At 64.3% G+C, this 108,842-nt stretch carries 113 protein-coding genes and 1 riboswitch (1 of these 114 running past the window's edge); of the genes, 56 read left to right on the top strand and 57 right to left on the bottom strand.

Annotation, left to right across the window (positions count from 1 at the left end; all coding sequences use genetic code 11):
* Nucleotides 1-648: the 3' portion of an acyltransferase family protein gene (locus tag AC0L2F_RS12815; RefSeq protein WP_473248768.1), read on the top strand. The gene continues 531 nt to the left of window position 1, outside the view; the window shows 648 of its 1,179 coding nt (coding positions 532-1,179); its start codon lies off the left edge, out of view; it ends in the stop codon at nt 646-648.
* 101 nt (nt 649-749) lie between these two features.
* On the opposite strand, the gene purL is transcribed toward AC0L2F_RS12815, so the two are convergent.
* On the bottom strand, nt 750-2,960 hold the full coding sequence (gene purL, locus AC0L2F_RS12810; protein WP_473248584.1) for a phosphoribosylformylglycinamidine synthase subunit PurL: 2,211 nt from the start codon (nt 2,958-2,960) through the stop codon (nt 750-752).
* Between the two features lie 183 nt (nt 2,961-3,143).
* On the opposite strand from purL, the gene AC0L2F_RS12805 reads away from it, so the two are divergent.
* Both AC0L2F_RS12805 and AC0L2F_RS12800 read left to right on the top strand, forming a co-directional pair.
* A complete protein-coding gene (locus AC0L2F_RS12805) occupies nt 3,144-3,623 on the top strand; it encodes a PaaI family thioesterase (RefSeq protein WP_007612134.1) in 480 nt (159 codons plus the stop codon).
* A 75-nt stretch (nt 3,624-3,698) separates the two neighbouring features.
* Nucleotides 3,699-4,655, top strand: a complete 957-nt coding sequence (locus AC0L2F_RS12800; protein WP_035975106.1) for a DMT family transporter — start codon at nt 3,699-3,701, stop codon at nt 4,653-4,655.
* Here AC0L2F_RS12800 and AC0L2F_RS12795 read toward each other — a convergent pair whose 3' ends face one another.
* Nucleotides 4,656-5,645, bottom strand: a complete 990-nt coding sequence (locus AC0L2F_RS12795; RefSeq protein ID WP_473248583.1) for a tripartite tricarboxylate transporter substrate binding protein BugD — start codon at nt 5,643-5,645, stop codon at nt 4,656-4,658.
* Entirely contained in the window at nt 5,642-6,343 is a 702-nt protein-coding gene (gene purQ, locus AC0L2F_RS12790) for a phosphoribosylformylglycinamidine synthase subunit PurQ (protein ID WP_007612139.1), read from the bottom strand. The genes AC0L2F_RS12795 and purQ overlap by 4 nt, the downstream gene beginning before the upstream one ends.
* Nucleotides 6,344-6,508: 165 nt before the next feature.
* Between purQ and AC0L2F_RS12785 the strand changes: the two genes are divergently transcribed.
* Entirely contained in the window at nt 6,509-7,525 is a 1,017-nt protein-coding gene (locus tag AC0L2F_RS12785; protein WP_007612140.1) for a magnesium and cobalt transport protein CorA, read from the top strand.
* 10 nt (nt 7,526-7,535) lie between these two features.
* Here AC0L2F_RS12785 and purS read toward each other — a convergent pair whose 3' ends face one another.
* Together purS and purC are read right to left on the bottom strand one after the other, a co-directional pair.
* A complete protein-coding gene (gene purS, locus AC0L2F_RS12780; RefSeq protein ID WP_007602264.1) occupies nt 7,536-7,778 on the bottom strand; it encodes a phosphoribosylformylglycinamidine synthase subunit PurS in 243 nt (80 codons plus the stop codon).
* A gap of 12 nt (nt 7,779-7,790) precedes the next feature.
* Nucleotides 7,791-8,558 (bottom strand): phosphoribosylaminoimidazolesuccinocarboxamide synthase, encoded by a 768-nt coding sequence (gene purC / locus AC0L2F_RS12775; protein WP_171944915.1) that lies wholly within the window; start codon nt 8,556-8,558, stop codon nt 7,791-7,793.
* 309 nt (nt 8,559-8,867) lie between these two features.
* On the opposite strand from purC, the gene AC0L2F_RS12770 reads away from it, so the two are divergent.
* Entirely contained in the window at nt 8,868-9,191 is a 324-nt protein-coding gene (locus AC0L2F_RS12770; protein ID WP_063995764.1) for a DUF1476 domain-containing protein, read from the top strand.
* A gap of 55 nt (nt 9,192-9,246) precedes the next feature.
* On the opposite strand, the gene cynS is transcribed toward AC0L2F_RS12770, so the two are convergent.
* From cynS to AC0L2F_RS12750, 4 genes are all read right to left on the bottom strand, one after another.
* Nucleotides 9,247-9,729 (bottom strand): cyanase, encoded by a 483-nt coding sequence (cynS, locus tag AC0L2F_RS12765; RefSeq protein ID WP_051448395.1) that lies wholly within the window; start codon nt 9,727-9,729, stop codon nt 9,247-9,249.
* Between the two features lie 16 nt (nt 9,730-9,745).
* Nucleotides 9,746-10,669: an ABC transporter ATP-binding protein gene (locus AC0L2F_RS12760; RefSeq protein ID WP_063995763.1), complete on the bottom strand. Its 924-nt coding sequence runs from the start codon at nt 10,667-10,669 to the stop codon at nt 9,746-9,748.
* A gap of 5 nt (nt 10,670-10,674) precedes the next feature.
* Nucleotides 10,675-11,517: a nitrate ABC transporter permease gene (ntrB, locus tag AC0L2F_RS12755; RefSeq protein WP_473248582.1), complete on the bottom strand. Its 843-nt coding sequence runs from the start codon at nt 11,515-11,517 to the stop codon at nt 10,675-10,677.
* Nucleotides 11,518-11,683: 166 nt separating this feature from the next.
* Nucleotides 11,684-13,063 carry a CmpA/NrtA family ABC transporter substrate-binding protein gene (locus tag AC0L2F_RS12750; RefSeq protein ID WP_473248581.1) on the bottom strand — a complete coding sequence of 460 codons (1,380 nt, stop codon included), beginning with the start codon at nt 13,061-13,063 and terminating at the stop codon, nt 11,684-11,686.
* 160 nt (nt 13,064-13,223) lie between these two features.
* Here AC0L2F_RS12750 and AC0L2F_RS12745 point away from each other — a divergent pair, with 160 nt between their 5' ends.
* On the top strand, nt 13,224-15,158 hold the full coding sequence (locus AC0L2F_RS12745; RefSeq protein ID WP_473248579.1) for a sigma-54 interaction domain-containing protein: 1,935 nt from the start codon (nt 13,224-13,226) through the stop codon (nt 15,156-15,158).
* 219 nt (nt 15,159-15,377) lie between these two features.
* On the opposite strand, the gene AC0L2F_RS12740 is transcribed toward AC0L2F_RS12745, so the two are convergent.
* Genes AC0L2F_RS12740 through AC0L2F_RS12730 form a run of 3 tightly spaced genes read right to left on the bottom strand, consistent with a single transcriptional unit; the run spans nt 15,378 to nt 18,011 of the window.
* Complete coding sequence (locus AC0L2F_RS12740; protein WP_473248577.1) at nt 15,378-16,256, bottom strand: sulfurtransferase; 879 nt, start codon at nt 16,254-16,256, stop codon at nt 15,378-15,380.
* Between the two features lie 45 nt (nt 16,257-16,301).
* Nucleotides 16,302-17,435: an acyl-CoA dehydrogenase family protein gene (locus tag AC0L2F_RS12735; RefSeq protein WP_063995761.1), complete on the bottom strand. Its 1,134-nt coding sequence runs from the start codon at nt 17,433-17,435 to the stop codon at nt 16,302-16,304.
* 33 nt (nt 17,436-17,468) lie between these two features.
* On the bottom strand, nt 17,469-18,011 hold the full coding sequence (locus AC0L2F_RS12730) for an OsmC family protein (protein WP_007612153.1): 543 nt from the start codon (nt 18,009-18,011) through the stop codon (nt 17,469-17,471).
* Between the two features lie 246 nt (nt 18,012-18,257).
* Between AC0L2F_RS12730 and AC0L2F_RS12725 the strand changes: the two genes are divergently transcribed.
* Nucleotides 18,258-18,938 carry a TetR/AcrR family transcriptional regulator gene (locus AC0L2F_RS12725; protein ID WP_007612157.1) on the top strand — a complete coding sequence of 227 codons (681 nt, stop codon included), beginning with the start codon at nt 18,258-18,260 and terminating at the stop codon, nt 18,936-18,938.
* A 79-nt stretch (nt 18,939-19,017) separates the two neighbouring features.
* Here AC0L2F_RS12725 and AC0L2F_RS12720 read toward each other — a convergent pair whose 3' ends face one another.
* The gene (locus AC0L2F_RS12720; RefSeq protein WP_473248575.1) at nt 19,018-20,586 is read right to left on the bottom strand and encodes a bifunctional AfsR/SARP family transcriptional regulator/alpha/beta hydrolase; all 1,569 of its coding nucleotides are present in this window, start codon (nt 20,584-20,586) and stop codon (nt 19,018-19,020) included.
* Between the two features lie 148 nt (nt 20,587-20,734).
* On the opposite strand from AC0L2F_RS12720, the gene mddA reads away from it, so the two are divergent.
* From mddA to AC0L2F_RS12705, 3 genes are read left to right on the top strand one after another with little or no spacing between them, the layout of a single operon-like run.
* Nucleotides 20,735-21,508 (top strand): methanethiol S-methyltransferase, encoded by a 774-nt coding sequence (mddA, locus tag AC0L2F_RS12715; RefSeq protein ID WP_473248574.1) that lies wholly within the window; start codon nt 20,735-20,737, stop codon nt 21,506-21,508.
* The gene (locus tag AC0L2F_RS12710) at nt 21,505-22,482 is read left to right on the top strand and encodes an NADPH:quinone oxidoreductase family protein (RefSeq protein WP_473248573.1); all 978 of its coding nucleotides are present in this window, start codon (nt 21,505-21,507) and stop codon (nt 22,480-22,482) included. The genes mddA and AC0L2F_RS12710 overlap by 4 nt, the downstream gene beginning before the upstream one ends.
* 28 nt (nt 22,483-22,510) lie before the next feature.
* The gene (locus AC0L2F_RS12705) at nt 22,511-23,260 is read left to right on the top strand and encodes a PaaI family thioesterase (protein ID WP_473248572.1); all 750 of its coding nucleotides are present in this window, start codon (nt 22,511-22,513) and stop codon (nt 23,258-23,260) included.
* Between the two features lie 88 nt (nt 23,261-23,348).
* On the opposite strand, the gene AC0L2F_RS12700 is transcribed toward AC0L2F_RS12705, so the two are convergent.
* Entirely contained in the window at nt 23,349-24,548 is a 1,200-nt protein-coding gene (locus tag AC0L2F_RS12700) for a TrmJ/YjtD family RNA methyltransferase (RefSeq protein ID WP_473248571.1), read from the bottom strand.
* A gap of 369 nt (nt 24,549-24,917) precedes the next feature.
* On the opposite strand from AC0L2F_RS12700, the gene AC0L2F_RS12695 reads away from it, so the two are divergent.
* Both AC0L2F_RS12695 and AC0L2F_RS12690 read left to right on the top strand, forming a co-directional pair.
* Nucleotides 24,918-26,132, top strand: a complete 1,215-nt coding sequence (locus AC0L2F_RS12695; protein WP_007612164.1) for an NADP-dependent isocitrate dehydrogenase — start codon at nt 24,918-24,920, stop codon at nt 26,130-26,132.
* 99 nt (nt 26,133-26,231) lie between these two features.
* Nucleotides 26,232-26,726, top strand: coding sequence for a DUF3455 domain-containing protein (locus AC0L2F_RS12690; protein ID WP_473248570.1), 495 nt, complete (start codon nt 26,232-26,234; stop codon nt 26,724-26,726).
* Nucleotides 26,727-26,730: 4 nt separating this feature from the next.
* Here AC0L2F_RS12690 and AC0L2F_RS12685 read toward each other — a convergent pair whose 3' ends face one another.
* Together AC0L2F_RS12685 and alaS are read right to left on the bottom strand one after the other, a co-directional pair.
* Nucleotides 26,731-27,957 (bottom strand): cyclic nucleotide-gated ion channel, encoded by a 1,227-nt coding sequence (locus AC0L2F_RS12685; RefSeq protein WP_473248569.1) that lies wholly within the window; start codon nt 27,955-27,957, stop codon nt 26,731-26,733.
* Between the two features lie 4 nt (nt 27,958-27,961).
* Entirely contained in the window at nt 27,962-30,655 is a 2,694-nt protein-coding gene (gene alaS, locus AC0L2F_RS12680; RefSeq protein ID WP_473248767.1) for an alanine--tRNA ligase, read from the bottom strand.
* Between the two features lie 222 nt (nt 30,656-30,877).
* Nucleotides 30,878-30,967: riboswitch (glycine riboswitch) on the top strand.
* Nucleotides 30,968-31,126: 159 nt separating this feature from the next.
* Between alaS and gcvT the strand changes: the two genes are divergently transcribed.
* The 3 genes from gcvT to gcvP all read left to right on the top strand — a co-directional run bounded on the left by gcvT (nt 31,127) and on the right by gcvP (nt 35,798).
* The gene (gene gcvT / locus AC0L2F_RS12675; RefSeq protein ID WP_473248568.1) at nt 31,127-32,275 is read left to right on the top strand and encodes a glycine cleavage system aminomethyltransferase GcvT; all 1,149 of its coding nucleotides are present in this window, start codon (nt 31,127-31,129) and stop codon (nt 32,273-32,275) included.
* A gap of 11 nt (nt 32,276-32,286) precedes the next feature.
* Nucleotides 32,287-32,655 (top strand): glycine cleavage system protein GcvH, encoded by a 369-nt coding sequence (gene gcvH / locus AC0L2F_RS12670; RefSeq protein WP_007612173.1) that lies wholly within the window; start codon nt 32,287-32,289, stop codon nt 32,653-32,655.
* A 278-nt stretch (nt 32,656-32,933) separates the two neighbouring features.
* Nucleotides 32,934-35,798, top strand: a complete 2,865-nt coding sequence (gene gcvP, locus AC0L2F_RS12665; RefSeq protein WP_473248766.1) for an aminomethyl-transferring glycine dehydrogenase — start codon at nt 32,934-32,936, stop codon at nt 35,796-35,798.
* Between the two features lie 362 nt (nt 35,799-36,160).
* On the opposite strand, the gene recA is transcribed toward gcvP, so the two are convergent.
* Nucleotides 36,161-37,249: a recombinase RecA gene (gene recA / locus AC0L2F_RS12660; RefSeq protein WP_007602214.1), complete on the bottom strand. Its 1,089-nt coding sequence runs from the start codon at nt 37,247-37,249 to the stop codon at nt 36,161-36,163.
* Nucleotides 37,250-37,498: 249 nt separating this feature from the next.
* Here recA and AC0L2F_RS12655 point away from each other — a divergent pair, with 249 nt between their 5' ends.
* On the top strand, nt 37,499-37,666 hold the full coding sequence (locus tag AC0L2F_RS12655; RefSeq protein ID WP_473248567.1) for a hypothetical protein: 168 nt from the start codon (nt 37,499-37,501) through the stop codon (nt 37,664-37,666).
* 708 nt (nt 37,667-38,374) lie between these two features.
* On the opposite strand, the gene AC0L2F_RS12650 is transcribed toward AC0L2F_RS12655, so the two are convergent.
* Complete coding sequence (locus AC0L2F_RS12650; RefSeq protein ID WP_063995748.1) at nt 38,375-38,632, bottom strand: DUF2798 domain-containing protein; 258 nt, start codon at nt 38,630-38,632, stop codon at nt 38,375-38,377.
* 298 nt (nt 38,633-38,930) lie between these two features.
* Between AC0L2F_RS12650 and AC0L2F_RS12645 the strand changes: the two genes are divergently transcribed.
* Both AC0L2F_RS12645 and AC0L2F_RS12640 read left to right on the top strand, forming a co-directional pair.
* Nucleotides 38,931-39,137 carry a hypothetical protein gene (locus tag AC0L2F_RS12645; RefSeq protein ID WP_473248566.1) on the top strand — a complete coding sequence of 69 codons (207 nt, stop codon included), beginning with the start codon at nt 38,931-38,933 and terminating at the stop codon, nt 39,135-39,137.
* 91 nt (nt 39,138-39,228) lie between these two features.
* The gene (locus tag AC0L2F_RS12640) at nt 39,229-39,462 is read left to right on the top strand and encodes a DUF6894 family protein (RefSeq protein WP_007612180.1); all 234 of its coding nucleotides are present in this window, start codon (nt 39,229-39,231) and stop codon (nt 39,460-39,462) included.
* Between the two features lie 9 nt (nt 39,463-39,471).
* On the opposite strand, the gene AC0L2F_RS12635 is transcribed toward AC0L2F_RS12640, so the two are convergent.
* Both AC0L2F_RS12635 and AC0L2F_RS12630 read right to left on the bottom strand, forming a co-directional pair.
* The gene (locus AC0L2F_RS12635) at nt 39,472-39,726 is read right to left on the bottom strand and encodes a hypothetical protein (protein WP_007612182.1); all 255 of its coding nucleotides are present in this window, start codon (nt 39,724-39,726) and stop codon (nt 39,472-39,474) included.
* A 105-nt stretch (nt 39,727-39,831) separates the two neighbouring features.
* On the bottom strand, nt 39,832-40,143 hold the full coding sequence (locus tag AC0L2F_RS12630) for a hypothetical protein (RefSeq protein WP_007612188.1): 312 nt from the start codon (nt 40,141-40,143) through the stop codon (nt 39,832-39,834).
* Between the two features lie 360 nt (nt 40,144-40,503).
* Between AC0L2F_RS12630 and AC0L2F_RS12625 the strand changes: the two genes are divergently transcribed.
* Complete coding sequence (locus tag AC0L2F_RS12625; RefSeq protein ID WP_007612196.1) at nt 40,504-40,968, top strand: PaaI family thioesterase; 465 nt, start codon at nt 40,504-40,506, stop codon at nt 40,966-40,968.
* A gap of 115 nt (nt 40,969-41,083) precedes the next feature.
* Here the strand turns inward: AC0L2F_RS12625 and AC0L2F_RS12620 are convergent, their stop codons facing one another.
* A complete protein-coding gene (locus AC0L2F_RS12620) occupies nt 41,084-41,377 on the bottom strand; it encodes an HdeA/HdeB family chaperone (RefSeq protein ID WP_007612197.1) in 294 nt (97 codons plus the stop codon).
* A 180-nt stretch (nt 41,378-41,557) separates the two neighbouring features.
* On the opposite strand from AC0L2F_RS12620, the gene AC0L2F_RS12615 reads away from it, so the two are divergent.
* A complete protein-coding gene (locus tag AC0L2F_RS12615) occupies nt 41,558-41,800 on the top strand; it encodes a PilZ domain-containing protein (RefSeq protein WP_007612198.1) in 243 nt (80 codons plus the stop codon).
* 254 nt (nt 41,801-42,054) lie between these two features.
* Here the strand turns inward: AC0L2F_RS12615 and AC0L2F_RS12610 are convergent, their stop codons facing one another.
* Nucleotides 42,055-42,288, bottom strand: a complete 234-nt coding sequence (locus AC0L2F_RS12610) for a hypothetical protein (RefSeq protein ID WP_473248565.1) — start codon at nt 42,286-42,288, stop codon at nt 42,055-42,057.
* 216 nt (nt 42,289-42,504) lie between these two features.
* Here AC0L2F_RS12610 and AC0L2F_RS12605 point away from each other — a divergent pair, with 216 nt between their 5' ends.
* Complete coding sequence (locus tag AC0L2F_RS12605; RefSeq protein ID WP_063995747.1) at nt 42,505-42,909, top strand: hypothetical protein; 405 nt, start codon at nt 42,505-42,507, stop codon at nt 42,907-42,909.
* Between the two features lie 110 nt (nt 42,910-43,019).
* Complete coding sequence (locus AC0L2F_RS12600; protein WP_473248564.1) at nt 43,020-43,352, top strand: hypothetical protein; 333 nt, start codon at nt 43,020-43,022, stop codon at nt 43,350-43,352.
* A 76-nt stretch (nt 43,353-43,428) separates the two neighbouring features.
* Here AC0L2F_RS12600 and AC0L2F_RS12595 read toward each other — a convergent pair whose 3' ends face one another.
* The 4 genes from AC0L2F_RS12595 to AC0L2F_RS12580 form a co-directional block, all read right to left on the bottom strand.
* Entirely contained in the window at nt 43,429-43,785 is a 357-nt protein-coding gene (locus AC0L2F_RS12595; RefSeq protein WP_473248563.1) for a carboxymuconolactone decarboxylase family protein, read from the bottom strand.
* 9 nt (nt 43,786-43,794) lie between these two features.
* A complete protein-coding gene (locus AC0L2F_RS12590; protein ID WP_473248561.1) occupies nt 43,795-47,016 on the bottom strand; it encodes an efflux RND transporter permease subunit in 3,222 nt (1,073 codons plus the stop codon).
* Complete coding sequence (locus AC0L2F_RS12585; protein ID WP_473248560.1) at nt 47,013-48,002, bottom strand: efflux RND transporter periplasmic adaptor subunit; 990 nt, start codon at nt 48,000-48,002, stop codon at nt 47,013-47,015. The genes AC0L2F_RS12590 and AC0L2F_RS12585 overlap by 4 nt, the downstream gene beginning before the upstream one ends.
* Before the next feature lie 124 nt (nt 48,003-48,126).
* Nucleotides 48,127-48,426 carry an ArsR/SmtB family transcription factor gene (locus tag AC0L2F_RS12580; protein ID WP_179950103.1) on the bottom strand — a complete coding sequence of 100 codons (300 nt, stop codon included), beginning with the start codon at nt 48,424-48,426 and terminating at the stop codon, nt 48,127-48,129.
* A gap of 109 nt (nt 48,427-48,535) precedes the next feature.
* On the opposite strand from AC0L2F_RS12580, the gene AC0L2F_RS12575 reads away from it, so the two are divergent.
* From AC0L2F_RS12575 to AC0L2F_RS12550, 6 genes are all read left to right on the top strand, one after another.
* Nucleotides 48,536-49,822 carry an NAD(P)/FAD-dependent oxidoreductase gene (locus AC0L2F_RS12575; RefSeq protein ID WP_063995742.1) on the top strand — a complete coding sequence of 429 codons (1,287 nt, stop codon included), beginning with the start codon at nt 48,536-48,538 and terminating at the stop codon, nt 49,820-49,822.
* On the top strand, nt 49,819-50,262 hold the full coding sequence (locus tag AC0L2F_RS12570) for a thioredoxin family protein (protein ID WP_473248559.1): 444 nt from the start codon (nt 49,819-49,821) through the stop codon (nt 50,260-50,262). The genes AC0L2F_RS12575 and AC0L2F_RS12570 overlap by 4 nt, the downstream gene beginning before the upstream one ends.
* A gap of 29 nt (nt 50,263-50,291) precedes the next feature.
* Complete coding sequence (locus AC0L2F_RS12565) at nt 50,292-50,495, top strand: YgaP family membrane protein (protein ID WP_007612209.1); 204 nt, start codon at nt 50,292-50,294, stop codon at nt 50,493-50,495.
* A 42-nt stretch (nt 50,496-50,537) separates the two neighbouring features.
* Nucleotides 50,538-50,927 carry a DUF302 domain-containing protein gene (locus AC0L2F_RS12560; protein ID WP_007612210.1) on the top strand — a complete coding sequence of 130 codons (390 nt, stop codon included), beginning with the start codon at nt 50,538-50,540 and terminating at the stop codon, nt 50,925-50,927.
* A gap of 31 nt (nt 50,928-50,958) precedes the next feature.
* Entirely contained in the window at nt 50,959-52,398 is a 1,440-nt protein-coding gene (gene ccoG / locus AC0L2F_RS12555; RefSeq protein WP_473248557.1) for a cytochrome c oxidase accessory protein CcoG, read from the top strand.
* A 142-nt stretch (nt 52,399-52,540) separates the two neighbouring features.
* Nucleotides 52,541-53,704, top strand: a complete 1,164-nt coding sequence (locus AC0L2F_RS12550) for a GNAT family N-acetyltransferase (RefSeq protein WP_473248556.1) — start codon at nt 52,541-52,543, stop codon at nt 53,702-53,704.
* Between the two features lie 8 nt (nt 53,705-53,712).
* Here AC0L2F_RS12550 and AC0L2F_RS12545 read toward each other — a convergent pair whose 3' ends face one another.
* Together AC0L2F_RS12545 and AC0L2F_RS12540 are read right to left on the bottom strand one after the other, a co-directional pair.
* The gene (locus AC0L2F_RS12545; protein ID WP_007612225.1) at nt 53,713-54,378 is read right to left on the bottom strand and encodes a DsbA family oxidoreductase; all 666 of its coding nucleotides are present in this window, start codon (nt 54,376-54,378) and stop codon (nt 53,713-53,715) included.
* A gap of 67 nt (nt 54,379-54,445) precedes the next feature.
* On the bottom strand, nt 54,446-55,267 hold the full coding sequence (locus AC0L2F_RS12540; protein ID WP_063995739.1) for a helix-turn-helix domain-containing protein: 822 nt from the start codon (nt 55,265-55,267) through the stop codon (nt 54,446-54,448).
* A gap of 101 nt (nt 55,268-55,368) precedes the next feature.
* Between AC0L2F_RS12540 and AC0L2F_RS12535 the strand changes: the two genes are divergently transcribed.
* Both AC0L2F_RS12535 and AC0L2F_RS12530 read left to right on the top strand, forming a co-directional pair.
* Nucleotides 55,369-55,599, top strand: coding sequence for a hypothetical protein (locus AC0L2F_RS12535; RefSeq protein ID WP_007612230.1), 231 nt, complete (start codon nt 55,369-55,371; stop codon nt 55,597-55,599).
* 38 nt (nt 55,600-55,637) lie between these two features.
* Nucleotides 55,638-56,036, top strand: a complete 399-nt coding sequence (locus AC0L2F_RS12530; protein ID WP_007612232.1) for a hypothetical protein — start codon at nt 55,638-55,640, stop codon at nt 56,034-56,036.
* 143 nt (nt 56,037-56,179) lie between these two features.
* On the opposite strand, the gene AC0L2F_RS12525 is transcribed toward AC0L2F_RS12530, so the two are convergent.
* Complete coding sequence (locus AC0L2F_RS12525; protein WP_473248765.1) at nt 56,180-56,740, bottom strand: SET domain-containing protein; 561 nt, start codon at nt 56,738-56,740, stop codon at nt 56,180-56,182.
* A 165-nt stretch (nt 56,741-56,905) separates the two neighbouring features.
* On the opposite strand from AC0L2F_RS12525, the gene AC0L2F_RS12520 reads away from it, so the two are divergent.
* Nucleotides 56,906-57,511: a hypothetical protein gene (locus AC0L2F_RS12520; protein ID WP_473248555.1), complete on the top strand. Its 606-nt coding sequence runs from the start codon at nt 56,906-56,908 to the stop codon at nt 57,509-57,511.
* 50 nt (nt 57,512-57,561) lie between these two features.
* Here the strand turns inward: AC0L2F_RS12520 and AC0L2F_RS12515 are convergent, their stop codons facing one another.
* A complete protein-coding gene (locus tag AC0L2F_RS12515) occupies nt 57,562-58,287 on the bottom strand; it encodes a TetR/AcrR family transcriptional regulator (RefSeq protein WP_063995736.1) in 726 nt (241 codons plus the stop codon).
* A 107-nt stretch (nt 58,288-58,394) separates the two neighbouring features.
* Between AC0L2F_RS12515 and AC0L2F_RS12510 the strand changes: the two genes are divergently transcribed.
* The 6 genes from AC0L2F_RS12510 (at nt 58,395) to AC0L2F_RS12485 (ending at nt 62,662) form a co-directional block, all read left to right on the top strand.
* The gene (locus tag AC0L2F_RS12510) at nt 58,395-59,792 is read left to right on the top strand and encodes a carotenoid oxygenase family protein (RefSeq protein WP_473248764.1); all 1,398 of its coding nucleotides are present in this window, start codon (nt 58,395-58,397) and stop codon (nt 59,790-59,792) included.
* Nucleotides 59,793-59,833: 41 nt separating this feature from the next.
* Nucleotides 59,834-60,103 carry a hypothetical protein gene (locus AC0L2F_RS12505; protein WP_473248554.1) on the top strand — a complete coding sequence of 90 codons (270 nt, stop codon included), beginning with the start codon at nt 59,834-59,836 and terminating at the stop codon, nt 60,101-60,103.
* A 77-nt stretch (nt 60,104-60,180) separates the two neighbouring features.
* A complete protein-coding gene (locus AC0L2F_RS12500; protein WP_473248553.1) occupies nt 60,181-60,756 on the top strand; it encodes a hypothetical protein in 576 nt (191 codons plus the stop codon).
* A gap of 12 nt (nt 60,757-60,768) precedes the next feature.
* A complete protein-coding gene (locus AC0L2F_RS12495; RefSeq protein ID WP_063995733.1) occupies nt 60,769-61,323 on the top strand; it encodes an inner membrane-spanning protein YciB in 555 nt (184 codons plus the stop codon).
* Nucleotides 61,324-61,430: 107 nt separating this feature from the next.
* Nucleotides 61,431-61,727: a hypothetical protein gene (locus AC0L2F_RS12490; RefSeq protein WP_007612254.1), complete on the top strand. Its 297-nt coding sequence runs from the start codon at nt 61,431-61,433 to the stop codon at nt 61,725-61,727.
* Nucleotides 61,728-61,741: 14 nt separating this feature from the next.
* Complete coding sequence (locus tag AC0L2F_RS12485; RefSeq protein WP_473248552.1) at nt 61,742-62,662, top strand: SH3 domain-containing protein; 921 nt, start codon at nt 61,742-61,744, stop codon at nt 62,660-62,662.
* A gap of 161 nt (nt 62,663-62,823) precedes the next feature.
* Here AC0L2F_RS12485 and AC0L2F_RS12480 read toward each other — a convergent pair whose 3' ends face one another.
* Nucleotides 62,824-64,479 carry a fumarate hydratase gene (locus AC0L2F_RS12480; protein ID WP_473248551.1) on the bottom strand — a complete coding sequence of 552 codons (1,656 nt, stop codon included), beginning with the start codon at nt 64,477-64,479 and terminating at the stop codon, nt 62,824-62,826.
* A 247-nt stretch (nt 64,480-64,726) separates the two neighbouring features.
* Here AC0L2F_RS12480 and AC0L2F_RS12475 point away from each other — a divergent pair, with 247 nt between their 5' ends.
* Together AC0L2F_RS12475 and AC0L2F_RS12470 are read left to right on the top strand one after the other, a co-directional pair.
* Nucleotides 64,727-65,200 (top strand): hypothetical protein, encoded by a 474-nt coding sequence (locus AC0L2F_RS12475; protein ID WP_035975114.1) that lies wholly within the window; start codon nt 64,727-64,729, stop codon nt 65,198-65,200.
* Between the two features lie 237 nt (nt 65,201-65,437).
* Nucleotides 65,438-65,611 carry a hypothetical protein gene (locus AC0L2F_RS12470; RefSeq protein WP_007612258.1) on the top strand — a complete coding sequence of 58 codons (174 nt, stop codon included), beginning with the start codon at nt 65,438-65,440 and terminating at the stop codon, nt 65,609-65,611.
* A gap of 82 nt (nt 65,612-65,693) precedes the next feature.
* On the opposite strand, the gene AC0L2F_RS12465 is transcribed toward AC0L2F_RS12470, so the two are convergent.
* From AC0L2F_RS12465 to AC0L2F_RS12455, 3 genes are all read right to left on the bottom strand, one after another.
* Nucleotides 65,694-66,416: a glutathione S-transferase gene (locus AC0L2F_RS12465; RefSeq protein WP_473248549.1), complete on the bottom strand. Its 723-nt coding sequence runs from the start codon at nt 66,414-66,416 to the stop codon at nt 65,694-65,696.
* A 187-nt stretch (nt 66,417-66,603) separates the two neighbouring features.
* A complete protein-coding gene (locus tag AC0L2F_RS12460) occupies nt 66,604-67,284 on the bottom strand; it encodes a lectin (RefSeq protein WP_063995729.1) in 681 nt (226 codons plus the stop codon).
* A 57-nt stretch (nt 67,285-67,341) separates the two neighbouring features.
* A complete protein-coding gene (locus AC0L2F_RS12455) occupies nt 67,342-67,653 on the bottom strand; it encodes a hypothetical protein (RefSeq protein ID WP_473248548.1) in 312 nt (103 codons plus the stop codon).
* Between AC0L2F_RS12455 and AC0L2F_RS12450 the strand changes: the two genes are divergently transcribed.
* The 4 genes from AC0L2F_RS12450 to AC0L2F_RS12435 all read left to right on the top strand — a co-directional run bounded on the left by AC0L2F_RS12450 (nt 67,648) and on the right by AC0L2F_RS12435 (nt 71,176).
* Nucleotides 67,648-68,661: an NrtA/SsuA/CpmA family ABC transporter substrate-binding protein gene (locus AC0L2F_RS12450; RefSeq protein WP_473248547.1), complete on the top strand. Its 1,014-nt coding sequence runs from the start codon at nt 67,648-67,650 to the stop codon at nt 68,659-68,661. The genes AC0L2F_RS12455 and AC0L2F_RS12450 overlap by 6 nt on opposite strands.
* Nucleotides 68,652-69,500 carry an ABC transporter permease gene (locus tag AC0L2F_RS12445; protein ID WP_473248546.1) on the top strand — a complete coding sequence of 283 codons (849 nt, stop codon included), beginning with the start codon at nt 68,652-68,654 and terminating at the stop codon, nt 69,498-69,500. Before AC0L2F_RS12450 ends, AC0L2F_RS12445 begins: the two co-directional genes overlap by 10 nt.
* Nucleotides 69,501-69,520: 20 nt before the next feature.
* On the top strand, nt 69,521-70,360 hold the full coding sequence (locus AC0L2F_RS12440; RefSeq protein ID WP_007612271.1) for an ABC transporter ATP-binding protein: 840 nt from the start codon (nt 69,521-69,523) through the stop codon (nt 70,358-70,360).
* Between the two features lie 90 nt (nt 70,361-70,450).
* Complete coding sequence (locus AC0L2F_RS12435; protein ID WP_007612272.1) at nt 70,451-71,176, top strand: Crp/Fnr family transcriptional regulator; 726 nt, start codon at nt 70,451-70,453, stop codon at nt 71,174-71,176.
* A 10-nt stretch (nt 71,177-71,186) separates the two neighbouring features.
* Here the strand turns inward: AC0L2F_RS12435 and atzF are convergent, their stop codons facing one another.
* From atzF to flgB, 9 genes are all read right to left on the bottom strand, one after another.
* Complete coding sequence (gene atzF / locus AC0L2F_RS12430; RefSeq protein ID WP_473248545.1) at nt 71,187-72,653, bottom strand: allophanate hydrolase; 1,467 nt, start codon at nt 72,651-72,653, stop codon at nt 71,187-71,189.
* Nucleotides 72,654-72,739: 86 nt separating this feature from the next.
* Nucleotides 72,740-73,738, bottom strand: a complete 999-nt coding sequence (locus AC0L2F_RS12425; RefSeq protein WP_473248544.1) for a Tim44 domain-containing protein — start codon at nt 73,736-73,738, stop codon at nt 72,740-72,742.
* A gap of 204 nt (nt 73,739-73,942) precedes the next feature.
* Complete coding sequence (gene cckA, locus AC0L2F_RS12420) at nt 73,943-76,525, bottom strand: cell cycle histidine kinase CckA (RefSeq protein ID WP_473248543.1); 2,583 nt, start codon at nt 76,523-76,525, stop codon at nt 73,943-73,945.
* A 154-nt stretch (nt 76,526-76,679) separates the two neighbouring features.
* Nucleotides 76,680-77,759 (bottom strand): flagellar biosynthesis protein FlhB, encoded by a 1,080-nt coding sequence (flhB, locus tag AC0L2F_RS12415; protein WP_473248541.1) that lies wholly within the window; start codon nt 77,757-77,759, stop codon nt 76,680-76,682.
* A gap of 11 nt (nt 77,760-77,770) precedes the next feature.
* Complete coding sequence (fliR, locus tag AC0L2F_RS12410) at nt 77,771-78,541, bottom strand: flagellar biosynthetic protein FliR (RefSeq protein WP_007612283.1); 771 nt, start codon at nt 78,539-78,541, stop codon at nt 77,771-77,773.
* A gap of 17 nt (nt 78,542-78,558) precedes the next feature.
* Entirely contained in the window at nt 78,559-78,822 is a 264-nt protein-coding gene (gene fliQ, locus AC0L2F_RS12405) for a flagellar biosynthesis protein FliQ (protein WP_007612284.1), read from the bottom strand.
* 173 nt (nt 78,823-78,995) lie between these two features.
* On the bottom strand, nt 78,996-79,304 hold the full coding sequence (gene fliE, locus AC0L2F_RS12400; protein WP_007612285.1) for a flagellar hook-basal body complex protein FliE: 309 nt from the start codon (nt 79,302-79,304) through the stop codon (nt 78,996-78,998).
* Between the two features lie 16 nt (nt 79,305-79,320).
* On the bottom strand, nt 79,321-79,746 hold the full coding sequence (flgC, locus tag AC0L2F_RS12395) for a flagellar basal body rod protein FlgC (RefSeq protein WP_063995723.1): 426 nt from the start codon (nt 79,744-79,746) through the stop codon (nt 79,321-79,323).
* An 18-nt stretch (nt 79,747-79,764) separates the two neighbouring features.
* Nucleotides 79,765-80,169, bottom strand: a complete 405-nt coding sequence (gene flgB / locus AC0L2F_RS12390) for a flagellar basal body rod protein FlgB (protein ID WP_007612288.1) — start codon at nt 80,167-80,169, stop codon at nt 79,765-79,767.
* 351 nt (nt 80,170-80,520) lie between these two features.
* On the opposite strand from flgB, the gene AC0L2F_RS12385 reads away from it, so the two are divergent.
* The 3 genes from AC0L2F_RS12385 to AC0L2F_RS12375 all read left to right on the top strand — a co-directional run bounded on the left by AC0L2F_RS12385 (nt 80,521) and on the right by AC0L2F_RS12375 (nt 83,650).
* The gene (locus AC0L2F_RS12385) at nt 80,521-81,489 is read left to right on the top strand and encodes a flagellar biosynthetic protein FliO (protein WP_473248540.1); all 969 of its coding nucleotides are present in this window, start codon (nt 80,521-80,523) and stop codon (nt 81,487-81,489) included.
* Nucleotides 81,486-82,247, top strand: coding sequence for a flagellar type III secretion system pore protein FliP (fliP, locus tag AC0L2F_RS12380; protein WP_007612290.1), 762 nt, complete (start codon nt 81,486-81,488; stop codon nt 82,245-82,247). Before AC0L2F_RS12385 ends, fliP begins: the two co-directional genes overlap by 4 nt.
* 197 nt (nt 82,248-82,444) lie before the next feature.
* A complete protein-coding gene (locus tag AC0L2F_RS12375) occupies nt 82,445-83,650 on the top strand; it encodes a multidrug effflux MFS transporter (RefSeq protein ID WP_473248539.1) in 1,206 nt (401 codons plus the stop codon).
* A gap of 285 nt (nt 83,651-83,935) precedes the next feature.
* Here the strand turns inward: AC0L2F_RS12375 and AC0L2F_RS12370 are convergent, their stop codons facing one another.
* The 5 genes from AC0L2F_RS12370 to fliL all read right to left on the bottom strand — a co-directional run bounded on the left by AC0L2F_RS12370 (nt 83,936) and on the right by fliL (nt 90,754).
* Nucleotides 83,936-87,718 carry a tetratricopeptide repeat protein gene (locus tag AC0L2F_RS12370; protein ID WP_473248538.1) on the bottom strand — a complete coding sequence of 1,261 codons (3,783 nt, stop codon included), beginning with the start codon at nt 87,716-87,718 and terminating at the stop codon, nt 83,936-83,938.
* 102 nt (nt 87,719-87,820) lie between these two features.
* Nucleotides 87,821-88,579 carry a MotE family protein gene (locus AC0L2F_RS12365; protein ID WP_473248537.1) on the bottom strand — a complete coding sequence of 253 codons (759 nt, stop codon included), beginning with the start codon at nt 88,577-88,579 and terminating at the stop codon, nt 87,821-87,823.
* A 9-nt stretch (nt 88,580-88,588) separates the two neighbouring features.
* Nucleotides 88,589-89,035, bottom strand: coding sequence for a DUF6468 domain-containing protein (locus tag AC0L2F_RS12360; RefSeq protein ID WP_473248536.1), 447 nt, complete (start codon nt 89,033-89,035; stop codon nt 88,589-88,591).
* On the bottom strand, nt 89,032-90,234 hold the full coding sequence (fliM, locus tag AC0L2F_RS12355; RefSeq protein ID WP_007602134.1) for a flagellar motor switch protein FliM: 1,203 nt from the start codon (nt 90,232-90,234) through the stop codon (nt 89,032-89,034). Before fliM ends, AC0L2F_RS12360 begins: the two co-directional genes overlap by 4 nt.
* A 19-nt stretch (nt 90,235-90,253) precedes the next feature.
* On the bottom strand, nt 90,254-90,754 hold the full coding sequence (gene fliL, locus AC0L2F_RS12350; protein WP_007612300.1) for a flagellar basal body-associated protein FliL: 501 nt from the start codon (nt 90,752-90,754) through the stop codon (nt 90,254-90,256).
* 380 nt (nt 90,755-91,134) lie between these two features.
* Here fliL and flgF point away from each other — a divergent pair, with 380 nt between their 5' ends.
* The 4 genes from flgF to flgH are packed head-to-tail and all read left to right on the top strand — an operon-like array spanning nt 91,135 to nt 94,622.
* Nucleotides 91,135-91,896 (top strand): flagellar basal-body rod protein FlgF, encoded by a 762-nt coding sequence (flgF, locus tag AC0L2F_RS12345; RefSeq protein ID WP_473248535.1) that lies wholly within the window; start codon nt 91,135-91,137, stop codon nt 91,894-91,896.
* 16 nt (nt 91,897-91,912) lie between these two features.
* Entirely contained in the window at nt 91,913-92,701 is a 789-nt protein-coding gene (flgG, locus tag AC0L2F_RS12340; RefSeq protein ID WP_007602131.1) for a flagellar basal-body rod protein FlgG, read from the top strand.
* A gap of 10 nt (nt 92,702-92,711) precedes the next feature.
* A complete protein-coding gene (gene flgA / locus AC0L2F_RS12335) occupies nt 92,712-93,851 on the top strand; it encodes a flagellar basal body P-ring formation chaperone FlgA (protein WP_473248534.1) in 1,140 nt (379 codons plus the stop codon).
* Between the two features lie 3 nt (nt 93,852-93,854).
* Nucleotides 93,855-94,622, top strand: a complete 768-nt coding sequence (gene flgH / locus AC0L2F_RS12330; RefSeq protein ID WP_063995720.1) for a flagellar basal body L-ring protein FlgH — start codon at nt 93,855-93,857, stop codon at nt 94,620-94,622.
* A gap of 293 nt (nt 94,623-94,915) precedes the next feature.
* On the opposite strand, the gene AC0L2F_RS12325 is transcribed toward flgH, so the two are convergent.
* Nucleotides 94,916-95,695 carry a 2-keto-4-pentenoate hydratase gene (locus tag AC0L2F_RS12325; protein WP_473248533.1) on the bottom strand — a complete coding sequence of 260 codons (780 nt, stop codon included), beginning with the start codon at nt 95,693-95,695 and terminating at the stop codon, nt 94,916-94,918.
* Nucleotides 95,696-95,789: 94 nt separating this feature from the next.
* Nucleotides 95,790-96,818 (bottom strand): SDR family oxidoreductase, encoded by a 1,029-nt coding sequence (locus AC0L2F_RS12320; protein WP_473248532.1) that lies wholly within the window; start codon nt 96,816-96,818, stop codon nt 95,790-95,792.
* A gap of 95 nt (nt 96,819-96,913) precedes the next feature.
* On the opposite strand from AC0L2F_RS12320, the gene AC0L2F_RS12315 reads away from it, so the two are divergent.
* Complete coding sequence (locus tag AC0L2F_RS12315) at nt 96,914-97,312, top strand: winged helix-turn-helix transcriptional regulator (protein WP_198287838.1); 399 nt, start codon at nt 96,914-96,916, stop codon at nt 97,310-97,312.
* A gap of 284 nt (nt 97,313-97,596) precedes the next feature.
* On the opposite strand, the gene dksA is transcribed toward AC0L2F_RS12315, so the two are convergent.
* Both dksA and AC0L2F_RS12305 read right to left on the bottom strand, forming a co-directional pair.
* Nucleotides 97,597-97,962 carry an RNA polymerase-binding protein DksA gene (gene dksA, locus AC0L2F_RS12310; RefSeq protein ID WP_008554760.1) on the bottom strand — a complete coding sequence of 122 codons (366 nt, stop codon included), beginning with the start codon at nt 97,960-97,962 and terminating at the stop codon, nt 97,597-97,599.
* A gap of 215 nt (nt 97,963-98,177) precedes the next feature.
* A complete protein-coding gene (locus tag AC0L2F_RS12305) occupies nt 98,178-98,789 on the bottom strand; it encodes an NAD(P)-dependent oxidoreductase (protein ID WP_473248531.1) in 612 nt (203 codons plus the stop codon).
* 148 nt (nt 98,790-98,937) lie between these two features.
* Here AC0L2F_RS12305 and AC0L2F_RS12300 point away from each other — a divergent pair, with 148 nt between their 5' ends.
* The gene (locus tag AC0L2F_RS12300; RefSeq protein WP_007612312.1) at nt 98,938-99,309 is read left to right on the top strand and encodes a winged helix-turn-helix transcriptional regulator; all 372 of its coding nucleotides are present in this window, start codon (nt 98,938-98,940) and stop codon (nt 99,307-99,309) included.
* 4 nt (nt 99,310-99,313) lie between these two features.
* Here AC0L2F_RS12300 and AC0L2F_RS12295 read toward each other — a convergent pair whose 3' ends face one another.
* Complete coding sequence (locus AC0L2F_RS12295) at nt 99,314-99,727, bottom strand: flagellar assembly protein FliX (protein WP_473248530.1); 414 nt, start codon at nt 99,725-99,727, stop codon at nt 99,314-99,316.
* 270 nt (nt 99,728-99,997) lie between these two features.
* On the opposite strand from AC0L2F_RS12295, the gene AC0L2F_RS12290 reads away from it, so the two are divergent.
* The 4 genes from AC0L2F_RS12290 to AC0L2F_RS12275 all read left to right on the top strand — a co-directional run bounded on the left by AC0L2F_RS12290 (nt 99,998) and on the right by AC0L2F_RS12275 (nt 102,515).
* A complete protein-coding gene (locus AC0L2F_RS12290; RefSeq protein ID WP_007602120.1) occupies nt 99,998-101,122 on the top strand; it encodes a flagellar basal body P-ring protein FlgI in 1,125 nt (374 codons plus the stop codon).
* Nucleotides 101,122-101,487 carry a flagellar assembly peptidoglycan hydrolase FlgJ gene (gene flgJ, locus AC0L2F_RS12285; RefSeq protein WP_063995718.1) on the top strand — a complete coding sequence of 122 codons (366 nt, stop codon included), beginning with the start codon at nt 101,122-101,124 and terminating at the stop codon, nt 101,485-101,487. Before AC0L2F_RS12290 ends, flgJ begins: the two co-directional genes overlap by 1 nt.
* Before the next feature lie 11 nt (nt 101,488-101,498).
* Nucleotides 101,499-101,996 (top strand): hypothetical protein, encoded by a 498-nt coding sequence (locus tag AC0L2F_RS12280; protein ID WP_063995717.1) that lies wholly within the window; start codon nt 101,499-101,501, stop codon nt 101,994-101,996.
* Between the two features lie 159 nt (nt 101,997-102,155).
* The gene (locus AC0L2F_RS12275) at nt 102,156-102,515 is read left to right on the top strand and encodes a hypothetical protein (RefSeq protein ID WP_473248529.1); all 360 of its coding nucleotides are present in this window, start codon (nt 102,156-102,158) and stop codon (nt 102,513-102,515) included.
* Nucleotides 102,516-102,656: 141 nt separating this feature from the next.
* Here AC0L2F_RS12275 and flaF read toward each other — a convergent pair whose 3' ends face one another.
* The 4 genes from flaF to AC0L2F_RS12255 form a co-directional block, all read right to left on the bottom strand.
* On the bottom strand, nt 102,657-103,025 hold the full coding sequence (gene flaF / locus AC0L2F_RS12270) for a flagellar biosynthesis regulator FlaF (protein ID WP_007612319.1): 369 nt from the start codon (nt 103,023-103,025) through the stop codon (nt 102,657-102,659).
* A 291-nt stretch (nt 103,026-103,316) separates the two neighbouring features.
* On the bottom strand, nt 103,317-105,605 hold the full coding sequence (locus AC0L2F_RS12265) for a DUF1522 domain-containing protein (protein ID WP_007612321.1): 2,289 nt from the start codon (nt 105,603-105,605) through the stop codon (nt 103,317-103,319).
* Between the two features lie 215 nt (nt 105,606-105,820).
* Nucleotides 105,821-108,100 (bottom strand): DUF1522 domain-containing protein, encoded by a 2,280-nt coding sequence (locus AC0L2F_RS12260; RefSeq protein WP_473248527.1) that lies wholly within the window; start codon nt 108,098-108,100, stop codon nt 105,821-105,823.
* 325 nt (nt 108,101-108,425) lie between these two features.
* Nucleotides 108,426-108,842, bottom strand: a 417-nt coding sequence (locus AC0L2F_RS12255) for a flagellin (protein ID WP_253075262.1), incomplete at its 5' end; no start/stop codon positions are given.

The following is a 108,842-nucleotide window of genomic DNA, read 5'->3' as shown; positions in this document are numbered from 1 at the left end:
GTCTCGCTGCGCGGATTCGAACAGCCGGTCGTATTCTGGCTGCTGCTCGTCGTCATCACCACAATCGCCTACGTGCCGGCGCTGCTCTATTTCGGCGGCAGCACTTGGTTCGAGTTCGGGCCGTTCTCGGTGCAGGCGAGCCGCATCCCGCTCTACTTCGCCTATTTCTTCATCGGCGTCAGCGTTGGAGCGGCGAACTTCGATCGCGGCATCCTCAGCGCCGACGGGCAACTGCCGAAACAGCGCTGGCTATGGGTGCTCGCCACGCTGATTCCTTACTGCCTGATGTGGGTCATGATCTACATCAAGCGCGAGATCCTCGGTAATCCCGACCCACAGCCGCACTGGTATCAGGCGATCTACGGCACGTTCTTCGTGCTGTTCTCCGGCTCGATCCTGCTCGCGATTCTCGCCTTCTTCCTGGACCAGAAGTCGCCGCGCCCGAACCTGCTCGACCGCATGCAAGCGGATGCCTACGGCATCTTCCTGGTGCACTACCCGATCGCGTTGTGGATCCAGTACGGGCTGTTCGATTACAGCTGGCCTGCGATCGTGAAAGCCACGATCGGCTTCGTGCTCACGGTGATCTCGAGCTGGGGGCTGACGGCGGCCTTACGGAAGATTCCGGGGGCGTCGCACGTGTTGTGAGGCAAGACGCTCGTAGCCCGGATGAGCGAAGCGACATCCGGGAAACCTCTCGACAAAGACCCGGATGTCGCTTCGCTCATCCGGGCTACAAGTTCAGCGCCTTACGCCGCCTTGCCGCCCATATACTCCGGCAGCCAGCGCTCGAACGAGGTGCGCAGCGCCTCGATCGTTACAGGCGCTTCGCCCGCGATCGCGATCGCGTCGCCGCCGGTAGTGCCGATCCGCACGCAGGGCACCTCGCAGCCGCGCATCTTGGCGAGCACGCGGCCGGCCTCGGTTTCAGGCACGGTGACGAGATAGCGCGCCTGGTCCTCGCCGAACCAATAGGCCTGAGGCACCAGCGCAGTCGGCGCCGCGAGCAGTTTTGCACCGATGCCGCTCGCCATCGCCATCTCGGCAAGCGCGATCAGCAGGCCGCCGTCGGAGAGATCGTGCACGGCGGTCGCAGTGCCCGCATGGATCATGCCGCGCACGCAGTCGCCGTTGCGCTTCTCGGCGGCGAGGTCGACCGGCGGCGGCGCGCCCTCCTCGCGACCGCAGATGTCGCGCAGGTAAACGGACTGGCCGAGCCAGCCATGGGTGTCGCCGATCAGGAGAATCGCCTCGCCTTCGGCCTTGAAGGCGAGTGACGCCGATTTGGTGAAGTCGTCGAGCAGGCCGACGCCGCCGATCGAGGGCGTCGGCAAAATCGCGCGGCCATTAGTCTCGTTGTAGAGCGAGACGTTGCCGGACACGACCGGGAAGTCGAGCGTGCGGCAGGCTTCCGAGATGCCCTTCAGGCAGCCGACGAACTGGCCCATGATCTCGGGCCGCTCGGGATTGCCGAAATTGAGATTGTCGGTGATCGCAAGCGGCTTGCCGCCGACCGCGGTGATGTTGCGCCAGGCTTCCGCCACGGCCTGCATGCCGCCTTGATAAGGATCGGCCTCGCAATAACGCGGCGTCACGTCAACGGTCAGCGCCAAGCCCTTCGGGCCGTCCTGCACGCGCACCACGGCGGCATCGCCGCCGGGACGCTGCATGGTGTTGCCGAGAATGACGTGGTCGTACTGCTCCCAGACCCAGCGCTTGCTGCACATGTCGGGCGTGCCGATCAGCTTTTCGAGCGCGGCACCGAGACCGATCGGCGCCGCCACCTCGCGCGCATGCACAACCGGCAGCGCGGCGGAGGGGACATGCGGACGGTCATAGAGCGGTGCCTCGTCGCCGAGTTCCTTGATCGGCAAATCGGCCATGACGTCACCGCCATGCTTGACCACAAAGCGCTTGCTCGGCGTGGTGTAGCCGACCACGGCGAAATCGAGGCCCCACTTCTTGAAGATCGCCTCGGCCTCTTTCTCCTTCTCGGGCTTGAGCACCATGAGCATGCGCTCCTGGCTCTCCGAGAGCATCATCTCGTAGGCGCTCATGCCGATCTCACGCGTCGGCACCGCATCGAGATCGAGGTCGACGCCGAGGTCGCCCTTGGCGCCCATCTCGACCGCCGAACACGTCAGCCCCGCCGCGCCCATGTCCTGGATCGCGATGACGCAGCCCTTCTCCATGATCTCGAGACAGGCCTCGAGCAGCAGCTTTTCGGCGAAGGGATCGCCGACCTGGACGGTCGGACGCTTCTCTTCGGACTTGTCGTCGAACTCGGCCGAGGCCATCGAGGCGCCATGGATGCCGTCGCGGCCGGTCTTGGAGCCGAGATAGACGATCGGCATGTTCACGCCGGAGGCGGCCGCATAGAAGATCTTGTCGGTATCGGCGAGGCCGACCGCCATCGCGTTGACGAGGATGTTGCCGTCATAGCGGGTGTGGAAGCGGACCTGACCGCCGACCGTCGGCACGCCGAAGGAATTGCCATAGCCGCCGACGCCGGCGACGACACCGGAAACGAGATGGCGCGTCCTGGCATGCTCGGGAGCGCCGAAGCTCAGCGCGTTGAGGCAGGCGATCGGCCGCGCGCCCATCGTAAAGACGTCGCGCAAGATACCGCCGACGCCGGTGGTCGCGCCCTGGTATGGCTCGATGTAGCTCGGGTGGTTGTGGCTCTCCATCTTGAAGACCACGGCCTGGCCGTCGCCGATGTCGATCACGCCGGCATTCTCGCCCGGGCCCTGGATCACCCAAGGCGCCTTGGTCGGCAAGCCCTTCAGATGGAGGCGCGAGGATTTGTACGAGCAGTGCTCGTTCCACATCGCCGAGAAGATGCCGAGTTCGGTGAAGCTCGGCTCCCGGCCGATCAGCTTCAGGATGCGCTCATATTCGTCGGGCTTGAGCCCGTGGGCGGCAATCAGCTCGGGGGTGATCTTGGGTTCGTTCTTCATGGAATTTGGGCTTTCGGCAGCAGTTGGCCGTTCTTAGGAACATCGGGCGGCTTGGAAAAGCCCTTTATGGCGCATTTTCCCGCTGTCCCACGTTTTGCGGCCGGGGGCTGCGGGAACAGGAATTGCACAGCGCGGACAGATCGGATTTAAGGGCAAAAGACCCGCAATTGAAGGCCCATTTCCTTGCATGAATTGACCAAAGCGCCCCCGCCTCGCCGCCCCGACCTCCACGTCGCCACCGACGGGGAATTCCAGGGCTGGCGAACCTGGATTCGCGACAGTTTTGAGAGCCATATCGGCCCGTTCTGGCACAAGATCGAGAACGACGGCAGCGTTCGCTCGGCGTTCCGGGTCGAGAAAAAGCACCTCAACGGCTCCGGAAACGTCCATGGCGGCTGCTTCATGGCGTTTGCCGACTATTGCCTGTTCGCGATCGCCACCCACGAGCTGGATGGCCCAGCCGTGACCACCAATTTCGCCTGCGACTTCCTCGACGCGGCGCGCGAAGGCGAGCTGATCGAATGCGTCGGCGAAGTCTCGCGCGCCGGCGGCTCGCTGATCTTCCTGCGCGGCAAGCTGACATCAGGCGGGCGGCCCCTGTTCACCTTCTCCGGCACGATCAAGCGGGTGAAGCGGAAGCCGGCACTGCAGCCAAACGCATAGCTCGCCGCCTTCCCTTTTGGCGCCCTCTCGCCCAGACTTATGTCGAGCACTGTCGCGCCGGGGAGCAACATCAAGGTGCCGCAGAGCACACCGCCGACGGCTCGCGCCACGGCCTCGCAATTGCCGTCCATGTCCGCATCCGGCGCGCGCAACTGGCGCGACTATGCGCTGCTGGTCGCGCTCGCCTGCTGCTGGAGCTCCACCTATCCGCTGGCCAAGCTCGCGCTGGATACGATCCCGCCCGTGACCTTCATCTCGGCGCGCTCGCTGATCGCGGCCGCCTTCCTGTTCGCGATCCTGTGGATGCGCGGCGTCAGGATCCCGACCGATGCGAAGGCCTGGAAGCTGTTCGCGACCCAGCAATTGATCAACTCGACCTTTCCGTTCCTGATCATCACCTGGTCGCAGCAATATGTGCCGGCGTCGAACACGGTGGTGTTGGCTTCGACCACGCCGATCTTCGCCTTCCTGATCACCTCGCTGATCACGCGTCATGAGCCGGCCACGCTGCTGAAGCTCGCGGGCGCGATCCTCGGCCTTGCCGGCACCATCGTCATCGTTGGCCTCGACGCATTGCGCGGCTTCGGTAGCGAGATCGTGGCCGAGATCGCGATCCTGCTCGCCACCATCTCGTTCGCCTGCGCCACCATCTTCGGCCTGCGACTGTCCGAGTACGATCCGATGGTGGTGGCGGCCGGTTCGCTGCTGTTCGGCGGCCTCGTGCTGCTGCCGCCTTCGCTGATCATCGACCAGCCCTGGACGCTGCACCCGACGCCGACCGCGATCACAGCCACCATCGTCATGGGCATCGTCTCCAGCGCCTTGGGGCTGATGCTGTTCTACATGTGCCTGGGACGGCTCGGCACGCTGACGACGAACGCACAAGGCTATTTGCGCATCCCGATCGGCGTCGGCCTCTCTGTGCTGCTGCTCGGCGAGAGCGTGCCGTCGAACCTGGCGCTGGGACTGGTGCTGGTCATGGCGGGCGTCGCAGCGATGACGGTGCCGACGGAACGGCTGAAACGACGCTAGCTATGGCTTGGAGTCTTCCGCCAGCATCTTGCGGTACTTCTCGACGTCGCGCGTCACGAGCTTTTGCAGCACCTCGGGCGTGTGCTCGTCGGCATCGGGGGCCACGGTCGAGAGGTCGGCGAACCGCTTCTTCACCGCGTCGGTTTCGACCGCCGTGCGTGCTGCGGCATTCAGCTTGGCGATGACCGCCGGCGGGGTGCCCTTGGGCGCGAACAGGCCGTTCCAGCCCTGCGCTTCGAATTCGGGCAGGCCGGCTTCGGCCGACGTCGGCAGATCCGGCACTGTCGCGAGCCGCACGGTCGAGCCGACCACGAGCCCGCGCGCCAGCTTCTCGTTGATCGACTGCGAGACGGAGGCTGCCGCATCGCAGACGCCGTCGATCTGGCCGCCGATCGCATCGGTGAGCGCGGGCGCGGCGCCGCGATAGCCGACCAGCGTCGCGTCGATGCCGGCGGCCGTGACGAAGCTCTTGCAGATCAGGTAATTCGACGAGCCGACGCCGGCATGGCCGAGATTGATCTTGCCGGGATTGGCCTTGGCGTAGGCGATGAACTCTTTCAGGTCTTTCGCCGGAAAATCCTTGCGCACGGCGATGATGCCGAACGTTTTCGCCACCATGGCGATCGGCACGAAGGAATCCGGCGTGAACGGCAGCTTTGGATAGATCGTATAGGTCGCGGCGTTGGTGCCGGCATTGCCGATCGCAATGGTGTAGCCGTCAGGCTCGGCGCGGGAGGCGCGCGCCAGTGCGGTCGAGCCGCCGGCGCCGGCGACATTCTCGATCACGATGGTCTGGCCGAGCGCGATGCCCATCTGCTCGGCAACGGTGCGCGCGATCACGTCGGACGTGCCGCCGGCCGCGAACGGCACGATCATGGTGACGGGACGCTTTGGGAAATCCTGCGCGAACGCCGCCGTCCCGAACGCGGCCGTCGAGAGCGTAACGACGGCGACAGCGACCGACAGCCGCTTCAGCACGAACGCAATCACGCGGCTTTTTCCAGATGCGCGGTGAGGCCGGCGAACAGGCCGCGGCCGTCGGTGCAGCCCATGATGTCTTCGACGTGGTTTTCCGGATGCGGCATCATGCCGAGCACGTTGCCCTTGTCGTTGACGATGCCGGCGATGGATTGCGCGGCGCCATTGATGTTGCTGATATCGTCGATCGCGCCGTCGGCCGAGCAATAGCGGTAAAGCACGCGACCCTCGCCCTCGAGCCGCTTGATGGTCTCCGTGTCCGCCGCATAATTGCCCTCGCCATGCGCGATGGGCACGCGGATCACCTGCCCCGCATTGTAGCCGCGCGTGAACGGCGTGTCGGAGCGCTCGACGCGGAGATGCACGTCGTGGCAGATGAATTTCAGCCGCGCATTGCGCATCAGGACGCCGGGCAAGAGGCCGGATTCGCAGAGGATCTGAAATCCGTTGCAGACGCCGAGCACGAGGCCGCCCTTGGCCGCATAGTCGCGCACCGCGTCCATCACCGGCGCCCGCGCCGCAATCGCGCCGCAGCGCAGGTAATCGCCATAGGAGAACCCGCCGGGGACGACCACGAGATCGGTCCCCGCAGGCAGCGAGGTCTCGGCGTGCCAGACCATCGCGGGCTCGCTGCCCGAGATCAGCCTCAAGGCACGCGCCATGTCGCGCTCGCGGTTGATTCCGGGAAAGACGAGGATGGCGGCTTTCATGGCAGAGGTTCCGAACGAGGATTGGAATGGGGCTGGCACGGCTGCCAAATCGGCAGCAGACATATCCATTTGACGGGGATTTTACCAGTGCTAGCCTTGCCCGCGAGCGTTGTGCACAGGCCATAGCCCGCCATTCGGCCGATCGATTCGCCCGGGATTGAAGCCATGAATGTCCCCTCGCTGCCCGCATCCCTCTCCGAGCCAGTGTCCACCGAGGGCGTCATCGCCGCCGGCGCCTATGTCGACGGCCGGCGCGTCGCCAATATCGCCATCAGCGAGGCCTCGAGCTGGCGCGCGAAACCCGGCCACGTGGTCTGGATCGGGCTGCACGAGCCTGACATGGCGCTGCTCACCGCGGTGCAGAAGCAGTTCGACCTGCACGAACTCGCCATCGAGGACGCCAACCACGCCCATCAGCGACCGAAGATCGAGCAATATGGCGAGGCCCTGTTCATCGTGGCGCGGACCGCGCAACTGATCGAGGGCCGGATCGCCTTCGGCGAGACGCACATCTTCGTCGGCGAAGGCTATCTGGTCTCAGTGCGCCACGGCGCGTCGACGTCCTACACGCCGGTGCGCGAACGCTGCGAAAGCTGCCCGCGAGCGCTCGCGCGCGGCGAGGACTACATCCTCTACGCCATTCTCGATTTCATCGTCGACAACTACTCGCCCGTGCTCGAGAGCATTCACGAAGAAGTTGAGAGCATCGAGGATGACGTGCTCTCCAAGGCGATCAGCAAGGCGCAGATCGAGCGGCTCTACATGCTGCGCCGCGACCTCTTGCGGCTCAGGACCGCGATCGGCCCTCTGGTCGAGGTCTGCCGCCGGCTCGAGCATGACGAGCTGGCGATGGTGCGCGCGACGATGCAGCCGCTGTTCCGCGACGTCACCGACCACGTCAGGAACATCCAGGAGCGGATCGATTCGATGCGCGAGGTGCTGGCCTTCGCCTTCGAAGCAAGCCTGCTGGTCGGCCAGGCCCAGGAGACGGCGGTCTCGAAGAAACTTGCCTCATGGCTCGCGATCATCGCGATCCCGACCGCGCTTGCCGGAATCTACGGCATGAACTTCAAGCACATGCCGGAGCTGGACTGGGAGTACGGCTATTACACGCTGCTCGGCGTGATGCTGACGGCGTGCGGCGCGCTGTACTGGCGTTTTCGTCGGGTCGGATGGCTGTGAGCCATCCCGTTCACCCGATCAGCTCGACCCGATAATTCTCGATCACGGTGTTCGCCAGCAGCTTGTCGGCGGCGTCCTTCAACGCCGCCTCCGCCTTCGCCTTGTCCGCGCCCGCGAGCTCGATGTCGAACACCTTGCCCTGCCGGACGCTGGCGACGCCGTCGACGCCGAGCGACTTCAACGCACCCTCGATCGCCTTACCTTGCGGATCGAGGATGCCCGTTTTCAACGTCACGGTAACACGTGCCTTCACGTTAGATCCCTCTTAGCTCTTCACCAGCACCGGGCCTGAGCCCGCCGGACGCTCGTTCTCCATGAGAATGCCGAGACGCTTGGCGACTTCGGTATAGGCCTCGAGCAGCCCACCGAGATCTCGGCGGAAACGGTCCTTGTCGAGCTTCTCGTTCGACTTGATGTCCCACAGGCGGCAGCTATCCGGCGAGATCTCGTCTGCGACGATGATCCGCATCATGTCGTTTTCGAACAGCCGGCCGCACTCCATCTTGAAGTCGACGAGGCGGATGCCGATGCCGAGGAAGAGACCGGTGAGGAAGTCGTTGACACGGATGGCAAGCGCCATGATGTCGTCGATCTCCTGCGGCGTCGCCCAGCCGAAAGCGGTGATGTGCTCTTCCGACACCATGGGGTCGTTGAGCTGGTCGTTCTTGTAGTAGAACTCGATGATCGAACGGGGCAGCTGCGTGCCCTCCTCGATGCCGAGGCGCTGCGACAGCGAGCCGGCGGCAACGTTCCGCACCACCACTTCCAGCGGCACGATCTCGACCTCGCGAATCAACTGCTCGCGCATGTTGAGGCGACGGATGAAATGGGTCGGCACCCCGATGTCGTTGAGGTGCTGAAACAGGTACTCCGAGATCCGGTTGTTGAGGACACCCTTGCCCTCGATCACCTGATGCTTTTTCGCATTGAACGCGGTGGCGTCATCCTTGAAGTGCTGGATCAGGGTACCGGGCTCCGGACCTTCGTAAAGAACCTTTGCCTTGCCTTCATAAATGCGACGCCGACGGCTCATGGGGATGTACCGTGTTTTGTTGAAATCCATGTATCTGGTGTGCTCCGGTTGACGAGACTACGACCCACAGCGGAGCTGCCGTGAACGGCCCGGAACCCCAAGAAACAGAACGGGAACCCAGCCTTAGGCAACCTATCCGATTGGCTGTCCCAGCACAATCGATCCGGCCGTCCGGCATCAAACTTATACCGTCTTGCCTGCGGCTTAACGGCTCGTTGTTTTGCCGATTCGTGCCCCCTATCTAGGCATGCACCGGGGCTCTCGCAACGAGGGCCAGCCGGGTCCAGTCAGCAGGGAATTGGAAAAGGCATGAGCACGTTGGACAAGCGCGAGGAAGGCTTCGAGAAGAAGTTCGCCCTCGACGAGGAGCAGAAATTCAAGGCGGAAGCCCGCCGCAACCGGCTGCTCGGTCTGTGGGCGGCCGAAAAGCTCGGCATCGCCGGCGATGCCGCCACGGCCTATGCCAAGGAGGTGGTCGCGGCCGATTTCGAGGAAGCCGGTGACGCCGACGTCCTGCGCAAGGTCATGGCCGATTTCGCCGCCAAGAACGTGGCCGTCACCGAACAGGCGATTCGGGCCAAGATGAACGAGCTGATCGCGGTGGCGGCGGCCGAGGTGAAGGCCGGGAAATAAGGCGAAGCGTCATTCCGGGGGCACGTCTGCGACGCGCCCCCGGAATGCCAACCAGCTACCCCTCCTTGAACCCATATTCCGGCACGTTGCCGCTGGCGCCGTAATATTTATACGGCAGGAATTTGCCGCTCATGGTGATCTTGACACGGTCGCCCTTCGGGTTGGGCAGGCGCTCCATCACCATGTCGAAGTCGATCGCCGACATGATGCCGTCGCCGTACTCCTCCTCGATCAGCGCCTTCCAGGCCGGACCGTTGACCATGACCAGCTCGTAGAAGCGATAGATCAAGGGATCGGTCGGCGGCATCGGCATGCCGCGCATCGGCGTCTCGTTCAGCATCGCGGTCTCGGCCTTCGTCAGGCCGAAAAGTTCAGCGGCGTTGGCGGCCTGCGGCTTGGTCAATTTCATCTGGCCGAGGATCGCGCCTGTTATCAGCACCTCGGAATAGCCGCCGATCTGCTCGCAGATATATTTCCAGGTCCAGCCCTTCTCGCGCTTGATGTCGAGCAGCTTCTCGGTGAGGTCTTCGCGTTTCATGTCAGGGTCTCCTTTTTCAAGCAGTCAGCCCGGGACTCGTCCCGGGTATCCAGGTCTGTCGTTGCTCGTCGCCACCGGACGCGACGGTCAGTCCGGGCTTGCCGATATGCACCACCGGCACATTGCGCGGATCGTGACCGGGCGTCTCGGCCGCGAAAGTCTTGCTGCGCGTCACCAGGAAATCGACGATGTGGTTGCGCAGCGCGTAGTACAGCGGATGGCGGTGCAAATCGGTGCGGCCGCGATCCCGCGGCAACGGGTTCTCGACCACTTCCGCCAGCACCGCGCCGGGTCCATTGGTCATCAGGAAAATCTTGTCGGCGAGATAGATCGCTTCGTCGACGTCATGGGTGATCATGAACGCGGTCTGCCCGGTCTCCAGACAGATGCGCCGCACCTCGTCCTGCAGCGTGCCGCGCGTCAGCGCGTCGAGTGCCGAGAACGGCTCGTCCATCAGCATCATCTTTGGCGTAATGGAGAGCGCACGCGCGATGCCGACGCGCTGCTTCATGCCGCCGGAAAGCTCGGAAGGTCGCTTGTGTTCCGAACCCGTCAGGCCGACGAGATCGATAAATTTCTGCGCATGCGCCTTCACCTTGGCGCGATCCCAGCTCCGCCATTTCGAGCTCACGGCGTAGGCAACGTTGCCGAGCACTGTGCGCCAGGGCAGCAGCGCATGGCTCTGGAAGATCACGGCGCGATCGAGGCTCGTCCCTGAAATGGCCTGCCCGTCGACGATCACCGCGCCTTCGCTCGGCGCATCGAGGCCGGCGAGGATGTTGAGCACCGTGGTCTTGCCGCAGCCGGAATGACCGATCACGCAGCAGAACTCGCCGCGCGCCATCGACAGCCACAGATTCTCGAAGACCGCCGTTGTCGCGCCGTCCGCGCCCGGATAGCGCTTTGCGATGGCTTCGATGGAGATGAATTTTTCGGTCAACGGCCCTACTCCGGAAACGTGACCATGCGCGTGAAGCGAGCGAGGATCTGGTCGAGCAGCATGCCGACGACCCCGATCAGGAGGATCGCGATGATCACGTTGGTGATCGACAGATTGTTCCACTCGTTCCAGACGAAATAGCCGATGCCGGTGCCGCCGACGAGCATTTCGGCCGCGACGATCACGAGCCAGGCGATGCCGATCGAGATGCGCATGCCGGTCAGGATCGTCGGTGCTGCCGCGGGCAGGATCACGGTGAAGGCGCGCCTGATCGTTCCGACCTCGAGCGTTCGCGCGACATTGATCCATTCCTTGCGTACGCTCGCGACCCCGAACACGGTGTTGAGCAGCATCGGCCAGATCGAGCAGATGAAGATGACGAAGATCGCGGAGATCGAGGAATCCTTGATGGTGTAGAGCGCGAGCGGCATCCACGCCAGTGGCGAGATCGGCTTCAGCAGCTGGATGAAGGGATCGAGCGCTTGGCTGAGCAGCGGCGACATGCCGATCAGGAAACCAAGGGGGATGGCGACGAGCACGGCGAGCAGATAGCCGGTGCCGACCCGCGCGATCGAGTAGCCGAGCTGGATGCCGAGCCCCTTGTCGTTCGGCCCGTTGTCGTAGAACGGCCTCCTCAAATGCTCCCAGAGCTTTGCGCCGACATCGAACGGTCCGGGCATGGCGGATTTTCCCTGCGTCGCGGTCAGGCCCATCAGCTTGGCGTATTCCGCGCTCATCGTGGCCACCGGTGCGGTCGAGCGCACGGCGAGATGCCAGACGCCGAGGAACGCGACGAGCAGCACGATCGATACCAGGCCGGCGCGGAGACGGAGGGAGGCGGTGGTCATCTCCCTCTCCCCGTTCTCACGGGGAGAGGGTTGGGGTGAGGGGCATGCTTCCGCATATTCGGTGAGAGACGAACTCGCGGAGAGTCCCCCTCACCCGGATTGCATCTAACGATGCAATCCGACCTCTCCCCGCAAGCGGGGCGAGGTGAAAAGAGAGCGCGGCCGCTCACGACGCCTTCCTGATCTTGAAGCCCGCCAAATAATCCTCCGGCTTGGCTGGATCGAAAGTCTTGCCCATCACCGCGAACGATTTGTAGCTGCCGGCTGGCGGCGCGAGGCCCATCTCGGTCATCAGCTTCCTGGTGTCGGTGGCGAGATACACCTGCTCGGCGATCGCCTTGTAATCGACGTCGCCCTTGATCTGGCCCCAGCGCTTCATCTGCGTCAGCATCCACACCCCAAAGGACTGCCAGGGGAACGGGTCGAAATCGACGCGCTTGGCATCCGTCTTCACGCCACCGAGGCCGTCCGCATAGGTGCCAGTCAAGACCTGTTCCAGCACCGTGACCGGCGCGTTGATGTAGTTCGCCGGCGCGATGGCTTCCGCGATCTGCTTGCGGTTCTCCGCCTTCGAGGCATAGGCCGTGGCATCGACGATCGCGCGCGTCAGCGCGGCAAAGCTGTTCGGCGCCGTGGTGATGAACTCGCGGCTGGCGGCGAAGCTGCAGCAGGGATGGCCGTCCCAGATTTCCTTGGACAAAAGATGCATGAAGCCGACGCCGTCATAGATCGCCCGCTGGCAGATGTTGTCGGGCGCGAGGAAACCGTCGATGTTGTCGGCGCGCAGGTTTGCCACCATTTCCGGGGGCGGTACCGAACGCAGCTGCACGTCGGTATCGGGGTCGATCCCGTGTTCGGCGAGATAGTAGCGCAGCAGGTAATTGTGCATGGAATAGTCGAAGGGGATGGCGAACTTCATCCCCTTCCAGTCCTTCGGATCGCGCTTGTCCTTGTGCTTCATGGCAAGCGTGATGCCCTGCCCGTTGATGTTCTCGATCGCTGGGACCGCGAACGGAATGGGGTTCGAGCCGAGGCCGAGCGAGATCGCCAGCGGCATCGGCGCCAGCATGTGCGCGGCGTCGTATTCCTTGTTGATGGTCTTGTCGCGGACCACGGCCCAGCCGGCGGTCTTCACCACGTCGACGTTGAGGCCGTGCTTGGCATAGAAGCCCAGCGGCGCCGCCATGATGATCGGCGTGGCGCAGGTGATCGGGATGAAGCCGACCTTGAGGTCCTTCTTTTCCGGCGCGCCGGCTTGCGCAAACACTTCGGTCGCGGTCTGAAGCGGGAAGAACTGAGACAGCGCAGCCAGCGCGGTGGAGGCCCCGACCGACTTCAGGAACGCGCGTCGCGCAACGTCCTGCGGAAACATCGCGCGCATCACGGCAGAGGCGACCACGCCCTCGTAGCGCTTCTCGTCGCTCTCGACGGGAGCACAGCGCAACGCGGTGGCCTGCTCATGCTCCGCCGCGGATTGATGCTGACCACAGGCACAGCCGGCTCGCAGGTTGCGATCGGGATCAAACGGATTGTCGAAAGTGGACATCGGACCTCCTGCGCGTCATTTGCGAGGAGAATTACGCAAGGAGCATGCCACCACCCTCAGGCCGGCCACTGCCTTGATGACGCAGCACTTTCGCTCGCACTTGGTCATTACGAAAATTCGTGATAAACGATATCTCGTAGTTGAATAACGAGATTTCGTAATGGCAACGACGCCAATACTCGCCCACGACGACGTGGCCCCGACGATCGATCCGCGCGTCGCGGCCTTCGAATCCTCGGTCGAGGCGACGCTGCTGGTCGACCCCTTCGGCGACCAGATTGTCGATGCCAATCCCGCCGCCTGCGCCCTGCTCGGCTACGACCGGGCGCTGCTGCGCCAGACCAGGGCGAGCACGCTGCATGCCGGCGAGCTTCCGGCGCTGACCGTGTTCACCCAGGCGGTGCTGCACAAGGGCGCCTACTGGACCACGGCGCTCAACCCACGCCATGCCACCGGGCAAAATCTCCGGCTCGAATATGCCGGCTGCGTCCTGCCCCATGACGGGCGCACGCTGGTCCAGCTCACCCTGACCGATCTCGAAGCACGCCGCCGCCGCAATGTCGATGCCGCCGCCGAAGACCACATGCGCAGCGGCATCTCGACCTGGCAGCGAGTCGAGCGCGTGTTCCAGGACATCGAGCGCGAGAACCAGCTGATCCTGCGGGCCGCCGGCGAAGGCATTTACGGCGTCAACGCGGAAGGAAAGACCACCTTCGTGAACCCCGCCGCCGAGCGGATGCTGGGCTGGACGGCCGAGGAGCTGGTCGGCAAGGAAATCCATCCCATCATGCACCACACCCACCATGACGGGCGGCACTATCACAACCATGATTGCCCGATCTATGCGGCGTTCCGCGACGGCGCCGTGCACCAGGTCGACGGCGAGGTGTTCTGGCGCAAGGACGGCTCGCCGGCCTGGGTCGAATACACGTCCACGCCGATCCGTGATCGCGGCGTGGTGGTCGGTGCCGTCGTGGTGTTTCGCGACGTCAGCCAGCGCCGTGAGGCCGACGAGAAGCTGCACGCCGCGCTGGCCGAGGTCGATCGCCTGCGCGAACGTCTCGAGCTCGAAAACGCCTACCTCCAGGAAGAAATCCGCATCGAGACCAATCCGCGCGGCATCATCGGTGGCAGCGAGGCGATCCAGAAGACGCTGCGCCAGGTCAAGCTGGTGGCGCCGACCAGCGCGGCGGTGATGATCACCGGCGAGTCCGGCACCGGCAAGGAGCTGATCGCGCGCGCCATCCACGAGGATTCCACCCGCAGCGACCGGCCGCTGATCCGCGTCAATTGCGCCGCGATCCCGCGCGAATTGTTCGAGAGCGAATTCTTCGGCCACGTCCGCGGCGCCTTCACCGGCGCGACGCGCGACCGCATCGGCCGGTTCGAGCTCGCCGATGGCGGCACGCTGTTCCTGGACGAGGTCGGCGAGATTCCACTCGAATTACAGGGCAAGCTGCTGCGGGTGTTGCAGGAGGGCAATTTCGAGCGCGTCGGTCAGGAACGCACCCGCGCGGTCGACGTCCGCGTCATCGCCGCGACCAACCGCGACCTCAAGCAGGAGGTGCAGCGCGGGCGTTTTCGCGAGGACCTTTATTTCCGCCTCAACGTGTTTCCGATCGAGACGGTGCCCCTGCGCGAACGGCGCGAGGACATTCCGCTGCTCGCCCAGCATTTCCTCACCCGCGAGAGCAAGGCGCTGAAATCGAATCTGCGCCTGTCGGAAGGCGATGCGCGTCGGCTGGCGCGGTATGACTGGCCGGGCAATGTCCGCGAACTCCAGAACGTGATCGAGCGCGCTGCGATCCTGTCGCAGAACGGCCGTTTGCGGATCGATCTGCCCGACTCCTCCGGCACGCAGGCCCCAGCCGGCGCCGCGCGGCAGAAGGCTGACGCACGGCCCGTTGTGATGACGTCATCCGAAATGCGCGACCACGAGCGCGCCAACATCCTGGCCGCGCTCGAGGGCTGCGCCGGAAAAGTGTTCGGCCCCGGTGGCGCGGCCGAGATGCTGGATATCAAGCCGACCACGCTGGCCTCGCGGATCAAGGCGCTGGGAATCGCGCCCCGTCCGCGGGCCGGCGCGAACGGTTAGAGCATGGCGAGATTGGAATGCATGTTGATGTGCCCTCGCCCCTTGTGGGAGAGGGCAGCGACGCCGGTAGACGCAGACTCGCTTGGGTGAGGGGTCTGCCTCCGCGAGTCCGACGCCGATTTGAATCGCGGAGAGAGACCCCTCATCCGGCGCTCCGCGCCACCTTCTCCCACAAGGGGAGAAGGGGTACCGAGTCCGCGGGCCGCCGGTTAGCGGTAATCATGCCGCCTTGGTCGTCACCTCCGATGCGATCGGCAATCCCTGCTCGATCGGCAGCGACGGATCGCGCGACCATTCGTTCCAGGAGCCGAAATACATCCGCACGTCCTTTACGCCGGCGTTCTTGAGCGCCAGGAACGTGTTCGAGGCGCGCGCCCCCTTGAAGCAGTAGAGATAGACCGGCGTGGACGGCGAGATGCCGACGGTGGCGCATTCCGCCAGAATCTCGTCCTTGGACTTGAAGCGCGGGCCCTCGGCGGTCGGCTTCATCATGCGATACCATTCCAGCCACACCGCGCCGGGGATGCGGCCTTTGCGCGGGCAGAAATCCTTGCCGTAGGGCGAGGAGCTGTCGCCGATCCACTCGTCGACATCGCGCACGTCCAGGAGTGCGATGCCGGGCTTGCCGACCGCGGCGAGCATGGTCTTGGCGTCGATCAGGATCTCGCCCGCTTCAGGCACGATTCCGAACGACGCCTTCGCCGGCGCCGGCACATCCTTCGTCACCGGAAGACCTGCGGCCGCCCAGGCGTCGAAGCCGCCATGCAGCACCTTGATCTTGGGATAGCCGAGCATGGTGAGCAGGTAGTAGCCGCGGCAGGATTGGCCGAAGCCGGAGTTCATCGACTGCTCGTAGATCACGGCCGTCTCCTTGCCGGAGAGACCGGCAGCGCCGAACGCGTCGGCGAATTTGGTCTTCAGCTCGGCCATGCCCTCCGGCGTCGAGGTCGCGAGGAACGTGAATATCTCATGCACGTTCACGGCGTTGGGAAGGTGCCCGGCGCCATAGGCGTCGGGGTTGCGGGTGTCGATCACGACACAGGGCTCGGTTTTCAAGAGATCGGCAAGTTCGCTGGCAGAGATCAGAACGTCCGTCATTGGCAGCCTCTCCGTTGAGGTTAGTGGTGGGTGGGCTCGTAGAACTCAGGAATCGGCGAGCATCTTGCGCAACTGCTTGGTGGCAGGCGTGACGATCGCGACGAAATAGGCCTCGCGCAGCCGGCGCTGCGCGCGGTGGGACTTGAGATAGCCGCGCGCGCCACAATGCAGCATCGCCGCATGCGCCGCCGCGACGCTGGCCTCGCCGGCGCGAAGCCTGAGCGCAATCACCTTGCGCCAGTAGGTCTCCTCCTCGTTGTAGGGATCGCGCGCCAGCGCCATGGTCTCGGCCTCGAGCTCGGCGGCGAGATCGCGGAAGTGCACCGGCTGTTGCGGCAAATAGCGGTTGATGTGACCGAGGGGATTGTCGACCTCGTCCATGATGTTGATGCAGTCCTTGATGAGCCCGAGCGCCATGCCGGCCTGCAGCAGGATGAAGCCGGCGCGGATCTTCTTGACGAAAGGCGCGGCGGGATCGGCCAGGATCAGCTCATCCGGGACGAAGGCGTCGCGGAACTGCACGCCGTAGGTGCCGGTACCGTCCATGGCAAGGAACGGCTTGCATGGCGTCAGCGTGATCGCGGGGTCCGAGCAGTCCGCCAAAAACATCACTTGGCCGGGCTCGCCACTTGCGATGCCCGGCTCGTCCTCGCGTTCGAAGATGGTGCCGAAGTAATGGTCGGGGCCGAGATTGGAGACCCAGGGCAGCGCGCCGCGTACGATGTAGCCGCCGTCGACCTTGCGCCCCTTCAACTTGAGCTTTTCGATGCCGAAAAAGCTCTTCATCGGATTGGAGAGCCCAGTGCCGCCGAGCACGCGGCCGGTCGAGAACGCATCGCCGAAGCGCTTGGCGAGCTTCATATTGGTCGAGTTGGCGGCGTACCAGACCAGCGTGTTCTGGCACCACGCCATGAAGGCGGTGCTGCCGCAGACCTCGCCGATCGCCGACATGGCCTGGATGGCACAGCGCAGGTCAGCGGGCCCCTCGTGCGGCACGTGACTGCCCCAGGCGCCGACCTCGCCGAATCGGCGCAGCACCTCGGCCGGATAGACGGTGCCGGCATCGATGCCGGCGGCAAGCGGCGCGAGCTGCTCCCGTGCAATCCGCGCCACCTCGCCTGCAATGGACGGTGCGGGCTGATCCAAAACTTCGGCCCGTGATAAAGCCAGTGAACCCATGATCGTCTCCCGCACCTTTCCTGTTGCCGTCTACTAGATGCCGACCTCGAGATTGACCGGGCGGGTGAAGGTGTTTGCGACCGGCGACCATTGCTTCACATGGGCGACCAGCGCATTGATCTCGTCCGGCGAGATCCCCTCACATTCCATGTCGACCTTGACGCGTACGTCGGTGAAGCCGACCGGCTTGTCCGAGACGTCGCCGGTGCCCCAGACCGCGGTGATGTTGAGATCGCCCTCGAGCTCGAGCTCGAGCTTGTTGACGATCCAGCCGCGATGCACGGCGTTGGCGTGCAGGCCGACGGCGAGGCAGGAGCCCAGCGCGGCGAGCGAGGCCTCGGACGGATTGGGCGCAGTGTCGTCGCCGAGCAGACCGGGCGGCTCGTCGACGATGTAGGGCTGCAAATTGCGGATGTAGTTGGCGTGGCGGAATTTTCCTTCCGCGACCGTCTTGCACTTCAAGGTCTTGATGACCTTCGGATTGGCCTTGCCGTTGGCGATCAGTTGCTCGAGGCCATTCTTGTCGATGGGCGCGAGGCAACCCGTCAGCACTGTCTTTTGAACGACGGCAGTCATCATCTTCTCCCTGGCAGAAGTGGAAATCGGTAGGATACCGAACGGTCTGTTTCCTTGCATGGAGCGTGCCAGACCCAGCCAAAATCAAAAGGCGAAGCATTGGAGCCGTTTAGCGAACGCTGCCTGCGGATTGATCAGCGGCCGTCTGCTCAAAGGCGATGCAGATGAGCTTTCCCGTGCGAATCTTTTCAGCGCAGAACAGATGCGGCTTGCTGATGCGGCGCGGCTGCGATTAAGTTGCATCCCATGGCCAAGCTTTCACTGAACAAGCCCTCACCGAACAAGACTTCTAAGCAGAAGTCTCAGTCGCCGCACGCCGGTGCGGGTGACGACGAGTCCGCACGCGGGCGCCTGCTCAGCGCGGCCACGCATCTGTTCTGCAAGAACGGCATCAACGCCACCGGCATCGACGCGATCATCGCGGAAGCCGGCACCGCAAAGACCACGCTCTATAAATTGTTCGGCTCCAAGACCAATCTGGTCAACGCGGTACTGGAGAGCGAAGGCAAGCAGTGGCGCGAATGGTTCATCGGCGCCATGGAAGAAGGCGGCGGCGACGCGCAAGCCAAACTCACGCGCATCTTCCCGGCCCTGAAGAGCTGGTTCGCGGAAGAGCGCTTCTACGGCTGTCCCTTCATCAACGCGGTCGGCGAGCACGACAAGGACGCCAAGCAGTTCCGCAACATTGCGATGAAGCACAAGAAGATCGTGCTCGGCCACATCGAGAAGCTCGCCGGCGAGCTCGGATCGAACGAGCCCGTCGTGCTCGCGCACCAGCTCGGCCTCCTGATCGACGGCGCGATCGTCGCCGCGATGGTGTCGCGCGATCCAGGCGTGGCGGATACGGCGGCGCTGACGGCAGGTCCCCTGCTCAGCCAGCCCAAGGCAAAGAAGAAGCGCGCGGCGGACCAGCTCGAGGCGGTGTGATCGCTCTATCTCCGTAGCCCGCATGGAGCGGAGCGCAATGCGGGGGCACTGTCCCGGATTGCGCTCCGCTCCATCCGGGCTACAGCACCTTACGGCCCGCTCTCGCCTCCCGCGGCAACAGATCTATGAATCTTTTGATCGCATCGAGCACCGGCCCCTGATCGCCTGCAAAGAACCAGTGATCGTGGCCGTCAAGCTCGACGAATTGCGCACCTTTGATCCGGCTCGCCACATCGCGGCCGGCCGCGATCCGTACCGCCTTGTCGTCCCGACGATGCAGCACCAATGTCGGCATGGCAATCTGCGGCAGAAGGTGCCGCACGTCGGCGTCGCGAAACGCCTCGAGCACCGCCGAGATGCCGCCGGGACTGGACGCCGCGCGCAATAGCCCGGCCCACCAGGCGCGGGCCTGGGGATCGCCGGCTAGGCTCGGCGCGAAGGTTTCAATCTCCACCGGACCTCCCCATTGCGCAATGAGGCGCTTGCTCCAGGCGTCGTACTGGCTGGCGCGCAACGCGTGCGGATAGTCCTGCGACCAGCAGCCCTTGGCCAATGCACCGAACAGAATGAGCCCGGCCACGAGACGTGGCTCGTCCACCGCAAATTTGATGCAGGCAGGTCCACACTCGGATGCGCCGAACAGCACGACGCGGCGCGCATCCACGGCCCGCAGCACGGTGCCGATATCCTCCGCGGTGACGTCGATACCGGGCGCAGATCCAACCCGGTCGGACAACCCGATGCCGCGACGATCAAACACGATCAGACGTCCCAGCTTCATCAGCGAGGCCAGAAACGTCCGGCTCGCGGGATGCTCCCAGGCGCGTTCCACATGCGACACGAAGCCCGGCATGACCAGGATATCGAGCGGACCGCTGCCATAGGTCTGATACGCCAGATGCACGCCGGCGCCCTTGACATAGCGCGTCGCTGGAACGGCGTGTGCCGCCGCAGGACTCATCAACGCATCGGTCGCGGCTTCGGGCGGAACACCAAGCTCGTCACGCAGCCGCTGCGTCAGTGCCGCGTGGTGCCGCTCTGCCGCACTGCGGTCACCCGCCAGCAGCAGGCTGCGGATCAGATGCCGGCCGTAGACCTCGCTCAAAGGATCGAGCTCGACCAGACGGGTCGCATGCGCGGCCGCGGCAAAGTAGTCGCTGGCGGTGGTCTTGTCCTGCACCAGGCGCTCCAGCGCGTGCATCAGCCGTCCGCGCAGTGCCTCGCGGCGAAAGAACGCCCAGTCGTCGAATTCCGGACAATCCTCCGGCGAGAAGCCTGCGAGGAAATCTCCCCGATAGATCTGGCAGGCCTCGTCAAAATCACCGCGATCGCAGGCGCTCTCGAATAGATGTGCATCGACCTGCAGCGCGACTGCCGGAGACCATCGCAGGCTGGTCCGGTCGGTCTCGAACACCTGCTGACCGAGCGTCAGCTCGATGCGGTGAAGCAGCCGCCGCAATCGCGCAAGGCCGGTCTCGCGGTCAGTTTCAGGCCACAGCAGCGTGGCCACGATTTCGCGGGCCACAGCGCCCTTGGCCTCCGCGAGATAGACCAGCAGCGCGAGGCCCTTGCGGAGGGCCAATTTGATCGGGTGGCCGTCGGCGTGGACCTCCGGGAACCCGAACGTCCCCAGCGAGAAAGCCGTCATGAAAGTCCTCCCTCCCCTCGCGGCGCCCCCGGGGGACGCACAGGGGACGGTCCAGCGATAGCAGTCGGGGCAGATCCAGCCTGCTCGCCGGCGAGCAATTCAGGCTCCTGCATGCGGCACGGCTGCATCAGGCACAATAGGAAAAAACATGATCTCGCGCCTCCTGGTCCTGCTCTACGCCATCGTGAGCTACGTCATCTTCACGGTCTCATTTCTCTATGCGCTCGGTTTCGTCGGCAATTATGTCGTGCCCAAATCGATAGATATGCCGATTGATAAGTCGATCGACATGCCGATCGGCGTCGGCAGCCCGGCGGACCTGAGCGTGGCCATCGTCGTCAACCTGCTGCTGATGAGCCTGTTTGCGATCCAGCACAGCGTGATGGCGCGGCCGGCTTTCAAACGATGGTCGGCCACATTCCTTCCCCTCGCCTGCCAGCGCAGCACCTATGTGCTGCTCTCCAGCCTGATCCTGCTGTTGCTGTTCTGGCAGTGGCGTCCGATCCCGACGCCGGTCTGGCAAACGAGCGGAATGGCGGCCTGGTTGCTGATCGGCGTGCATTGGCTCGGCTGGCTGATCGCATTCGCCTCGACCCACATGATCGATCATTTCGATCTGTTCGGCCTCCGCCAGGCCTTCGTCGCGTTCCGCGGAAGTGCGATCCCAGGTCAATCGTTCAGGACACCGCTGCTCTACAAGATCGTGCGCCATCCCATCATGCTCGGCTTCCTGCTCGCATTCTGGGCCACGCCCGAGATGACCGTTGGCCACCTTCTGTTTGCGCTCGCAAACACCGCCTACATCCTGGCCGCGCTTCAGTTCGAGGAGCGCGACCTGATCGCCGAATTCGGCGCGACCTATCAGGACTATCGCCGACGCGTTCCCATGCTGCTGCCGCGTCTTTTCGGAGCACCCCGATGAAAGCGATTCTGTGCAGTTCATTCACTGGCCCTGCGGATTTGTGCGTCGGCGAGATCGACGAGCCGAAGCCGGCCGGCGACGAGATTCTGATCGACGTCCATGCGGCCTCGGTTAGTTTCATGGACCAGTTGATGGTCTCGGGCCTCTACCAGATGCGGCCGCCGACGCCCTTCGTGCCCGGCACGGAAGCATCCGGAATCGTCGTCGCGGTCGGCGACCAGGTCACGACATTCGCGCCCGGCGACCGCGTGGCTTGCAGCGCCTGGACCGGCGGCTACGCCGAACGGATGATAGCCAAGGACTCAAAGTGCGTGCGTCTGCCGGATGGCGTCGCGTTCGAGGCAGCGGCGACGGTCCTGCATAATTATGGCACGGCCTATTATGCCCTGGTCGAGCGGGCCCGGGCGCAGCGCGACGAAACGTTGTTCGTCACCGGTGCTGCCGGCGGAGTTGGCCTTGCCGCGGTCGATCTCGGCCGCCATCTGGGCCTGCGCGTCGTCGCCGGTATCGGCTCCGATGACAAGGCTGCCCTGGTCCAGAGTTACGGCGCCAGCGAAATCGTCAACTATCGCAACGAGGATCTGCGCGGCCGGATCAAGGCGATCACCGGTGGCGAAGGCATCGATATCGGCTTCGACACTATCGGCGGCGAGATATTCCAGCAGATGGCCCGGTCGATGAAGTGGGGCGGACGGCTGATGCCGATCGGCTTCACCAGCGGCGAAATTCCGCAGCTCCCGATGAACCTGCCGCTGCTGAAGAACTATTCCATCCTCGGCGTCTTCGTCGGCGCCTGGGCGGAAAAATTCTCCGCGGAAGCCGCGCGCATGAACGACACGCTGATGCAATTGCTGGCCGGCGGAAAAATTTGCCCGCACATCGATCGCGTCCTCCCTTTGGAGGAGGCCGGAGAAGCCATGCGTGCCGTGGCCAACCGCGCGGTTCAGGGCCGAATTGTCCTCAAGATCAGGTAAGGTGAGCCGGGAAGAGAGAACAAAACCGATGACACCGATCATCATCGACAAACGCTTTTGCGGTCCTCCGAACTCCGGCAACGGCGGCTATGTCTGTGGCCGGCTCGCCCGCCACATTCCCGGCGCCGCGGAGGTGACGCTGCGCGCACCGCCTCCGCTGGACACGCCGCTCGATGCCGTCGCGACGGACGACGGCACATGGGAGCTTCGCGACGGCGACAAGATCGTCGCGACCGGACGGCCGGCAAGCGTCGAGCTTGCGCGACTGGAGACAGCCAGCTTCGAGGACGCCTGCGCCGCCGAATTGCTGACCCCGATCGAGCCGCACGAGCATCCGCTGCCGACATGTTTCGTGTGCGGTCCCGCAAGGGCGAAGGGAGATGGCCTGCGCATTTTCGCCGGTTCGCTCCGTGGTCACAAAGCCGTTCTCGCGGCGAGCTGGACCCCGGATCAGAATCTCGCTGCCGAGGACGGCCTGATCGCGCCGGAATTCCTCTGGTCGGCGCTCGACTGCCCCACCGGCTTTGCCTGCAATTGCGATCTGGGAAGCGGCAGTTTCGACAAGGCACCGTTGCTGCTGGGACGGATGTCGGCGCGGATCGAGGCCCGCCCGCGCCCGGGAGAACGCTGCATCATCACGGCCTGGCCGACGGGCCGCGACGGCCGCAAGCGCATGGCCGAGGCTGCGGTGCATGATGGAGCCGGGAAGTTGCTGGCGGTGGCGCGCACGACATGGATCGCGGTCGAGCGCGAGGTGCAGCTCGGGCGCACTCCGTAGGGTGGATTAGTAGCGAAGCGTAATCCACCACTTTGGCAGCGGTACGAGAAGAGGTGGATTGCGCCTTCGGCTAATCCACCTACGAAGCCTACGCGCTCTGAGACATCATCTCCTGAAGCCGCTCCAGCTCCGCCTCCAGACCCCGCTCGACATCCGCCGCCCGCATCTCGATCACCCGATAGTCCCTTGCCTCCAGCCACGCTCGCCTCGCCACACGATCCGCGACGATCGCCTCGTTCTCACCCGCGTTGACCAGCTCGATCGCGATCCGGTGCGGGAACGAGACGAAGTCCGGGATGTGCCGCCCCACAGGGGTCTGGCGCTTGAATCCTCCTGCGAAACGGCGGTCACGTGTGAGCGCCTGCCAGAGCAGGCGCTCGGCATCGGTCGGGTTGCGGCGGAGCAGGCGTGCGAGGCCGCGTACGGTGGAGCCACTGTCGGGCACCCCGCCGCCCTGACCGTGCTCGGCCAGCAGCGCGCGCAGGCGCGTGGCCTGCTCGCCGTCGAGCACGCCGCCCTTGGCCGGGCCCTTGCGTCCCTCGGCAATGGCCATCACCACCCCGTGCAGGGTGTGCATGTCCTGCTTGGTCGGCTCCATCCGGGTGAAGATGTTGCGCAGGTTCACCAGCATGGTGTCGCGCTTCTCGGCCGGGCGCAGAAATTCGACCCGGTCGAGCTCGCGGATCAGATTGTCGAAGAAGGCCTGCATCTGGTGCTGCGAGGCGCGCTCGGAGCGCTCCGGCATGGCGTGCGGCAGCTCGCCGGAGGTCGCGCGCTTGAACCATTCGTAGCCGACCAGGAGCACGGCCTGGGCGAGGTTGAGCGAGGCAAAGCCCGGATTGACCGGGAAGGTGATGATGCGGTTGGAAAGCCCGACCTCCTCATTGGTCAGGCCCCAGCGCTCCCGGCCGAACAGGATACCGGCCTTGCCGCCCGCCGCGACGTGCCCGGAAATCTCGCTAGCTGCGGCTTCCGGCCCCACCACCGGCTTGGCCTGGTCGTGGGGGCGCGCGGTCGTGGCGAACAGCAGGTCGATGTCGGCGACGGCCTCACCGACCGTGTCGAACAATTCGACCTTGTCCAGAATATAGTCGGCCCCGGCCGCGGCGCGCTGGGCGGCGATGTTCGGCCAGCCGTCACGGGGGTTGACGATGCGCAAGGCGGAAAGCGCAAAATTGCCCATGGCGCGCGCGGCCATGCCGATGTTTTCGCCAAGCTGCGGCTCGACCAGGATCACGATGGGACCGTCGAGGGAAAGGCCCGCCTTGCTCTTGTCAGTCCCCGACATCTCGCTTCGCTTTCACACTGGTTCTCAAGGCCTTGGAGAGGCGCTCTTCATGAATTGATTCAAGGCCATTCCTGGCCTGATCTCGACCCGGTCTTGACCTGCTCTCGGGCCGGCTGACCGTCCGCCTGTCGTTTGCCTGTCCTGACGAAATTCTCAAGGGAAATAACGGGTTGGATTCGACTTTTGAATCTCGTCTGAAACCTCAGCCCGGTCCCCGCGGCAGGGCTGCTCCCGCCCCCCATCTGCGGAGGCTGGATGAGCTAAAAGTGCATAATCCCTTGGCTTTCGCCGGCCGCGTCCCGGTGCTAAGAGGCGGCGGATATTCCCGTGGCGCGCCACAAGCGCCGTTCCCAAGAGGCTTCCCCGATCATGGCAAAAATCAAGGTGTCCAACCCCGTCGTCGAACTCGATGGCGACGAGATGACCCGGATCATCTGGCAGTACATCAAGGACAAGCTGATCAACCCGTTCCTGGATGTCGAGCTGCTCTATTTCGACCTGGGCATGGAATACCGTGACGAAACCAACGATCAGGTGACGATCGACGCCGCCGAGGCCATCAAGAAGGTCGGCGTCGGCGTCAAGTGCGCCACCATCACCCCGGACGAGGCCCGGGTGAAGGAGTTCAATCTCAAGCAGATGTGGAAGTCGCCGAACGGCACCATCCGCAACATCCTCGGCGGCGTGATCTTCCGCGAGCCGATCATCTGCAAGAACGTGCCGCGCCTGGTTCCCGGCTGGACCAAGCCAATCATCATCGGCCGCCACGCCTATGGAGACCAGTACCGCGCCACCGACATCAAGTTCCCGGGCAAGGGTACGCTGACGATGAAGTTCGTCGGCGAGGACGGTACCGTGATCGAGCGTGAAGTGTTCAAGGCGCCCGGCGCCGGCGTCGCCATGCAGATGTACAATCTCGACGATTCCATCATCGACTTCGCACGCGCTTCGCTCAACTACGGCCTGCTGCGCAACTATCCGGTCTATCTCTCGACCAAGAATACGATCATGAAGATCTATGACGGTCGCTTCAAGGACATCTTCCAGGACATCTACGAGCGCGAGTTCAAGAAAGAATTCGACGCCAAGGGCCTGACCTACGAGCACCGCCTGATCGACGACATGGTCGCCTCGGCGCTGAAATGGTCCGGCGGCTACGTCTGGGCCTGCAAGAACTATGACGGCGACGTGCAGTCCGACACGGTGGCGCAGGGCTACGGCTCGCTCGGCCTGATGACCTCGGTCCTCCTCACCCCCGACGGCAAGACGGTGGAAGCCGAAGCCGCCCACGGCACCGTGACCCGCCACTACCGCGAGCACCAGAAGGGCAAGGAGACCTCGACCAACTCGATCGCGTCGATCTTCGCCTGGACCCGCGGCCTGTCGCACCGCGCCAAGCTCGACAACAATGCCGAGCTCGCCAAGTTCGCCAACACCCTGGAGAAGGTCTGCGTCGACACCGTCGAGGAAGGCTACATGACCAAGGACCTCGCGCTCCTGGTCGGCGCCGACCAGCGCTGGCTCTCGACCACCGGCTTCCTCGACAAGGTCGCCGAGAACCTCGGGAAGGCGCTGGCGGCGTAAGCTGTCCGCAATTTCGCCCGACTGGATCGGACATCATCACGGGCCGCGTCGCAAGCGCGGCCCGTTCGCTTTTTTGGACCTTTGCGCGGAGATGCGACCATGTCGATCAAGCTTGCCGTCCCCTGCCTGTTGCTGCTCGCTGGACCGGTTCTGGCCGCCGACCCGCTCCCCGACGCCATCGCCGCGCCCGGCGAGAGCATCGTGCTCAGCGTCCACGCCGAGGGCGCGCAGGTCTATGAGTGCAAGGCCGGCACCGACGGCAAGCTCGCCTGGGCTTTTCGCGAGCCGATTGCCACCCTGCTGTCCGAGGGCAAGACGATCGGCCGGCACTATGCCGGGCCGAACTGGGAGCATGCCGACGGCAGCGCCGTGGCCGCCAAGGTCGTGGGCAACGCGCCGGGTGCGACCGCGGCCGACATTCCCTTGCTGAAACTGGAAGTCACCGCCCACCGCGGCAGCGGCGTCCTCACGCCCGTGACCACGGTTCAGCGCATCAACACCCACGGCGGCAAGCTCGACGGCGCGTGCGACAAGGCCGGCGATTTCAAGAGCGCGCCCTATTCGGCCGAGTATGTTTTCCTGAAGAAGAGCTGAGCCCTCAGCGGTCGGTGCCTTCGCGCTCCGCCTGCGCCAGCTCCGCCACCGCAAGGTCGCCGCTGCCCTCCAGCCGCGCCTTCGCCGTCTTGTGGACATGCGCGGCGAGCGTCGGCATGCGTTCGATCAAAGCGTGAAAATCCTGGGCGTCGAGCACCAGCAGGCGGGTCTTGCGCGTCGCCGTCACCGTGCCGCTGCGCTTGGTTTTATGCAGCAGCGCGATCTCGCCGAAGAAGGTGCCGTCCGCGAGCCGCACCTGCTGGTTCGGCAGCGCGATCTCGACCTCGCCGGCGGTGATGAAATACATCGACGAAGCCGCATCGCCCCGCCGCACCAGGATCTCGCCCTGCTCGATCGTGCGCGCGCGCAGCAGCCGCATGATGTCGGCGATCTCGGACGCGCTGAGATGCGAGAACAGCGGCACCCGCGCCAGCATGCCCCAGGTGACCACGAAGTCGCGCCGTTTCACCTCTTCCGCAAAGGCCGTCGAGATGATCGCGACCGGCAGCGCGATCATGGCAAATCCGCTGATGATGGTGAAGACGGAGATGAACTTTCCGAGCGCCGTCACCGGCACGACGTCGCCATAGCCGACGGTGCCGAGCGTCACGATCGCCCACCACATCGCCTGCGGAATGGTGCCGAGCTTGTCCGGCTGCACGTCGCGCTCGATGGCGTAGAGCAGCGAGGCAAACGTCAGAACCGCGCCGATCAGGATGACGATGCAGCCGATCAGCGCCCGACGCTCGGCATGGACGGCCGCGAGCAGCGAACGCATCGCCGGCGAGTAGCGCACCAGCTTGAAGAACGGCAGCACGCCGAGGGCTGCCAGCGTCGCATGCCGGCCCGTGGCGAGCACGACCGCAGCCGGCAGGAACGCGAGGAGATCGATGATGCCGAGTGCGGAGAAAACATAGCCGAGCCGGTCCGACAGCGCGGACGCCGTGCGCTGGGTGTGACCCGCCACCGTCCACAGCCGCGCGGCATATTCCAGCGCGAACACGATCACGGACAGGATCGAGATGCCCGCGAACAGCGCGCCGAATTGCGCGTCCAGCTCCGGCACCGAGGCAAGGATCATCGCAGCGACATCGAGCACGATGACGCCGATGATCAGCTGGATGAAGCGCGATCCGACCGAATAGGCCAGCGGATCGTGCTCCAGCAATTCGTAGAGGCGATCCCTCAGATTGGGATCGGTTGAGCCACGTCCTCGCGGAACGGGGCGCACCTGCTTACGCGCCGGCCGATTTTTGTTCGCTCATGGCTTTTTCGATCGCCGTGAGCGCCGCGGCCGCATTCGCACCATCGGGGCCGCCGGCCTGCGCCATGTCGGGCCGGCCGCCGCCGCCCTTGCCGCCGAGCGCTTCGGAGGCGATCTTCACCAGATTGACCGCGTTGAAACGCGAGGTGAGGTCGGCGGTGACGCCGACAACCACGCCAGCCTTGCCGTCCTCGGTGACGCCGACGATGGCGACGACGCCGGAGCCGATCTGCTTCTTGCCGTCGTCGGCAAGGCTCTTGAGATCCTTCATCTCGATGCCCTCGACCGCGCGCGCCATCAGCTTGACGTCGCCGACCTCGCGCACGCCGGAGGCCGCGCCGTTGCTCGAAGCTGCACCGCCGCCCATCGCCAGCTTCTTGCGGGCGTCGGAGAGTTCGCGCTCGAGCTTCTTGCGGTCCTCCATCAGCGCGGCAATGCGCGCCGGGACGTCGTCGATCGAGGTGCGCAGCTCATGGGCCGCGGTCTTCGCCAGCGCCATGGTGTCGTTGGCGTGTTTGCGCGCGTAGTTGCCGGTCAGCGCCTCGATGCGGCGCACGCCGGAGGCGACCGCGCTCTCACCCGTCAGCGTGATCAGGCCGATGTCGCCGGTGCGCCTGACATGCGTGCCGCCGCACAGTTCGACCGACCAGCCGAGTGCGTTGGCGCCGCGCTCGCGCGCGGTCCGGCCCATCGAGACGACGCGAACCTCGTCGCCATATTTCTCGCCGAACAGCGCCCGTGCGCCGGCCTCGCGGGCCTCGTCCACGTCCATGACGCGGGTCGAGACCTCGTCATTCTCCAGCACCACCTCGTTGGCGATGTCCTCGACGCGCGCGAGCTCTTCCGCCGTGATCGGCTTCGGATGCACGAAGTCGAAACGCAACCGATCCGGCGCGACCATCGAGCCGCGCTGGGCGATGTGATCGCCGAGCACCTGGCGCAGCGCCTCGTGGATGAGATGGGTCGCCGAGTGATGCGCGCGGATCGAAAAGCGCCTGCCGTGATCCACTTCGAGCTGCAGCGCGGTGCCGAGCTTCAGCTCGCCGCTCTCGACCGTGCCGACGTGAACGAAGAAATCGCCGAGCTTCTTCTGCGTGTCGGCGACGCGGAATTTGATGCCGCCCTCGCCGGTCAACACGCCGGTGTCGCCGACCTGGCCGCCGGACTCCGCGTAGAACGGCGTCTGGTTCAGCACGATCGCGCCGGTGTCGCCGGCCTTGAGGCTCGTCGCTTCCTTGCCGTCCTTGACCAGCGCGGTCACCACGCCTTCGGCGCTCTCGGTCTCGTAACCCAGGAATTCGGTTGCGCCGAGCTTCTCACGCAGCGGGAACCAGATCGCCTCGGAAGCAGCTTCGCCAGACCCTTTCCAGGACTCGCGCGCCTTGGCCTTCTGACGCTCCATCGCGTCGGTGAAGGAGGCCTGATCGACGCTGATGCCACGCGACTTCAGCGCGTCCTGCGTCAAATCGAGCGGGAAGCCATAGGTGTCGTACAGCGTGAAGGCGACGTCGCCGTCGAACATGTCGCCCTTCTTTAAGGACGCGCTCTTCTCGTCGAGAATGGCGAGGCCGCGCGTCAGCGTCTTGCGGAAGCGGGTCTCTTCCAGCCGCAGCGTTTCCTCGATCAAATTTTCCGCGCGCATCAGATCCGGATAGGCCTGGCCCATCTCGCGCACCAGCGCCCAGACCAGCCGATGCATCAGCGGCTCTTGCGCACCGAGCAGCTGCGCATGGCGCATCGCGCGGCGCATGATCCGGCGCAGCACATAGCCGCGGCCCTCGTTCGAGGGCAGCACGCCGTCGGCGACGAGGAAGGCCGAGGAACGCAGATGGTCGGCGATGACGCGGAACGAGGCCACGGTCTGCTCGTTCGGTCCGCTTCCGAGCGCGGACGCCGTCGCGTCGATCAAATGACGGAACAGGTCGGTTTCGAACACGCTGTCGACACCCTGCATGATGCAGGCCATGCGCTCCAGCCCCATGCCGGTGTCGATCGAGGGACGCGGCAGCGCCACGCGCTCCTCCTTCGTCACCTGCTCGTACTGCATGAACACCAGATTCCAGAATTCGAGGAAGCGATCGCCGTCCTCCTCAGGCGAGCCCGGAGGCCCGCCCCAGATGTGCTCGCCGCGGTCGATGAAGATCTCCGAGCACGGGCCGCACGGGCCGGTGTCGCCCATCGCCCAGAAATTGTCCGAGGTCGGGATGCGGATGATGCGATCCTCGGAGAAGCCCGCGATCTTCTTCCACAGCCCGGCCGCCTCGTCGTCGGTGTGGTAGACCGTGACGAGCAGCTTGTCCTTCTTGAGCCCGAATTCCTTCGTGATCAGCGTCCAGGCCAGCTCGATCGCGCGCTCCTTGAAATAGTCGCCGAACGAGAAGTTGCCGAGCATCTCGAAGAAGGTGAGATGGCGCGCGGTGTAGCCGACATTGTCGAGGTCGTTGTGCTTGCCGCCGGCGCGCACGCATTTCTGCGAGGTGGTGGCGCGCTGATAGGGCCGCTTCTCGACGCCGGTGAAGACGTTCTTGAACTGCACCATGCCGGCATTGGTGAACATCAACGTCGGATCGTTGCGCGGCACCAATGGCGAGGACGACACGATCTCGTGGCCGTTCTCGGCAAAGAAGTTCAGAAAGGTCGACCTGATCTCGTTGACGCCGCTCATGTTCATCCAATCGGGTGTGCTTGGACCCGCCATACGCCATCCAAACCGCGAGTTTGGGCTGATATCTGCGGGTCAAAGCGCTTTTAGACAAGGCCAGCTTCGCTGTCCAGAAACTGTGCAGGCAGATCAAGGCGTTGCCGCAGTCGCGTAATCCCGTTGGAAAGCCACTTGAGCCGCGTTGACAGCCTTGGCCGGCCTGTGGTCTTTACCTATCTGTATCGTACGGCCACGTCGGGAGAGACCGGCACTGGTAGCCGGCGCCGAAGGAGCAACCGCCCCGGAAACTCTCAGGCAAAAGGACCGCGTGGCTTTGACAGCATCTGGAAAGAGGCGCCGACGGGCCAATCCCTTTTAAAGGGTAGGTTCGGACAGTGTCCGCCGACGGGATAATACTCTCAGGCACAGCGACAGATGGGGCTTCGACTGGTGTCCACGGGAAATCGTTCCCGGGGAACCGCCGAGGGCCCCCCGATGCTTGCGCGTGACGACAAAGACTCCCTGAAACGCACCCCCCTTTACGACCTGCATGTCTCGCTCGGCGGCAAGATGGTGCCGTTCGCTGGCTATGACATGCCGGTGCAATATCCGGCCGGAGTCCTGAAGGAGCACCTTCATACCCGCAACGCGGCCGGCCTGTTCGACGTCTCCCACATGGGTCAGATCGCGCTCAGGCCGAAGTCCGGCAAGGTCGAGGACGCCGCCCGTGCGCTGGAGCGGTTGGTGCCGCAGGACATCTTGGCGATTGCGCCGGGCCGGCAGCGCTACGCCCAGTTCACCAATGGCGAGGGCGGAATTCTGGACGATCTGATGGTCGCCAATTTCGGTGATCACCTCTTCCTGGTCGTCAACGCCGCCTGCAAGGCCGAGGACGAGGCGCATCTGCGCGCGAATCTCTCGGACGACTGCATGATCGAGCAGCTTGCCGACCGCGCGCTGATCGCGCTGCAGGGGCCGAAGGCGGAATCGGCGCTGGCGAAATTATGTGCAAAGGCGCCCGCCATGAAGTTCATGGATTCCGGCCCGCACAGGGTCGCCGGCCTCGACTGCTTCGTCTCGCGCTCCGGCTATACCGGCGAGGACGGGTTCGAGATTTCGATTCCTGCCGGCGATGCCGAACGGCTCGCCAGGGCGCTGCTGGACAATCCGGACGTGATGCCGATCGGGCTCGGCGCCCGCGACAGCCTGCGGCTCGAGGCCGGGCTTTGTCTTTACGGCCACGACATCGACACCGCGACCACGCCGGTCGAGGCCGCGCTGGAATGGTCGGTGCAGAAGAGCCGCCGCACCGGCGGCGCGCGCGCCGGCGGCTTTCCCGGCGCGGCAAAGATTCTGGCCCATTTCGACCACGGCGCATCCCGCCGCCGCGTCGGCCTGCGGACCGAGGGCCGCGCGCCGGTGCGCGAGGGCGCGCTGCTGTTTGCGGACGCGACCTCCGGCGAGCCGCTCGGAAAGGTCACCTCGGGCGGCTTCGGCCCAAGCCTGAATGCGCCGGTCGCGATGGGCTATGTGCCCACCGCATCGAGCGCGATCGACACAAAACTCTTCGCCGAAGTGCGGGGCCAGCGCCTGGCCGTGCAAATCGCCGCCATGCCCTTCGTGAAAAACACCTACAAACGCTGAGGACCGAGAAAATGACCACGACGCTCTACACCTCCGACCACGAATGGCTCGCGATCGACGGCGACGTCGCCACCGTCGGGATCACCGACTACGCGCAATCGCAGCTCGGCGACGTCGTGTTCGTCGAATTGCCCAAGCTCGGCCGGACGCTGAAGAAGACCGAAGCCGCCGCCGTCGTCGAATCGGTCAAGGCCGCATCGGACGTCTACGCGCCTGTTAGCGGCGAGGTGCTCGAGACCAACCCCGAACTCGCGAGCGAGCCGGCGCTGGTGAACTCGGATGCGCAGGGCAAGGCGTGGTTCTTCAAGATCAAGATGGCCGACAAGAGCGAGCTCGGCGGCCTCATGGATGAAGCGGCGTATAAGGCTCACACGGCGTGAGGATATGAGACGATCCGTCTCCACACACTCACTGTCATGCCCCGCGAAGGCGCAGGGCTATCGCACGAGAGTGTACGGGATGTTTCCACAACGTCATGGCCGGGCTTGTCCCGGCCATCCACGGCCTTCGCGCGACACCAAGAACGTGGATGCCCGGGACAAGCCCGGGCATGACGAGTTTGTGGCACGGACGTGCCGAAGCAACGTGATCCGCTTATGCGATTGCCCCTGCGCCTGCGGGCGTGACGACGACAGATGACCTAAAGCGAGGACCCATGATGACCGCGCACCGCAAATCCAACGGCGACACCACCGGCTTCGTACGCCGCCACATCGGTCCCTCGGCACGCGACGTCACCGCGATGCTCGAGGCCGTCGACGCGAACAGCGTCGACGCGCTGATGGCGCAGACGCTGCCCGCTTCGATCCGGCAGGCCGCCCCACTCGATCTCGGCAAGCCGCTCAGCGAGACCGAGGCGATCGCGCATATGGCCGAGCTCGCCGCCCAGAACCAGGTCTTCACCTCCCTGATCGGCCAAGGCTATTCCGGCACGATCCTGCCCGCAGTGATCCAGCGCAACATTTTGGAGAACCCGGCCTGGTACACGGCCTACACGCCCTACCAGCCCGAGATCAGCCAGGGCCGCCTCGAGGCTCTGCTCAACTTCCAGACCATGATCGGCGACCTCACCGGGCTCGACGTCGCCAACGCCTCGCTGCTCGACGAGGCCACCGCTGCCGCCGAAGCGATGGCGCTCGCGGAGCGACACTCGAAAGTTGAAGCAAAAGCCTTCTTCGTCGACAAGGACGTGCATCCGCAGACGCTCGCCGTGATGCGCACCCGCGCGGAGCCCCTGGGCTGGACCCTGGTCGTCGGCGATCCCCTCACCGATCTCGACAAGACCGACGTGCTCGGCGCGCTGCTGCAATATCCGGGCAGTTCAGGCGCTGTGCGCGACCTCAGGCCCGCGATCGCCAGCCTGAAGGCCAAGGGCGCACTCGCGATCATCGCCGCCGATCTCCTCGCCCTGACACTGCTCGCCTCGCCCGGCGAGCTCGGCGCCGACATCGCCATCGGCTCGGCGCAACGTTTTGGCGTGCCGATGGGCTATGGCGGACCGCACGCGGCCTATATGGCGGTGCGCGATGCGCTGAAGCGTTCGCTGCCCGGCCGCATCGTCGGCCTCTCCGTGGACTCGCGCGGGATGCCTGCCTATCGCCTCGCGCTGCAGACCCGCGAGCAGCACATCCGCCGCGAGAAGGCGACCTCCAACATCTGCACCGCGCAGGTGCTGCTCGCCGTGATCGCCTCGATGTATGCGGTCTATCACGGCCCCGAAGGCTTGACGCAGATCGCGCGCAATGTGCATCGCCGCGCGGCCGTGCTCGCCGCGGGCCTGCGCAAGCTCGGCTTTGCGCTGCAGTCTGACAGTTTCTTCGACACGCTCAGCGTGGATGCAGGTAGCAAACGCGCCGAGACCGTCGCGCGCGCCGCTGCCGAAAAGATCAACCTTGGCGTCGGCGAAACCGCATTGCGGATCGCGCTCGACGAGACCACCACGCCAGCGACGGTGGAAGCAGTCTGGCGCGCCTTCGGCGGGCAGCTTGCATACGCCGAGATCGACGCCACCACGCGCGAGGCGCTGCCGGAGGCGCTCAAGCGCGCGACCTCTTTCCTCACCCACCCCGTCTTCCATGCGCATCGCTCGGAAACCGAGATGCTGCGCTACATGCGCAAGCTCAGCGACCGCGACCTCGCGCTCGACCGCGCCATGATTCCGCTCGGCTCGTGCACCATGAAGCTGAACGCGACCACCGAGATGATGCCGCTGACCTGGCCCGAATTCGGCTCGCTTCATCCTTTCGCCCCGCGCGAGCAGGCGCGCGGCTATCACGCGCTGTTCGCGCGCCTGGAGAAGTGGCTGTGCGACATCACCGGCTATGACGCGATCTCGCTGCAGCCGAATTCCGGTGCGCAAGGCGAATATGCCGGGCTTCTGGCGATCCGTGGCTATCACGCGGCGCGTGGGCAGAGCCATCGCAAGATATGCCTCATCCCCTCCTCCGCCCACGGCACCAACCCGGCCTCGGCCGCGATGGTCGGCATGGACGTGGTGGTGGTCGCTTGCCAGAAGAACGGCGACGTCGACGTCAACGATCTCCGCGCCAAGGCCGAGAAGCATTCGAACGACCTCGCCGCGGTCATGATCACCTATCCCTCGACCCATGGCGTGTTCGAGGAGCACATCCGCGAGATCTGCGACATCGTGCATGGCCATGGCGGCCAGGTCTATCTCGATGGCGCCAACCTCAACGCGCAGGTCGGGCTGTCGCGGCCCGGCGACTACGGCGCCGATGTCAGCCATCTCAACCTGCACAAGACCTTCTGCATCCCGCATGGCGGCGGCGGCCCGGGCATGGGACCGATCGGCGTCAAGGCGCATCTCGCGCCGTTCCTCCCGGGCCACCCCGTGACGGATGGGAAAGCGCCGGTCGGGCCCGTGTCGGCCGCACCGTTCGGCTCGGCCTCGATCCTGACCATCTCCTACATCTACATCCTGATGATGGGCGGCGAAGGCCTCAAGCGCGCCACCGAGATCGCGATCCTCAACGCCAACTACGTCGCAGCAAGGCTCGATGCGCACTTCCCGGTGCTCTACAAGAACGAAAAGGGCCGCGTCGCGCATGAGTGCATCGTCGATCCCCGCGGGCTGAAGACGACGTCCGGCGTCACCGTCGACGACATCGCAAAGCGCCTGATCGATTACGGCTTCCATGCGCCCACCATGAGCTTCCCGGTGCCGGGCACGCTGATGATCGAGCCGACCGAATCGGAATCCAAGGCGGAGCTCGATCGTTTCTGCGACGCCATGATCGCGATCCGGAAGGAAATCGCCGAGGTCGAGGCTGGCCGCTTCAAGATCGAGGCGTCCCCGCTGCGCAACGCCCCCCACACCGTGCACGACATCGCGGACGACGATTGGAAGCGCGCCTACACCCGCGCCGAGGGCTGCTTCCCCGCGGGCACCTCGCGCACCGACAAATACTGGTCCCCGGTCGGGCGCGTCGACAACGTCTATGGCGACCGCAACCTGGTGTGCTCGTGCCCGCCGGTAAGCGATTATGCGGAAGCGGCGGAGTAAGACGCTGCGTAGGATGGGTAGAGCGAAGCGAAACCCATCACTGCGTTCCGTTCCAAGGATGGAAAGTGCGATGGGTTTCGCTTCGCTCTACCCATCCTACAGCCTGCGGCACACGATTTTATTTATATAAGGCGCAACCAGCAATCGGCTTTCGCGATCCCATCGCCACAGCCGTTCGTTGGTCAGCTCCGTGCCACCCCACCAGCGATAGATCCGGTTGTGGCGCCACATGTCGTCTTCGCGGGCAACCGCTTCATCGCGCCCCCCGAGCACGACCAATCCCAAACGAAACAGGCGCCGAAGACGTCGGCAACTCAACGTCCTCAGCGCCCGCTCCTCGCGAAAAACTTTACTGTTGAAGCTTACTCGTCCCCCGGCTCCTCGCCGTCGGCGTCACGCTCGGGGCTGCCGGCGAGAATCTGCTCGGCGATCAGGCCTGAGTTCTGGCGGATCGAGGTCTCGATCTTGGCGGTGATGTCGGGGTTGGCTTTCAGGAACGCTTTCGAATTCTCGCGGCCCTGGCCAAGACGCTGGCTGTCATAGGAGAACCATGCGCCGGATTTCTCGACGATACCGGCCTTGACGCCGAGATCGAGAATCTCGCCCATCTTGGAGACACCCTCGCCGTACATGATGTCGAATTCGACCTGCTTGAACGGCGGCGCCAGCTTGTTCTTGACGACCTTGACGCGCGTGGTGTTGCCGACCACTTCGTCGCGCTCCTTGATCGCGCCGATACGGCGGATGTCGAGGCGGACCGAGGCATAGAATTTCAGCGCGTTGCCGCCGGTGGTGGTTTCCGGCGAGCCGTACATCACACCGATCTTCATGCGGATCTGGTTGATGAAGATCACCATGGTATTGGACTTGTTGATGGACGCCGTCAGCTTGCGCAGCGCCTGGCTCATCAGGCGGGCTTGCAGACCCGGCAGCGCATCGCCCATCTCACCCTCGAGCTCGGCCTTCGGCACCAGCGCCGCGACCGAATCGATCACCAGCACGTCGACCGCGCCGGAGCGCACCAGCGTGTCGCAGATTTCCAGCGCCTGCTCGCCGGTGTCCGGCTGCGAGATCAGGAGCTCGTCGATATTGACGCCCAGCTTGCGTGCATAGACCGGGTCGAGCGCGTGCTCGGCGTCGATGAAGGCGCAGATGCCGCCCTTCTTCTGCCCTTCCGCCACCGTGTGCAGCGCCAGCGTGGTCTTGCCCGAGGATTCCGGCCCGTAGATCTCCACGACGCGCCCCTTCGGCAGGCCGCCGATCCCGAGCGCGATATCGAGCCCGAGCGACCCCGAGGACACCGCCTCGACATCCATCGAGCGGTCGTTCTTGCCGAGCTTCATCACCGAGCCCTTGCCGAACTGCCGCTCGATCTGGGAGAGTGCGGCGGCCAGAGCTTTACTCTTGTCCATGGAGGATCCTTCGACGATACGCAGGGCAGTGGTGGACATCGGGTCGTGCTCCTTATGACGAGGATTCGCGTGAGGGACAAACGATTGGCGAGGCGGCGCGGCGATAAAACCAATGTACCCCATTTGTTCTAGGTTCGCAATATGTTCTTTTGCGATTTTGGTCTTGCCTGACACGCATCAAAGACGGATGAGCCGCGCGCCGTCAGAATTCCGTAATCCTGCGGCACCGAACCTTTCGCGGTCTGCGGTCTTCTCTTGGACGGGACCGCAACTCTGGGGACCTCAGTCATGACGGACAACATGCATCACGATACGATCCGGCGCATTCCGCTGCTGGAGGCGGCGCGGGAGGAGATGAGCAAGTTCGAGCGCAAGGAAAACGAGTTCCGCAAGAAAGACCGTGAAGAGCGTGCCGCCGAACTCCATTTGCCGCTGGACGCGATCAAGGTTCATTAGCCGCCGAGACGAGGGCGGCGGAGCCGAGGCCAGCCGGCCGACGCGTCAGGCGTGGCGATGGTCGCCAGCGGCAACGCGCCGGCGACGGTGCCGGAGCGGCCGTCCGTTGATCTCATGGAATCGGCACGGGGATCGAGATTCGGATGGCCATGGAGGTGAGTCCGAGGCCATGAGGTATCTAAATACTACCAGTAGGCCATTGATTTCATGGTGGAATTTGTAGGCGGGCTACTGTGCATGGGGTTGTTTTCGTGTTTTTGAAAGGCGCGCATGGGCCTTCCACCCCGAGCCGTCTCCCGCAGCCAACACCGCCTACAGCAGAACCAGCAACCCGATCCCAATCACCAGCACGACGAAGCCAGCCGCCGTCGCGGCGGCGAATGACCGCTCTACGTTGTCCATGATGCCACCCCGTTGCCGGCACGCCACGTTTCCCCCATGGCAGCACCGTCGCTGCGAAATCTCGCCTGCGGTTGTGTCCTGAGTTGTGCGAACGGATGTCGAAATTGGGACCGGTGCAGGGCCAGTGTGCGGCCCCCGAGCTCTGGCTTTCGCTGCCGCCGTCGGGCCTTGTCAGGCTGTCGTAAGCTGCGCCGGCTAGGGTCGTCCGGCTATGGTGTTGCAGCCCAGCACCTCAGCCTCCAATAATTTTCTCCCCGCTTGGCTCTCCCAAGCGGGGTTTTTTCATGCTTATTTTCTTGCGGATTTTCATGCCGGCCGGCCGGTTTGCGAACCGCCCTCCTCCCGCGTCAGGCGCAGCGAGAAGGCGCGGATCGCCGGCGCCGCGAGCAGCACGATCGGCAGCATCGCCGCCCATGCGATCAGCCACGACGCCAGCCAGTGCGCGAGGAAGTCCAGCGCGTTCCCCACGGGAAGGCTGGCGATGCCCGCGGCGACCAGCGAGGTCAATCCCGACTGGATGATTCCGAACACGAAATGAGAATAGCGGCGGGGAATGCCCAGCATGACGCGCCCATGTTGCTGACCGTCATCGGGCCAAGCAAGCCACATGCCGCCGCGTTCCGGAAGGCGCCCTTACCCATCCCAGGAACTCTGTTCTTGGTCGGAGAACCACGGGCATGAGGTCTCGCGCCGCCGCGCGCGGCCGGCGTCTTTCGACATCCGATTTCGAATGTTTCGGAAGTGCGTGCGCTTGCGAGATAGCCGTGGGCTATCCGGGACTTACCGACAGATTTGGCTTTCGCTGGAATATTATGCCCCCCAGCATGTTCTCAGTGATGGAAGTGAATCGTGGGAGGTGGCCATGAATCACAGGGGCATCGAGTTCACCGTCGCCAAGACGGCAATTCCCGGGATCTGGCGGTGGCAGTTCCGAATCGGCGAGCAGATCAAGACCGGCAGGACCGAGACCAAGATCGATCTGTTGGCGATCCGGCGGGTGCAGCTGCGCATCGATCGGGAGCTGAAGGCGATCGGTCGCAAGCCGCGTCCATGGGAGGTTATTCCGTAGCCGCCCGGAATTGATCTGCCGATGGTTTGGGATTGGACTGCCGCGATTATGGCCGTGGGGACTGAGCCATCAGGCGCGATCGGTACGAACCATGCCGCTCTACTTTTTTCGAATCCGGAACGGCAGCTATTCCGGCTGTGCCGACCAGGCGTCGGAATTTGCAAATCGCGATTTGGCCTGGAGGGAGATGACCAGCCTCTGCGCCGACATGGCCGCCGGCATCGCCCGCAAGCTCCAGGAAAATTCCGAATGGCACATGGAGCTGCTGGACGAGGCCAAGGAGCCCGTGTTCCGGATCCGCATCACGTCCGAAACCTTCGAATAGGGGCCATGCCTAATCCGCGCTGGGCAGCCGCCGCATCGTGAATTCGATGTCGCCGCCGGGCAGCTCGCGCCAGGTCTCGACCGCGCTCATATAGCCGGCCTTGGGGTAGCGGGCGAAGAAAGCCTGCGCCCTCTCCCGCGCCGCCGCGCGCGGCAGCGTGAAGGTCTCGCGCAGATAGCCGTCGCCGGCCGTCGGGCCGGGCTTGCCGCCCATCTTGCGCCGGCGCGCCATCCGCTCGGCGAGATCCCGCGGACGATCGGCCATGCCCTGTCCTCCTCGACGCAATACGCTCCCGCGCAATGTAGGAAGCAGGCCGATCAAAGAGGAGTCCCGGCCGAAGGCGCCAGCCGCCTCCGATCGGCCGGAAGGTCAATTGGCAGTCGTGCCGGATTTCTTCTTCGGCGCCCCGGTTGCGGCCGACGCCTTTGGCGGCGCCGGTTGTTTCGGCGGGTCGGAGCGCATGCCGCCCCAGGGATCGCTGGACGCCTTGGAATCCGGAATCTTTTTCAGCGTTTCCTTGTAGGCCTTGTCACGCTCGGCTTCCGCGGCCTTCTCCTCCGGGGTCTTGCTAGGCCCGTCTTGTAACAAATTGATATTGGGCAGTTGCGCAGAGGCCGGTCCCGCCAGCACGGTCGGTCCCGCCAGAACAGCCAGCACCGCGGCCACACGGAAAAGCTTCATCATTGACTCCTTGATCATCCATGACGGCGCGGGTCGCCCGCGCCTTGTCACCCCTGTCACAACCGCAGGGGCCGCTCGGCCCGCTAGAGCCGGTCCGATCGGCACGATTTCGGCGCGTGGAGCCAGTCGTCCCAGATCGGGCCGCACTTGGTGCACCCGTTCAGCAACAGGCCGAGCCCGGCCAGACAAAACACGAGGACATACCGACGCAACATCACCCACCCATACCCACTCCGTGGCATCATACCGGGCGAAGTCAGGCATTTTCAAGCCGACGGGACCCGCGGCAGACCGGGTGACTTTGCCGCGCCGGCCCGCTCGGAATGCCGAACATCCGACAATACGGAGGGAACGACAGCAATGCCATCGCAGCCAGAAGCCGAGTTCGGCATCACTGAGGCCCGACGCATCCTCGGCGAAGTCTTTGCGCCCTGGGTCCAGGATCTCAACCTGTCGGTCGAGCGCATCGAGCACCTGCCGCCGCCGGACGTGCCGGACTGGCAGCCCGCAGCGCTCCTGCGGATGCCGTTCTCGGAACGGCTGTGCCGCAACGGCGGCGTGGTCTGCGGCCAGGCGCTGATGGCGCTCGCCGACACCGCGATGGTGATCGCGAACCTCGCCGCCAACCGCGGCTATCGTCCGATGACGACGGTCGACCAGACCACGCATTTCATGCGCGCCGTCTCCTCGTCGGACGTGCTGGCCGACGCCCGCGTGGTGCGACTCGGGCGCACCATGAGCTTTGGCCGGGTCACGCTGCTCTCGGCCACCGACAACAAGCCGGTGGCGATGGTGTCGAGTGCGTTCGCGATGCTGCCGGGGTGAGCATCTTCGAAAGAAGAAAGCCGCGTGAGCGCAAAGCGCACCGCGGCTCTCAATGGCGTCATGTCGAGACGGGAAACGCGGTTGTGATCTCGCGTCGCGCCGTCACGCGGAGAAATTACTTGCCGAGCACTTCGTCAGCCGCGGTGACGATGCTGACGTTCGGATTTTTTCCGCAATAGCTGCCGAACTGCTTGGCGTTCTGGACGAACACGTCGGTGTCGATGATCGCGTTCTCTTCATCGCCCTTGTACCAGCCGTCCATCCAGGTCAGCACCATCTTGATGGTGTCGTCGCCGCTCTCCAGGAACTGCTTGCAGCTCATGGTCGCGAGATCGAGCTTGGTGGCGTGGGCGGGCATGGACGACAGCGAGAGCGCTGCGGCGAACAGAAGCGAGAACGTGGTCTTCATCAATATCTCCATCGGCGTGTAGCGCCACAAAGGAACGGCTTGGGGAAAAATGGGCGGAGTGACTTCCGCTTCGACGTCGTAAACGAAATCTGAAGCACTATGCAAGTAGCGCCAGTATTGAGTTTAGTTCAACGTAATTTCTATGCACTACATCACAAAGATCATTATGGATTAACGTGGATGATCGAGAAGCGTGCAGCGCAGCGTTACCGGGTTTTCAAGGGTGGAAAGATCACCTTTGAAAACAGCGGCATCACGTGCACGGTGCGAAACATGTCGGCGAACGGAGCCGCAATCGACCTCGACGCCACCGTCACATTGCCGCAATCGTTCACGCTCGCGATCGCGCGCGACAATTTCGTGCGCAAATGCCGCGCCGTCTGGCGTAGCGAGAAGCGCATCGGCCTCGCTTTCGTACAGTAGTGCACATGATGTGAATGATCGTTCGCATCACATCCACAACACGATGATCATTGCTTTGATGCGACGGCGACGGCTCGCGCAGACTCACATGGGCTTGCCGGTGTCGCGGTCGAGCACGACGACGAAACCTCGCCTGCCCAGCGGGCTCGCTATGGGCCAGCCGTTTGCCGCCCGATGCTTGGCTGCGGTGACGATGCAAGGAGCGTGATGAGAGCGGCCAAATAGCGCGGGCGGCTCGCCAACGCCCGCCTCACCTATTTCGGCTTCTTGGCAGGTTCAGGCGGACGCGCCCCGCTCCACGGATCGTACTTCTCCTTGGACTCGGGAATGCGCTCGAGTGCGGCCTTGTAGGCCTTCTCGTCGACCTTGGGTTTGTTGTCCGCCTTCTGGCTGCCCTCGTTAGGCTGACGCCTGCCACCACCCATCTGCGCCTGCGCGGAGGCAACCGCCAGCGCCAGCATGGCGGCCGCTATGACCAAAATCCTCATGGGCGCAATCCCCCTCGTCTGGGGTACAAACTAGCCGGCAATTATGGAATAGCAAATGCCGCGGGCTCCAGGGCTTCAGGAGATCTTGGCTTCAGGAGATCTTGGCTTCAGGAAATCCCGGCTCCAAGAAATCCTGGCTTCAGCAAATCTTGATCGGCCGGGTCTTCGTCGGATCGCATTCGTGCCTATGTTTTGGCCCGCAGGGGATCTTCACGGATGTTACGGATTATTGCTCACGCCGCGCTGCTGGCCAGCGCGCTCGCGCTCGGGGCCTGCGGCTTTGCCGACAGCCGCGCACCGGTGCCCGAGTTCATGCGCATGAAGGAGGCCGAGCAGCCGCCGCCGGAAGCGCCCCCCGACGTCAAACGCGTCGTGCGCGAGCAGATCGAATTCGTCTTCCTCAGCACGTCCTATCCGCGCGAGGTGCACGTCGCCACACCCCATCGTGAGGTACGGGGACCGGGCTGGACAGCTTGCGTCCGGGCCCAGCTCACCTCGGCGACGGGATCGCCGCTCGGGCCACAGACCTACATCGTGACCATATCAGGCGGAAAGGTGGTCGATCGCCGCCGCGCCGAGGCGGACGACATCTGCGGGTCGGAAAGCTACGAGCCGATCTAGGAACAAATCACGCCGACATGCAATCCGGTTCCGGGAAAAACCAGCAAGACCGCCGGGAACGATCATCGCCTCCCTTTCTTGTTACCGCCGAGGGCAGTTTCGAGGAGGACATGATGAGGACATTCACGATTGCATTGCTGGCTGGCGTCGGAGCCTTGGCAGCGGTGAGCGGCGCGAAGGCCGCCGACGTCTATACGACCAGCGAATACACCAGCCCCGATCTCGTCCAGGAAGTGCGGCTGGTCTGCGACGATTCCGGCAATTGCTATCGCAGCCGCGGCGGCTCGCGCGTGATCGTGCGCGACTCCTACGCGACCATGCCGCGCGACCGCTACTATGAGCGCCGCACCTATCGCGACTGGGACGATGGTCCGCGCGGCGGCGTCGGCATCCGCGCGCCCGGCGTCAGTATTGGCGTCGGTGTCGGCCGGGACCGCTGGTAATCGATGAAGCCCATGACAGACGGGACCGGACGAGACAACTCGTCCGGTCCCGCCCATGCGATTCGGACCACAGACGTCAGGCGGCAACTGTCTGTTGCTGGAACTGCTCGTAGGCGGCGATCGCATCCGCGGCATACATCAGCGACGGCCCGCCGCCCATGTACACGGCCATGCCGAGCGTCTCCTCGACCTCCTCGCGCGTTGCACCGAGCTTGACCAGGGCTTCGGTATGGAAACCGATGCAGCCGTCGCAATGCGCGGCAACGCCGAGCGCGAGCGCAATCATCTCCTTGGTCTTCTTGTCCAGCGCGCCGTCGCGCGTGGCGGCCTGCGCAAGCGCGGAAAATCCCTTCATGGTGTCGGGAATGTCACCGCGCAGCTTGCGCAGGTTGGCGGAGATTTGGCGGGTGATCTCGGGGTAATTCTTGTCCATCGTGCCTCTCTAACCGGGTTTGATCTTGGTGGATGCCTCGCGCGGCGCGCGCAAGACGATGTAGATCGCGGGAATGACGAGCACGGTCAGTAGCGTCGATGACGCCAAACCGAACAGAAGCGAGATTGCAAGCCCCTGGAAGATCGGATCCAACAGGATGGTCGCAGCTCCGATCATTGCCGCAAGGGCGGTCAGAAGAATCGGCTTGAAGCGCACGGCGCCGGCTTCAAGCACCACCTCGCGCAGCGACTTGTCCCGGCCATCGCTGTGGCGGATGAAATCGACCAGCAGGATCGAATTGCGCACGATGATGCCGGCGAGCGCGATGAACCCGATCATCGAGGTTGCGGTGAAAGGGGCCGCGAGCAGCCAGTGCCCGATCAGGATTCCGATCAGCGTCAGTGGGATCGGCGTCAGGATGACCAGCGGCAGGCGGAAGCTCTTGAACTGGGCAACGACGAGCACGTAGATCCCGAGGATCGCCGCACCGAAGGCCGCGCCCATGTCGCGGAAGGTAACCCAGGTAATTTCCCATTCGCCGTCCCAAAGCAGCGTGGGCCGCGACTCGTCCGCCGGCTGGCCGTGCAGGCTGATCGCGGGCCTCGGCAGCCTCCCCCAGTCATGCGCATCCACGCGGTCGGCAACTGCGAGCATACCGTAAAGCGGGGCCTCGAAACGACCAGCAAGTTCGGCCATCACCATGTCGGCGAAGCGGCCATCGCGTCGGAAGATGGTTGGCGAGCCCTCCTCCACGGTCGCTTTGACGACTTGTCCGAGCTCGACAATTGTCTTGCTGCCGGGAAGGGTGTTGGCGGGTACCGGCGTCGAGGCCAGCGCCTCGTCCCAGACCAGATCGCGCTTGCCCAGATGCACTGCGATTTCGATCGGGTTGCGGTCCTCGCCGCGATGCGAATAGCCGATCGAGATGCCGCCGAACAGCGCCTGTATCGTCTCGTAAACGTCCCGCTGCTCGACGCCGAAGAATTCGAGCCGGTCCTGATCGATCGACAGCCTTAACCGCGGCCGCTTCTCGCCGATGGAGTCGTCGATATCGACGATGAAGGGAATCTCAGCAAAAATCTTCTTGAGCTCAGTCGTGACAGCGCGACGCGTCGCGGCGTCGGGACCGTAGACCTCGGCCAGCAGCGTCGAAAGCACGGGTGGTCCCGGCGGGACCTCGACGACCTTGATGCTGGTGCCTTTCGGACTGTCGAGCGCCTTCAGCCTCCCGCGCAGATCGAGCGCGATCTCGTGGCTCGCGCGCTTGCGCTCGCCGCGCGCAGTGAGGTTGACCTGCACCTCACCGAGCTCGGGCCGCTCCCGCAAATAGTAATGCCGCACCAGGCCGTTGAAATTGAACGGCGCAGGCGTGCCGGCATAGGCTTGCAGCGAGGTGACCTCCGGCAATTGCCGCGCGATCTCGGCCGCGCCGAATAGCGTGCGCTCGGTCGCCTCCAGGCTCGCTCCTTCCGGCAGGTCGATGACCACGGCAATTTCGGACTTGTTGTCGAACGGCAGAAGCTTGACCGTCACCGACTTGGTCGCAAACAGCGTCATCGACAGCAACGTCGCGACGCCTACGCCGAGCAGGAATGTCCAGGCCGAGCGCTTGCTACGTACGATCGGCATGGCGAAGCGCCGGTAGAGCCGGCCGAACCGGTCTTCGACCTGCGCCGCATGTGCCGGCGCAATGTCGCCCTTCGGCGCGAGCTTCAGCATCAGCCAGGGCGCCACCACCATCGCGACGAAGAATGAGAACAGCATGGCCGCCGAAGCATTGGCCGGAATCGGCGCCATGTAGGGGCCCATCAGGCCGGATACGAATAGCATCGGCAACAGCGCCGCGACCACTGTCAGCGTCGCGACGATGGTGGGGTTGCCGACCTCCGCCACCGCTTCGATGGTCGCATGCAGTCTCGGCCGCCCGTCTCGCATGCCCCAATGTCTCGCGATGTTCTCGACCACGACGATGGCGTCGTCGACCAGGATGCCGATCGAGAAGATCAGGGCGAACAGGCTGACCCGATTGATGGTGTAGCCCATCAGATTGGCCGCAAACATCGTGAGCAGGATCGTGGTCGGAATCACGACGAAGGTCACCACTGCTTCGCGCCAGCCGACCGCAATCGCAATCAGCACCACAATCGAGATCGTCGCGAGCCCAAGGTGAAACAGGAGCTCGTTGGCCTTTTCGTTGGCGGTCTCGCCATAGTCCCGCGTTACCGTCACCTGGACGTCGTCGGGTATGAGGCGTCCCTTCAATCCCTCCAAGCGGCGATTGATATCGGCGGAAACGACCACCGCGTTGGCGCCCGCGCGCTTGGCGAGCGCGAGGCTGACCGCAGGCATCCGCGTCCACTGCCCGTTCGCGGCTCGCGCATCGTTCCAGACCCGGTGCTCGATCGTATTCGGACCGATGATGACGCTGGCAACATCCTTGACGTAGACCGGTCGCCCGTCGCGGGTCGAGATCAGCAGCAATCCGATGTCAGGAATGCCTGATAGCGTCTGGCCGGCCGCAACATTGCGCACGGTGCCGGCATCGCGGACCTGGCCGGCGAGGAACGAACGGTTGGCATCCTTCACCTTGGCCACGAGCTGTTGCAGCGTGACGCCGAACAGCGACAATTTTTCGGGATCTGGTTCGACCCGGATCTGCTGGGCCGCGCCACCGGATAGGTAGGTCAGTCCGATGTTGTCGACTTTCACGAGCTCCGAGCGGAGCTTGTCGGCAAGCTCGAACAGGTCCTTGTCGGTCCAGCGGCCGGCGGCCTCCGGTTTCGGCGACAGCGTCAGGATTGTCACAGCAACGTCGTTGATGCCGCGGCCGACGATCGAAGGCTCTGGAATTCCAACCGGGATGCGGTCGAGATTGGCACGAATTTTCTCATGGACGCGGAGAATAGCGTCCTCCGCCTTGGTGCCGACCAGGAACCGCGCGGTGACCATCACCCGGTCGTCCTCGGTCTGGCTGTAGACGTGCTCGATGCCATCGATGCCCTTGACGATCGCTTCGAGGGGCTTGGTAACCAGCTCGACCGCGTCGGGTCCGCGCAAACCGTCGGCATTGACGCGGATATCGACCATCGGGACGCTGATCTGCGGCTCCTCCTCGCGCGGAATTACGACGACGGCAATCAGGCCAACGACGAGCGCAGCGATCAGAAACAACGGTGTGAGCGGCGACGCGATCGTCGCCTTGGTGAGCCTGCCCGAGAGTCCGAGATTCACGGCCTCACCAATTGGTCGCCGGCGCGAACGCCGGACAGGATTTCAAGACCATCGGGAAGCGCGGGCGTCGGCAACTCCGGTCCACGCTGAACCGGAACGTCGATCACCCCCCCGGCCTTTTGCAGCCGCACGTAGTCGATGCCGAACCTGGTCGTCACGTAACCTGCCGGAACGACGTAGGCCGGCCGCGTGCCGCCGGCGATCCACACCCGAAGCCGGTCGCCGACGAAATATTCGCCGAGACTTTCGACGGTGGCATCCGCGATCACGCGTCCTTCCTCGATCAGCGGATAGACGAGATCGATAACGCCCCACTTGGCGGTTTCGTCGCCAAGCTCCGCGCCGTCGATGCGAACCCTGTCGCCAGCCTTGAGATGGCGCGCATGGCGCTCCGGCACCCGCAGCCGCAATTTGAAGTTCTGCTGTGCGACCGTGACGATGGGATCGCCCGGCATCACGACAGAACCAATCGTAATGAGCCTTTTCAGAACGCGTCCCTCTGTCGGTGCCAGGACCTGGCCCTGGTTGAGCTGCTCGTTGATCACGGCGCGCTCGGCGGTCTTGGCGCGGAGACCGTTCTCCGCCACGTTCAGCGCGGTCCGGGTCTCGTCGAGCTTGACGCGCGGAAGCGTGCCGCGCTCGACCAGGCCCTCGATCCGAGTGAAATCAATCTGCGCCTGGTTGGCCTGCGCCTGCAGCGCCTCGATCTGAGCATCCAGAGACTTCATCTGGAGGCCGAGCTTCTCGTCCCCGATGGTGGCAATCGCTTGCCCTGCGGTCACGCGGTCCCCTTCCTTGACCTGGAGCTGGACCACGGTTCCGCCAATGCGCCCGCGCGCCGGCACCACGCTGATGCTCTCGACGGTCGCGAAGACGGCCTTTTCGTCAGCGACGACGTGCTGGGCTACCGTCAGTGTTTCCGCCGACGCGAGACCGGCCTGCAAGGCGGCGGTCGCGAGCGCGACCAGAAATCTCAAGGGTCGCATGGGCTGTATCCGCAAAATCATGGAACCGTCACACCGGGGTGCGGTGCGCCTCTGTGATTTGATCAGCTTGATCGAATGTGGTGTTGATCTCGCTCAACGCGCCGCCACTCGAATGCATGTAGTTTCATTTCGCTTTCGTGGACTTCGGCGCGCAAAAGATTTGATAGAGCGTTTTCAAGATCTCCCGCGCCGGCTCGCTCGCGATCGAATAGAATATCGTTTGCGCGTCACGTCGCGCGGACACCAACCCGTCCTTGCGAAGAAGCGCCAGATGCTGGGAGACTGTGGAGTCCCGCAGGTTCAGGAATTCGGCAAGTTCGCCGACGGAACGTTCGCCGTCGATCAGCTGACAGATGATCAGGAGCCGGTGCCGGCTGGAGAGCGCCTTCAGCAATTCGCTCGCCTGGTCGGCCGCCCGCTCCATGATTTGGCTATTTATTTTCATACTTGCGTATATACGATATTACGAATATATCGTCAAGCGCAGAACGGCCGGGACTGAACCGGCGTAGCGATCTTCAATGGAGGTACCCATGGCGGAAATCGTCGTAGTCGGAGCCGGTCTGAGCGGAACACTGATGGCCTATGAGCTGCTGCCCCAATTGAGACGGGACGATCGCCTGAGTGTGGTGTCGCAGGGCGCAGTCTATCATTTCGTCCCCTCGAATCCCTGGGTGGCAATCGGCTGGCGCAAGCGAGACGAGATCGAGATCAATCTCGAAGATATCATGAAGCGGAAGGGCGTCCGCCTGCTGTCGCAGGGCGCCAAGCGTGTGCATCCGACCCATAATCGTATCGATCTCGGCGACGGTACCTCGATCGATTACGACTACTTGATTATTGCGACAGGTCCCGAGCTTGCCTTCGACGAGATCCCGGGCCTGGGTCCGCAAGGCCACACACAGTCCATCTGTCACGTCGATCACGCCTCCCGCGCGAATGAAGCGTTTGAGAAGCTCGCGGCCAATCCCGGTCCTGTGGTGATCGGCGCAGTCCAGGGCGCTTCCTGTTTCGGGCCCGCCTACGAGTTCCTCTTCATCCTGGAAACCGAGCTGCGCCGCCGCAAGCTGCGCGACAAGGTGCCGATGACCTTCGTCACCTCCGAGCCGTACATCGGACATCTCGGCCTTGACGGAGTCGGCGATACCAAAGGCCTGCTCGAAAGCGAGATGCGCGAAAAGCACATCAAATGGATCACCAACGCACGCGTGGACAACGTTGGGCCCGGCATGATGACGGTGGAGGAACTTGCCGAGAACGGTACGGCTCATAAAGCACACGAGTTGCCTTTTGCCTATTCGATGATGTTGCCCGCCTTTCGCGGTGTCGAGGCGGTGCGGGGCATCGAGAAACTGACCAACCCTCGCGGTTTCGTCATCGTCGACAAACATCAGCGCAACCCGACCTATCAGAACATATTCGCCGTCGGCGTCTGCGTTGCGATCGCTCCGGTCGGATCAACGCCGGTGCCGGTCGGTGTGCCGAAAACCGGCTTCATGATCGAGTCGATGGTGACGGCGACTGCCCTGAATATCGGAGCTCTGCTCCGTGGCAAGGAGCCGACGGCGCAGCCGACCTGGAATGCGATCTGTCTTGCGGATTTTGGCGACTCTGGAGTCGCCTTCCTGGCGCAACCGCAGATCCCGCCGCGCAATGTCAACTGGTCGTCCAAGGGCGAGTGGGTGCACTACGCCAAGGTCGCCTTCGAGAAATACTTTCTCCGCAAGATGCGGCGCGGCGAGAGCGAGCCTTTCTATGAGCGTTTCCTGCTCGACAAGCTGAACATCACCAAGATCAAGGAGGTCAGGACCGGCACATGAGCGAGATGCGTCAGATCGTCTGCGGACATTGCGGGCGGACCAACCGCCTGCCAGCCGAGCGCGCGCCGAACAGCGCGCGTTGCGGCGCCTGCCACCAGCCGATCTTCACCGGTCACCCGATCGAGGTCGACGAAGATGGCTTCGAACGCCACGTCGCCGGCAATGACATTCCCGTACTGGTCGACGTCTGGGCGCCCTGGTGCGGCCCGTGCCGCGCCATGGCACCAATGTTCGAGCGCGCCACCCTGGAGCTCGAGCCGAGGGTCCGGCTGCTGAAGCTCAACTCCGACACTGCCCCTACCGTCTCGTCGCGCCTCGGCATCACGGGCATACCGACACTGCTGTTAATGCGCGGCAGTCGCGAGATCGCGCGCCACGCCGGCGCGATGGATGCACGCAGTATCGTCGCCTGGACCGAAACCGGCCTTACCCGTTCCTGACGTCACCATACCTTCCAGAGGAGCCTGCCATGAATGTCGACAAAGCCGTTCTCGCCTTCGCGGGGTTCGTCGTCCTGCTCGGACTCGCGCTCGGCACCTACGTCAACGCCTACTGGTATCTGCTGACGGCCTTTGCCGGCCTGAACATGATCCAGGCCTCGTTCACCGGATTCTGCCCCGCAGCGGTCGTGTTCCGGAAGCTCGGGTTGCGAGGCGGCTGTGCGTTCTCTTGAGCGCGGCGCGGCAAAGACAACCTAGTTCGACGGAGACAGCCCGTGACATATCACTTCTCGAAGACGGTCGAGCTGCCGTTCGATGCGGCGGTTGCGGCGACGATTGCGGCGTTGAAGCACCATGGTTTTGGTGTGCTTACCCAGATCGACGTCAAGGACACCCTCAACAAGAAACTCGGGGCCGATTTTCGGCCGTATCTCATCCTGGGAGCGTGCAATCCCAAGCTCGCCCACGAGGCGCTGACCCTCGAGGACAAGATCGGGACGATGCTTCCCTGCAACGTCGTGATCCAGCAGCACGACGGCGGCAAGGTCGAGATTTCCGCGGTCGATCCCGTCGCGTCGATGGCGGCGGTCGAGAACCCGAAGCTCGGCACCGTCGCCGGACAAGTTCGCGAGTTGCTGAAGCAAGTCGTGGCCGACATTGCGTGATTTCATTCGCAACTGATTGCAGAGGCCGACCATGACCGACGACACCATCATCGAAGGCCCGCTCTACGAGAAGCGGAAGAAGGTCTACCCGCAATCGGTCCACGGGCCGTTCCGCCGCATCAAATGGGCGATCCTCTGCGTCACGCTCGGGACCTATTATCTGCTGCCCTTCATTCGCTGGAACCGCGGACCCGGCCTGCCGGACCAGGCTGTCCTGGTCGACTTGCCGCATCGCCGCTTCTATTTCTTCTTCATCGAGCTGTGGCCGCAGGAAGTCTATTACTTCACGGGCCTGCTCATCATTGCCGCCATGGCGCTGTTCCTGATGAACGCGGTGGCCGGTCGTATCTGGTGCGGCTACATGTGCCCACAGACGTTATGGACCGATTTGTTCTATGCAGTGGAACGCTGGGTCGAGGGCGACCGGCGCGAGCGCATGCTGGGCGACAAGCGCTACTGGACCTTTGGTCACATCCGGAAGGTCGCAACCAAGCACTTCCTCTGGATCATGATCGCCTGGTGGACCGGCGGCGCCTGGGTGCTTTATTTCGCTGACGCGCCGACGCTGGTGAAGGAGCTCGCCACTTTCCAGGCCCCCTTCATCGCCTATCTCTGGATCGGCATCCTGACCGCAACGACCTACGTCTTTGCAGGCCACGCCCGCGAGCAGATGTGCATCTACATGTGTCCCTGGCCGCGAATCCAGGCGGCGCTGACCGACGAATGGGCACTCAACGTCACGTATCGCCGCGACCGCGGCGAGCCACGCATGTCGGTGAAGAAGGCGGAAGTTACCCGCAGCCATGGCGACATCGCGGGCGACTGCATCGACTGCCATCAGTGCATCAACGTCTGCCCGACCGGCGTCGACATCCGCCACGGCATCCAGCTCGGCTGCATCCAATGCGGCCTGTGCATCGACGCCTGCGACAACGTCATGCGGGAGATCGGCCGGCCCGCCGGCCTGATCGGCTACGATACCGACATCAACATGCAGCGCCGGAGCGAGGGCAAGGCGCCGATTTACCGCATCATCCGCGCGCGCACCCTGATCTATACCGCGGCCATTGCCATCGTCGGCGGCATCATGATCTACGCGCTCGCCACGCGCGCGACGATGGACCTCAACGTGCTGCACGAGCGCAATCCGCTCTTCGTTCAGCTCGCCGATGGCGGCGTCCGCAACGACTACACCGTGCGCATCCTCAACAAGGGCGCGCAGCGGTCGTTTGCGCTCGAAATCTCCGGCCTGCCGGGCGCGACAATTCGCGTCGCCGGCATCGAGACCGGAGCTGACGGCAAGCCCGTCGTCGAGGTCGGGCAGGATCAAACCCGCGAGGTCCGGCTGTCGGTGCAGGTCGGCCCGACCCAGCTGCCGCAGACCTCGCGCGACATCGACATCGGGATCACCGACACCGCCGGGGGCGGACGTGCAAGCGCCCGCGACCATTTCGTACCGGGTGACCGCTAGGCACCGTCTCCCGCGGTGTCCGGCGGCTCGCGGCCGGATGCTCAACGAGACGTTAATATTACCACTCGAATTGAAGCGGCGTCCCAACGGTATTTTCCAATCTTTGCGCTAAGCATGGCCTCCTGAACGGGGACGACGGGACGTGGTCGACATCGCGCACCAGGCTGCGATCAAGCCGGCATCGGCAAAGCATGCCGCGGCGGCGCGTGCGCGCGTCCCGCTCACGGCGATCGAACCCGGCCAGTGGCGCGCACTCGCGCAGCGCGCCATCGAGCCGAACGGATATTATCTGCCGGGCTGGGAACTCGCTGTCAGCGCAACCGCGCGCGACCGCACCGATGCCTCGGCGCTTCCCGCATGCGATGGATCGCGGCTGATCGGGCTGATGCCGGTGATCTCGCTCTGGCGAGCATGGAAGATCCCCCTGCCCGCGCTGGTGAGCGCGCATCCCTACGGCACGCTGTGCAGCCCGCTGATTGACCGCGATGCCCCGATCGACGCGGCGACGCGCCTGTTGCAGCAGGCCCGCGCGACCGGCGCCCATGCGCTCGTGCTGAACGACGTCGCGCTCGATGGGGCAGCAATGACCGCCCTCAACGAGGTTCTGAATCGCGACGGCCTGAGGCCGCGCCTCCTGAGTTCCTACATCCGCGCCAGCCTCGACGCGACCCAGGACGGTGAGACGCTGCTACGCGACGCGCTCGGCAGCAAAAAGCTCAAGGAGCTGCGCCGCCAACGGCATCGCCTCGAAGAACACGGCGCCGTCGTGTTCGACGTCGCACGCAGCCCCGACGAGATCAGGCCGGCGCTCGAGGCATTCTTGCAGCTCGAAGCCAGTGGCTGGAAGGGCAAGCGCGGAACCGCGCTGGTCCAGCATGCCGGCGATGCAACCTTCATCCGCCGCGCCGTTCCCGCGCTGGCAGAAACCGCGCAATGCGAGATCGTCACCCTTCGCGCGGGCGCGACGCCGGTGGCCGCCGGCATCGTGCTGCGCCATCAGGACCGCGCCTTCTTCTTCAAGCTCGGCATCGACGAGCGCTTTGCAAGATATTCGCCGGGCGTGCAGCTTACGCTCGAGCTCACCCGCCGCCTCTGTGCCGATCCCGCCATCGCCAGCGCGGATTCCACGGCGAGCGCCGATCACCCCATGATCAATCCGATCTGGCGCGGGCGCTTCGCCGTCGGCGACGTGCTGATACCGTTGCGGCGGAACGACCCCATCGTGACGCTCGTTCACGGAGCACTCGTCGCGCACGGCATCGCCTACGCGGCGGCGCGCCGCGCAGTTCGTCTGCTTCGTAAATAAGAGAGCTCCTACTCCGCCGCCTGGGCGTTGATCTCCGCGGAGACCTCGCGGATGGCGCGCGCGAGCATGTTGGGATCCTGCGCGCCGGAGACGGCGTATTTTTGCGCGAACACGTAGGTCGGCACGCCGGAGATGCCTTTCTCGGCGGCTTCCTGCGCGTCCGCCGATACGCGCGCGACGTCCTCGTCGGTCACAAGGCGCTTGCGCACGTCGTCGGCATCGAGGCCGACATCGGCAGCCGCCTGCACAAGCACGTTCAAATCGGTGAGGTCGCCGCCGTCGCGGAAGTAAAGCTCCATCAGGCGCTGCTTCATCTCGGGCGCCTTGCCGATCGCCTCGGCCCAGAGGATCAGGCGGTGGCAGTCGGTGGTGTTGGGTTGACGCGCGACAAGCTCGGGCCGATAGACGAGCCCCTCTTCGCTCGCGGCCGCGACGACGCGCCCCGCAATGCCCTTATAGGCCTCGACCGAGCCGAACTTCTTGGTGAGATACTCCTCCCGGCTGATGCCCTCGGACGGCACCCACGGATTGAGGAAGAAGGGACGGAAATTGAGCTTGACCGGAACATCGGGCACCAGCGCCAGCGCGCTCTCGATCCGGTGCTTGCCTATATAGCACCAGGGGCACACCACGTCGGAAACGACATCAATCTGGAGCGGCTTTAGGGTGCTCATGAGCGCCTCCTTGGGGCGTTGCGGGTTGTGCCCAAAGATAAGCCGAACCCATTCCGAGGCAAGGCCGCTAACTCATGGCTGCTGCCATTTGCCGGAGCCGCTCGGCAGTGCGCTCGTCGGCCGGGAAGAAGGTTTCCAGGGCCAGCTCCGACAGTGTGATGTCGACGGGCGTGCCGAACACCATGGTGGTGGAGAAGAAACTGAGGATCTCCCCGTCGTGTCGCAGCTTGAAGGGGATCGCGACATTGTCGCTCGACAGCGGCGCCGCGCGCGCCGGGATCGGATAGCTCTTCAGGTCGTTGTACAGCTTGATCAGCTCGGGATCGGCGGTCGCCTCGCATTGCCGGTGCAGCCGCTCCAAGAGATGTCCGCACCATTCCGCGAGGTTGACCGTGCGCGGCGCCAGCGCCTCGGGATGGAAGGCGAGCCTCAGCACGTTGAAGGGCTGACCGAGCAGCCGCTGCGGAATGCCGGCGAGCAGCGGCGCCAGCATGCGGTTGGCCGAAACCAGATTCCAGTGCCGGTCATAGGCCAGCGCCGGATTTGGCTCATGCGCCCTGAGGACGAGGTCGATGGCCTGGCGGGCTGATTTCAAGGCGGGATCCTCCAGCGGGCGCTGTGGAAAGGCCGGGGCATAGCCGGCGGCGACCAGCAGCACGTTGCGTTCGCGCAACGGCACGTCGAGGCGCTCGGCAAGTCTGAGCACCATGTCGCGCGAGGGTGCGGCGCGGCCGGTCTCAACGAAGCTCAAATGCCGCGCCGAGATTTCGGCCTCTCCGGCGAGATCGAGCTGGCTCATGCGGCGGCGCTGCCGCCATTCGCGCAAATGGTCGCCGATATGGACCGGCTGGCTGCGTTCGGCCTGTGCCGTGGATGCATGTGCGTTCATGGTCGAAAACCTAGCACGCAGATTTCGGCCCTTCCATTACGTCGGAGGTAATCGAATTGGGCCTTGGGTCGGCGCATCCTGGGTCGCATCAGGAGACGACCATGATCGCACTGCTGCTCTACCGGACCATCACAGACCACCTTGTTCCCTGGGCCATGGCGCTCGCAACCCGGATGCTGGCGCGCAGCCTCAACATGCCGGAGCCGCTGGTGCATTCGACCGGCGACTATGTCGTCGCGCAGGTCACAGCCTTCGAGCACAGCGTCGGCAGGAGCCTCTGTCCGTTCCGCCTCGCCCGCCTGCTCCGCGCCTGGTGGCGCGGATGGCACTGAGTTTCACCTCGAGCCCAACCCAACCATGGAGACCCACGATGATCGACGCATCCACCTTCCTTCGCCGCGCGCTTCTTGCCGACGCGATCTTCAGCGGCGTCGCCGCTCTCGGTTTCACTTTCGGCGCCAGCGCGTTCGCGTCACTGTTCAACCTGCCCGAAGCACTGCTGCGCGAGACCGGCCTGTTCCTGCTCGCCTACACCGCACTCGTCGGCTGGCTTGCCTCACGCGCCGCCGTGGCAAAGCCGCTCGTGGTGCTGGTCGTGGTCGGCAACGCGGCCTGGACGGTCGGCAGCATCGCGCTGCTACTCTCGGGCGCGGTGTCGCCGAACCTTGCCGGCGAGCTCATGGTCGTGGCGCAGGCAATCGCGACCGGCGTGTTTGCCGAACTGCAATATGTGGGATTGCGCAGGAGCGGGAGTGTGCTGGCCGCGTGAGGCCACATCACTCGCTGTCGTCGCCCGGCTTGACCGGCGACCCGGTATCCCAGAGGAAGTCGTCGCATACGGAGAGGCCGCGGCGTACCGTCATGCCCCGCTTTCGCGGGGCATGACAGTTTTTCCAGAAGCTCGAACTCAGGCTACGCCCGCGGGCGCCCGTTGGCTTTGCCAACAGCGACGCCGTTGAGCTTCTTCTTTTTGACGGGCTTCGCCCCCGCCTTCTGCGCTTTACGCTCCGCGCGCGCCTTCACCTTGGCGCGTTCGGCCCGCGCCTCGGCGCGCAGCTTCTTGCGTTTCTTCTCGCAAGACTCGCACTTGCAGCCGATCGGCTTCAGATAGGCTTTGAAATAATCCGTGCCGTAGTCGTAATTGATCTCGTCGCCCGGCTCGATGTTCTTGATGGCGCGGATGAAGACCTTGCGCTCGCGCGGCCGGACGTCGGATTCGGCGTTGGGCCGGCACGAATGGTTGATGTAGCGCGCGAGGTTCTTGCGCACCGAGCCGTCGATGGTCCAGCGGCCGTTGAGCTCGAACAGGTATTTGTTCTCGATGTCGTCGTGCTCGGGAATCCGGGAGTCCAGGATTGGTCCGTAATAACGGATGATCCGGGTGCCCTTCTTGATCGGCTTGGTTGCGAAGAGGCCGAGCCCGGTTTTCGAGCGGCCGACGCGATAAGGTTTGTTCGACGAGGTGGCTGGCATGATCACGAAAAACGAGGACGCGAACGAGGCTGAAAGAGCCCAAGCGAAGCCGCTCTTCTAGAACGATTCCGCGCCGCTGTCAGGTGTCTGTCGAGCCTGTTTGAACCTTGCCCACAATCAAGACGTCTGATGGTACGGAGTTCCCGTTCGATCAAAGGCGTCATCATGTTCCGCATCACTACCGCAGGACTGGCCATGTTGCTGATGTGCAGCGGTCTCGACCGCGCCGACGCCCAATCCGTGGGCAGCCAATATAGCTCGACGGCCCCGAAGGATTGCCGCCAGATCGGCAAGCCCAGCGAGTTCGACGGCAGCATCACCCGGGTTTGCAAGGGCAAGGACGGCCTCGTGGTCCTGATCGCCGAAGACGATCTTCGCGAAATCGTCTCCGTCGGCCGCAATCGCAAGGCCGCGGCCGAGGAACCGGCGGCAAAAGTCTGGTTCGCTCCGTTCAACTCGTCCGAGACCACCGTCGAATGGCGCACCGCGGCCGCCAAGCCGTTTGCGATGATCCAGCGCTGGCACATCGCCGATGGCACCGATCCCGACAAGCAGGGGCGGCCGAACACCAAGGCCATGCTGATCGTGACCCGGCTGCCACCCGGCCCCGTCTGCCACGTCACCTATGTCGACGCGATCGCCAACCCGAACGCCAATGAGCTCGCGCGCAAGGCCGCGGACGAGTTCGCCCGCAGCTTTACCTGCGGCAAGGACGAGGTGAAGGTCATCGGCGCACGCGGCCGCGCGGTCGAGCTCGCGACTATGCGCTAGGCTTTCGTCTTGGCGCGACCACTGCAAAGGTTGCGTTCGTCCCGGCTGAATCAGGGACCCGGCGGCTTCCCCGTCACGGGCGACATCAGCATCGCCTCGAGCAGGCGTTCAGGCGTCGTCCCCTCGGGCAGGCGGCCCAGAATATCCTCCAGCCGCCCATCGAGCAGCAGCATGGTAAAACCGTGCACCATCGACCAGGCGCGCGCGATCGCGGCGCCCTGATTGAGCGTCAGCGCGTCGCCGCTGATCTGCTCCTGCCGCATCATGCCGACGGCATTGGCAAGCCCGGCAAAGGACGCCTCGGCGGCCTCGTGCAACGACGGCCTGGAATAGTCGAGGCGCTCGGTACGGAACATGATGCCGTACATGCCGGGATGAGCCTGGGCATAGGCGACATAGGCTTTCGGCCGCGCCAGCGCGTGCTCGATCGGGGTGGTGGCGGCGTTGGAGGACGACGCCATCGCCGCATTGAATTGGCGGAAGCCGACTGCCGCTAGCTCACTGAGAAGCCCGGTGAGGTCGCCGAAATGATGGGTGGGCGCGGCATGCGAGACGCCCGCCTCGCGCGCCACCGCGCGCAACGTCAGGCCGGCGAGCCCGTCACGCTCCAGCACCCGTTCGGCGGCCTGCAGCAGCGCCTCGCGCAGCGCGCCATGGTGATAGGGCGCCTCGGACTTGACGCTCGCCGGTCGTCGCGCGGGACGCGCCGGCGCGCTCGCCTTTTTTGAAGCGCGCGCACCGCGCGCGGTTTCTGTCCTGATTTCGCTCTTGCCCATGGGCCAGCTATAGGACGCAATATTGACAGTGTAAAGATTTCGCTTGACGAGAACCCCTCGTACAGCTATTTCATCTTTACGATGTAAAGATGAAGGAGGGATACGCCGTGCAGCAGGACGCAGGTGCCGAACGCCGCCACAATCTCGGTCCGATTCCGTTCGAGGCCGACGCGTCCTTCCTGAAAATCATCGGTGAATTGCCGCGCGAACTGAACGGCACGCTCTATCGCAACGGCCCCAATCCGCAGTTCGAGTCGCCCGGCGCGCACTGGTTCGTCGGCGACGGCATGCTGCACGCCTTTCACCTCGAGAACGGCCGCGCCAGTTATCGCAACCGCTGGATCCAGACGCCGAAATGGCTGGCCGAGCACGATGCCGGCCGCGCGTTGTTCGGCGGCTTTGGCCGCAAGCTGCCGGATGCGCCGGCGAACCTGACCGATGGGGGCGTTGCGAATACCAACATCATCTTCCATGCCGGCAAGCTGCTAGCGCTGGAGGAAGCGCATTTGCCGACCGAGATCGAGCCGGGCACGCTCGCGACGCGCGGCTATCACAATTATCAGGGCCGCATCGCCGGCAGCTTCACCGCGCATCCGAAGATCGATCCCGTCACCGGCGAGTTGGTGTTCTTCGGCTACAATGCGGCGGGTCCGCTGACGCCTGCCCTCTCTTACGGATCGATTGATGCGTCCGGCAAGGCGACGCGCTTCGAACGCTTCGAGGCGCCCTATGCCAGCATGGTGCACGACTTCATCGTCACCGAGAACCATGTGTTGTTTCCGATCCTGCCCATCACCGGCAGCATGGAGCGCGCGATGAGCGGGCGGCCTCCCTATGCCTGGGAACCGGACAAGGGCGCCTATGTCGGCGTGATCAAGCGCAAGGGCAGCGCGAAGGACATCGTCTGGTTCCGCGCTGAAGCCTGTTACGTCTTCCACGTCATGAATGCGTGGGAGGACGGTAACCGCATCATCGCCGACGTCATGCAGTTCGAGGAAGCGCCGCTGTTTCCGCATCCCGACGGCCGGCAGACCGATCCGGAGAAGTCGCGCGCCCGCCATTGCCGCTGGACGTTCGATCTCTCAGGCGACACCGACCGCTTCCAGCAGACCTATCTCGACGATCTCACCGGCGAATTCCCGCGCATCGACGACCGCCGCGCCGGATTGAAGAGCGGTCACGGCTGGTACGCCTGCGCCAATCCGAAGCTGCCGATGTTCGGCGCGCTGTCCGGCGTCGTCCATGTCGACGGTCATGGAAAGCGTCTCGGCCATTACCTGCTGCCGGTCGGCGACACCATTTCCGAACCCGTCTTCGTCGAGCGGTCGCAGGATGCCGCGGAAGGCGACGGCTGGCTGCTGGCGGTGGTCTGGCGCGCGCGGGAAAACCGCAGCGACCTCGCCGTGTTCAACGCCACGGATGTCGAGGCCGGTCCCGTCGCGCTGGTGCAACTCGGCCATCGCGTGCCCGACGGTTTTCACGGCAATTGGGTCGGCGCGCGGTAGCTCTCCTCTCGAGATCGCTGATGTCACCAAAAAGGTCTCTCATGCATATGCCCTCGATCGCCGCGGACCGCCTCGCTGTCCTGATCCTGGTCCTGATCTGCGCCGGGATCACGCTCCAGATGATCTGGCCGCGGCGGAGCGGCCAAACCATCTTCAACGGCGGCATCTTGCTCGCCTTCGTCCTTTCGATCGCCTGTGCGTTACCTGTGCTGTCGCACCTGCCCTGGGCCGGATTCATCGACGAGGTGGCCGACCAAGCCGTTGCAGCAATTCAATTTTTGGAAGTCGCTTACGTCATTTTGACACTGTAAAGATTTTGCTTGACCCCGTCGTGCTCCTGACTTATTGATCTTTACATCGTAAAGATAAGGCCTGACCGAGGCGGACCATGGCGATTTTCCTGATCCTTGCGCCCTACGGCGCCTTCACCTTCCTGATGCTGATGACCTCGGCCACGATCAGCGTCTTTGTAGCCTCGGCAATCTGTCTCGCCACCGTCGCGATCGATGTCGTGCGCGGTCGCTCGGTGAAGATCCTGGCTATGGGCTCGGCATTGCTATTCGCCGCAATCGGCCTCAACCTCGCGCTGTTCGACCCGACGCTCGGCACGCTCGGTGTCAAGCTGTCGCTCGACATCGGCATCTTCGTCATCTCGCTCGGCTCGATGCTGGTCCGCCGTCCCTTCACGCTGCAATACGCGCTGGAGGCCGTGCCGGCCGAGACCGCGGCAATGCCCGGCTTTCTCCATGCCAATTACGTCATCACCGGCGCTTGGACCGCGGCTGCGCTGCTGATGGCGGCCGCCAATCTCGTGCTGCTCTATGTCCCCGGCCTGCCGCTCTGGTCGAGCCTTGCGGTCGCCTTCGCCGCCCGCAACAGCGCGATCTACTTCACAAAATGGTATCCCGAATATCGGCAGATCAAGTACCGTGCGCCGGCCAGCGCAACGCCCACCTCCCGCTGAACAGGATCGACGATGAAGGACGTATTCGCCCGCCTCGCCTCCGACTTCCTCTCCGCCATCGTCTTCCTGGTCGTCTACCTCATCACCGACAACGTGGTGTTGGCAACGTCGGTGGCGATTGCCGGCGCGCTTGCGCAAGTGATCTATGCGCGGGTCAAAGGGCAGCAGCTGAGCTTCATGACCTATGCCAGTCTGGGACTCGTCATCGTGCTCGGCGCGGTCACGCTGCTCACACATGATCCCCGCTTCATGCTGGCAAAGCCGGCGATCGCGCATTTCGCGATCGGCGTCATCATGCTCAAGCGCGGCTGGATGCTGCGCTACATGCCGCCGATCGTCACCGAGACCGTCCCCGAATATGTAACTGCCGCGGGTTATGCCTGGGCCGTGTTGATGTTCGTGATCGGGGCGGGCACGATCGCAGTCGCCTCGACCGGCGATCTGAAGCTGTGGGCGTTCTACATCTCCGTCGTCGCGGGCGGTGCCAAGATCCTCGCCTTCGCCGTGCAATATGTCGTTCTGCGGCTCATCGTCACCAGCCGCCGGCGCGCCGCCGCCCGCGCCTGATTGCCGCTCACGCGACGTTGGTCAGCCGCCATGAGTTGCGCTATACGCTCGCCCCAGGACTGGCTGCGGATCGTCGCGGCCTGCCTGGATCTGTTCGGGAGACGGGAATGGCGGTAGACGGCAACTGGAATCTGACCATGACGACGCCGATGGGCGAGCGTCAGGCAACGCTTACGCTCCTGAGCTCCGGCGGAACGCTGACGGGCACGCAGGGCGCCGAAGGTCAAACCACAGAGATCTTCGACGGCACTGTCAGCGGCGATGCGGTCAACTGGAAGGTCTCGATTACCAATCCGATGCCGTTGACGCTCGAATTCATCGGAACCGTCTCCGGCGACAGCATGAGCGGGGAGATGGGCATCGGCCCGATGGGCAGCTTCCCGTTCACCGGCACGCGCGCCTAAGCCGCGCGGCAACCGTGCGCGCGCTCGGTCTCATCGCGGCGACGATCCTGTGTGTCGCGACACAAGCGGCGCGCGCGGACAATGCCGAACCGGCGTGGCGGGCAAGCGCGCTCGCCATGGTGCCAGCAGGCTATGTCGCCGGCACGGCCTATCGAACCGAAGGTTCGACGGGCTACCTCGCCGTCTATCCGGCCTCGTCGAACGATCCGAAGTCGCCTGCAAGCGTGTTCGCTGCGCGCCAGGCTCTCGTGATCGCGCTGACGCCGGATGCGACGCACGCAGTCTCAGCCGCATTGGAGCCGCGTAGCGGGCCGGATCCCGAAAACGACGACACTGATTTCGCAAAGCTGCACGCCGATCTCGCCGCCAAGCGCTCAACGCTCCCCGACGGCACCGAGCCGTGCGATCTCGGCGCGTGGTCCGTCGACAAGGATCCTGGTGGCCTCAACGTGCGTGCCGAACCATCGATCAAGGCGCGTGTGCTCGGCACGCTTCCGCCGCCCTACCGGCTCAAGCTCGGCGGCAGCGAGAACACGCCCGATGGCGGCTGGCTCACCGAATTCCGCATCATCGGCTTCAAGAGCGGCTGGTTTCTGATCGAAGGCGCCAAGCCGCCGGGCAAGGACTACGAGGACGACAAGAAATATCCGCGCAGCGCGCCGAAGCCCTATGCCGGACGCGGCTGGGTCGCCTCCAACAAGGTCGGCGCGTCCTACGCCAATGGCGCGACACGCATGGGCGGCCTGTTCCAGGCGCCCTTCGTCGATGCGAAGTGGATGCCGGCCCAGCGCGAGCTTGGCGGCCCGATCGACACCGATGGCGGGCCGAAGCGCATCCTTGCCTGTAGCGGTCTCTGGGGTCTGGTCGAGAGCCAGGACGGCGTTCGCGGCTGGTGGCGCGGGCTGTGCTCCAACCAGGTCACGAATTGCAGTTAGCCTGCGGCCCATCCTTCGAGACGCCCGCCTCCGGCGGGCCCTCAGGATGAGGTCGTGTTTCGCGGCGATATATCAGGCCCTCATGGTGAGGAGCCCGCCAAAGCGGGCGTCTCGAACCATGCAGGCCGAGCTCTTCTGGCATTCCGGAGCGAGGTGAAGAACTAACCCAGATTCAACTCCTTGAAGAAGTCGTTGCCCTTGTCGTCGATGATGATGAACGCCGGGAAGTCGACGACCTCGATGCGCCAGATCGCTTCCATGCCAAGCTCGGGATATTCGAGCACCTCGACCTTCTTGATGCAGTGCTCGGCAAGGTTCGCCGCGGCACCACCGATCGAGCCGAGATAGAAGCCGCCATATTTCTTGCAGGCCTCACGCACGGCCGGCGCCCGGTTGCCCTTGGCGACCATCACCATCGAGCCGCCGGCGGCCTGGAACTGATCGACGAAGGAATCCATACGGCCGGCGGTGGTGGGGCCGAACGCACCGGAGGCATAGCCCTCCGGCGTCTTGGCGGGGCCCGCATAATAGACCGGATGGTTCTTGAAATAGTCCGGCAGCGGCTCGCCCTTGTCCAGCCGCTCGCGCAGCTTGGCATGTGCCGAATCGCGCGCGACGATCATGGTGCCGGTCATCGAGACCCGCGTCTTGGTCGGGTACTTCGAGAACGTGGCAAGGATATCCTTCATCGGCTGGTTGAGGTCGATCTTGACCACCTCGCCGCCGAGCGATTGCTCGACCTGCGGCAAATACTGCGCCGGGTTGTGCTCGAGCTCTTCGAGATAGACGCCGTCTTTGGTGATCTTGCCGAGCACCTGGCGATCGGCCGAGCAGGACACGCCGAGCCCGATCGGGAGCGAGGCGCCATGACGCGGCATGCGGATCACGCGCACGTCGTGGCAGAAATATTTCCCGCCGAACTGCGCGCCCACTCCGAGCGACTGCGTCATCTTGTGGATTTCCTGCTCCATCTCGACGTCGCGGAACGCGTTGCCGTCGGGCGAGCCGTGGGTCGGCAGCGCATCGAGATAGCGGGCCGACGCTAGCTTAACGGTCTTCATACAGAGCTCGGCCGAGGTGCCGCCGATCACGATGGCGAGGTGATAAGGCGGGCACGCGGCGGTGCCCAGCGTCAGGATTTTTTCCTTCAGGAAGGCGAGCAGCCGGTCCTTGGTCAACACCGAGGGCGTCGCCTGGAACAGGAAGCTCTTGTTGGCGGAACCGCCGCCCTTGGCCATGAACATGAATTTGTAGGCGTCATCACCTTCGGCGTAGATCTCGCACTGCGCCGGCATGTTGTTGGCGGTGTTCTTCTCCTCGTACATCGACAGCGGCGCGACCTGCGAGTAGCGCAGATTGCGGCGCAGGTAAGCATCACGCGCGCCTTCCGACAGTGCCGCCTCGTCGTCACCGTCGGTGATGACGTTGCAACCCTTCTTGCCCATGATGATCGCGGTGCCGGTGTCCTGGCACATCGGCAGCACGCCGCCGGCGGCGATGTTGGCGTTCTTGAGGAAGTCCAGCGCGACGAACTTGTCGTTCGGGCTCGCCTCGCCGTCCTCCAGGATCGCGCGGAGCTGCTTCAGATGACCCGGCCGCAGATAGTGGTTGATGTCGCCAAAGGCCGCTTCCGACAGCGCCCGCAACGCCTCACGCGACACCACCAGCATGTCCCGGCCCAAAACCTTCTCGACCCGCACGCCATCGGCTGTGATCTTCTTGTAGGGCGTCTCGTCCTTGCCCAGCGGAAACAGCGGCGTGTGCTTGTAGGGCGGAACGGGCTTTGCGGGGTCGGGGAAGGCGGTGGGAGCGTTCATGGGCTGGAATCTCGGGGTTTTGGGGCCCTCGCATGGGCCCCTTTCATAGAAGCGTTCTAAGCTTTTTTGCCGCAAAGGGAAGGCGCTCTGGTGCGGTCGGGGCATCCCGATTCGGCGGCATGGCGACCTATTTTCGGCGGCTGTCGGCGGACACCAGACCCTCATGATGCCGGTGAAGACCTTGAGTGCACCCCTTGCGCTCCGCCTGCGACGACGGTTGAATGCGCCCGCTAAGGGGCTTTTCATCATGACATTGAACTTGCACGTCCGCGGCGCGATCCTGGTCGCCGCCGCCATCACCGGCCTTGTGACCATCGCCTCGCCCGCCCGCGCGGACCGCTGCGATGACAGCGCCAAGGAGTTGGCGAACCAGGTCGATCGCCTCAAGGTGAATTTCCGCGCCGCGAATGTCGTCTATCTGACTCATCCGGCGGCCAAGGAATTGTCCGTGGCTTGCCGTGGCGACAAATATTCGATCGAGCTCTATGCCAAGGGCGATCGCAAGCCCAAGCCGGAGTTCTTTGCGCTGGTAGGGTCGATGGCGGCGATCGTCTTCACCGTGACCAAGGACGATACGACCACGGGCGCCACACGCTGCCTGAAGCGGATGGGGCTCTTGCGCGGCGACAAGATCAGCATGCGTTACCGGCGTCTCAACATGGAATGCACCCGCACCAAGACGGATGCGTCCATCGCGATCACGCGCGGCAAAGACGAATAGGCGGGGCGACCCCGCTCTTTCCACGCACTCCGTCATTGCGAGCGAAGCGAAGCAATCCAGACTGTCTCTGCGGTGACAGACTGGATTGCTTCGTCGCAAGGGCTCCTCGCAATGACGAGGAGAGGTCCGAGAGCACATTCCACCGCACCGGATCCCTCGCATTTTAACGATTGGCTTGAAGGAAATTTCGCGTCTCGCGGCGCAGGGTCAGTTGTTTCCATATGTGAGGATTTGTGGATGAGCGTTTCTACCGTTTCGCCGCCGCCGATCGCGATCGTGGTGCCGAGCTACGACACGACCAAGCAGCAGGACGATCAGATCAAGACCAAGGACAACGACCCGACCTACAAGCCGCCGCCGCCTGCGCCGCTGCCGCCGGGTCAGGGTACGCGGATCGATCAGCTCGCTTGATCAGCCGCGTCGAAGATGAAATGCCCGATCCGGTCGATCGGGCTTTTCGCGTGTCCGGCCGCAACTTCGGTGAGCGCGCGCATCACTCTGCTGTGCTTTGACCATCCAGCTCGCGGTAGCGGCGGAAGATGCCCTGCTCGTTGAAGGCAATGCGGCGCCGGCTTTCGAGATAGGCCTTGATGTTCGGCCGCGCCGCGACGCGGTCGTGCAGGCCGACGAGGCCCGGGATATCTGTCTCGAATGCCTTCATCCGCTTGGGAAACGCATAGCGCAGCCCCGCGACGATCTGGAACAGCGAGAGATCGACATAGGTCAGCCTGCGGCCGGTGACATAGGCGCCGCCATTGTCCTGAAGGAGCTGCTCGAAATAGCCGAGATATTTCGGTACGCGCTCGCCCCAGAAGTCGGCCGTGCGCTTCTTCGCCGGCGGCTTCTGATCTTCGTAGTAGAGCGAGGGCCCGAGCGGATGATGGGTATCGTGAATCTCGACCACGAGATCGGTGATCGTCAGCTGGAGCTGATGCACCCAGAGTTGACCCGCTTCCGACTTCGGAGCGAGGGCGTGGCGGGCGCCGAGATAGAGTAGGATGTTCGCGGCCTGGCCGATGACGAGCTTGCCGGCTTTGAGGAACGGCGGCGCAAAGGGCGGCGTGCCCTTGTGCGCCTCCATCATCTTCATCATCGCAGCTGTGCCGCGTGGGCCACGCGCCACGTCGACGTAAGCCGCGCCCGCCTCCTCCAGCGCCAGCCGCACATATTCACCGCGGCCCTGGATCTCGGGCCAATAATAGAGCTCGTATTTCATGAAAGGGGTCCGTGAGCGTAAAAGCGATAGGACCAATTTATCACGCGCGACAAGGTTCCGTCAGGATGGGGCGGAACGGCAGCACCAACACGCTCCGTCATTGCGAGCGCAGCGAAGCAATCCAGACTGTCACCCTGGAGGGACTCTGGATTGCTTCGTCGCTGCGCTCCTCGCAATGACGGAAGCCTCAATTCGACGCGAAGCAATACAGCAGGCCGTCGCCGCCGGTGCTCTTCAGATCGGCCTGCGAGCAGCCGCCGTCGGGACCGCGCGAGGGATGCGAGCTGTTCCACGATTTCGACGGCTCGTCGTCGCGCAGGCCTTGACGGTCGGCGTGGCCGACGACCGCCGCCCCCTGCGTGCTCGACGTCCAGTTCTTGCAGGTCTTGTCGTCACCCGCGGGAAATGCGGTGCCGTCGGCTTGCGAACCCGTGAGGATGTCGTGGCGGTTCGGCGTGTCGCCGCGGCCGTTGATGACTTCGCCTTTCTCGCTGAGCGTGGCCTGCTTGGTGAGGTTGTTGGCCGCCCCGTGCAGGTCGGCAACGTCCTTGGCGATCACAGCGCCCTTGGCGTTCTGCCACGGTCCCTTGCCGATGCGGTCGCGCGCGTTGACGGCCGGCTTGCCGTCGGCTGCCTGGGTCGAAAGATAAGCGCGCCAGGTCTTGCTGCCGGCGCCGCCGGCCTGGGCCAGCTTCTGGCACTGCGCATCGGCCCCCTCCAGGCCGCCGAGATCGGCGCCTTTGCCAGGACCGTTGGAAGTCACGAAGAACGTCATGTCGGCCGACTGCGCCTGCGCCGATGGCGCCGCAAGCAAGGCCGCGGCGAGCGCGAGGCCTGAAATCGTCACGGATCTCTCAATGCGGATCATCCTGTCCTCCCTTTGTGTTGTCGTTGGCCGCCAGATTTCAACCCGACGCAGGCCCGCTTATTCCGATCCCGCGATGCGAGACGCCCAAAAGAAAAAAGCGCCCTGCAAGAAGCACGACGCTTTGTTCTTCATGTCGTCTGCGATCAGTTGGTCAGCGGGATCGCCGACGATTGCCAGCCGCTTCCCGACCGCCATGTCGATTAATTGCTTCCCGGAACAATGGTGCCGGGCGAGCATACCAAATGGGCCGATCCTCAAGTGGTCGTCCAGGGGAGGACGCAGGGGGACTGTGGCGGGACCGTTCAGGGCGGTATCCGCGATCACATCGGGGCTGCGCAGGGCGCGGCGCAAGGGGAGATCGTCATGCACCGGACCACCACCCGCCCAATCACGGCAATTGCCGGCCGTGTCACCCTTTGCTGCCTTGCCGTCGGTCTTGCCACCGGTCCGAACTGCGCCTTGGCCGCGGAACTGCTCAAGGCCCGGCTGGCGCAAAATCTCGCACCGATCTCCGGCCTTGCGATCGTCGCCAAGTCGAAGGGAATCTTCGAAAAGCACGGACTGGACATCACGGTTTCGAACTTCACGTCCGGCAAGCAGTGCCTGGACACCGTGATCGGGGGCGGTGCCGACATCGCGACGACGGCGGAGGCGCCGGTCACCGCTTCGACGATGGCAAACCAGCCCATCGCCTTCGTCGCCGGGATGGAATATTCCGATCTCAAGACGCTCGTCGCGGCCAAGGCCGGCGTCAAGACCAGGGCAGATCTTCGCGGCAAGCGAATCGCCTTCACTGCCGGCACCGGTAGCGAGGTTTACACCGCGACCTTGCTGAAGTCGGCGGGATTGACGTCCAAGGATGTCACCCTCGTCAATCTGCGGCCGCAGGAGATGCTGCCGGCACTTGCAGCCGGAAGCATCGACGCGATCGACACCTGGGAGCCCCACGTCGCCAACGCGAAGAAAGCCCTGGGCGAAGCCGTCGCTGAGATAGATACAAAGGGCACCTACTCCGAGACGTTCAATATCGTCGTCATGAAGCCCTATCTGGACGCCAACCCAGTGCTGGTCGAGAACTTCATCGCCGCACTGATCGATGCCGAGATCTGGATGAAGGCACACCCGGATGAAGCAATCACGACAGTGGCGGACGCGGTTGGAATGAAGCGGGACGAACTCGCCCCCATCTGGGCCGACTATGTTTACCGGGTGCGTCTCGACGACCGGCTGATCGAGATTCTGAAGACCCATTCCGCATGGCGCCTCGAGAGCGGCAACCATCCTCCGGGAGCGGCGATGCCCGACTTCAGCAAGGTCGTCGTCACCGAGCCACTGAAAAAGGTCGACCCCGAACGCGTCACCCTCTCATGGAAATAGCCACCCGCACGGCCATGCAGGAAGCCACTTCAGCGGGACGCGATATTGCCATCCGCACTGGCGGTCGCGCTCGGCGGCCGAATTCAGTTCGGCTTCGCCGCCTCAATATTCTGGTCGGGGCGCTTTCGCTTCCCTTGTTCATTGGGCTCTGGGAACTGGTCTCCCGTTCCGGGACCGTCAACATGGTGCTGTTTCCGCCGCCGACGGTGGTTGCTGCGGCCGTGCTTGAATGGATACGAAGCGGACAGTTCTTTAGCGATCTGTTGGCCAGCCTCTTTCGCGTCACCACAGGATTCATCATAGGCGGCGCGCTCGGCATCCTGCTCGGTGTTCTCACCGGCCAATTCCCCGTTATCTCGAGCTTGCTGTCCCCGCTATTCCATATCTTGCGGCCAATTCCGCCGATTGCGTTCGTGCCGATCGTAATTCTCTGGTTCGGCCTGTCGGAGGCGGGAAAATTGTTCCTCGTCGTATGGGGCGTATTCTTCACGGTATGGCTTTCGACTCACATCGGCGTGCAGAAGGTCGACCGTGGCCTGATTCGGGCGGCGTTGATGCTCGGCACGCCCCGACGGCAGATGCTGCAGGAGATCGTGCTGCTGGGGGCGCTTCCCTACATTGTGGTCGGGTTGCGCACCGCCGTCAGCATCTCCTTCTACACGCTTGTCGCGGCTGAACTGGCCGGCGCTTTCGCCGGCATTGTCTACAGGATAGAGATTGCGCAGCAGAATTTGCAAACGGGCCAGGTCATGGGCGGGCTCGCTGCGCTCGGGTTGATGTCGTTCATCGCCGACCGGCTGTTTGCGGCTCTTGCCGAAGGTATTGTCTGGTGGCGCTGATGTCGGGATCTCGATCTGGCATGAAACTGGCGCTGGCAAGTTCGCCTGCCTCCGTCGAATCGGCGCGAAAACAACCGGCCATTCAAGTCTCGAACCTGAGCATCGTTTTCGACACCAAGCGCGGGCAAATCATCGCGGTCGATCGCGTTTCGTTTGACGTGGCGCCTGGCGAGTTCGTTTGCATCGCCGGGCCCTCCGGCTGCGGCAAGTCGACGGTACTCAATACGATCGCCGGGCTGGAAGTGCCGTTCGAAGGCGAGATCCTGGTCGAGGGCGCGCCTGTCTACAGTCCGCGTCCCGATGTCGGCATGGTGTTCCAGCAGCCGCATCTCTTCCCCTGGAAGTCCGTCCGCAGCAACATCGCCCACGGTCCCAGGATGCTCGGGAAGTCCAGGACGGAAGCGTATGCCATCGCCGACGATCTGATCGCGATGGTCGGCCTCAAGCGTTTCGCCGACGCTTATCCGAACACGCTGTCCGGCGGCATGCAACAGCGCGTGGCAATCGCGCGAGCGTTGGCCAATCAGCCCCGTGTGCTGCTGATGGACGAGCCCTTCGGGGCACTCGACGCGCAGACCCGCGCGGTGATGCAAGACAATCTGCTGGCGTTGCGCGACCGGATCAAGGCGACCATCGTATTCGTGACGCATGACGTCGATGAAGCCATCGTGCTGGCCGACCGCGTTCTCATCATGAGCGCGGGACCCGGCCGCATCCTGCGCGAAGTCGCGGTCAAGCTGCCGCGCCCACGGTCGAGTTCTGTCATGGTCGAGCCAGCATATCTTTCGCTCAAGAAGGATTGTCTCGACGTCATCCGCGCAGAAGGGTTGCGGGCGTTCAATCAGTCGGACACGGACTGATGACGCGGAGCCCGCGGGTCTGAGGCGGACCGCAGCGGGCTGGCATGGTTCTTGAATAACCGATGCCGGGTCTCACATGCGGAGCCGGCCATGCACAGGGCGAACAGCGCGATAGCGGCAGGTGTGATGCTCGCAGAGTCGGACGATCTGGTCAGACCGCTACCCGGCTTGCTGGATGGTCTCAACCGGGCTGATTGCAATCGCTTGCGTGCGATCGGACGCGAAAAGATCCTGGAAGCCGGCCAACTGGTTTGGTCTCAGGGCGACGCACAGGCCGGGATCTACCTGATCAGCGAGGGGCGCATACGCAGCTACTATGCGGCGCCGTCGGGGCGCGAAGTCACGCTCGCCTATTGGTTTCCCGGCAACTTCGTCGGTGGGCCCGACATATTCGGGACGGGCCCGCACATGTGGACATCGGTTGCGGCCGAGCGCAGCCGGTTGACGTTCATGCCCGGACTGGCGTTGCGGCGGCTTGCGCTTGAATCGCCGGCAATCGCCGTCGCCTTGCTGGATGCCCTCGCATTCAAGGCGCGATGCTATTCGGCAATGGCCCAGATGCTTGGGACGCGCTCGGTCACCGAGCGGCTGCATAGCCTGCTGATCTTCCTGTCGCATGTCTACGGCGTAAAGCGCGACGGTGAGATCGTCGTCGGCATACCGTTTACCCACGGGGATCTCGCCAACCTCATCGGATCCACCCGGCAATGGGTGACCGTGCAACTCGCGCGGCTCCAGGACGAAGGCGTGATCAGATACGAAAGATCCGTGATTTCGATCCTGGATGTTTCTACGCTCGGACAGGCGATGGGATAATGTCCGCCCTTTAGCCGCCAGATTTCAATTCGAACGCCGATCCGTCTGCGCCGGCCTCGAACCGCCGCGCCAGTCCGATCAGCGCGCGATCGTGCCAGGCCGGCGCCAGCAGGGTCACCCCCATGGGCATGCCGTTTGGCAATTTCGCATTCGGAACGGCGACGCCGCAGAGATCGAGTAGATTGGCAAAGTACGAGTAGTAGCCCAGACGATTGTTGAGGGTGATCGGATCACGATGCATCTCCTCCAGTGTGAACGGCCGCGGTGCAGTCGGAACCACCAGGGCATCGATGCCGGCAAAGATTGCTTCGGCGTCGCGGCGAAGCCGGTGCAGCCGGTGAATGGCGCCAAACGTGTCGATCGCCGAATAGCCGGCGGCCGAGCTCAGCACGGTTCTCGTGACATCAAGCAAGGAGCCGGATTCGACGTCGATGAGCGAAGCAATGGCAGAGTGCCGCTCCGCGACCCAGGGACCGCTGAACATCAACTCCCCGGCCTGGCGGAATGGGGCGAAGTCCACCTCGATCGCCGTTCCTCCGATATGAGCAAGACGTTCGCAAGCGCTCTCGTAGAGTTCGCCGCATTCCGACATGCCGAAGCATTCGATATCTGCTGGCGCGACGCGGCCGAACCGGAATGATGCCGCCGCTCCGTTGGCGGGGAAAAAGGTTCTGGGCAGGCGGCTATAGGGATCTTCGAAATCAAACCCTTCGATGATGTCGAGGATTGCCTCGCCGTCGCTCACGGTATTGCAGAATACCGAAACGCAATCGATCGTCGGACAATTCGGCACCAGGCCACGTGATGATACCAGCCCAACGGTCGGCTTGATTCCGACAATGTTGTTGAACCCGGCAGGTATGCGCCCCGAGCCGCCGGTATCGGTGCCGAGCGCAAAGGCGACGTGCCCGGCCGCCACGGCGACCGCGGACCCGGAACTGGAGCCGCCCGCAACATAGCGCGCATCGGCAACCGACGCGCAGGGGCCATGGGGCGAGCGCACGCCGGACAGGCCTGTGGCGAACTGATCGAGATTGGTCTTTCCGAGGCAAATTGCGCCGGCTGCGGTGAGGCGTTCGACGCTATGCGCGGAATGCCAGGGCGTGTAGCTAAAGGCCGGACATGCGGCAGTGGTCGGCATTCCCGCGACGTCGATATTGTCCTTCACACCAAATGGAATGCCGAGCAGCGGAAGATTTTCGCCCGTCCGCGCGCGCGCCACCAGCTTATGGCATTCTTCGAGTGCCTCCCGCCGCGGGCGAAGATAGATCCAGCAATTGCGATCGCCCTCGGCCTCGATCCGGTCATACGCCGTTCCGATCGCCTCCAGCAGCAGCGACGAACTCCTGGCAATGCCTTCGTGGTTTGTCCTGAGGCGCGCGACACACTGGCTCACGGAATATCTCCTCATCCAACCGGCAGGCGCGAAATTGCGGCAGCTCTGCGCGGCCAACAAGCAATTAAGTGCTTCGCCCAAATGGCCGCCTGACCGGAAACCTGCCGCTCAAACAAAAAGGGCGCCGTGCCGAAGCACGACGCCCTCGTTTGTCGCTATACGCGCGATCAGTTGGTCTGCTGGATCGCCGACAATTCCCAGGCGCCGCCCGGACGTCGGGCAAAGGTCCAGACTTCGGTGGCCTCGCCCGGCTGCTCGCTGCCGGCGACAATTGCGCCGGTATTGCGGTCGAGCGTCTTGTCGGTGAGCGCGAAGCGCAGCGCCACCGTTGCGTAATCGGTCTCGCCTTCGCGCCAGGCTTCCGCGAGGTCGCCCTGCAGCAGCTTCACGCCGCTGACCTTGTTGACCACATTGCGCGCGCGGTTCTGGCCGAGGTCCTGCTCGAAATAGGAGACCATTTCCGGCGTCGCGAGCGTGTGCAGCTTGGCCACGTCCTCATTCGACCACGCGGTCTGGACATCGCCGAGCAGGCGCTCGAACGCTTCGTAGTCGTCCGGCTTGATCTCGAGCGGCGCGTTGTTGGCACCGAAGCCGAAGCCGCCGCCAAGACCGCTACCAAGACCACTACGGTTGTTCGCCTGCGGTCCCGGACCGGCACCGGCGTCAGCATAGGCCGCCTGCGGGGTGTGGCGGCGCTGCCACCATGACATCGCCAGCCGAACCGCGACCACCACGAGCACGATCTGGATGATCAGGCCGATGATCGACGACAGACCGCCGAGGCCGCCGAACAGGCCACCGCCAAACAGCATGCCGAGCAGGCCCGCGCCGAGGAACCCGGCCGCGAGGCCACCCATGAAGCCGCCGGCCCGGCCGAACAGGCCGCCGCGCGCGGGTGCGGCGGCAGCCGAATTCATGCCTGCGCCCGGCTGGGTGTAGGTCCGATTGAACTGCGAGGTCGAGCCCGGCGCGGTCGTGGTTGATGGCGGGGCCGAATAGGTGCGCGAACCGCGCGAACCCGACGACATGCCGCCACCGACGCGCGCGTCGGCGGACGAGATCGCCAGCGCAGTCGGCAGCGCAAGCGCCAGCACGACGGCAATCGTCTTGAAGAGACTGCGGGAGCGTTGCGAGAAATTCATGTTCGTTTCCCAGATCCCCGGCATGGGGACGTGCCCCTAAGATGGGCAGGCTTCCGTAAAAAGGAAGCCACTATCGGAACTTATGGCTGCGGCCCTCAGTCGCGGGGATGTGACAAAGCCTCTCTTTGGCGGCAGCTTGGCTGCGTGTGCGACGGAACCGCGGTCGCGGGTTACCGGCGCTTTTGCGACAGCAAATTCCGCTTTTCCGTCGTCATCGCGTTGTGGCCCTTACCCCGCCTTCGCCATCGTCTCCTTCACGGCCGCCACGAGCTGGCTGAGCGTGAACGGCTTGGGCAGGAAGTCGAACTGCTGGCCTTCGGGCAGGCTCTTCTCGAATGCGTCTTCCGCGTAGCCAGAGACGAAGATGAACTTAATGTCGGGGTTCTTCTCGCGCATCGCCTTGAGCAGCGTCGGGCCGTCCATCTCCGGCATGACGACGTCGGACACGACGAGATCGATTCCGCCGCTCTGCTCTTCCAGCACCTCCAGCGCCTCGACGCCGTTCTCGGCCTCGACCACGGTGTAGCCGCGAGAGCGCAGACCGCGTGCGTTGAGCGCGCGCAGGCCCTCCTCGTCCTCGACCAGGAGGATGGTGCCCTGTCCGGTGAGATCTGTGCGGGGCTTGGCGTCCGCCGCGGACCCGGCCTCCTTCGCGGCACCATTGCTGGCGCCAACGACCGGTGCCGGCTGCTCGATCTGCACCTCCGGCTCGGCATGATGGCGCGGCAGGAAGATCTGGAACGAGGTGCCCTGCCCCGGCTCGGAGTCCACGTAAATGAAGCCACCGGTCTGCTTGACGATGCCATAGACGGTGGAGAGCCCGAGGCCAGTGCCCTTGCCGACTTCCTTCGTCGAGAAGAACGGCTCGAAGATCTTGTCGCGGATATCGGCAGGGATGCCGGTACCGGTATCGGCGACCTCGATCCGCACATAGTCCGCTGCCGGCATGCCCTTGTAGGCCAGCCTGGCCGCTTCCTCGGTGGTGACGTTGGCGGTGCGGATGATCAGCTTGCCGCCGTCGGGCATGGCGTCGCGCGCGTTGACCGCGAGGTTGACGATGACCTGCTCGAACTGGGAGACGTCGACCTTGACCGGCCAGAGATCGCGGCCGTGGATGGTCTCGTGCTTGACCTTCTCGCCGATCAGGCGACGCAGCAGCATGGCGAGATCGGAGAGCGCATCGCCGAGGTCGAGCACCTGCGGCCGCAGCGTCTGCCGCCGCGAGAACGCCAGCAATTGCCGCACCAGCGTGGCGGCCCGCGTCGCGTTCTGCTTGATCTGCATGATGTCCTGGAACGACGGATCGGTCGGCTTGTGCGCGTTCAGCAGGAAGTCGTTCGCCATCATGATGGCGGAGAGCACGTTGTTGAAGTCGTGGGCGATGCCGCCGGCGAGCTGGCCGACGGTCTCCATCTTCTGCGACTGGTTGATCTGGTTCTCCAGCGCGCGCCGCTCGGTGGTCTCGAGCATGTGCACGATGGCGACTTCCGCGTCGTTCTCGGCCGCGTCCACCGGCGTGACGAAGAACTGGCCCCAGCGCTCTCTGGTTCCTTCGAGCGCCACTTCGACCGGCGCGACGTCGGCCTGGCCCTCTGCGGCCTGGTTGATGGCCGCGATCAAGAGGTGCCGGTCGCGCGAATTGACCGCGCGGAAGATCGACTTACTGGCGCTGTCGAGCCCCAGTGCCTGCCCGAGCTTGGCGTAACGCGCATTGGCGCGCACGACATTGCCGCCGCGGTCGACCGTCGCGATCGCCATCGGGGTGTGGTCGAAGAAGCGCATGAAGCGCACTTCGGCGGCGCGGTCCGGATCGCTGCGCTCGTCGCGGGCGCGGCTGATCACCAGCGTGCGCGACGGCCCCGGCGCACCGTCGGCGCCGAAGGCGAGCTTGTGATAGAGCCGCACCGGCATTGTCTTGCCGGTACGCATGCGCAGGTCGATGTCGAAGACTTCCGTCTTGACCTCGCCCGGCACCGCCACGATCGCCGTGAGCAGCGAAGCGCCGTCGCCGGAGACGATGTCGGTGAGCTTCAGCCCGCCTGAGCCGATCTCGGCGAGGTCGTAGTCGAGCCAGTTCGCCAGCGTCGCGTTGACGTAAGCGAGTTCGCCGGCCGGATTGACCGAGAAGAAACCGCAGGGCGCGTGATCGAGATATTCGATCGCGTGCTGGAGTTCCTGAAATACGTCCTCCTGGCGCTCGCGGTCGCGGGTGATGTCGGCGATCGACCACACCGCGTATCTCGTCTCGCGCTTGCCGGTGCCGAGGGGCCGCACCCGCATGCGCAGCCAGCGGCCCTGGCTGCCGTCATGGCCGGAGATGCGCACCTCCTCCTGCTGCCGCTTGCCTTCGCGCGCGGCTTTCAACAGGCGGAACACCGCTTCGGAGACGTCGGGGTTGCCGATGAAGACGCGCTCCACGGGGCGCACGTCCTGCGGGCCGGCGGCGCCGGTCAGCGTCAGATAGGCCGCATTGGAATAGACCACATGGCCGCGCGGGTCGGTCACGGCGAGGCCATCGAAGGCGTGGTCGGCGATGCGCCCCATCACGGGATCATCGAGATTGCGATCGACGAAGCGGATGATGCCGGCGGCGAAGGCGAACAGGTTGAACAGGCCGACCATGGCCAGCACGGCGAGGATGCCGAGAATATAGGGCTGGGCCTGCGCGCGGCCAAGCGTCATCAGCCCGACGGCAACGGCGACGAGGCCGGCGGCCACCAGCAGCACCAGCGCAATGCTGCCCGAGCGCGGCGACGGCTCGTGCGCCGCAACGGGCTCGCGTGTGAGGTCGTGGTCGGTCTCGGCAGTCATCTCAAGCTGGCACAGCCTGTCGGCAGAGAATCAACGCGCTACAGGGCGCGCAGGGTCCTCCCTGCCTGAATCGGACCCGCAGACGCAAGGGCAGCAGGGGCGAAAGGTACGCTGATTCCCAGATTACGGCCATTTCCAGTACTTTTCAGGGGTTTTATTGCCGGCTGGCACCAAATCCGCTCTTCAGACGCATGACGTAGCCGATGACTTCGGCGACCGCATGGTAGTGCTCGGTCGGGATTTCCTCGTCGATCTCGACGGTGGCGTAGAGCGCGCGGGCGAGCGGCACGTTCTCGACGATCGGGATGTCGTGCTCGCGCGCGATCTCCCGGATCTTGAAAGCGAGGTTGTCGACGCCCTTGGCGACGCAGATCGGCGCCGACATGCCGCGCTCGTAGGACAACGCGATCGAATAGTGGGTCGGGTTGGTGATGATCACTGAGGCTTTGGGAACCGCCGCCATCATGCGCTTCTTGGAGCGCTGCTGGCGCAGTTGCCTGAGCTTGCCCTTGATGTGCGGGTCGCCTTCGGACTGCTTGTACTCTTCCTTGATCTCCTGGAGCGACATCTTCTGGCGCTGGAACCAGCTGCGATACTGGAAGAAATAGTCGCCGATGGCGATGATCGCGAGCGCCGCGACCACCGCGCCGAGCAGCTGAATGGTCAGGCCGGTGGAGGCGCCGAGCAGGGCGGCCGGATCGAGCCTGACCATCGCCTCCATGCGATGCCGCTCCGGCCACAGGATCGTGGTCATGACCGCGCCGAGCACGATCAGCTTGCCGAGACCCTTGAGGAAGTTCGCCGCCGCTTGCTTGCCGAAGATGCGCTTGAGGCCTTCGGCAGGCGACAGCTTGCTGAACTTGGGCTTGAGGGATTCGGCCGACCAGACCAGGCGGTGCTGCAGCATGTTGCCGGCAATTGCCGCCAGCACCAGCATCAGCAGCGGCACGCCCACCGCAGCGAGCACCGCGACTTCGATCTGCTGCATCAGGGCGAGCAGAGCCCTGCCGTCGGTCTTGATCATCCAGGAATTGGCGAGCAGGTTGCGCATCGGCGCCAACAGCCCGCTGCCGACCGATCCCGAGAAGCTCGAGACCACGAGCGTGGCGCCCGCGATCATGAACCAGGTGTTGATCTCCTGGCTCTTGGCGACGTCACCGCGTTCGAGCGCCTCTTCGAGACGTTTTTGCGTCGGGTCTTCTGTTTGACTCTCTGGATCGTTGTCTTCCGCCATCGATCACCCGATCACTTGAGTGGCATCATCTGGTGCATGACACCGATGAAGTAGTCGAGAAAGGTGCCCATCATCGCCGTGAGCACGACGGCAAGCACCAGGAAGCCGGCGAAAATCGACAGCGGCACGCCGACGAAATAGACCTGCATTTGCGGCATCAGCCGCGCCAGCACGCCGAGCCCGATGTTGAAGACGAGGCCGAACACCAGGAACGGTCCGGAAAGTTGCAAGCCCAGGCGGAACGCGGCGGCGAAGGCACGCGTCGCCAGCGCGGCGACATCGCCGCTCGACACCGTCTCGCCCGGCGCGAAGATGGTGTAGCTGTCGTTCAGCGCCGCGATCACCAGATGATGACTGTCGGTGGCGAACAGCAGCGTGACCCCCAGTATCGTCAGGAAGTTGCCGACCAGCACGCCCTGCTGTCCCTGCGTCGGATCGACCGAGGTGACGAAGCCGAGCCCCATCTGCTGCGCGATCACGGCACCGGCAACCTGTAGCGCCGACAACGTCACCCGCGCGGTCGCCCCCAGCACGATGCCGATCACGATCTCATGCAGCATCAGGACCAGCAGCGGCGCGATCGAGCCCATGTCGACCTGATAGGCATTGCGATGCAGCGGCAGGATAATCAGCGTGAGCAGCAGCGCGATCGACAGTTTGATCCGTGTCGGGATATTGGTCTCGCCCAGGCCCGGCAACAGCATCACCATCGCGCCGACCCGGGCAAAGGCGAGCATGAAGGAGGCGGCAAGCGCCGGCAGCAGCGAGACGTCGATGCGCATGACGGGCGCATTGTGCCTCAGCCGCCGATGATTCGCGACGATATCCGCAGCATGTGGGAATGCAGTGCGTCGGCCATGAACGGCAAGGCCAACAGCATTGTGGCAAAGATGGCCAGGATCTTCGGCACGTAGATCAGCGTCTGCTCCTGGATCTGCGTCAGCGCCTGGAACAGCGACACGACGACGCCGACCACGAGGCCGACCACCATCAGGGGCGACGACACGATCACGATGGTCCAGATCGCATCACGCGCGACGTCGAGGGTTTCCGGTCCGGTCATTTCGCAGTTCCTTTGTTCATTCCTCGCCTCCCCATCGCTGTTGCGAGCGATGCGAAGGCCTATCCCCCGTCATTGCGAGCGTAGCGAAGCAATCCAGACTGCCGCTTCGGAAAGATTCTGGATTGCTTCGCTACGCTCGCAATGACGATTGGGGTGGGCGCGAGCACCAAAAATCAGATCGGCATCTTCATGATGTCTTCATAGGCCGCGATCACGCGGTCGCGGACGGAGACCAGCGTGGACACGGCGACGTCGGTGTCTGCGACCGCCGTGACCACGTCCATCACGTTGGCCTTGCCGGCGGCCATCGCCACCGTCTGCGCATCGGATTTGCGGCCGGACTCCAGGACGCTGCCGACGGTGTCTTTCAGAAGCGAGGCAAAGGACTGCCCGCTCGGCTCGCTGCCCTTGCCGGCACCGCTGTTCTCCAGCACGCGGGCGAGGTTTGCATAGGCGTTGGCGGCAATTGTCGGTGTTGCCATGGTTCAAATGTCCTGTTCAGCTCTTGAGGATGTCGAGGGTGCGCTGGATCATCCGGCGCGTCGCGCTGATGATGTTGAGATTGGCCTCGTACGACCGCTGCGCGTCGCGCATGTCGGTCATCTCGACCACCGAGTTCACGTTGGGATATTTGACGTTGCCGGTCGCATCCGCCGCCGGATTGTTCGGCTCGTATTTGGTGCGGAAACTGGACTGGTCGGGCTTGATCCTGCCGAGGGTAACGACCTGCGCGTCGAGTGTACGGTCGAGCGCGGAGGAGAAGGTCGGCACCTTGCGCCGGTAAGGATCGCCGCCGGCGGTCGGCGCCGTCGAATCCGCATTTGCGATGTTCTCCGAGATCACCCGCATGCGCCCGGCCTGCGCCCGCAGACCGGAGGTCGCGATCGCCATCGAGCGGGCAAAGTCACTGCTGTCATTCGCCATGATGCGCTTCCTCTAGCTCTAGCCTTTGCCGATCGCGGTCTTGAGCAGGTGCAGGCTCTTCGAATAGAGCGAGGTCGCCGCCGCATAATCCATCTGGTTGCTGGCGGCCTTCATCATCTCCTCTTCGAGATTGACGGCGTTGCCCGCGGGGCGGGTCTCAAAACCCGCATTCTTGTTCTGGTCGAATCCGGAGGCCGCGCCTGACGGCGCCATGTGGGAACCGCTGGTGCGGGTGAGCTTCAAGGGGCCCATCGAACCCGTGACGGCGCCGGCCTTGTCCAGTTTCGGCTCGACCAGGTCGCGCGGCCGGAATTTAGGCGTGTCGGAATTGGAGACGTTCTCGGACAGGACGCGCTGGCGCTCCTGGTGCCATTGCATCTTGGTGCGAAGCGCCGAGAGCACCGGAAGATCGTTGATGGACATCGTTGCGGCTCCTTCCGCCTCGCAGGACCCATGGTCCGAAGCTAGGCAGAATTTGCCGCCTGTATGGTTAACAGCTGGTTAAGGAGATCGCAGCCAGTTGTCCCCCGCCGGGACACCAATGCGCGTGCCCCGTGATTCTACGCCTCCAAAAGCGGCATTAACCCAACCGCTTGGCGGCGCATGCACAGGCCAAGAAGTCGTTTTGGATCGAGCGATTCATGGGTTATTAAGAGTTGGGGACGGCAAAACTTGCCGTGGGACGTTAAGAAATCGCAGTTTGGGGCAACGTAAGCCGGTGGTTGGCGCATCTGACCACGGGCCCGAGAACAGCGCCATTTGTCGGGGACAAGTATGCAAGGCAGCCCTATCACCTTCATCGTCGCGTTCATCGTCGTTCTGGCGTTGATCGGCGTCGCTGCATGGCTGGTTCGCCGATTCGCAACCAGCCGGCTCGGCGCCAACACCCAGCGCGGCCGGATGCCCCGGCTCGCCGTGATCGATGCCGCCGCGGTCGACGGCCGCCGCCGCCTGGTGCTGGTCCGGCGTGACAATGTCGAGCATCTTCTGATGATCGGCGGCCCCACCGACATCGTCGTCGAACCCAACATCGTGCGCGCAGCGCCCGGCCGCGACCAGCTCCCGCAGCGCCCCAATGCCACCGAGCCGCGTCTTGCGCCGATGCATGATACCAGCAACTGGGCCGACGAAGCACCGCGGCCCGAGCTGCTCGACCATCCCGAGCCGCAAATGCCCGAGCCGCCGCCGCGGCCCGCGCGCCCCTCCTTTGCCGACGAAGTGCGCCGGCCCTCTCCCGCCCTGGCCGACCGCCGCAACGAGCCGCCCCTAGGCGGCTTCCCCTCCGAGCCGATCGCGCCGCGCCCCGAGCGCGAGCTGCGTCCCGAACCTATTCCGCCGCGCGTTGCGCGCAACGAACCCCCTCTGATGCCGCGTCCGCCGCGCCAGAGCGAGCCGGTGAAGGCGCCTCCAGTGCGCGCCGAGCGCGTAGCCGCGCCCCCTCCGCCTTTGCCGCAGGCTCCGCCCGTTCCGCCGCCGGCGCCCGCTCCTGCGGCGCCATCGAGCGCCGAGCAGAATCTCGCCGAGATGGCGCAGCGACTCGAAGCTGCGCTGCGCCGCCCCGCCGGCGAGACGCTTGCCCCTCCGGTCGCCCCGGAGCCCCCCGCCGCTCCTCCACGTGCGGCCCGCAGCGAACCGCCGGCACCACCGGCCGCTCCCGCAAAGCCGGCTCCGGAAAAGACCAGCTTTGAAAATCTCGAAGACGAGATGGCCTCGTTGCTCGGCCGTCCGAAGCCGTCTTCGTGAGGCTGCCGGCCCTCCCGCGTAGAGTTTTTTTTCTTTCTGTCCTGATCGGCGCGGCTTCGCTCGCGATGCCGGCGCATGCGCAGGACATCAGCATCAATCTCGGCGGTGGAGGCGCTGGCGGTGGCGGCGTCACCGAGCGCGCGATCCAGCTGATCGCGCTGCTGACGGTGCTGTCGATCGCCCCGTCGATCCTGATCATGATGACGTCGTTCACGCGCATCGTGGTCGTGCTGTCGCTGCTTCGCACCGCGATGGGCACCGCTACCGCCCCGCCGAACTCGGTGATCATCGCGCTGGCGATGTTCCTCACCTTCTTCGTGATGGGACCCGTCCTGCAAAAATCCTACGACGAAGGCATCCGTCCGCTCGTCGCCAATCAGCTCGGCGTCGAGGACGCGCTTCAGCGCGCCTCCGTCCCCCTGCGCGGCTTCATGCAGAAGAACGTGCGCGAGAAGGACCTCAAGCTGTTCCTGGATCTGTCCGGCGAGCCGCCGCCCGCCACTCCCGACGAGCTCGGCTTACGCATCCTCGTCCCCGCCTTCATGATCTCGGAGCTGAAGCGCGCCTTTGAGATCGGCTTTCTGCTGTTCCTTCCCTTCCTGATCATCGACCTCGTCGTCGCCTCCGTGCTGATGTCGATGGGCATGATGATGCTGCCGCCCGCAACCATCTCGCTGCCGTTCAAGCTGATCTTCTTCGTGCTGGTCGACGGGTGGTCGCTGGTGGCAGGGAGCCTGGTGCAGAGTTACGGGGGGTAGCGGGCCCGGGGAGCGGTCAGCGCCCCCATCCTCTCTCGCCCAGGGTTTGCAGGCATGCACTTCAGCTTACCAGTGCAAGGCGGAGGCCCGCCACCGTGGGCGCGTTCGGCGGGTCGTGACATACCGGAATATGCTCAGGTTGCGAATTCAATGGTCCGTTGATATGATGGTTATCATCCATTGATCCGAAGCGGCTTATGACCAGCAACGTCGAAAACCGTCCGTTCGCTCGAATCGTGCCGCTTGGTCTTCAGGTCGCCGTTCTTGCTGCGTTGTCTGCGAGTGGCACGTTGGCCACCAACATTCTGTTGCCTTCGCTCCCGAGTATCGCCGTCGCGGTAGGCGTCTCCAGCGCTCAGGTAACGTCAGCTATCACCATATTCCTCGCCATGTTCGCGGTCGGACAACTTGTTGTCGGTCCGTTGTCGGATCGTTTCGGCCGGCGCATACCCGTGATGATCGGGTTTGCTGTATTTTTCGCAGGTAGCATATGGTGCGCGTTAGCCGATGATTTGACGGCACTATTGATTGGTCGCGTTGTGCAGGCCGGTGGCGCATGTGCCACGTCTGTGCTTTCGCGAGCTATCGCAAGAGATCTTTTTCAGGGCGAAAAGCTAGCGCGCGTGCTCACCTTCGTTATGGTTGCGATGGCAGCGGCGCCCGGATTCTCGCCCCTGGTCGGTGGCGCGCTGGATCATTTTTTTGGCTGGCGTTCAGCATTTGTGTTCGTCGGGATCTTCGCCGTCGTCGCCGCTTCAGCATTTCTTGCGGCTTTCGGAGAAACGCACCACGCGCCACGCGCCGGGTTCGATTTCTCGACGATCGCCAAGAATTACTGGTCGCTATCGACTGACCGCCGTTTCTTGGTTCCTGCCGCAACTGTCAGCCTCATCTTAGGTGCGCTGTTTGCAATGTTTTCGGCGTTGCCGCGTGTCTTGATAGAAGGCCTCGACTTCACACCCATGCAACTCGGCCTGTTCTTCGCAGGCACTGTCATGATCGTCTTTAGCGCGGGCATTATCGCTACAAAAATTGTTCCGCACCTTGGTCTCGACCGATCGATTTGCATTGGCCTCGCGCTGGCCTGTGTCGGTGGCGGCATGGTGTTGCTGTTCGCGCTTTTCGACGGGCGCTTTTTGCCATTTCTTGTCGGCGCATGCGTATTCCTGCTGGGCATGGGCATGGTCAATCCGCTCTGCAGCGCGCAAGCTCTTTCGCCATTCGGCGATCGCGCCGGTGCTGCCTCGGCCCTTTTGGGTTTCTGGCAGATGTTGGCCGCAGCGCTGGGGGTATCGCTTGCGGCAGTGATCGCAAGGAACCCCATGATCGGGCTTGGTCTCGTGCTAGTGCTTGCGTCGACCTTGGGGTCGGCAATTTATCAGGTGCGGGTAAAGCTCCATTAAGCCCGTTAACGTCGCTTGCTGGCCTTAGCTGCTTCGCTGTTTCTATGCCCAAAGATCGGTTCGCGGAGTATGTGTTTCTCACAATGGACTTGGAGCCCTGAGCCGACTAGCAAAGCCAAACGGGCCATGTCCGGTGTCAAAGACTGAATGGACATGGCTTACGTCCGCGCGGGCTGATCAGGTTGATGAGTACGCGCCCCTGGACGATCGTCTTCGGCCCCTGCCCGTCACTTCGAGGAGCTTGGTCACGGACACCTCTCGCGAGGCCCAGAAGGAGCAGCGATCCTACCGCGTCATCTTGATCTGCCGCACCACTGGAATCGTGGGCAGCGAGCCGGTGTGGTCGGATTCGTCCTTGGCCTGCGGAGAGGCCGGCGCGCGGGCGGTGGCGTCGGGGAAGCGCTGCTTCATCTCGCGCAGGAAGCCGTCGAGCGTGTCGACGCTGGCAGCCAGCTTGGCGATATCGGCAAACTCCGCGCTGGAGGCGCCGGTCGGTTTGCTCGCGATGTCGAAGGCGAGCCGATCGGCGCTCTCGCTCATCAGCGGCGCATATTTCTCGCGGAAGCGCGACACGCCGATCGAGTCGTCGGCGAGCGCATAACCGACGGCTGCGCGGATGATGTCGCTTTTCTCCACAGCGTTGAGCGGCTTGAAGTCGCGAAAGCGCTCGCCGTAATAGAGCTCGATCTGCTCGGCGGACTCACGCCAGCGCCGCGCCGCCCAGAAGATGTCGGATCGCAGGCGCAGCACCTCGCGCCCCGTAACGTTGGAGACGATGTCGAGCGCGAGATCGTGGCGGCCGACGTCGCTCTGCGCACGCGCCTCCAGCAGCAGGCGTTGCTGCCTGAGTTCGCCTGAGAGGTCGCTGATACGGCTCGCGCGCAACGCCGTGATCGCCATGTCGGGTCTGCGGTTGGCGAGATAGATCATGGAGAGGCGCGCGGCGACTTGCGCACGCGCCGCGCCTTCGAGGCGATGGTCGACCTGGTATTGCAGGAGCTCGGCGGCCTGGTCGAGCAGATCGATCGAGGCGAGACGGTCGGAGAGGCGTCGGATCAGTTCGTCGCCGCGGCGGCCGATCGGGGTCAGTTCGCGGAACTCGTAGAACATCCCCAGCGCTTCGATCGGCGGCAGCTCGTCGCCTTTGGGTCCCAGGAAGATCTGCGTGAACAGGTCGGAGGCGAGGTCCTGCGCCTGTCGCGAGGCGTCCGCGTTCGGCTGCAGCTTTGTCGCGGTACGCGCCGCGGTGAGCGCATCCCGGTAGCGCCCGTTCTCGGCAAACATCTGCGACAGCATCTGGAGCGTCTTGACCTCGATCGAGTCGCCGCGCCAGGTCATAGCGAGCGTTTCGAGCTCGCGCAGCGCGTCTTCCTTGCCGATCTCGTCGCGCTTCTGCCGCAGCGCGACCTCGAGCTGCTTCGCCTCGGCCGCAGCCGGCCGGTCGGACGAGCCAACCGCGAACTTGTAGTCGTCGAGCGCGTCCTTGTCGTGGCCGAGCGCCTCGGCGAGCCGGCCGCGCAGCACGGCAAAGCCGGGCGCGGCCTCGGGCGAGACACCGACCACCTCGAGCTCGCTGCGGCGCTTGGAGGCGCCGGCATAATCCTTCACCTCGAGCGAAGCGCGCATTGCCTCCATCGTCACGATGCGCTGGATGTCGAGCGGCAGCGAGGCGATGGCGAATTCGACGTTCTTGAACTTCTCGCGCGCATCCGCCCATTTGCCCTGGCGCGCATAGGCGAGTGCCTTCCAGAGCTGGGAATCGTGGCTGTTGCCGATCACGGGGTTGGCGAGGTCCTTCAGGCCCTGCGCCGGCCGGCCGATCAGGATGCTCGCGATCGCATGCATGATCAGCGCACCGCTCTCCTCCTTGTTGAGGGGATCGGCCAGCATCAATTCGGTGACGGCCTTGGCCTCGTGATACATCGCGCGCGACATGTAGAATTGCGCGAGGTCGAGCCGCGGCAGCGAACGCATCGCCGGTTCGACGTTGGAGATCGCCGTGATCAGCTCGTTCTGGCGCGCTATGAAATTTTCCGACTGGCCCTTGCGCCAGCCTTCGGGGCTGAAGACCGGCCGCACTGCAGTCGGCGCGCGCTCGGCCGAGATGTCGACCGGCGACAGCGTCAGCCCGCCCTTCTTGCCGAGGATGACCTTGTCGGCCCCGACCTCGACGCCGACCTCGTCGGAATTCGGCCGGATCGCGATGCCATGCGCGGATTCCAGCAGCGCGAGATCGACGAGGTCCTGCCGCTTGATGAAGCCGCGCACCGGCCGCTGCGCGGTGATGACATAGAGCGTGTCGCCGGCATCGGGATCGGTGAGCTTGTGCAGGAGCCCCGGATTGGCGAAGGGGATCGCGATGTTGGCAAGCGCCGGGTCGGTGATGTTGCGCGAGATCATCAGCGGCAGCGGCGTCGCCTGGATCCTGTCGGCGAGGGTCAAGAGCCAGTTGGTCTGCTTGCCGACCTCCTCGCTCGACAGCGAATAGACCAGCGGCCGGGTGAGACGGATGCGTACCGCCTGTCCCTTCTCGAGCGGGACGCGGCCGACCTCGCCGATCATCGCACCGCCCTTGGTGCGGATCGCCTCGACGTCGATCGGCTTCGCTGTATCGAACACCAGCCAGACGGTGTCGCCACGGCGGAACGCCGCCGCAGGCGTTGCGACCTGAAGCGGGAAGGTCACGCGCAGGCCGTCGCTGTCGCGACGGACATCAACGCTGGCACCACTCGGCTGTGGTGGCGCGGCGGGATCTGCTGGCGCAGTCTTGACGGCTTCCTTGACCGGCTCCTTGACGGGTTCCTTGACAGGTTCCTTGGCAGCTTCCTTCACGACCGCTTGAGGCGCTTCGGCCATGACGGGCTTGGCAGGCGCGACCGCAGTTTCTGCAACTGGCGCGACAGTCTTTGCAACTTCCTTCGGCGCTTCCTTGGGCGCTTCCTTGGGCGCTTGCGCAGCGTGTCCGGCTTCGGATGCAGGAGCCGGCACCGATTTCGGCGCTTCAGCGGGCGGCATGGCCGCGGGCGCTTCCGCCTTCACCTCGGGCTTGACGTCGATCCTGGCTTCGCGCGCGATCGTCTCGGACGTCGGCGGCGCGATCTCGCGCTGCGCGTCCTTCGGCTTCTCGGCCGCCGGCTTTTCAGGCGGAGCCGCCGGTCCATGGGCGGGGGGCTTGGCCTGCGCGATCGCAGCCTCCGCCGAATTGGCCATCTTGCCCTTGTCCGGCTGGAAAGAGATATCGACGACGTAGTTCTTCTCGTCGCGGAAGGAATGCACGTCGGAATCGCCGATCAGCGCGATCTCGACACTGGTCTGGTCGATGTCGCCCTTCTGCTTGATCGAGGCGACGTTCGGCGGCGCTGCGACGACCGCGTCCGCCAGATCGAAATTGAGGTTGGCGTTGAAAGCGAGCGTGAGCTTCTGCTCGTTGAGCACGGAGGACACGCCGACGCCGTCGGGCATCTCGAACACGAAGCGGACGAAGGTCGGCTGCACCGAGGCGCGCACGCGGATCTGCGGACGCTTCTTGCTCTCCGCCGCGGCGCGCTGGGCGCGCAGCGCGCGTTCGGCGACGCGCGCGCGCTCGGCAAGTTCCTTGACCACGTCCATCGGTAGGCTCGGCGGCGGCCCCTTCCAACCCTCCGGCAAGAGGTCGATGAAGGTGCGTTCGCCGGCATTCATGGTGTTGACGGTGACGCGCCGCGCCAGCGACAGGCGGATGGCGCCGCCGTCGGGATCGCGGCGGGCGGAGTTGACGTAGTCGGGCGCACCTTCCGGAACGCGGTCGACCGGAACGTCGACCGCCCGGTCGAAGCGGATGACGAGAATGGAGCCGGCCGTCGTCACCTCGGAGGGGACGTCCTCCCCGAGCTTGATCACGAGACGGGCAAAGCCGCCGCTGGCCGAGAAAGTCGCCTCGCCCCGGATCGCGTCGGCCGCCAGGACAGGCGCCGTGAAGCCGATCAGCAGGCTGGCTGCCAGCAGCGGCGCCGCGCGGACATGACGCGACAGCCTCCGCGCCAGGGCGCGGGCTCGCGACACAAATCCAGCGGCAGCCTCTCGCGCCATTGACGGCATTTCTTCCGGTTCGACGGTCCACGCCGGTATTGGTGCCGGCCCCTGCCCCAGACTGTAGATTTTGGCAATTAAGGACTTCTTAAGTATGAGCCCTCAATTCGGCTTTTGCGTCGGCTTGCCGTCGATCTTGGGCAGCTCGCCGGCCGAGGCGGACTGATCGCCGCCGCCATTGGCCCGACGGGCCATCTCGACCGTCAGCCGCTCGGCGGCCTCCGGGGTCATCAGTCCCATGATGTCCGACATTTTTCGCGGCGCGATCTGGGACGCGATGTCGATCAGCACGCCCATCTCGAGCCGGTCAAAGACCCGCGCCGCGTCCTTGGGCTTCATGCCCTCATACATGGTCACGAGGCCCTTCATGCGCTGGGCTTCGGCGGCCTTCTGCTCGGCCTGCGTCGCGGAGATACGGGTTTCTACCGCCTTCATCTCCTCGACCTTGTTTTCGATGCGCTTCTCGGCGGATTTCAACAGGCTCTCGCGGATGTCGATCTCGCGCTGGCGCGCCTCGATCTCCTGGCGGCGCGACTGCAGGCGTTCCAGGATCGCGCGCTCCGAGGCGGAGATCTGCGGCTGGGCTTCCTCCTTGACCGCGGCGCCTTCGGACTTGGTATCGGGTGCGGCCGGCTTCGGCGCCTCCTTCGGCGCGCCATGGGTCGAGCCGGTGATGTCGGGATCCTCGCGGCTCGCCGGGAAGTTCAGATTCTCCTGCGCCCAGGACTTCTTGGTCGGGCTCGGCTTGTAGTCGAAGACATAGCCGCCATTGAGCACGAGGCCCGCCACCTTCAGCGTGGCGAGGCCGGCGACGGCAACCAGCACGATCGGAATGACGCGGATGTTGCGAAAAGACTTCATACCCTGACTTTATGCGGCAAGACCGTTGGATCGTCGACGTTCGGAGAAGGCTTCGGCCGCAGCCGCCACCGCCTTCGCCGACGAGGGCTTGGCTGCGGGCGCGGCGACCGTTTCCGGGTTCGTCACGGGGCGCGCGGCGATCGCGATCTTGGACAGCCGCCGCACCACGTTGTCGGCTTCGCCGAGCTGCTTGTAGAGCTGCTCGGACATCTGGGTCGCCGACGCAAGCTGGCTGCCGAGGTTCTCGTTGACGTCGCGCACGGCGAGCTTCAGCCCGCCGATCGCGCGCTCGGCGATCTCGGTTGCGGTGATCAGCTCGCCGATGACCGCCTTCAGCGAATGCTCGTCCGCCTTCAGCCGCGTCAGCCGCCTGTTGAGCGTGACGCAGTAGACGATGGTCAGCATCAGCAGGATAGCCACCAGCGTCTCGATCGCCATTCCCAGGGAGTGGTTCATGGGGCCTCCATCATCTTGTTCTGCTCGTCGACCTTTTCGAACATCGCAAGTGTCGTACTTGGCTTGCGCAAGGGTTTCGTCACCCGTATCGCGACGCGGTCGCCGACCCGGCCCATGCGTCCTTCGGTGATGGTGACGTCGCCGCAGCGGACGGTGACGTTGGCATCCGCGCGCATGTCCAGCGGCAACGTGTCGCCGACCTTCAGCCGCATCAACTGCTTGAGCGGAATGTCGGCTTCGTAGAGCACAGCGTCGACGGAGATCTCGGCCTGGACGATCTCGGTGGCGAAATGGCCTTCCCAGATCTGGTCGCGGCCGAACTTTTCGCCCATGAACATCTGGAGCAGGACGCCCCGGATCGGCTCGATGGTCGCGTATGGCAGCAGGAGCTCGATGTTGCCGCCGCGATCTTCCATGTCGATGCGCAGGCGCACCAGGATCGCGGCGTTGGCAGGACGGCTGATCGCGGCGAAACGCGGGTTGGTCTCGAGCCGGTCGATGGTGAAGGTCACCGGCGACAGCGGCCGGAACGCCTGTTCGGCATCGGTCATGACGACTTCGACGAGCCGCTTGACCAGCTCTGTCTCGATCGTGGTGTAGGGCCGGCCCTCGATGCGCAGCTGGCTCGAGCCGCGGCGGCCGCCGAGCAGCACGTCGATCATCGAGTAGATCAGGCTGGAATCGACCACGGCCATGCCGAAATTGTCCCACTCTTCGGCCTTGAAGACGGTGAGGACGGCGGGCAGCGGGATCGAGTTCATGTAGTCGCCGAAGCGCACCGAGGTGATGCGGTCGAGCGAGACTTCGACGTTGTCAGAGGTGAAATTGCGTAACGAGGTCGTCAGCAACCGCACCAGGCGGTCGAAGACGATTTCGAGCATCGGCAGACGCTCGTAGGAGACCATCGCCGAATCGATGATGGCGCGAATGCCGGAATGGTCGTCGAGCGTGACGTCGCCGACCGCGAAGCCGAGGAGGTTGTCGATCTCCTCCTGCGACAGCACCCGTTCGCCGGAATTCTTGCCCGCGCCGAGATCGCGGCTGCCATCCTCGACCATGGCCGCCCATTGCAGGGCCATGGTCTCGGAGAGTTCGTTTTCGGCAGCAGCCTTCGCGGCCTCGGCGGGATCCTCGGAATCGAGCGAGGCCTCCCATTGGGCGGCAATTGCATCCTGGTCTGGTTGGTCGGTGCCTGCCATGATCCCTAGCCCGTCATGCTCACTGGATCACGACTTCCTTGAACAGCACCGCGCTGACCTGGACCGGAGCGACCGCAGCGTTGACGCGCTTGGTCAGCTCCTCCTTGAGGCGGAAGATGCCGGCGGAACCGTTGAGGTCGGAGGAGCGCAGCTCGCGCGCATAGGTCTGGAAGATGTCGGTGATGCGCGGCATCGTCGGCTTGATCGCCTCGACCTGCTTCTCTTCCTTCAGCTCCAGCACGATCTTGAGCTTCAGATATTGCACGCGCTCGCCCGGCGCGCCGGCGAGGTTGACCATGATGTCGGGAACCTCGACGAAAGACGGCGGCTTCGGCGGAGGCGCCGCCTCGGCGTGATGCTCGTCGTCGCCGTGACGGAAAAAGAAGAACCAGGTCGCCGCGCCGCCGCCGAGAACGGCGAGCAGGCCCACCACCATGATTATCAGCTTGAACTTGTTCTTGGGCGGAGCGGCTGCCGCGCCCTCAGTGGCTGCGCCACCTTCCGCTTCATTCTCTGCCATGATCGCCGCGCTCGCTCATCTCTCAAAAAGGGTCGAAAGAGCGAAGCTCCTGGCAGACAATGACGCGATACAAATGCCCCAGCGCAGTGCTCCTCTTACCCGCAAACGCTACGGTAATAATGGTTAACGGAACCTTTCCATCGGGCCTTCGCTAGGAAAAATCTGCCGGGCAAACATGGCTAACAGACCCTTTCTGCCGCCTCCCCGCGCCCTCGAAAAACAGACAAGATATTGAAATTGCGCGATATTCCTGCTTGGCACGAGTTTCGCTAAGAAAGGACCGAGACCCAAGGTTTGGGAGAACACGAGGTCTCGTTCACGGGATCGGCCAATGCGCTTGGGAGAGCGAGCTGGCGGATCTCACTCAGGGGAGATTTCCGATGCAGAACGCGCTTCTGATCGGCTTGTCACGACAGATGACGTTGGAACGGCAGATGGATGTCATCGCCAACAACGTCGCCAACGCCAACACCAACGGCTTCAAGGCCGATCATTCGCTGTTCGAGGAGTACCTCAACTCGAACGCGCGTGAGGACAATTTCGTCGCCTCTGACCGCCGGGTCTCCTATGTGCAGGACCGCGGCACCTTCCGCGACGTCGGCCAGGGGCCGATGGAGCCGACCAAGAATCCGCTCGACATGGCGATCAGCGGCAACGCCTATTTCGCGGTTCAGGCCAATGGCGCCGAGCACTACACCCGCGACGGCAAATTCTCGCTCAACAGCACCGGCCAGCTCGTCACCTCCGACGGCAACCTCGTGCTGGGCACCAGCGGCCCGATCACCTTCCAGCCGACCGACCACGACATCAACGTCGCGCCGGACGGCACCGTCACGGTACTCGAGGGCACGGCCAAGAACGACTCCATCCGCGGCAAGATCCGCATGGCCTCGTTCGACGATGCGGCCAAGCTGACCAAGCTCGGCGCCAACCTTTACGACATCGGCTCCGCCGTCCCGCAGGCCGACACCAAGTCGACTGTGCAGCAGGGCTATGTCGAGAAGTCGAACGTGAACTCGGTCGGTGAGATGAGCCGCATGGTCGAAGTCATGCGCAGCTACACCGCCATCGCCAACCTGCTCCAGCAGCAGAGTGACATGCACAAATCGGCGATCGAGAAGCTCGCCGACGTTCCGGCCTGATTGAGGGAGAACTGACATGCAGGCGCTTCACACCGCAGCAACCGGAATGGCGGCACAGGAACTCAACGTTCAGGTGATCTCCAACAACATCGCCAACCTGCGCACCACCGGATTCAAGAAGCAGACCGCGGCGTTCCAGGACCTGATCTACGAACACGTCCGCCGCGTCGGCGCCCAGTCGTCCGACCAGGGCACCATCCTGCCGGTCGGCGTCGACATCGGCGGCGGCGTCAAGACCGTCGGCACCCCGCGCAGCATGACCCAGGGCACGCTGTCGCAGACCGGCAACGACCTCGACATGGCCATCACGGGCGAAGGCTTCTTCAAGATCCTGATGCCCGACGGCAGCTACCAATACACCCGCGACGGCACCTTCCAGATGGACAATCAGGGGCGCATCGTCACCGCGCAGGGCAACCCGGTGCAACCGACGATCACGATCCCGAACAACGCCTCGGGGCTTACCATCAACGTGCAGGGCCAGGTCTCGGTGACGCTGCCGGGTTCGTCGACCTCGGCCGTCCAGGGCCAGATCGGCCTGACCCGATTCATCAACAAGGCCGGCCTCCAGCCGGTTGGCAACAATCAGTTCACGGAGACGCCTTCCTCCGGCCCGCCGCAGGACGGCACGGCGAGCTCCGAAGGTTTCGGCAACATCACCCAGAGCAGCCTCGAGCAGGCCAATGTGGACGTCGTCTCGGAAATGAGCGACCTGATCGCCGCCCAGCGCGCCTACGAGATGAACGCCAAGGTGATCAGCGCCGCCGACCAGATGATGCAGTCGACCACGGCGCTGTTCCGCTGAGGTGATGACGATGATCCGCACCACCCTCGCCACCATCTCCGCTCTCCTCGTGCTGGCGCTGCCCGCACGGGCCGCCGACGACTTCATCGCGACGCCGACGCTGCGCGCGAGCATCACCGTGACCTCGGACGTGGTGCGGGTCGGCGATCTCATCGACAATGCCGGCTCGGCCGCGCTGATCCCGCTCTACCGCTCACCCGATCTCGGCACCACCGGTGCGCTGCCGGTCGCGCAGGTGCTGGCGGTCTTGCGCGCGAAGCAGGTGATCGGCGTGATGACCGGCGACATCAAGGAGGTCCAGGTCACTCGTCTCGCCCGCACGCTGGCGAACAAGGACCTCGAAACCGCGGTCGCCTCGGCGCTCGAGCGCCGCTTCGGGCTTGGCGATGCCGCCAACATCACCGTCACGTTCGACCGTGGCATCGCCGACATGCGGTTGGATGCCTCCAACACCGGCGCACTGCAGCCGGTCGCAACCCGTTACGACGCCCGCAGCGGCCGTTTCGACATCGCCTTCGAGATCAACAACGACAACAATCCGGCGCCGACCAAGCTGCGTTTCACCGGCACCGCAATCGAGACGGTGGAAGTGGCGGTGCTGACGCGCGATATCGATCGCGTCGATCTCCTGAAGGCGTCCGACGTCGCCATGGAGCGCCGGCCGAAGGCCGAGGTCATCGGTGAGGCCGCCTCGCGCGATCGCACGCTCGGCATGCAACTCCGCCGGCCGATGCGGGCGGGGACGCCGATCCGCGTCGCCGACATCGTCAAGCCCGATTTCGTGCAGCGCGACCAGAACGTCACCGTCATCTACCAGGTCCCCGGAATCTACCTCACCACACGCGGCAAGGCGATCGAGAGCGGCGCCGAGGGCGACACCATCAGCGTGCTCAACCTGCAGACCAAGCGCACCCTGAGCGGCGTCGTCACCGGCCGCGGCCAGGTGACGGTCCAGGGCGCCAGCCATGCCACGCCGATGCCGGCCGCGGTCGAGCAGACCTCCTCGCTCAAGCGCGACGAGGCGCCCGCCCCCGTCGATACCGCAGCCCTCGTCCGGAACCTGGTCCAGACCCCGGCATCCCCGGCCCAGATCGCGCAAGCCCAGATCCCGCAAGTTCGCGTCTCGCAAGCTCCAGCCAAGTCAGAGTAAGTCATGTCCAGGTTCAGTTCGGCTTTTCGTCTCCGTCGCATCGCGATCTCTGCCCTGCTGCTGGCGACTTGCGCGCTGGCGAGCGGCTGCTCCTCGATCGACCGTTTGTCGCAGATCGGCGAGCAGCCGAAATTGTCGGCGATCGATAATCCGACGACGCAGCCCGGTTACAAGCCGGTGCAGATGCCGATGCCGAAGCCGGAAGTCGCCTCCTACAATCCGAACTCGCTGTGGCGCAGCGGCAGCCGCGCCTTCTTCAAGGACCAGCGCGCCCATCAGGTCGGCGACATCCTGACAGTGGCCGTGAACATCACCGACAAGGCCAATATCGAAAACGACACCCAGCGCAGCCGCACCAACAAGGAAGATTCCGGAATCACCGACTTCATTGGCGCCAAGACGTTGGGCGCCCAAGCGCAGAAGGTGTTGCCCGGCCGCATCCTCACCGCCGACTCGACCGCGTCCAGCGAGGGCAAAGGAAGCGTGGACCGCAAGGAGGCGTTGCAGACCAACGTCGCCGCTGTCGTCACCCAGGTCCTGCCCAACGGCAACCTCGTGGTCGAAGGCAAGCAGGAGATCCGCGTCAACTACGAGATCCGCGAGCTCATCGTCGCCGGCATCGTCCGCCCCGAAGACATCCAGAGCGACAACACCATCGATTCCACCAAGATCGCGCAGGCCCGCATCGCCTACGGCGGCCGCGGCCAGATCATGGACGTGCAGCAACCGCGCTACGGCCAGCAAGTCATGGACGTGCTGCTGCCCTTCTAGCTTCTCCCGAGCTCCCACATCGTGTTCGCGAACCTAGGCGCGGACGACGATGTACGACGCGGCCCTCGCTAGCTCCCCTGGCGAGGGCCGCATGTATTTTGGCGATGGCTGCATACGGCGCTCAGGCACGCGCGATTGTAGCGACGTCGCTATCCCCCTCTCCGCCCTCTCAACTGTCATCGCCCGCGAAGGCGGGCGATCCAGCATTTCGAGACGTCAGTGATGAGCCGAGAAGCCGTGGCATCCTGGATTTCTGCCTTCGCGGGGAATGACTGCGGGGAGTACCGCGGCGCCTACGTAAACTCCGCCTCCACCGTCCCCAGCCCGTCCAGCTCCATCCGCACCTTGTCGCCGGCTTTCAGCCACAGCGTCTTCACCAGGCTCCCGGTGAGAACGAGCTGTCCCGCGTGAAGATCCTTGCCCTCGACGGCGAGATGGTTGGCGAGCCAGGCGAGTGCGTTGTGGGGATGGCCGAGCACGTCGGCGCCGGTGCCGTGGCTGACCTCCTCGCCGTTGACGATGGCGCAGCCTTTGACGGCCTTCAGGTCCGCCACCGACGAGCGCGGCACGACCTCGCCCAGCACGCAGCCGGCGGCGAAGAAATCGTCGGCGATCAACGTCGGCGCCCCCATCGTTTCCCACTTCACATAGCGGTCGTCGACGATCTCGATCGCGGGATGATAGGCCTCGACGGCTTCGCCAACCCATTCGGCCGTGAACGGCGCCTCGCCGGCGGCGAGATTGCGCTTCAGCCGCACCGCGATCTCGCACTCGACGCCGACGCGGACATAGTCGGCAGCGGCGAGCCGCACGCCGCTGTCGTGCACGCCCTTCTGGAACACGCCGCCGCCGCATGGGTGTGGAATGCCGATGTAATCCTGCATCACCTGGCTGGTGCAGCCGATCTTGTAGCCCACCAGCGGGCCCGCATGCGGCAGCAGCAGATCGTGCAGCGCGCGCTGGACCTGATAGCCCTCGGCTTCATCGGCGGGAGGAACCTCGAGCGCCGGGAGCGGCGCATGGTTGCGGCGCGCCAGCGCGATCGCCTTTGCGGCTGCGAGAATTCTGTCCATCGGCGCCGGCTCCCACGCTACCCAATCAGGGGGGCACTTCAGCATCCCGGCCGGGGCGTGACAAGCGCGGGCCGAAGAACGGCCAAGGGTGCCCTCAGTCCTTGACCAAGCCGAGCCGAATCAGGCTCTCGGCCGTCGCGAGGATCGCTTCATCGTTGGAACGGGCCTGCCAGCCGAGCAGCGACTTGGCCTTGACGCTGGTGGAATGCCTGACCCTTCCGAGCATCGGCACCACGGCGCGCAACAGCGGAATCCGGTTCGCGGCGAGCCGCACCAGCCAGTCCGGAGCCTGGAGCCGAGGAACCCGGCGCGCGGCCGGTCCGAGTTCCTCCCGCAGCAACTTGGCGATGTCGAGGATCGACATCGTCGCGCCGGAGACTGCGATGAAGCGCTCGCCGTTGGCCTCGGGCGCCGTCATCGCCCGCAGGTGCAGGTCGGCGACGTCGCGCACGTCCACCACGCCGAAATAGACCCGCGGCACCGCCGGCACCGCGCCGTCGAGCAGCGATTTGACAATTTCGATCGAGCCGGAGAAATCCGGCCCCAGTACGGGGCCAAAAATGCCGACGGGGTTGACGACGGACAATTCGAGCCCGCCGCCCTCCCGCGCGACAAAGTCCCAGGCCGCCCGCTCGGCCAATGTCTTGGACTTGACGTAGGGCTGCACATCGGCGCCGTCGAGATTAGTCCAGTCGGACTCGTCGAACGGCTTGTCGCGCGGCGGATGGCCGTAACCGATCGCGCCCAGCGACGAGGTGATGACGACGCGCCTGACGCCGGCCTCCCGTGCGGCACGCAGCACCCGCAGCGTGCCGTCCCGGGCCGGGATGATCATCTCGTTCTCGTCCGCGGGCACGCTGGTCGACAAAGGCGAAGCGACATGCAGCACGTAGTCGCAGCCCGCAACTGCCTCGCGCCAGCCTTGGTCTGCCGTGAGGTCCGCGGTGAAGAGGGACAGGCTGTCGGGCGAGGCCGCGCCGCCCTCGCACAGCATCGCCCGCACCTCGGCTTTCCGGTCCGGCCGGCGCACCGTCGTCCGAACCTCGTGGCCGGCGGCCAGAAGTTGCAGGACGACATGAATGCCGACGAAGCCGGATCCGCCGGTGACCAGAACGGTGCTCATTGTCAAATTTCCCTTTGCTCGGGACCGGCGAATTGGTTCCGCGCAGGCCCTGCCCAGCGCCGCATCTGGTCACTATCTGCTGCCGAACAAGTAGAATGGATTTCGAGACCGGTATGGAAAACCTGACCAGCATTTGCGAGGGCGACTGCGATTGCAGCCCCGACCCCATCCTGCTCGCCGACTTCAAGCGAACCATCCATGCCCTCGGCGGCAAATGGAAACTGGAGATCCTGTTCGCGCTGATGAACGGCGCGGTTCGTTTCGGCGCTTTGCGACGATCGATCGGCGGTATCACCCAGCACATGCTGACCGTGCAGCTGCGCGAGCTCGAGCAGGATGGGCTGGTGTCGCGCACCGCCTTCTCGGAGAAGCCGCTGCGGGTCGAGTACGGGCTGACGGATGCGGCTTACGGCCTGCTGCCGGCGTTTAAGGAAATATTGAGCTGGTCCAGGCTTTATGGGGATGCGCGCCTTGCAGCGTCGCATCAGGCCTGATTGCAGCAAGGCGTGAAGCTGCTGGATCAGTGCCTCAACATTCGAGTTGATGTCCTTGATGCGACTCGCAAAACGTCCCGCACCTGAAGTGAAGGCTGTTTCTCATCCGAACTCACGTGAGCTCGGAGGAGTTGAGTCTAGCCCATTGATCGCGATTCACTTTTCGTGATTGCGCTCGCGCGCCGAACGCGCGGTTGCAAGCGACAGGCAAAACGCCGATCACGGCGCGAAAAGGCGCGCCTTGCGTTCAAAAAACAAAGAGCCGCATCGCTGCGGCTCGGACTCTATTCGTCGCGATAGACCTTCTCGCGTTTCTCGTGGCGCTCCTGCGCCTCCACCGAGAGCGTCGCGATGGGACGGGCCTCGAGCCGCTTCAACGAGATCGGCTCGCCGGTGTCCTCGCAATAGCCGTAGGTGTTGTCCTCGATACGCTGGAGCGCGGCGTCGATCTTGGCGATCAACTTGCGCTGGCGGTCGCGGGCACGGAGTTCGATAGCGCGGTCGGTTTCGGACGATGCCCGATCGGCGAGATCGGGGTGGTTCACGTTCTCCTCCTGCAGGGCCTGCAGGGTGAGTTTGGACTCTTTGAGGATCTCATCCTTCCAGGCGAGGAGCTTCAAGCGGAAGTACTCCTTCTGCCTGTCGTTCATGAAAGGCTCTTTTTCGGTCGGTCGGTAGTTTTTCAACTTTTCCAAGGGCGGCCTATCTGTCTAAGCAACGACTCGTTCGCGGAACAGGGTCCGCTGAGCGGGGCGTTATATAGCGGCCTCCTGTGACAGACAATGTTTCCCTGATCGCCCGACCGGCGCCCCCAAGCCCTTGCACAGGAAGGTTTATCCTGGAGGGCCCGGGAGCAGCCGACGGCCTAGTAGCCGACCGTGAAACGCTGCCTCTCATGGGCCGGCCGGTCGATCTCGTCGGCGAGCGCGATGGCGTAATCCGCGAAGCTGATCCAGCTCTTCCCGCTCGCATCTGCGAGAAGCTGATCGGTCCCAAGCCGGAACTTGCCGGTGCGCTCCCCCTCGATGAACAGGGCGGACGGCGAGATGAAGGTCCAGTTCAGCTCCTTTTCCTGCCGCAGCAGGTCGAGAAAGGTCGAGCCTGCCTCCGCCTCAGCCTTGTACTGAGCCGGAAAGCCGGGAGTTGTCACCAGTTTGACGCCCGGAGCCACTTCCAGACTGCCAGCGCCGCCGACGACGAGGTAACGGCCGACCTTGGAGTCCTTGGCCGCGCCGATCAGTTTGAGCGCGTCGCTGGCCAGGAAGTGCACGGAACTCACGGCGACATCATGCCCGGCCCACAGCTTGGAGAGGCCGGACTGGTCGAGCACGTCCCCTTTGGTCGGGGTGACGTTCGGCAGCGCCGCGATCTTCTCGGGGTTGCGGGCGATGGCCGTGACCGCGTGGCCGCGGCGGGACAGTTCCTTGGTGATCTCCGACCCGGCCCGGCCCGAGGCGCCGGCAACTGCGATTTTCATGGAAGGCTCCTTTGCTTCTTTGGTAACTATCGGTGACTAGATATCGCAAAGATCGCTGGTGTTAAGAGAGCACTTTGTGCTTACCTGATTACACAGGAGTTACCGGCGGCGCCGGCAAATGAGCGGAATGGATCGTGAGGACCCGACGATGAAGCCAGACGTCTATGCAGCGAACTGCCCCACGCGACAGATCCTCGACCGCGTCGGTGACAAATGGGCGGTGCTGATCCTGCTGCTGCTGCGCGAGGAGCCGATGCGCTTCAATCAGTTGCGCCGGACGATCGAAGGCATTTCGCAGAAGATGCTGAGCCAGGTTCTCAAGTCGCTCGAGCGCGATGGATTGCTCAAGCGTCACGCCATCGCAACCGTGCCGGTGACCGTGGAATACTCGATCACGCAGCTCGGCGTGACGCTCGCCGCCGCCGTCGATCCGCTGCGCGATTGGGCCGAACAGAATCTGAAAGACGTGCTCGCCGCCCAGAGCCGCTACGACGCGCAGTTGAAGGATGAAGCGGCGTAAGACGCTAGGCCTGCCCGGACTTGGCGAGCTCGACCTCGACGCGCAGCTCGATCTCGGATAGCACCGAATCCAGGCCGGGATCGCCGGAGGACGATTTCAGGTTCGCCGCAGCGTCACGCAGCCGCATCACGGTCGAGGCGTCGAGCTTGCCGGAGAGAAGTCCCATCTTGAGATCGTCGAGCACGTCGAGCGCGGTCTTTCCGCGCACGACCGAGCGCTTGCGACGCTCGACCGGATCCTCTTCGATGCCTTGCAGCGCCAGCAGCCCGTCGATGTTGGCGGCTGCCTTCGGTGCGGCGGCGCCTCGCGTCTCCGGCGCCGACGAGGTGTCGGGTAGCACGAAGCCGCCGGAGCTCGTCCGCCTGGCCTGGTTGGCCGGCGTTCCAAGCGTGGTGCCGTTCGGTCCGTAGATGCGCATCGGAAGCAATCCGGGTGATCGATGCGCCACATTCGCCGTTTTATGGTTAACGGCCCGTAAACAGCCCGGCAAAATCTGCCGACAGGCGGCAGTTTCGCTCCTCAGGGACAACACAGGCTGAGGTCGCTCGAAACAGATTTATTCAACCAATTCAGCTACCTACCCCCGCTGCCCCGAGTTGGCACAGCGCTCGCAAGGACAGCGTCGGACCAGCTCGTCATGGGAGTGTCGTGATGGTCCTTTGATTTGAGGAGCCTCGGGGAGCAGAGGATGCCAAGCGTTCGTTGGGTGAGACTTGTGGGGGTGGCCTGCGCCGCGCTGTCAGCGCTGGTGCTCTCGGTCAATTCTGCAAGCGCGACATCGCGCATCAAGGATCTCGCCAACATCGAAGGCGTGCGGCAGAACCAGCTCATCGGCTACGGCCTCGTCGTCGGCCTCAACGGCACCGGCGATACTCTCAACAACATCCCCTTCACCAAGCAGTCGCTGCAAGCGATGCTCGAACGCATGGGCGTCAATATCCGCGGCGCCACCATCCGCACCGGCAACGTCGCCGCCGTGATGGTGACAGGCAATCTGCCGGCCTTCGCCACCCAGGGCACGCGCATGGACGTCACCGTCTCCGCGCTCGGCGACGCCAAGAATCTCCAGGGCGGCACCCTGCTCGTCACCCCACTTCTCGGCGCGGACGGCAATGTCTATTCGGTCGCACAAGGCTCGCTCGCGATCTCCGGCTTCCAGGCCGAGGGCGAGGCGGCGAAAATCGTGCGCGGCGTGCCGACCGTCGGACGCATTGTCAACGGTGCCATCATCGAGCGCGAGATCGAGTTCGCGCTCAATCGCCTGCCGAACGTCCGCCTTGCGCTGCGCAATGCCGACTTCACCACGGCCAAGCGGATCGCCGCCGCGATCAACGACTATCTCGGCGTCAAGACCGCCGAGCCGATCGACCCGTCGACCGTGCAGCTTGCGATCCCGCCGGAGTTCAAGGGCAACGTCGTCGCCTTTCTCACCGAGATCGAGCAGCTCCAGGTCGATCCGGATCTTGCCGCCAAGATCATCATCGACGAACGCAGCGGCATCATCGTGATGGGTCGCGACGTCCGCGTCGCCACCGTTGCGGTCGCACAGGGCAACCTCACCGTCACGATCTCCGAGAGCCCGCAGGTCAGCCAGCCCAACCCGCTGTCGCGGGGGCGGACCGTGGTCGCACCGCGCAGCAGCGTCAGCGTCACCGAGGATGGCAAGAAGTTCGCCGTCGTCAAGGACGGCGTCTCGCTTCAGCAGCTCGTCGACGGCCTCAACGGTCTCGGTATCGGTCCGCGCGATCTCATCAGCATCCTGCAGGCGATCAAGGCCGCCGGGGCGATCGAAGCCGACATCGAGGTGATGTGATGCAGACCGGCATGGTCAACACCGCACGGGTCGCCAGTTCCGCCTTCTCGGTGGAGAGCCGCAACGGCCGGCCGGACTTCGATCTCGCGGCGGCACTGCAAAAGGTCTCGCCGAAGCAGCAGGCCAAGGCGCAGAAGATCGCCACCGATTTCGAGGCGATGTTCCTCAACAGCATGTTCTCGCAGATGACCTCGGGCCTGAAGGGCGAAGGCCCGTTCGGCGACACGCCTGGCACCGGCGTGTGGCGCTCGATGCTGACCGAGCAATATTCCAAGAACTTCGCCAACGCCGGCGGCGTCGGCATCGCCACCGACGTCTATCGCACCCTGATCATGCAGCAGGCAAAAACGATCCGCACGGCATAAGGTCAAACGAGATGAACCACTTCAACGCCTCGCGTCAGCCGGTGCAAGCGCAGCGCCCGAACACCGCACCCGGCAGCGCCGAGGCGCGCAAGATCGCCGAGCAGTTGATGGATGCGATGAGTGCCCTGCTCGGTCTGATCGAGCGCGAGACCGAGCTCGTGCGCGCCGGCCAGGTCCGCGAGGCGATGACCCTCGGGAGCAAGAAGCAGGAGCTGTCGCGAAACTATGTCGGCGCCGTCACCCAGTTGAAGGCGAACCAGGCCCAGCTCGCCAAATCCGCGCCCGAGCTGCTCTCGACGCTACATCGGCACCACGATGCATTCCGCGCGATGCTCCAGGTCAACCTCACCGTGCTCGCAACCGCTCACGCGGTGTCGGAGAGCGTCGTGCGCGGCGTCAACGCCGAAATCCAGAAGCGCAACGTGCCGAACACCTACACGGCCGCGGGACGACGCGCCACGCCCGGCCCGCGCCACATCACGCCGCTCGCAGTCAGCCGCTCGCTCTGAGCGCGCGCAACAACAAGCGACAATTTTACGAAAAACCGCGCGACAACATCGTCGCGCGGTTAGGCACGTTTCCTTACCGGATGTTCAATCCCGGTGTTCCATGGTTGCGTATTGAGAGGGGTTGGGATTTGACTCACGCGAGGCAACCAGGAGGCTGCCATGAGTACAGATTTCAGCATCAGGCCGGTGGGGATACCGGTCGCCGTGCAGATCGTAACGACGTCGAATGCGGCGGCGAACGAGGCCGTGCAAACCGATCTGCCCGTGAGCCAGGCAGTGGCCGCCGGCGATGCGAGCGCGCCTGCACGCAATGATTTGCGAAGCAACGAGAACGTCTCACGCCAGGTCGTGTTCGACCAAGCGGCGGCGTCGTTCGTCTTCCAGGTCGTCAACGACAGGACCGACGCGGTGGTCAACCAGTTCCCCGACGAAGCAATGCTGCGCCGGCGGGCCTATTTCCATGCGCAGGATTTGAAATCCGAGCCCTCGCGTCCGGCCAGCACGGACCGCAGCGCCTGACCATCAGGCCTCGAGCCTCGACGGCAACATCGAGATCGCTCGAACCGGTCGGTGGACCGGTAACGACGTTCCTGATCTGCGCCTTGCCGGTATCCGTCAGCATGAACTTGATGTTGCCGAAGCGGAACGAGCCGTGCTCGATCACGGACGGCCGGACAGACCAGCGGCGATATTGCGGTTGATCTCGATCAGCGGACGGAAGTGATCGAACTGCGGGCTCATCTGCAGCGCGGCGGTCTGGCTCAGCACGAACACGCTGATGTTGGCGATCTTCTGCCGGACGTCGATCGGCTGCGGATTGTTCTCGCGCATGGCCTCGCTCAGGAAAATCGTCCAGAGCTTGCGATTGAACATCAGCGCCTGCGTGGTCTGTTCGCTGAACGGCTCGGCGCTGTTGATCGCATCCTGAAGCTTGTTCGCGGCCTTGAGCAGGGTCTGCGCTTCGATGTCGCGAGGAGATGCGGTGGTCGTTGCAACACGCGCGTAGGCCGAGGCAGCGGAATTCGACATCAATCACACCCTGGAGGTTACCTAGCCCGTTGAACGCGCTTAAGGATTTCTTTCCTGACCCTAGGCAGCACCGCTTAAGATTTGCTTACATGTGTGCTTGGAAGCACTCCGGATTATTACGGGTCTCGGAGTTCTTCGTCATCGTGAAGCTAGACGCGCATGTGCACGCTGTAAACACGTCACGCGTGGTGTGCGTCGATCTCAGCTAATCCTGCCTTAGCGATCTCCCTAAAATGAACGGCGGAGCCTTAGCCCCGCCGCGAAATCGATGAGTGATCTTGCGCCGCGAAATTAGCGGAGCAGCTGCAGCACGCTCTGTTGCGACTGGTTGGCCAGCGACAGCGCGGACACCGCGATCGACTGGCGGGTCGACAGCGCCTGGCTGTTCGCCGCTTCCTCGTTGGTGTCGGCCAGCGTCAGGTTGGCCGAGCCGGTCTGCAGAACGTTGATCAGGTTCTTGGAGAAGTCCTGACGCACCTGCACGATCGACAGATTCGAACCGAGCGAAGAACCCTCGGAGCGCAGCGTGCTCGAGGCGGCATTCAGGCTGGCCAGCACCTTGTTCGTGGCACCGTTGTCGATGAAGTCCGTGCCCGGAACGAGATTGCTGAGACCGAGGCCGGCCGCGTTGAACACGACGCCGTTGATGCCGAGCGTCGAACTGCCGTTCTCGTTGAAGACCAGCTTCAGCGTGTCGCCGTTGAGCAGGTTGACGCCGTTGAAGGACGAGTCCTGCGACGTCGTGTCGATCTGCGCCAGGATGTTGTTGAACTGGCTGACCAGGCCGGAGCGCGCGGTCTGCGCGACGGGATCCTGAATCGGGGGCTGCGCGGTGGTAAAGGCCAGCACGCCGGTGAGCGTACCGCCGACCGTACCGCCGGCGGTACTCGAGCCGAGGGTCGAGGATGCGTACTCGTTGACGGTGGTGACCGTCAGCACGCCGTTGGCGTCGATCGTCGCCGTCAGGTGGTTGGCCTGAAGCTGCACATTGAGCTGGTCGAGCGTCTTGACCGTGCCGTTGGTGCCGTCGCCGAAGGTGACGTTGACCGGCGTGCCGCCGTTGAAGGAGGTGAAGGTCAGCGTCTTGCCGCTGACACCGCCGACACCGGAGTTGCGCGCCGCGGCGAAAGCGGTCGCCGTGCCCGTATTGCCGCTGAGACCGAACGCGTTGAGCGCGTTGCCGGTGCCGGTGATCGACAGGTCGGCGTTGATGCCGGTGGAGAGCGCAAGCTGACCGCTGCTGTTGACCGACGAGGGGATCTGGCCCGCGGTGGTCTGCAGCGTCGCCGCGCCGTTGAAGATGCTGGCGGTCTTGACGCCGGTGGCGAGGTCGATCGAGTTGAGCAGGTCGGTGAGGGTCGCGCTCTGGAGGTAGACGGTCGAATTGCCGTTGCCGTCGGTGACGATGTTGCCGTTGACGCCGCCGGAGGTCACGCTCAACGCCGACTGGGGCGACTGGGCGTTTTTGAACGTGATGGTGTGGCCGTCGATGTTCAGCGTCGAGCCGTCCTGAACGAGCGAGCCGAGCGAGCCCGCGGTGGTCGATCGGTCCGCGGTCACGCTCGCATTGCCTGCGCCGGTCGCCGCGGTCAGACCCAGCTTGTTGAGGAAGTCGGCCTTGCCCGTCAGGCTCAGATCGGCGCCGGTCGAACTCTTCAGCGTGACCTGGCCGCCCGTGACGGACGATGCCACCTGCAGCGTGCCGACCGGACCGGCCGAGCCGCTGACCGTGATGGTTGCCGCGCCTGCACTGATTGCCGCGGTCTTGACGCCGCTGGCGAGGTCGATCGCGCTGAGGACGTCGTTGACAGTCGCGCCGGGCGCAGTCGGCGTTCCCTCGTAGACGATCGAATTGCCGTTACCATCGGTGGCGATGTGCCCGCTGGGGTTGAGGCCCCAGCCGGTCGGCTGCGTCGCCGGGGCAACACCGGTGCGGAAGGTAATGGTCTTGCCGTTGACCGTGATGGTGTCGCCGTCCGCGGGCGCCGCGCCGAAGGTGGTGGATGCCGTGGTGCCGACCAGCGTAGTGGTACCGGAGAGTGCAGTCGTGCCGTCGGCCGCGGTCGCGGCAAACCCGACATTCGTGCCCGCGTTTGAGCCCAGCGAGGCGCCGAGCGCGGCGGTTCCCGTGACCGGGGTCACGCCACCAGCGGCGCCGGTATAGAGCACGTTGCTCTTGGCGGTTGCGCTCGCATAGGAGGTCGTGCCGCGGAGGTCGGCGGGCGTCGCACCGGGAATCGTGGTGGAGACGTTCGATTTGGTGGAATAGCCGACCGTGGTCTGCAGCGCCTGGTTGGCGATCGACTTGGCGCTGTCGATCAGCTTCTGCAGCGAGGTGATGCCGGTGTTGGCGGCCTGGAGCACCTGCACACCGTTGTTGATGCCATCCAGCAGGTTGCCGATGTCGCTCGCCCGGTTGTCCAACCCCTGGGCCGTGAAGAAGTTGGTGGGATTGTCGAGCGCCGTGTTGACCTTCTTACCGGTCGACAGCCGCTCCTGCGTCGTGGCCAGCAAGTCGGCCGTCGACTGCAGCGACAACAGGTTCTGGCGAACGGACGCCGAGAGAACGATGTTGGACATTGGCGAGTCTTCCTCTTGAACCAGGTACGAATCGGCCGCGCGGTCTTGGAAGCGGGCTTTTGTCCAGTCTTAGAGGCTGTCCTTTAAAGTATGGTTAACGCCGGTTTAAGGGATAGGGTTAATGGGCGGTGAACGTCCCTGCCCGCCTCCGGACGCAAAAAAGCGGCGGGACAAATGGCCCCGCCGCTCTGATTTTATTTAGTAATACCAGCTGCTTAGCGGAGCAGCTGGAGCACGCTCTGCTGCGAGGTGTTGGCCAGCGACAGCGCGGAGACCGCGATCGACTGGCGGGTCGACAGCGCCTGGCTGTTGGCCGCCTCGACGTTGGTATCGGCCAGGGTCAGGTTGGACGAACCGGTCTGCAGCACGTTGATCAGGTTCTTGTTGAAGTCCTGACGCACCTGCACCACCGAGAGGTTCGAACCGAGCGCTGAGGCTTCCGACCGCAGCGTGCTCGACGCGGCGTTCAGGTTGGTCAGCACGCGGTTGGACGCGGCGTTGTCGATGAAGTCGACACCGACGGTCAAGGCAGCGAGGCCGAGACCCTTGGAGTTGTAGGTCACGCCGGTGATGTTGAGGCTCGACTTGCCGGTCTCGTCGAACACCAGCTTGAGCTGGTCGCCGTTCAAGAGGTTGACGCCGTTGAACGAGGAGTCCTGCGAGGTCGTGTCGATCTGGTTCAGGATGTTGTTGTACTGAGACACCAGATTCGCACGGGCCGTCTGTGCAACCGCATCCTGGACGGGGCTGGAAGCCGTCGAGAAGGTCAGCGCCGAAGTCAGAGAGCCGCCGATGCCACCGCCTGCGACGGTCGAACCGATCGTCGAAGACGCGTAGTCGTTGGACGCGGTGATGGTCAGCCGGCCGTTGGCGTCGATCGTGGCAGCCAGGTTGTTGGCCAGAAGCTGCGTGTTGAGCTGATCGAGCGTCTTGACCGTGCCGTTGGTGCCGTCGCCGAAGGTGACATTGACCGCCGTGCCGCCGTTGAAGGCGGAGAAGGTCAAGGTCTTGCCGGCAATGCCGCCGACACCGGAGGTGCGCGCCGCGGTGAATGCCGACGCGCTGCCGGTGTTGCCGGCCAGCCCGAATACATTCAGTGCGTTGCCTGAGCCCGTGATCGACAGATCGGCGTTGATGCCGGTCGAGAGCTTGAGCTGACCGGACGTATTGATCGTCGAGTTCGACTGGCCTGTTGCGGTCGCAAGCGTCGCCGTGCCATTGGCGTTGATCGTCGCGGTCTGCACGCCGGTGGCAAGGTCGATCGCCTTCAGCACGTCGGCAACCGTGCCGGACTGCAGATAGACGGTCGAGTTGCCGTTACCGTCGGTGACGACCGCACCGTTCGCACCATACCCGCTCGGAACGCTCGGAGCACCGGTCGAACCCGGGGTCGGCGCGTTCTTGAAGGTGATGGTGTGACCATCGACGTTGAGCGAAGAACCGTCCGTAAGGGTTGCACCCAGCGAGGCCGCGCTCGTGGTTCGGTTGACGGACACGCTCGCATTGCCTGCACCGGAAGATGTCGTCAGGGCGAGAGCCTTGAGCAGGTCGGCCTTGCCGGTGACGCTCAGATCCGCACCCGTCGAGCTCTTCAGCGTGACGGCACCGCCGGCAGCGCTCGAGGCGGTCTGGCCGACGCTGGTGGCGATCGTCGCTGCACCCGCAGTGATGGACACCGTCTTCACACCGCTGGCCAGATCGATTGCAGCCAACAGATCGTTGACGTTCGCAGCCGGAGTGCCCGCGGTGCCGAGATAGACGGTGGTGTTGCCGCTGCCGTCGGTGACGAGATTGCCGCTGACGCCCGAGCCGGACGCAACCGCGGTCGAGGCCGGAGCGGAGCCCGAGCGGAAGGTGATGGTCTTGCCGTTCACGGTCAGCGTGTCGCCATCGGCCGGCTGAGCGTTACCGGACAGGCCGGTTGCGGTGGTGCCGTTGGTGGCGATCAGCGTGATGGTGCCGGTCAGGGCCGTGGTGCCGTCGCCGGCCGTTGCGCCGGTGCTGGCAAAGGAGCCGATGGTGGCGCCGAGCGTCGTGGTGCCGGTTGCGGCCGTGGTGCCGCCGGCCGTGCCGTTATAGAGCACGTTGCTGCTCGCGGTCGCGCTGGCAAAGGACGTGGTTCCGCGCAGATCGGCCGCCGTCGCACCCGCGATGGTGGTGGAGACGTTGGACTTGGTGGAGTAGCCGACGGTGGTCTGCAGCGCCTGGTTGGCGATCGACTTGGCGCTGTCGATCAGCTTCTGCAGCGAGGTCAGGCCGGTGTTGGCGGCCTGCAGCACCTGCACGCCGTTGGCGATACCGTCGAGCAGATTGTTGATATCGCTGGCGCGGTTGTCGAGCGACTGTGCCGTGAAGAAGTTGGTGGGATTGTCCAGGGCCGAGTTGACGCTCTTGCCGGTCGACAGACGGTTCTGTGTGGTGGCGAGGAGGTCGGCGGTGGACTGGAGAGACAGCAGGTTCTGACGAACCGACGCAGAGAGAACAATACCGGACATGACTCTTACCCTTCTGGTTTACGCGTCTTCGTTCGATCGCTTCGGATCGAGTGACGGGGACAGCGTGCCGCGACATGGCTAACAAAGGGTGAAACGACACGCGCCCGCATTAAGCGCGGGTTCACCATAAGCGCGGGGAAGGCGTGGTCCCGGCCGGCAATCAGCCTGAAATCATTGGCTTTTATCCGCGCTTACTCTCCATTAACCATAACCGCTGGTTACTTTTTGGAGCGTCGCGTGGCTGCTCGAATGACAAATGACGAAACAAAAAAGCGGCGGGGCCGAAGCCCCGCCGCCGTAGTCGTCTTAAGATGTCGTCCGCTTGTTAGCGGAGCAGCTGCAGCACGCTCTGCTGCGACTGGTTGGCCAGCGACAGCGCGGAGACCGCGATGGACTGGCGGGTCGACAGCGCCTGGCTGTTCGCGGCTTCGACGTTGGTGTCGGCCAAGGTCAGGTTCGACGAACCGGTCTGCAGCACGTTGATCAGGTTCTTGTTGAAGTCCTGACGCACCTGCACGATCGTGAGGTTTGAACCAAGGCTCGACGCTTCCGAACGCAGCGTGCTCGACGCCGAGTTCAGATTGGTCAGCACCTTGTTGGTGGCGGCGTTGTCGATGAAATCGACACCGCTGGTCAGCGAGGCCAGGCCGAGACCCTTGGAGTTATAGGTCACGCCCGTGATGCTCAGGTTCGACTTGCCGGTCTCGTCGAACACCAGCTTGAGCTGGTCGCCGTTCAGCAG

This window comes from Bradyrhizobium sp. Ken64, from assembly GCF_055807555.1.
The sequence above is the reverse complement of the archived record's forward strand: the minus strand, read 5'-3'. Positions and strand labels throughout refer to the sequence as shown.

Excerpts from the sequence above, each read along its gene's own strand:
- AC0L2F_RS12275 (WP_473248529.1), top strand. The coding sequence starts at position 102,156 with ATGAGTACAGATTTCAGCATCAGGCCGGTGGGGATACCGGTCGCCGTG.
- AC0L2F_RS12435 (WP_007612272.1), top strand. The coding sequence starts at position 70,451 with ATGCACAGGGCGAACAGCGCGATAGCGGCAGGTGTGATGCTCGCAGAG.
- AC0L2F_RS12565 (WP_007612209.1), top strand. The coding sequence starts at position 50,292 with ATGAATGTCGACAAAGCCGTTCTCGCCTTCGCGGGGTTCGTCGTCCTG.
- AC0L2F_RS12585 (WP_473248560.1), bottom strand. The coding sequence starts at position 48,002 with ATGCGACCCTTGAGATTTCTGGTCGCGCTCGCGACCGCCGCCTTGCAG.
- AC0L2F_RS12520 (WP_473248555.1), top strand. The coding sequence starts at position 56,906 with ATGTTCCGCATCACTACCGCAGGACTGGCCATGTTGCTGATGTGCAGC.
- fliE (WP_007612285.1), bottom strand. The coding sequence starts at position 79,304 with ATGGCAACACCGACAATTGCCGCCAACGCCTATGCAAACCTCGCCCGC.
- flhB (WP_473248541.1), bottom strand. The coding sequence starts at position 77,759 with ATGGCGGAAGACAACGATCCAGAGAGTCAAACAGAAGACCCGACGCAA.
- AC0L2F_RS12635 (WP_007612182.1), bottom strand. The coding sequence starts at position 39,726 with ATGGCCGATCGTCCGCGGGATCTCGCCGAGCGGATGGCGCGCCGGCGC.
- fliL (WP_007612300.1), bottom strand. The coding sequence starts at position 90,754 with ATGGCAGAGAATGAAGCGGAAGGTGGCGCAGCCACTGAGGGCGCGGCA.
- AC0L2F_RS12650 (WP_063995748.1), bottom strand. The coding sequence starts at position 38,632 with ATGCTGGGCATTCCCCGCCGCTATTCTCATTTCGTGTTCGGAATCATC.
- AC0L2F_RS12300 (WP_007612312.1), top strand. The coding sequence starts at position 98,938 with ATGAAGCCAGACGTCTATGCAGCGAACTGCCCCACGCGACAGATCCTC.
- flgA (WP_473248534.1), top strand. The coding sequence starts at position 92,712 with ATGATCCGCACCACCCTCGCCACCATCTCCGCTCTCCTCGTGCTGGCG.
- AC0L2F_RS12620 (WP_007612197.1), bottom strand. The coding sequence starts at position 41,377 with ATGAAGACCACGTTCTCGCTTCTGTTCGCCGCAGCGCTCTCGCTGTCG.
- fliQ (WP_007612284.1), bottom strand. The coding sequence starts at position 78,822 with ATGACCGGACCGGAAACCCTCGACGTCGCGCGTGATGCGATCTGGACC.
- AC0L2F_RS12720 (WP_473248575.1), bottom strand. The coding sequence starts at position 20,586 with ATGACGGCTTTCTCGCTGGGGACGTTCGGGTTCCCGGAGGTCCACGCC.
- AC0L2F_RS12655 (WP_473248567.1), top strand. The coding sequence starts at position 37,499 with ATGACGGACAACATGCATCACGATACGATCCGGCGCATTCCGCTGCTG.
- AC0L2F_RS12695 (WP_007612164.1), top strand. The coding sequence starts at position 24,918 with ATGGCAAAAATCAAGGTGTCCAACCCCGTCGTCGAACTCGATGGCGAC.
- AC0L2F_RS12725 (WP_007612157.1), top strand. The coding sequence starts at position 18,258 with ATGGCCAAGCTTTCACTGAACAAGCCCTCACCGAACAAGACTTCTAAG.
- AC0L2F_RS12535 (WP_007612230.1), top strand. The coding sequence starts at position 55,369 with ATGATCGCACTGCTGCTCTACCGGACCATCACAGACCACCTTGTTCCC.
- AC0L2F_RS12465 (WP_473248549.1), bottom strand. The coding sequence starts at position 66,416 with ATGAAATACGAGCTCTATTATTGGCCCGAGATCCAGGGCCGCGGTGAA.
- AC0L2F_RS12305 (WP_473248531.1), bottom strand. The coding sequence starts at position 98,789 with ATGAAAATCGCAGTTGCCGGCGCCTCGGGCCGGGCCGGGTCGGAGATC.
- AC0L2F_RS12480 (WP_473248551.1), bottom strand. The coding sequence starts at position 64,479 with ATGAACGCTCCCACCGCCTTCCCCGACCCCGCAAAGCCCGTTCCGCCC.
- AC0L2F_RS12740 (WP_473248577.1), bottom strand. The coding sequence starts at position 16,256 with ATGACGGACGTTCTGATCTCTGCCAGCGAACTTGCCGATCTCTTGAAA.
- AC0L2F_RS12445 (WP_473248546.1), top strand. The coding sequence starts at position 68,652 with ATGGAAATAGCCACCCGCACGGCCATGCAGGAAGCCACTTCAGCGGGA.
- AC0L2F_RS12625 (WP_007612196.1), top strand. The coding sequence starts at position 40,504 with ATGCCATCGCAGCCAGAAGCCGAGTTCGGCATCACTGAGGCCCGACGC.
- fliM (WP_007602134.1), bottom strand. The coding sequence starts at position 90,234 with ATGGCAGGCACCGACCAACCAGACCAGGATGCAATTGCCGCCCAATGG.
- AC0L2F_RS12365 (WP_473248537.1), bottom strand. The coding sequence starts at position 88,579 with ATGAAGTCTTTTCGCAACATCCGCGTCATTCCGATCGTGCTGGTTGCC.
- flgC (WP_063995723.1), bottom strand. The coding sequence starts at position 79,746 with ATGGCGAATGACAGCAGTGACTTTGCCCGCTCGATGGCGATCGCGACC.
- AC0L2F_RS12745 (WP_473248579.1), top strand. The coding sequence starts at position 13,224 with ATGGCAACGACGCCAATACTCGCCCACGACGACGTGGCCCCGACGATC.
- AC0L2F_RS12500 (WP_473248553.1), top strand. The coding sequence starts at position 60,181 with ATGGCGATTTTCCTGATCCTTGCGCCCTACGGCGCCTTCACCTTCCTG.
- AC0L2F_RS12710 (WP_473248573.1), top strand. The coding sequence starts at position 21,505 with ATGAAAGCGATTCTGTGCAGTTCATTCACTGGCCCTGCGGATTTGTGC.
- alaS (WP_473248767.1), bottom strand. The coding sequence starts at position 30,655 with ATGAGCGGCGTCAACGAGATCAGGTCGACCTTTCTGAACTTCTTTGCC.
- AC0L2F_RS12280 (WP_063995717.1), top strand. The coding sequence starts at position 101,499 with ATGAACCACTTCAACGCCTCGCGTCAGCCGGTGCAAGCGCAGCGCCCG.
- flgJ (WP_063995718.1), top strand. The coding sequence starts at position 101,122 with ATGCAGACCGGCATGGTCAACACCGCACGGGTCGCCAGTTCCGCCTTC.
- flgB (WP_007612288.1), bottom strand. The coding sequence starts at position 80,169 with ATGTCCATCAACGATCTTCCGGTGCTCTCGGCGCTTCGCACCAAGATG.
- AC0L2F_RS12630 (WP_007612188.1), bottom strand. The coding sequence starts at position 40,143 with ATGAAGCTTTTCCGTGTGGCCGCGGTGCTGGCTGTTCTGGCGGGACCG.
- AC0L2F_RS12785 (WP_007612140.1), top strand. The coding sequence starts at position 6,509 with ATGAATGTCCCCTCGCTGCCCGCATCCCTCTCCGAGCCAGTGTCCACC.
- AC0L2F_RS12425 (WP_473248544.1), bottom strand. The coding sequence starts at position 73,738 with ATGCCGGGGATCTGGGAAACGAACATGAATTTCTCGCAACGCTCCCGC.
- AC0L2F_RS12540 (WP_063995739.1), bottom strand. The coding sequence starts at position 55,267 with ATGAACGCACATGCATCCACGGCACAGGCCGAACGCAGCCAGCCGGTC.
- AC0L2F_RS12735 (WP_063995761.1), bottom strand. The coding sequence starts at position 17,435 with ATGGGTTCACTGGCTTTATCACGGGCCGAAGTTTTGGATCAGCCCGCA.
- AC0L2F_RS12690 (WP_473248570.1), top strand. The coding sequence starts at position 26,232 with ATGTCGATCAAGCTTGCCGTCCCCTGCCTGTTGCTGCTCGCTGGACCG.
- recA (WP_007602214.1), bottom strand. The coding sequence starts at position 37,249 with ATGTCCACCACTGCCCTGCGTATCGTCGAAGGATCCTCCATGGACAAG.
- AC0L2F_RS12595 (WP_473248563.1), bottom strand. The coding sequence starts at position 43,785 with ATGGACAAGAATTACCCCGAGATCACCCGCCAAATCTCCGCCAACCTG.
- AC0L2F_RS12545 (WP_007612225.1), bottom strand. The coding sequence starts at position 54,378 with ATGAGCACCCTAAAGCCGCTCCAGATTGATGTCGTTTCCGACGTGGTG.
- AC0L2F_RS12325 (WP_473248533.1), bottom strand. The coding sequence starts at position 95,695 with ATGGACAGAATTCTCGCAGCCGCAAAGGCGATCGCGCTGGCGCGCCGC.
- AC0L2F_RS12730 (WP_007612153.1), bottom strand. The coding sequence starts at position 18,011 with ATGACTGCCGTCGTTCAAAAGACAGTGCTGACGGGTTGCCTCGCGCCC.
- AC0L2F_RS12580 (WP_179950103.1), bottom strand. The coding sequence starts at position 48,426 with ATGGAGCGGGCGGCCGACCAGGCGAGCGAATTGCTGAAGGCGCTCTCC.
- AC0L2F_RS12315 (WP_198287838.1), top strand. The coding sequence starts at position 96,914 with ATGGATTTCGAGACCGGTATGGAAAACCTGACCAGCATTTGCGAGGGC.
- AC0L2F_RS12370 (WP_473248538.1), bottom strand. The coding sequence starts at position 87,718 with ATGGCGCGAGAGGCTGCCGCTGGATTTGTGTCGCGAGCCCGCGCCCTG.
- AC0L2F_RS12385 (WP_473248540.1), top strand. The coding sequence starts at position 80,521 with ATGCAAGGCAGCCCTATCACCTTCATCGTCGCGTTCATCGTCGTTCTG.
- cckA (WP_473248543.1), bottom strand. The coding sequence starts at position 76,525 with ATGACTGCCGAGACCGACCACGACCTCACACGCGAGCCCGTTGCGGCG.
- AC0L2F_RS12700 (WP_473248571.1), bottom strand. The coding sequence starts at position 24,548 with ATGTCGGGGACTGACAAGAGCAAGGCGGGCCTTTCCCTCGACGGTCCC.
- AC0L2F_RS12575 (WP_063995742.1), top strand. The coding sequence starts at position 48,536 with ATGGCGGAAATCGTCGTAGTCGGAGCCGGTCTGAGCGGAACACTGATG.
- purL (WP_473248584.1), bottom strand. The coding sequence starts at position 2,960 with ATGAAGAACGAACCCAAGATCACCCCCGAGCTGATTGCCGCCCACGGG.
- ntrB (WP_473248582.1), bottom strand. The coding sequence starts at position 11,517 with ATGACCACCGCCTCCCTCCGTCTCCGCGCCGGCCTGGTATCGATCGTG.
- AC0L2F_RS12260 (WP_473248527.1), bottom strand. The coding sequence starts at position 108,100 with ATGTCCGGTATTGTTCTCTCTGCGTCGGTTCGTCAGAACCTGCTGTCT.
- AC0L2F_RS12440 (WP_007612271.1), top strand. The coding sequence starts at position 69,521 with ATGAAACTGGCGCTGGCAAGTTCGCCTGCCTCCGTCGAATCGGCGCGA.
- AC0L2F_RS12770 (WP_063995764.1), top strand. The coding sequence starts at position 8,868 with ATGAGCACGTTGGACAAGCGCGAGGAAGGCTTCGAGAAGAAGTTCGCC.
- flgF (WP_473248535.1), top strand. The coding sequence starts at position 91,135 with ATGCAGAACGCGCTTCTGATCGGCTTGTCACGACAGATGACGTTGGAA.
- AC0L2F_RS12515 (WP_063995736.1), bottom strand. The coding sequence starts at position 58,287 with ATGGGCAAGAGCGAAATCAGGACAGAAACCGCGCGCGGTGCGCGCGCT.
- cynS (WP_051448395.1), bottom strand. The coding sequence starts at position 9,729 with ATGAAACGCGAAGACCTCACCGAGAAGCTGCTCGACATCAAGCGCGAG.
- dksA (WP_008554760.1), bottom strand. The coding sequence starts at position 97,962 with ATGAACGACAGGCAGAAGGAGTACTTCCGCTTGAAGCTCCTCGCCTGG.
- AC0L2F_RS12290 (WP_007602120.1), top strand. The coding sequence starts at position 99,998 with ATGCCAAGCGTTCGTTGGGTGAGACTTGTGGGGGTGGCCTGCGCCGCG.
- gcvP (WP_473248766.1), top strand. The coding sequence starts at position 32,934 with ATGACCGCGCACCGCAAATCCAACGGCGACACCACCGGCTTCGTACGC.
- flgH (WP_063995720.1), top strand. The coding sequence starts at position 93,855 with ATGTCCAGGTTCAGTTCGGCTTTTCGTCTCCGTCGCATCGCGATCTCT.
- flgG (WP_007602131.1), top strand. The coding sequence starts at position 91,913 with ATGCAGGCGCTTCACACCGCAGCAACCGGAATGGCGGCACAGGAACTC.
- AC0L2F_RS12375 (WP_473248539.1), top strand. The coding sequence starts at position 82,445 with ATGACCAGCAACGTCGAAAACCGTCCGTTCGCTCGAATCGTGCCGCTT.
- AC0L2F_RS12640 (WP_007612180.1), top strand. The coding sequence starts at position 39,229 with ATGCCGCTCTACTTTTTTCGAATCCGGAACGGCAGCTATTCCGGCTGT.
- AC0L2F_RS12525 (WP_473248765.1), bottom strand. The coding sequence starts at position 56,740 with ATGCCAGCCACCTCGTCGAACAAACCTTATCGCGTCGGCCGCTCGAAA.
- AC0L2F_RS12600 (WP_473248564.1), top strand. The coding sequence starts at position 43,020 with ATGATGAGGACATTCACGATTGCATTGCTGGCTGGCGTCGGAGCCTTG.
- AC0L2F_RS12265 (WP_007612321.1), bottom strand. The coding sequence starts at position 105,605 with ATGTCCAACATCGTTCTCTCGGCGTCCGTTCGCCAGAACCTGTTGTCG.
- gcvH (WP_007612173.1), top strand. The coding sequence starts at position 32,287 with ATGACCACGACGCTCTACACCTCCGACCACGAATGGCTCGCGATCGAC.
- AC0L2F_RS12705 (WP_473248572.1), top strand. The coding sequence starts at position 22,511 with ATGACACCGATCATCATCGACAAACGCTTTTGCGGTCCTCCGAACTCC.
- AC0L2F_RS12320 (WP_473248532.1), bottom strand. The coding sequence starts at position 96,818 with ATGAGCACCGTTCTGGTCACCGGCGGATCCGGCTTCGTCGGCATTCAT.
- AC0L2F_RS12460 (WP_063995729.1), bottom strand. The coding sequence starts at position 67,284 with ATGATCCGCATTGAGAGATCCGTGACGATTTCAGGCCTCGCGCTCGCC.
- AC0L2F_RS12610 (WP_473248565.1), bottom strand. The coding sequence starts at position 42,288 with ATGAGGATTTTGGTCATAGCGGCCGCCATGCTGGCGCTGGCGGTTGCC.
- AC0L2F_RS12615 (WP_007612198.1), top strand. The coding sequence starts at position 41,558 with ATGATCGAGAAGCGTGCAGCGCAGCGTTACCGGGTTTTCAAGGGTGGA.
- AC0L2F_RS12570 (WP_473248559.1), top strand. The coding sequence starts at position 49,819 with ATGAGCGAGATGCGTCAGATCGTCTGCGGACATTGCGGGCGGACCAAC.
- AC0L2F_RS12495 (WP_063995733.1), top strand. The coding sequence starts at position 60,769 with ATGAAGGACGTATTCGCCCGCCTCGCCTCCGACTTCCTCTCCGCCATC.
- AC0L2F_RS12645 (WP_473248566.1), top strand. The coding sequence starts at position 38,931 with ATGAATCACAGGGGCATCGAGTTCACCGTCGCCAAGACGGCAATTCCC.
- ccoG (WP_473248557.1), top strand. The coding sequence starts at position 50,959 with ATGACCGACGACACCATCATCGAAGGCCCGCTCTACGAGAAGCGGAAG.
- purQ (WP_007612139.1), bottom strand. The coding sequence starts at position 6,343 with ATGAAAGCCGCCATCCTCGTCTTTCCCGGAATCAACCGCGAGCGCGAC.
- AC0L2F_RS12605 (WP_063995747.1), top strand. The coding sequence starts at position 42,505 with ATGTTACGGATTATTGCTCACGCCGCGCTGCTGGCCAGCGCGCTCGCG.
- AC0L2F_RS12475 (WP_035975114.1), top strand. The coding sequence starts at position 64,727 with ATGACATTGAACTTGCACGTCCGCGGCGCGATCCTGGTCGCCGCCGCC.
- gcvT (WP_473248568.1), top strand. The coding sequence starts at position 31,127 with ATGCTTGCGCGTGACGACAAAGACTCCCTGAAACGCACCCCCCTTTAC.
- AC0L2F_RS12470 (WP_007612258.1), top strand. The coding sequence starts at position 65,438 with ATGAGCGTTTCTACCGTTTCGCCGCCGCCGATCGCGATCGTGGTGCCG.
- fliR (WP_007612283.1), bottom strand. The coding sequence starts at position 78,541 with ATGCGCATCGACGTCTCGCTGCTGCCGGCGCTTGCCGCCTCCTTCATG.
- mddA (WP_473248574.1), top strand. The coding sequence starts at position 20,735 with ATGATCTCGCGCCTCCTGGTCCTGCTCTACGCCATCGTGAGCTACGTC.
- AC0L2F_RS12505 (WP_473248554.1), top strand. The coding sequence starts at position 59,834 with ATGCATATGCCCTCGATCGCCGCGGACCGCCTCGCTGTCCTGATCCTG.
- AC0L2F_RS12490 (WP_007612254.1), top strand. The coding sequence starts at position 61,431 with ATGGCGGTAGACGGCAACTGGAATCTGACCATGACGACGCCGATGGGC.
- AC0L2F_RS12360 (WP_473248536.1), bottom strand. The coding sequence starts at position 89,035 with ATGAACCACTCCCTGGGAATGGCGATCGAGACGCTGGTGGCTATCCTG.
- AC0L2F_RS12450 (WP_473248547.1), top strand. The coding sequence starts at position 67,648 with ATGCACCGGACCACCACCCGCCCAATCACGGCAATTGCCGGCCGTGTC.
- AC0L2F_RS12530 (WP_007612232.1), top strand. The coding sequence starts at position 55,638 with ATGATCGACGCATCCACCTTCCTTCGCCGCGCGCTTCTTGCCGACGCG.
- flaF (WP_007612319.1), bottom strand. The coding sequence starts at position 103,025 with ATGTCGAATTCCGCTGCCTCGGCCTACGCGCGTGTTGCAACGACCACC.
- purC (WP_171944915.1), bottom strand. The coding sequence starts at position 8,558 with ATGAGCCGTCGGCGTCGCATTTATGAAGGCAAGGCAAAGGTTCTTTAC.
- AC0L2F_RS12295 (WP_473248530.1), bottom strand. The coding sequence starts at position 99,727 with ATGCGCATCTACGGACCGAACGGCACCACGCTTGGAACGCCGGCCAAC.
- AC0L2F_RS12750 (WP_473248581.1), bottom strand. The coding sequence starts at position 13,063 with ATGTCCACTTTCGACAATCCGTTTGATCCCGATCGCAACCTGCGAGCC.